General features: G+C 60.0%; 97 protein-coding genes, 2 tRNA genes, 3 rRNA genes and 2 pseudogenes (2 of these 104 cut by a window edge). 46 read left to right on the plus strand and 58 right to left on the minus strand.

The annotated features are described in order from the left end of the window. Positions 1-228, minus strand: partial view of a redox-sensitive transcriptional activator SoxR gene (gene soxR / locus C4J90_RS08935; RefSeq protein WP_124414296.1) — the 5' portion only. It extends 213 nt beyond the left edge of the window; only the first 228 of its 441 coding nucleotides appear in the window; it begins with the start codon at positions 226-228; its stop codon lies off the left edge, out of view. 99 nt (positions 229-327) lie between these two features. Here soxR and C4J90_RS08940 point away from each other — a divergent pair, with 99 nt between their 5' ends. Then, positions 328-693: an antibiotic biosynthesis monooxygenase gene (locus C4J90_RS08940; RefSeq protein WP_124362061.1), complete on the plus strand. Its 366-nt coding sequence runs from the start codon at positions 328-330 to the stop codon at positions 691-693. On the opposite strand, the gene C4J90_RS08945 is transcribed toward C4J90_RS08940, so the two are convergent. Both C4J90_RS08945 and C4J90_RS08950 read right to left on the minus strand, forming a co-directional pair. Then, a complete protein-coding gene (locus C4J90_RS08945; protein WP_124414297.1) occupies positions 682-1,785 on the minus strand; it encodes a sigma-54-dependent Fis family transcriptional regulator in 1,104 nt (367 codons plus the stop codon). The two genes, C4J90_RS08940 and C4J90_RS08945, sit on opposite strands and share 12 nt — an antisense overlap. 11 nt (positions 1,786-1,796) lie before the next feature. Then, on the minus strand, positions 1,797-2,963 hold the full coding sequence (locus tag C4J90_RS08950) for an acyl-CoA dehydrogenase family protein (RefSeq protein ID WP_372237485.1): 1,167 nt from the start codon (positions 2,961-2,963) through the stop codon (positions 1,797-1,799). Positions 2,964-3,251: 288 nt separating this feature from the next. Here C4J90_RS08950 and C4J90_RS08955 point away from each other — a divergent pair, with 288 nt between their 5' ends. The 3 genes from C4J90_RS08955 (at position 3,252) to C4J90_RS08965 (ending at position 6,773) form a co-directional block, all read left to right on the plus strand. Continuing rightward, the gene (locus C4J90_RS08955; RefSeq protein ID WP_124362064.1) at positions 3,252-3,521 is read left to right on the plus strand and encodes a hypothetical protein; all 270 of its coding nucleotides are present in this window, start codon (positions 3,252-3,254) and stop codon (positions 3,519-3,521) included. A 233-nt stretch (positions 3,522-3,754) separates the two neighbouring features. Continuing rightward, positions 3,755-4,915, plus strand: a complete 1,161-nt coding sequence (locus C4J90_RS08960; protein ID WP_124419643.1) for a cysteine desulfurase family protein — start codon at positions 3,755-3,757, stop codon at positions 4,913-4,915. 49 nt (positions 4,916-4,964) lie between these two features. Continuing rightward, entirely contained in the window at positions 4,965-6,773 is a 1,809-nt protein-coding gene (locus C4J90_RS08965) for an aminopeptidase P family protein (RefSeq protein ID WP_124419644.1), read from the plus strand. 69 nt (positions 6,774-6,842) lie between these two features. Here C4J90_RS08965 and C4J90_RS08970 read toward each other — a convergent pair whose 3' ends face one another. Beyond that, the gene (locus C4J90_RS08970) at positions 6,843-7,124 is read right to left on the minus strand and encodes a hypothetical protein (protein ID WP_124366501.1); all 282 of its coding nucleotides are present in this window, start codon (positions 7,122-7,124) and stop codon (positions 6,843-6,845) included. A gap of 168 nt (positions 7,125-7,292) precedes the next feature. Continuing rightward, positions 7,293-8,180: a threonine/homoserine exporter RhtA gene (rhtA, locus tag C4J90_RS08975; protein ID WP_124414301.1), complete on the minus strand. Its 888-nt coding sequence runs from the start codon at positions 8,178-8,180 to the stop codon at positions 7,293-7,295. A 621-nt stretch (positions 8,181-8,801) separates the two neighbouring features. Here rhtA and C4J90_RS08985 point away from each other — a divergent pair. From C4J90_RS08985 to mrdA, 6 genes are all read left to right on the plus strand, one after another. Next, positions 8,802-10,338, plus strand: a 16S ribosomal RNA gene (locus tag C4J90_RS08985). Positions 10,339-10,460: 122 nt separating this feature from the next. Then, a tRNA-Ile gene (locus C4J90_RS08990) sits at positions 10,461-10,537 on the plus strand. Positions 10,538-10,547: 10 nt separating this feature from the next. Next, positions 10,548-10,623 (plus strand) — tRNA-Ala (locus C4J90_RS08995). Between the two features lie 239 nt (positions 10,624-10,862). Beyond that, positions 10,863-13,753: ribosomal RNA gene (locus tag C4J90_RS09000) — 23S ribosomal RNA — on the plus strand. 165 nt (positions 13,754-13,918) lie between these two features. Further along, positions 13,919-14,034: ribosomal RNA gene (rrf, locus tag C4J90_RS09005) — 5S ribosomal RNA — on the plus strand. Together the 16S, 23S and 5S rRNA genes with 2 tRNA genes alongside form the textbook arrangement of a ribosomal RNA operon. A 259-nt stretch (positions 14,035-14,293) precedes the next feature. After that, the gene (gene mrdA / locus C4J90_RS09010; RefSeq protein ID WP_124362069.1) at positions 14,294-16,186 is read left to right on the plus strand and encodes a penicillin-binding protein 2; all 1,893 of its coding nucleotides are present in this window, start codon (positions 14,294-14,296) and stop codon (positions 16,184-16,186) included. 1 nt (position 16,187) lies between these two features. Here the strand turns inward: mrdA and C4J90_RS09015 are convergent, their stop codons facing one another. Then, positions 16,188-16,589 (minus strand): GFA family protein, encoded by a 402-nt coding sequence (locus C4J90_RS09015; RefSeq protein WP_124419645.1) that lies wholly within the window; start codon positions 16,587-16,589, stop codon positions 16,188-16,190. Positions 16,590-16,688: 99 nt separating this feature from the next. Between C4J90_RS09015 and C4J90_RS09020 the strand changes: the two genes are divergently transcribed. After that, positions 16,689-17,156, plus strand: coding sequence for an SRPBCC family protein (locus C4J90_RS09020; protein WP_124419646.1), 468 nt, complete (start codon positions 16,689-16,691; stop codon positions 17,154-17,156). A gap of 46 nt (positions 17,157-17,202) precedes the next feature. Here C4J90_RS09020 and C4J90_RS09025 read toward each other — a convergent pair whose 3' ends face one another. Continuing rightward, positions 17,203-19,404 carry a TonB-dependent siderophore receptor gene (locus tag C4J90_RS09025; RefSeq protein ID WP_124419647.1) on the minus strand — a complete coding sequence of 734 codons (2,202 nt, stop codon included), beginning with the start codon at positions 19,402-19,404 and terminating at the stop codon, positions 17,203-17,205. Positions 19,405-19,611: 207 nt separating this feature from the next. Between C4J90_RS09025 and C4J90_RS09030 the strand changes: the two genes are divergently transcribed. The 3 genes from C4J90_RS09030 (at position 19,612) to C4J90_RS09040 (ending at position 23,374) form a co-directional block, all read left to right on the plus strand. Beyond that, entirely contained in the window at positions 19,612-21,969 is a 2,358-nt protein-coding gene (locus tag C4J90_RS09030) for a DNA polymerase II (protein ID WP_124419648.1), read from the plus strand. 48 nt (positions 21,970-22,017) lie between these two features. After that, positions 22,018-22,650 (plus strand): glutathione S-transferase N-terminal domain-containing protein, encoded by a 633-nt coding sequence (locus tag C4J90_RS09035; RefSeq protein WP_124362074.1) that lies wholly within the window; start codon positions 22,018-22,020, stop codon positions 22,648-22,650. Positions 22,651-22,801: 151 nt separating this feature from the next. Further along, positions 22,802-23,374 carry a DUF4174 domain-containing protein gene (locus tag C4J90_RS09040; RefSeq protein WP_124366507.1) on the plus strand — a complete coding sequence of 191 codons (573 nt, stop codon included), beginning with the start codon at positions 22,802-22,804 and terminating at the stop codon, positions 23,372-23,374. A gap of 146 nt (positions 23,375-23,520) precedes the next feature. Here C4J90_RS09040 and C4J90_RS09045 read toward each other — a convergent pair whose 3' ends face one another. The 13 genes from C4J90_RS09045 to C4J90_RS09105 form a co-directional block, all read right to left on the minus strand. Next, the gene (locus C4J90_RS09045; protein ID WP_124362076.1) at positions 23,521-24,564 is read right to left on the minus strand and encodes an acyltransferase family protein; all 1,044 of its coding nucleotides are present in this window, start codon (positions 24,562-24,564) and stop codon (positions 23,521-23,523) included. A gap of 22 nt (positions 24,565-24,586) precedes the next feature. Next, a complete protein-coding gene (gene murJ, locus C4J90_RS09050; protein ID WP_124419649.1) occupies positions 24,587-25,996 on the minus strand; it encodes a murein biosynthesis integral membrane protein MurJ in 1,410 nt (469 codons plus the stop codon). After that, positions 25,996-27,429, minus strand: a complete 1,434-nt coding sequence (locus C4J90_RS09055; RefSeq protein ID WP_124419650.1) for an O-antigen ligase — start codon at positions 27,427-27,429, stop codon at positions 25,996-25,998. Before C4J90_RS09055 ends, murJ begins: the two co-directional genes overlap by 1 nt. Beyond that, a complete protein-coding gene (locus tag C4J90_RS09060) occupies positions 27,426-28,529 on the minus strand; it encodes a glycosyltransferase family 1 protein (protein ID WP_124419651.1) in 1,104 nt (367 codons plus the stop codon). Before C4J90_RS09060 ends, C4J90_RS09055 begins: the two co-directional genes overlap by 4 nt. Beyond that, the gene (locus C4J90_RS09065; protein WP_124419652.1) at positions 28,520-29,737 is read right to left on the minus strand and encodes a glycosyltransferase family 4 protein; all 1,218 of its coding nucleotides are present in this window, start codon (positions 29,735-29,737) and stop codon (positions 28,520-28,522) included. Before C4J90_RS09065 ends, C4J90_RS09060 begins: the two co-directional genes overlap by 10 nt. An 8-nt stretch (positions 29,738-29,745) precedes the next feature. After that, positions 29,746-31,074 carry a cellulase family glycosylhydrolase gene (locus tag C4J90_RS09070; protein WP_124419653.1) on the minus strand — a complete coding sequence of 443 codons (1,329 nt, stop codon included), beginning with the start codon at positions 31,072-31,074 and terminating at the stop codon, positions 29,746-29,748. Further along, entirely contained in the window at positions 31,064-32,254 is a 1,191-nt protein-coding gene (locus tag C4J90_RS09075) for a glycosyltransferase (RefSeq protein WP_124419654.1), read from the minus strand. Before C4J90_RS09075 ends, C4J90_RS09070 begins: the two co-directional genes overlap by 11 nt. Then, a complete protein-coding gene (locus tag C4J90_RS09080; protein ID WP_124362083.1) occupies positions 32,254-34,245 on the minus strand; it encodes an exopolysaccharide transport family protein in 1,992 nt (663 codons plus the stop codon). Before C4J90_RS09080 ends, C4J90_RS09075 begins: the two co-directional genes overlap by 1 nt. Before the next feature lie 14 nt (positions 34,246-34,259). Further along, positions 34,260-35,036 (minus strand): polysaccharide biosynthesis/export family protein, encoded by a 777-nt coding sequence (locus C4J90_RS09085; protein ID WP_124419655.1) that lies wholly within the window; start codon positions 35,034-35,036, stop codon positions 34,260-34,262. Positions 35,037-35,065: 29 nt separating this feature from the next. Beyond that, complete coding sequence (locus tag C4J90_RS09090) at positions 35,066-35,977, minus strand: glycosyltransferase family 2 protein (protein WP_124362085.1); 912 nt, start codon at positions 35,975-35,977, stop codon at positions 35,066-35,068. A gap of 1 nt (position 35,978) precedes the next feature. Next, positions 35,979-37,439: a mannose-1-phosphate guanylyltransferase/mannose-6-phosphate isomerase gene (locus C4J90_RS09095; RefSeq protein WP_124419656.1), complete on the minus strand. Its 1,461-nt coding sequence runs from the start codon at positions 37,437-37,439 to the stop codon at positions 35,979-35,981. Further along, a complete protein-coding gene (locus C4J90_RS09100) occupies positions 37,439-38,878 on the minus strand; it encodes an undecaprenyl-phosphate glucose phosphotransferase (RefSeq protein ID WP_124419657.1) in 1,440 nt (479 codons plus the stop codon). The genes C4J90_RS09095 and C4J90_RS09100 overlap by 1 nt, the downstream gene beginning before the upstream one ends. A gap of 413 nt (positions 38,879-39,291) precedes the next feature. Continuing rightward, positions 39,292-39,972 (minus strand): DJ-1/PfpI family protein, encoded by a 681-nt coding sequence (locus tag C4J90_RS09105; RefSeq protein ID WP_124419658.1) that lies wholly within the window; start codon positions 39,970-39,972, stop codon positions 39,292-39,294. A gap of 91 nt (positions 39,973-40,063) precedes the next feature. On the opposite strand from C4J90_RS09105, the gene C4J90_RS09110 reads away from it, so the two are divergent. After that, positions 40,064-41,029 carry a GlxA family transcriptional regulator gene (locus tag C4J90_RS09110; RefSeq protein ID WP_124419659.1) on the plus strand — a complete coding sequence of 322 codons (966 nt, stop codon included), beginning with the start codon at positions 40,064-40,066 and terminating at the stop codon, positions 41,027-41,029. Here C4J90_RS09110 and C4J90_RS09115 read toward each other — a convergent pair. From C4J90_RS09115 to C4J90_RS09125, 3 genes are read right to left on the minus strand one after another with little or no spacing between them, the layout of a single operon-like run. After that, complete coding sequence (locus C4J90_RS09115; RefSeq protein ID WP_124419660.1) at positions 41,018-41,929, minus strand: alpha/beta fold hydrolase; 912 nt, start codon at positions 41,927-41,929, stop codon at positions 41,018-41,020. The two genes, C4J90_RS09110 and C4J90_RS09115, sit on opposite strands and share 12 nt — an antisense overlap. Next, entirely contained in the window at positions 41,917-43,743 is a 1,827-nt protein-coding gene (locus tag C4J90_RS09120; protein ID WP_124419661.1) for a glycoside hydrolase family 15 protein, read from the minus strand. Before C4J90_RS09120 ends, C4J90_RS09115 begins: the two co-directional genes overlap by 13 nt. After that, positions 43,736-44,536 (minus strand): glucose 1-dehydrogenase, encoded by an 801-nt coding sequence (locus C4J90_RS09125; protein ID WP_124362092.1) that lies wholly within the window; start codon positions 44,534-44,536, stop codon positions 43,736-43,738. Before C4J90_RS09125 ends, C4J90_RS09120 begins: the two co-directional genes overlap by 8 nt. A 411-nt stretch (positions 44,537-44,947) precedes the next feature. Between C4J90_RS09125 and C4J90_RS27045 the strand changes: the two genes are divergently transcribed. Both C4J90_RS27045 and C4J90_RS09140 read left to right on the plus strand, forming a co-directional pair. Then, positions 44,948-45,745 (plus strand): hypothetical protein, encoded by a 798-nt coding sequence (locus C4J90_RS27045; protein ID WP_256658941.1) that lies wholly within the window; start codon positions 44,948-44,950, stop codon positions 45,743-45,745. Between the two features lie 610 nt (positions 45,746-46,355). Further along, on the plus strand, positions 46,356-47,300 hold the full coding sequence (locus C4J90_RS09140) for a hypothetical protein (RefSeq protein WP_256658942.1): 945 nt from the start codon (positions 46,356-46,358) through the stop codon (positions 47,298-47,300). Positions 47,301-47,354: 54 nt separating this feature from the next. Here the strand turns inward: C4J90_RS09140 and C4J90_RS09145 are convergent, their stop codons facing one another. Continuing rightward, a complete protein-coding gene (locus tag C4J90_RS09145; protein ID WP_124362094.1) occupies positions 47,355-48,506 on the minus strand; it encodes an MFS transporter in 1,152 nt (383 codons plus the stop codon). A gap of 228 nt (positions 48,507-48,734) precedes the next feature. Between C4J90_RS09145 and C4J90_RS09150 the strand changes: the two genes are divergently transcribed. The 5 genes from C4J90_RS09150 (at position 48,735) to C4J90_RS09170 (ending at position 55,796) form a co-directional block, all read left to right on the plus strand. Further along, positions 48,735-49,718 (plus strand): diaminopimelate epimerase, encoded by a 984-nt coding sequence (locus C4J90_RS09150; protein ID WP_124419663.1) that lies wholly within the window; start codon positions 48,735-48,737, stop codon positions 49,716-49,718. A gap of 292 nt (positions 49,719-50,010) precedes the next feature. Beyond that, the gene (gene tssI, locus C4J90_RS09155; RefSeq protein ID WP_124419664.1) at positions 50,011-52,029 is read left to right on the plus strand and encodes a type VI secretion system tip protein TssI/VgrG; all 2,019 of its coding nucleotides are present in this window, start codon (positions 50,011-50,013) and stop codon (positions 52,027-52,029) included. After that, entirely contained in the window at positions 52,029-52,865 is an 837-nt protein-coding gene (locus tag C4J90_RS09160; RefSeq protein ID WP_124421195.1) for a DUF4123 domain-containing protein, read from the plus strand. The genes tssI and C4J90_RS09160 overlap by 1 nt, the downstream gene beginning before the upstream one ends. Beyond that, the gene (locus tag C4J90_RS09165) at positions 52,858-53,631 is read left to right on the plus strand and encodes a hypothetical protein (RefSeq protein ID WP_164488011.1); all 774 of its coding nucleotides are present in this window, start codon (positions 52,858-52,860) and stop codon (positions 53,629-53,631) included. The genes C4J90_RS09160 and C4J90_RS09165 overlap by 8 nt, the downstream gene beginning before the upstream one ends. 14 nt (positions 53,632-53,645) lie before the next feature. Further along, on the plus strand, positions 53,646-55,796 hold the full coding sequence (locus tag C4J90_RS09170; RefSeq protein WP_124419665.1) for a lipase family protein: 2,151 nt from the start codon (positions 53,646-53,648) through the stop codon (positions 55,794-55,796). 9 nt (positions 55,797-55,805) lie between these two features. Here C4J90_RS09170 and codA read toward each other — a convergent pair whose 3' ends face one another. From codA to C4J90_RS09190, 4 genes are all read right to left on the minus strand, one after another. Next, positions 55,806-57,041 (minus strand): cytosine deaminase, encoded by a 1,236-nt coding sequence (gene codA / locus C4J90_RS09175; RefSeq protein WP_124366529.1) that lies wholly within the window; start codon positions 57,039-57,041, stop codon positions 55,806-55,808. Between the two features lie 65 nt (positions 57,042-57,106). Further along, positions 57,107-58,375, minus strand: coding sequence for a cytosine permease (gene codB / locus C4J90_RS09180; RefSeq protein ID WP_124362100.1), 1,269 nt, complete (start codon positions 58,373-58,375; stop codon positions 57,107-57,109). A 238-nt stretch (positions 58,376-58,613) separates the two neighbouring features. Continuing rightward, entirely contained in the window at positions 58,614-58,970 is a 357-nt protein-coding gene (queD, locus tag C4J90_RS09185; RefSeq protein WP_017736453.1) for a 6-carboxytetrahydropterin synthase QueD, read from the minus strand. 76 nt (positions 58,971-59,046) lie between these two features. Then, positions 59,047-60,126: a patatin-like phospholipase family protein gene (locus tag C4J90_RS09190; protein WP_124362101.1), complete on the minus strand. Its 1,080-nt coding sequence runs from the start codon at positions 60,124-60,126 to the stop codon at positions 59,047-59,049. A 183-nt stretch (positions 60,127-60,309) separates the two neighbouring features. On the opposite strand from C4J90_RS09190, the gene C4J90_RS09195 reads away from it, so the two are divergent. Genes C4J90_RS09195 through C4J90_RS26855 form a run of 5 tightly spaced genes read left to right on the plus strand, consistent with a single transcriptional unit; the run spans position 60,310 to position 63,204 of the window. Then, positions 60,310-60,612: a PepSY domain-containing protein gene (locus C4J90_RS09195; protein WP_124362102.1), complete on the plus strand. Its 303-nt coding sequence runs from the start codon at positions 60,310-60,312 to the stop codon at positions 60,610-60,612. Further along, positions 60,612-60,923: a PepSY domain-containing protein gene (locus C4J90_RS09200; protein ID WP_124362103.1), complete on the plus strand. Its 312-nt coding sequence runs from the start codon at positions 60,612-60,614 to the stop codon at positions 60,921-60,923. Before C4J90_RS09195 ends, C4J90_RS09200 begins: the two co-directional genes overlap by 1 nt. Beyond that, positions 60,923-61,591 (plus strand): response regulator transcription factor, encoded by a 669-nt coding sequence (locus C4J90_RS09205; RefSeq protein WP_124362104.1) that lies wholly within the window; start codon positions 60,923-60,925, stop codon positions 61,589-61,591. The genes C4J90_RS09200 and C4J90_RS09205 overlap by 1 nt, the downstream gene beginning before the upstream one ends. Further along, positions 61,588-62,901 (plus strand): sensor histidine kinase, encoded by a 1,314-nt coding sequence (locus C4J90_RS09210; RefSeq protein WP_124362105.1) that lies wholly within the window; start codon positions 61,588-61,590, stop codon positions 62,899-62,901. The genes C4J90_RS09205 and C4J90_RS09210 overlap by 4 nt, the downstream gene beginning before the upstream one ends. A gap of 36 nt (positions 62,902-62,937) precedes the next feature. Continuing rightward, positions 62,938-63,204, plus strand: a complete 267-nt coding sequence (locus tag C4J90_RS26855; RefSeq protein WP_164488012.1) for a hypothetical protein — start codon at positions 62,938-62,940, stop codon at positions 63,202-63,204. 472 nt (positions 63,205-63,676) lie between these two features. Here the strand turns inward: C4J90_RS26855 and C4J90_RS27375 are convergent, their stop codons facing one another. Beyond that, a complete protein-coding gene (locus C4J90_RS27375) occupies positions 63,677-64,432 on the minus strand; it encodes a methyl-accepting chemotaxis protein (protein ID WP_372237494.1) in 756 nt (251 codons plus the stop codon). A 102-nt stretch (positions 64,433-64,534) separates the two neighbouring features. Then, positions 64,535-65,851 (minus strand): annotated as a pseudogene (locus C4J90_RS27380) (HAMP domain-containing protein); the annotation flags it as partial. Positions 65,852-66,064: 213 nt separating this feature from the next. Here C4J90_RS27380 and C4J90_RS09225 point away from each other — a divergent pair. The 3 genes and pseudogenes from C4J90_RS09225 (at position 66,065) to C4J90_RS27390 (ending at position 69,240) form a co-directional block, all read left to right on the plus strand. Beyond that, positions 66,065-67,384 (plus strand): Na+/H+ antiporter family protein, encoded by a 1,320-nt coding sequence (locus C4J90_RS09225; protein WP_164484581.1) that lies wholly within the window; start codon positions 66,065-66,067, stop codon positions 67,382-67,384. A gap of 176 nt (positions 67,385-67,560) precedes the next feature. Continuing rightward, positions 67,561-68,382 (plus strand): annotated as a pseudogene (locus tag C4J90_RS27385) (cache domain-containing protein); the annotation flags it as partial. A gap of 102 nt (positions 68,383-68,484) precedes the next feature. Then, the gene (locus tag C4J90_RS27390) at positions 68,485-69,240 is read left to right on the plus strand and encodes a methyl-accepting chemotaxis protein (RefSeq protein ID WP_370004746.1); all 756 of its coding nucleotides are present in this window, start codon (positions 68,485-68,487) and stop codon (positions 69,238-69,240) included. Between the two features lies 1 nt (position 69,241). On the opposite strand, the gene yegQ is transcribed toward C4J90_RS27390, so the two are convergent. Then, a complete protein-coding gene (gene yegQ, locus C4J90_RS09235; protein ID WP_124421197.1) occupies positions 69,242-70,555 on the minus strand; it encodes a tRNA 5-hydroxyuridine modification protein YegQ in 1,314 nt (437 codons plus the stop codon). Positions 70,556-70,730: 175 nt separating this feature from the next. Between yegQ and C4J90_RS09240 the strand changes: the two genes are divergently transcribed. Continuing rightward, on the plus strand, positions 70,731-71,798 hold the full coding sequence (locus C4J90_RS09240; protein WP_124362109.1) for an AI-2E family transporter: 1,068 nt from the start codon (positions 70,731-70,733) through the stop codon (positions 71,796-71,798). On the opposite strand, the gene C4J90_RS26860 is transcribed toward C4J90_RS09240, so the two are convergent. The 3 genes from C4J90_RS26860 to C4J90_RS09250 all read right to left on the minus strand — a co-directional run bounded on the left by C4J90_RS26860 (position 71,795) and on the right by C4J90_RS09250 (position 72,848). Continuing rightward, the gene (locus tag C4J90_RS26860) at positions 71,795-71,971 is read right to left on the minus strand and encodes a hypothetical protein (protein ID WP_164484521.1); all 177 of its coding nucleotides are present in this window, start codon (positions 71,969-71,971) and stop codon (positions 71,795-71,797) included. The genes C4J90_RS09240 and C4J90_RS26860 overlap by 4 nt on opposite strands. A 91-nt stretch (positions 71,972-72,062) precedes the next feature. Beyond that, the gene (locus C4J90_RS09245; RefSeq protein WP_033899765.1) at positions 72,063-72,257 is read right to left on the minus strand and encodes a hypothetical protein; all 195 of its coding nucleotides are present in this window, start codon (positions 72,255-72,257) and stop codon (positions 72,063-72,065) included. Between the two features lie 231 nt (positions 72,258-72,488). Beyond that, a complete protein-coding gene (locus C4J90_RS09250; protein WP_124362110.1) occupies positions 72,489-72,848 on the minus strand; it encodes a hypothetical protein in 360 nt (119 codons plus the stop codon). Positions 72,849-73,004: 156 nt separating this feature from the next. Here C4J90_RS09250 and C4J90_RS09255 point away from each other — a divergent pair, with 156 nt between their 5' ends. Then, complete coding sequence (locus C4J90_RS09255; RefSeq protein WP_124419668.1) at positions 73,005-73,823, plus strand: shikimate 5-dehydrogenase; 819 nt, start codon at positions 73,005-73,007, stop codon at positions 73,821-73,823. A 162-nt stretch (positions 73,824-73,985) separates the two neighbouring features. On the opposite strand, the gene C4J90_RS09260 is transcribed toward C4J90_RS09255, so the two are convergent. Further along, positions 73,986-74,636, minus strand: coding sequence for a YceH family protein (locus C4J90_RS09260; protein ID WP_124362112.1), 651 nt, complete (start codon positions 74,634-74,636; stop codon positions 73,986-73,988). Between the two features lie 115 nt (positions 74,637-74,751). Between C4J90_RS09260 and C4J90_RS09265 the strand changes: the two genes are divergently transcribed. Continuing rightward, positions 74,752-75,261 carry a DUF1993 family protein gene (locus tag C4J90_RS09265; protein ID WP_124362113.1) on the plus strand — a complete coding sequence of 170 codons (510 nt, stop codon included), beginning with the start codon at positions 74,752-74,754 and terminating at the stop codon, positions 75,259-75,261. Between the two features lie 64 nt (positions 75,262-75,325). Here the strand turns inward: C4J90_RS09265 and sstT are convergent, their stop codons facing one another. Beyond that, positions 75,326-76,546: a serine/threonine transporter SstT gene (gene sstT / locus C4J90_RS09270; RefSeq protein WP_124419669.1), complete on the minus strand. Its 1,221-nt coding sequence runs from the start codon at positions 76,544-76,546 to the stop codon at positions 75,326-75,328. Positions 76,547-76,707: 161 nt separating this feature from the next. Further along, positions 76,708-77,610 carry a transcriptional activator NhaR gene (gene nhaR / locus C4J90_RS09275; protein WP_124362115.1) on the minus strand — a complete coding sequence of 301 codons (903 nt, stop codon included), beginning with the start codon at positions 77,608-77,610 and terminating at the stop codon, positions 76,708-76,710. 134 nt (positions 77,611-77,744) lie between these two features. Here nhaR and C4J90_RS09280 point away from each other — a divergent pair, with 134 nt between their 5' ends. The 4 genes from C4J90_RS09280 to mnmH all read left to right on the plus strand — a co-directional run bounded on the left by C4J90_RS09280 (position 77,745) and on the right by mnmH (position 81,005). Then, the gene (locus tag C4J90_RS09280; protein WP_124362116.1) at positions 77,745-77,996 is read left to right on the plus strand and encodes a hypothetical protein; all 252 of its coding nucleotides are present in this window, start codon (positions 77,745-77,747) and stop codon (positions 77,994-77,996) included. Between the two features lie 28 nt (positions 77,997-78,024). Continuing rightward, the gene (locus C4J90_RS09285) at positions 78,025-78,774 is read left to right on the plus strand and encodes a TerC family protein (protein ID WP_124419670.1); all 750 of its coding nucleotides are present in this window, start codon (positions 78,025-78,027) and stop codon (positions 78,772-78,774) included. Positions 78,775-78,867: 93 nt separating this feature from the next. Next, positions 78,868-79,902 (plus strand): selenide, water dikinase SelD, encoded by a 1,035-nt coding sequence (gene selD / locus C4J90_RS09290; protein ID WP_124370272.1) that lies wholly within the window; start codon positions 78,868-78,870, stop codon positions 79,900-79,902. Beyond that, complete coding sequence (gene mnmH / locus C4J90_RS09295) at positions 79,902-81,005, plus strand: tRNA 2-selenouridine(34) synthase MnmH (RefSeq protein ID WP_124419671.1); 1,104 nt, start codon at positions 79,902-79,904, stop codon at positions 81,003-81,005. Before selD ends, mnmH begins: the two co-directional genes overlap by 1 nt. Before the next feature lie 244 nt (positions 81,006-81,249). On the opposite strand, the gene C4J90_RS09300 is transcribed toward mnmH, so the two are convergent. After that, positions 81,250-82,305 carry a permease gene (locus C4J90_RS09300; protein WP_124362120.1) on the minus strand — a complete coding sequence of 352 codons (1,056 nt, stop codon included), beginning with the start codon at positions 82,303-82,305 and terminating at the stop codon, positions 81,250-81,252. A 57-nt stretch (positions 82,306-82,362) separates the two neighbouring features. Beyond that, the gene (locus C4J90_RS09305; RefSeq protein WP_124362121.1) at positions 82,363-83,064 is read right to left on the minus strand and encodes a histidine phosphatase family protein; all 702 of its coding nucleotides are present in this window, start codon (positions 83,062-83,064) and stop codon (positions 82,363-82,365) included. 254 nt (positions 83,065-83,318) lie between these two features. Between C4J90_RS09305 and C4J90_RS09310 the strand changes: the two genes are divergently transcribed. The 3 genes from C4J90_RS09310 to hemB all read left to right on the plus strand — a co-directional run bounded on the left by C4J90_RS09310 (position 83,319) and on the right by hemB (position 85,943). Beyond that, positions 83,319-84,017, plus strand: coding sequence for a glutathione S-transferase N-terminal domain-containing protein (locus tag C4J90_RS09310; protein ID WP_124362122.1), 699 nt, complete (start codon positions 83,319-83,321; stop codon positions 84,015-84,017). A gap of 3 nt (positions 84,018-84,020) precedes the next feature. Next, the gene (locus tag C4J90_RS09315) at positions 84,021-84,851 is read left to right on the plus strand and encodes a PhzF family phenazine biosynthesis protein (protein ID WP_124419672.1); all 831 of its coding nucleotides are present in this window, start codon (positions 84,021-84,023) and stop codon (positions 84,849-84,851) included. A gap of 117 nt (positions 84,852-84,968) precedes the next feature. Then, positions 84,969-85,943: a porphobilinogen synthase gene (hemB, locus tag C4J90_RS09320; protein WP_016977356.1), complete on the plus strand. Its 975-nt coding sequence runs from the start codon at positions 84,969-84,971 to the stop codon at positions 85,941-85,943. Between the two features lie 88 nt (positions 85,944-86,031). Here the strand turns inward: hemB and C4J90_RS09325 are convergent, their stop codons facing one another. From C4J90_RS09325 to C4J90_RS09345, 6 genes are all read right to left on the minus strand, one after another. Beyond that, positions 86,032-86,481 carry a hypothetical protein gene (locus C4J90_RS09325; RefSeq protein WP_305955586.1) on the minus strand — a complete coding sequence of 150 codons (450 nt, stop codon included), beginning with the start codon at positions 86,479-86,481 and terminating at the stop codon, positions 86,032-86,034. 234 nt (positions 86,482-86,715) lie between these two features. After that, positions 86,716-87,102 carry a hypothetical protein gene (locus C4J90_RS09330; RefSeq protein WP_124419673.1) on the minus strand — a complete coding sequence of 129 codons (387 nt, stop codon included), beginning with the start codon at positions 87,100-87,102 and terminating at the stop codon, positions 86,716-86,718. Positions 87,103-87,413: 311 nt separating this feature from the next. Continuing rightward, complete coding sequence (locus C4J90_RS27050; RefSeq protein WP_256658944.1) at positions 87,414-87,548, minus strand: hypothetical protein; 135 nt, start codon at positions 87,546-87,548, stop codon at positions 87,414-87,416. Positions 87,549-87,720: 172 nt separating this feature from the next. Then, positions 87,721-88,131 carry a hypothetical protein gene (locus C4J90_RS09335; RefSeq protein ID WP_124421199.1) on the minus strand — a complete coding sequence of 137 codons (411 nt, stop codon included), beginning with the start codon at positions 88,129-88,131 and terminating at the stop codon, positions 87,721-87,723. A gap of 275 nt (positions 88,132-88,406) precedes the next feature. Further along, a complete protein-coding gene (locus C4J90_RS09340) occupies positions 88,407-88,715 on the minus strand; it encodes a contact-dependent growth inhibition system immunity protein (protein ID WP_124419674.1) in 309 nt (102 codons plus the stop codon). Continuing rightward, on the minus strand, positions 88,712-93,442 hold the full coding sequence (locus tag C4J90_RS09345) for an RHS repeat-associated core domain-containing protein (RefSeq protein WP_124419675.1): 4,731 nt from the start codon (positions 93,440-93,442) through the stop codon (positions 88,712-88,714). Before C4J90_RS09345 ends, C4J90_RS09340 begins: the two co-directional genes overlap by 4 nt. A 235-nt stretch (positions 93,443-93,677) precedes the next feature. Here C4J90_RS09345 and C4J90_RS09350 point away from each other — a divergent pair, with 235 nt between their 5' ends. Next, complete coding sequence (locus tag C4J90_RS09350; RefSeq protein ID WP_124419676.1) at positions 93,678-94,763, plus strand: DUF1615 domain-containing protein; 1,086 nt, start codon at positions 93,678-93,680, stop codon at positions 94,761-94,763. A 140-nt stretch (positions 94,764-94,903) separates the two neighbouring features. Here C4J90_RS09350 and C4J90_RS09355 read toward each other — a convergent pair whose 3' ends face one another. The 3 genes from C4J90_RS09355 to C4J90_RS09365 are packed head-to-tail and all read right to left on the minus strand — an operon-like array spanning position 94,904 to position 97,488. Continuing rightward, positions 94,904-96,085: an acetyl-CoA C-acetyltransferase gene (locus C4J90_RS09355; RefSeq protein WP_124419677.1), complete on the minus strand. Its 1,182-nt coding sequence runs from the start codon at positions 96,083-96,085 to the stop codon at positions 94,904-94,906. An 11-nt stretch (positions 96,086-96,096) separates the two neighbouring features. Next, on the minus strand, positions 96,097-96,756 hold the full coding sequence (locus C4J90_RS09360; RefSeq protein ID WP_003211625.1) for a CoA transferase subunit B: 660 nt from the start codon (positions 96,754-96,756) through the stop codon (positions 96,097-96,099). A gap of 33 nt (positions 96,757-96,789) precedes the next feature. After that, positions 96,790-97,488: a CoA transferase subunit A gene (locus tag C4J90_RS09365; RefSeq protein ID WP_124362130.1), complete on the minus strand. Its 699-nt coding sequence runs from the start codon at positions 97,486-97,488 to the stop codon at positions 96,790-96,792. A 188-nt stretch (positions 97,489-97,676) separates the two neighbouring features. Here C4J90_RS09365 and C4J90_RS09370 point away from each other — a divergent pair, with 188 nt between their 5' ends. Then, positions 97,677-98,579: a LysR family transcriptional regulator gene (locus C4J90_RS09370; RefSeq protein ID WP_124419678.1), complete on the plus strand. Its 903-nt coding sequence runs from the start codon at positions 97,677-97,679 to the stop codon at positions 98,577-98,579. A gap of 59 nt (positions 98,580-98,638) precedes the next feature. Here the strand turns inward: C4J90_RS09370 and C4J90_RS09375 are convergent, their stop codons facing one another. The 6 genes from C4J90_RS09375 to C4J90_RS09400 all read right to left on the minus strand — a co-directional run bounded on the left by C4J90_RS09375 (position 98,639) and on the right by C4J90_RS09400 (position 106,370). Next, positions 98,639-98,968: a hypothetical protein gene (locus C4J90_RS09375; protein WP_057725643.1), complete on the minus strand. Its 330-nt coding sequence runs from the start codon at positions 98,966-98,968 to the stop codon at positions 98,639-98,641. Between the two features lie 528 nt (positions 98,969-99,496). Next, on the minus strand, positions 99,497-100,339 hold the full coding sequence (locus C4J90_RS09380) for an NAD-dependent protein deacetylase (protein ID WP_124419679.1): 843 nt from the start codon (positions 100,337-100,339) through the stop codon (positions 99,497-99,499). Between the two features lie 8 nt (positions 100,340-100,347). Next, positions 100,348-100,788 (minus strand): CBS domain-containing protein, encoded by a 441-nt coding sequence (locus C4J90_RS09385; RefSeq protein ID WP_124419680.1) that lies wholly within the window; start codon positions 100,786-100,788, stop codon positions 100,348-100,350. A 132-nt stretch (positions 100,789-100,920) separates the two neighbouring features. After that, positions 100,921-102,870 carry a DNA topoisomerase III gene (locus C4J90_RS09390; protein WP_124416012.1) on the minus strand — a complete coding sequence of 650 codons (1,950 nt, stop codon included), beginning with the start codon at positions 102,868-102,870 and terminating at the stop codon, positions 100,921-100,923. Between the two features lie 165 nt (positions 102,871-103,035). Then, complete coding sequence (locus C4J90_RS09395) at positions 103,036-104,658, minus strand: MFS transporter (RefSeq protein WP_124366556.1); 1,623 nt, start codon at positions 104,656-104,658, stop codon at positions 103,036-103,038. Between the two features lie 65 nt (positions 104,659-104,723). Continuing rightward, positions 104,724-106,370 (minus strand): GMC family oxidoreductase, encoded by a 1,647-nt coding sequence (locus C4J90_RS09400; RefSeq protein ID WP_124419681.1) that lies wholly within the window; start codon positions 106,368-106,370, stop codon positions 104,724-104,726. A 129-nt stretch (positions 106,371-106,499) separates the two neighbouring features. On the opposite strand from C4J90_RS09400, the gene C4J90_RS09405 reads away from it, so the two are divergent. Continuing rightward, positions 106,500-107,393: a LysR family transcriptional regulator gene (locus C4J90_RS09405; protein ID WP_124419682.1), complete on the plus strand. Its 894-nt coding sequence runs from the start codon at positions 106,500-106,502 to the stop codon at positions 107,391-107,393. A gap of 147 nt (positions 107,394-107,540) precedes the next feature. On the opposite strand, the gene C4J90_RS09410 is transcribed toward C4J90_RS09405, so the two are convergent. Both C4J90_RS09410 and C4J90_RS09415 read right to left on the minus strand, forming a co-directional pair. Then, positions 107,541-108,887 carry a glutamine synthetase family protein gene (locus C4J90_RS09410; RefSeq protein ID WP_124419683.1) on the minus strand — a complete coding sequence of 449 codons (1,347 nt, stop codon included), beginning with the start codon at positions 108,885-108,887 and terminating at the stop codon, positions 107,541-107,543. An 11-nt stretch (positions 108,888-108,898) separates the two neighbouring features. Beyond that, entirely contained in the window at positions 108,899-109,456 is a 558-nt protein-coding gene (locus C4J90_RS09415) for a helix-turn-helix domain-containing protein (RefSeq protein WP_124419684.1), read from the minus strand. A gap of 164 nt (positions 109,457-109,620) precedes the next feature. On the opposite strand from C4J90_RS09415, the gene C4J90_RS09420 reads away from it, so the two are divergent. Then, positions 109,621-109,929, plus strand: coding sequence for an RcnB family protein (locus tag C4J90_RS09420; RefSeq protein ID WP_124419685.1), 309 nt, complete (start codon positions 109,621-109,623; stop codon positions 109,927-109,929). An 89-nt stretch (positions 109,930-110,018) separates the two neighbouring features. Further along, positions 110,019-111,212, plus strand: coding sequence for an MFS transporter (locus C4J90_RS09425; RefSeq protein ID WP_124419686.1), 1,194 nt, complete (start codon positions 110,019-110,021; stop codon positions 111,210-111,212). Here the strand turns inward: C4J90_RS09425 and C4J90_RS09430 are convergent. Together C4J90_RS09430 and C4J90_RS09435 are read right to left on the minus strand one after the other, a co-directional pair. Beyond that, positions 111,175-111,447, minus strand: coding sequence for a DUF1652 domain-containing protein (locus C4J90_RS09430; RefSeq protein WP_124414342.1), 273 nt, complete (start codon positions 111,445-111,447; stop codon positions 111,175-111,177). The two genes, C4J90_RS09425 and C4J90_RS09430, sit on opposite strands and share 38 nt — an antisense overlap. Before the next feature lie 102 nt (positions 111,448-111,549). Further along, positions 111,550-113,046 carry a helix-turn-helix transcriptional regulator gene (locus C4J90_RS09435; protein WP_124362142.1) on the minus strand — a complete coding sequence of 499 codons (1,497 nt, stop codon included), beginning with the start codon at positions 113,044-113,046 and terminating at the stop codon, positions 111,550-111,552. Positions 113,047-113,260: 214 nt separating this feature from the next. Between C4J90_RS09435 and C4J90_RS09440 the strand changes: the two genes are divergently transcribed. Continuing rightward, a protein-coding gene (locus C4J90_RS09440) for a hypothetical protein (protein WP_124419687.1) crosses the window boundary here: on the plus strand, positions 113,261-113,438 show its 5' portion. Its footprint extends 443 nt past the window's final position; the window shows 178 of its 621 coding nt (coding positions 1-178); it begins with the start codon at positions 113,261-113,263; the stop codon falls past the right edge of the window.

Here is a 113,438-nt window from a genome sequence, read left to right on the forward strand (position 1 = left end):
TTCAGGTAATGCTTGCAGCGCCTCGCCGATGGTGGCCAACGGAATGCCCAGGCGTTGGGCGATCTTGATCACTACCACTCGCCGCAACACGTCACGCGGGTAGCGCCGTTGGTTACCGGCGTTGCGATTGCTTTTGATCAGCCCCTTGGTTTCGTAGAAATGCAGGGCGGTGACGGCCACGCCGCTACGGGCGGCCAACTGGCCAACGGTGAGTTGCTTGTCGAGCATACAAACTCCGATTCATCACTTGACCTTGACTTAACTAGAGGTTTTACCCTGCGTGGCACTGAATCGCAAGATTCTGCCTACAGAGAAAGGGGAGTGTTCATGCAGGTATCAGAGAAGAATCGCAGCTTCACGCAGTTGATCGAATTTCAGATCGACCCCCGCCAGCAGTCTGCCCTGGTGGCGGCCCTGACCGTCCAGAGCGAGCGACTGGCCGAGAACCATGGCGGCTTTTTGAGTGCGAGCGTGCAGGTCAGCGATGATGGGCGGCGGGTGCTCAACTGCCTGCAATGGCAATCCCGCGAGGATGGCGAGGCGGCATTCCGGCGCTTCGAGCAAGGCGGCGAAGACCTCTGGACGCTGATCCGGATGCACCAGGCCAGGGCGGTGACCTTTGATTCATTTCAGGTGCTGCGCAGTTTTGAGCGCAGCCATGACGACGCCTTGCACTGCCGCCTAAATGGATAGGTGCAGCATCCGCTCGCCCTGCAGGTTTCCCCCAGGCCGACGCTTGTTGACTGCCAGCTCGCCGATCTTGATCAGCCGTGTGCGCGTGACGTTGCGGCTCAAGCCCAGCAGGCTGGCGGTGTGCACCTGGTTGTAATGGCTGAAGCGGTACGCGGCGCGTAACAGCGCATCCTCGACCTTTTCGTGCAGGGCGCCGGCCTGTTCCTCGAACAGCTTTTGAAAGGCGCGCGCCAGCAACGCTTCGGCGCTGTTGTCGGTGCCGTGCTGGCTGTCGTCCTGGCGCTCGATGCGCAGGTTCGACAGGCGCAGATCATCGCGTTCGATCACGCTGTTGCGGCAGATCAGCAGGGTATGGTGAATCACGTTTTCCAGCTCGCGGATATTGCCCGGCCAACTGTAGCTGCGCAGTTTTTGCTCGGCCTCACGGCTGATGGTGATCGGACCGTAGCCCAGGCGTTGGCTGTAGGCTTCGATGAAGTGTCGGGTCAGTGGCAGGATATCGCCGGGACGCTCGCGCAGGGGGCTCAGCTCCAGGCTGACCACGTCGAGACGGTAGTAGAGATCTTCGCGGAAGTGCCCGGCATTGATGGCCTTTTCCAGTTGCACGTTGGTTGCCGCCAGTACCCGGACGTTGATCGGAATGCTCTTGCGCGAGCCCAGGCGCACCACTTCGCGCTCCTGCAGCACGCGCAGCAGCTTGACCTGAATGGCCATGGGCAGATCGCCGATTTCGTCGAGGAACAAGGTGCCGCCGTCCGCCTCTTCGAACCAGCCCGCCTTGGCGCTGAGGGCGCCGGTAAAGGCACCTTTTTCGTGGCCGAACAGCTCGGCTTCGACGAGGGATTCAGAGAACGCCCCGCAGTTCACCGCCACGAATGGCCGGTTGCGCCGCGCGCTGAGGTTGTGGATATGGCGCGCCACCAGTTCTTTTCCGGTGCCGGTTTCGCCGATGATCAGCACGCTGGCTTCGCTGGGCGCCACTTGCTGGATGTGGTCGAGCAGGGCCTGGGATTTCGGGTCTTCGAACACCTGAGCCGTGGCACGGATCGAGGTCGCGAGGGCAGGCGAGGGTGGGAGGGTCAACAGCTGCATGGGCACCTCTCTTAGGAATAGAACGTGGGAATCGGCAGGGCCTGGTTTAACGCCCAGTCACCCAGTTCGTGGAGTTTGTAATCCAGCGGGTCGTGCAGGGTTTGCGTGCGCAGGTTGCGCCAGTGGCGGTCCAGGCGCAGTGACGCGTGGGTGGACCGCGCGCCGGTGACGTCGAACAGACGGGTGCACAGATCCAGGCCCTGGCGCGTCGCGGCCACTTTGGCGGTGGCGATGGCAATGGCCAGTTGGCCGCGTTCCTGTTCGCTGAGGCTTTGGCCTTTGGCCCAGGCCTGGTCGAACAGCTCCGCGGCGCGTTCCACCAGCAGGCGCACGCCTTGCAGCGCGACCCAGAAGTCGCCGTAGTGGTGCAGCACGTAAGGGTCCTGGCGTACGTCCTCGGCCATGGATTTATGCCACGCACGGGTTTCGGTGAGCGTGTAGTGGCGCGCCTCTTCGAAGGCGCCTTCGGCAATGCCTAAAAACATATGGGTGAAAGTGAGCTGGGCAATCAACGGCCGCAGGCAGGCGAAAGGCGTGCTCAGTGGGCCCGGCTCGAGCAGTAATTCCGACTCCTCAACGCGCACCCGTTCAAAGCTTGCGCTGCCGCTGTCGGTCTGGCGTTGGCCGATGGTGTTCCAGTCATTGTGCAAGGTGATCCCGCTGCGCCCGCTGGGAATGGCGGCAATCAGCAGCTTGCCCCCGGCGCTTTCATCCACCGCCGAGGCGATGAGCATTTCTGAATCATTGGCCCCGGAGCAGAAACTTTTCTTGCCGGAAAATTCCCGCCAGCCGCCGAAGTCCTTGACCACCGTGCGCGTGTCCAGCGGGTTGAGGGCATTGCCCCAGAACCAGTTCTTGCGCGCGGTTTGTTCGAACCAGGGTTGCCATTGGTCCGGGCGCGCAAACAGGCGCACGGTGGCGAGCATCAAGTGGTGGAAGCCGAAGACATGGGCGATGGAACTGTCGACCTTGGCGAACTCGCGCACGATGCCCAGCGTTTCGCTCCAACGCGCACCGAGGCCGCCGTATTGGCGGGGAATACTCAGGGCGAGCAGGCCACTGTGGCGCAGGGCGTCACGTTCGGCCTTGGGTGTGCCGCCGCGTTCGTCGCGCTCGACGGCGCTGACGGCGAATTCGGCGGCCAGCAGTTTGGCGGTCTGCAGTGCACTGGGCAGCACGCTTTGGGGGGGGCGGTCAAGGGAAAACCTCAATCTTGTTTGGCAATGCTATCCGATGTGCGTTGGGCCTCGTCTGGCGGGCAGCGTTGTGGTGTTTATAGAGGGATTCTTATATTCCGTAAATTAATTGATTCACATATTTATATATCTTAAAAGAATATAGCGTTGTGCCTATTGAGACTGCCGCCACGGTTGATAGCCACTATCGAGGACGGTGATTTTTCCCTGGGCAGGGGCGGGAGTAGCCTGTGTTCATTGACTCGACACCTCCTTCGCAGGGCTACCGCCATGAACCGTTCACTCGCTGTTTCGCTGATGCTTGTCACCGCTGTCCTCGCTGGATGTGCAACCCATCCGGCGCCTGAATTGCGGCCTTACACGGAACAGGAAACCAGACAGCTGGCGTTGGAAGCGCTGAGCCGCCGCGGATTGTCCTTCGATGAATATCAGCAGCAGCGGGCGGCATTGACCGGCCAGCCACAAAAAACCTTTGGTTTTGATCACCAGGGCGAAATGAACGCCGAGCGCAGCGTAGCCCTGAAGGATCGCCCCAGTTGAGCGGCGCTGTTACGGTGAAGAACCCGAGTGTTCCCATAAGGAAACTCGGGTTTTTTGTTTTCCATGGCGTGACTTCAGCCTGTTAAGCTGAATTTCAGGAGCGTTCCTACGCACATTTTCATAAAGTGGTCCTTCTATAACGGCATCCGATCAGTTAAACCTGACGACCTCTGTTCTGTTCGATGCCCCCGCGACACTGTTCTCGGGAACACGCTCTGCGAGTTTTTAACGCCATGAATAAACGTCCGTTGTATTTCGACTACGCCGCCACCACACCGGTGGATGAGCGGGTCATCCAGGTGATGGTTGAGTGTCTGGGTTTGAATGCCAATTTCGGTAACCCGGCGTCCAGTTCCCACGCCTTCGGCCAAGCGGCCCGGCAAACGGTCGAGCAGGCGCGTCGCCAGGTGGCCGAACTGGTTGGCGCCCAGCCCGAGCAGATCGTCTGGACCTCCGGCGCCACCGAGTCCAACAACCTTGCACTCAAGGGCGTGGCCCAGGCGCGTGGCGTGGCGGGCGGGCATATCATCACCAGCCAGATCGAGCACAAGGCCACACTCGACACCGCGCGCCAATTGCAGGACGCCGGGGTGGCGGTGACGTATCTGGTGCCTGATGCCGATGGCTTGATCAGTGTCGAGGCGGTCAGTGAAGCACTGCGTGAAGACACCTTTCTGGTCTCGCTGATGCTGGTCAATAACGAGCTGGGCACGTTGAACGACATCCCGGCTATCGGCGCACGGGTGCGCGAGCACGGGGCGTTGTTTCACGTGGACGCGGCGCAAGGGGCGGGCAAGGTGGCCATCGACCTGGCGCAGTGGCCGGTGGATTTGATGTCGTTTTCCGCCCACAAGCTTTACGGTCCGAAGGGCATCGGCGCGTTGTATGTAGGACCGCGTGCGCAGCAGAAGGTGTTGGCGCAGATTCATGGCGGCGGGCATGAGGGTGGCTTGCGTTCGGGTACCCTGGCCACTCACCAGATTGCAGGCATGGGCACGGCGTTCGCCCTGGCAGCGGCGTCTTTCGCCGAGGAGAAGGCGCAGATCGTAGCCTTGCGTCAGCATCTGCTGGATCAATTGGCGTCGATCGCGGGTGTGCGCCTCAACGGCAGCCCGACACTGCGAATCCCCCATACCCTTAGCCTTACGTTCAATGAAGGCGAGTTCAACGCGGCTGCGTTGAGTGCAGGGATTGCCTTCTCGGCGACTTCAGCGTGCAATTCGGCCAGCAACGCGCCGTCCCATGTGCTTCTGGCCCTCGGGCATGACGCCCGCAGCGCCGGCCGTACCATTCGCCTGAGCCTGGGCCGGTTTACCACCGAGCGGGATATCGACGAAGCGGTACAACTGATCAAGTCGGCACTGGCCAGCGCACCGGCGTTCTGGGCCGTCTGAAACTTCATTCGCAGTGCATAACAATTATTAGCGGTTAGCAGGAGACATAATGACTACGCAGCCTTTGACCCATGGAACGGTTCCCCAGCGCCTGGCGCAAACCCGTGAGCTGATGAGCCGAGAGGGGATTCATGCCCTGCTGGTACCGTCTGCGGACCCGCATTTGTCCGAGTACCTGCCCGGATACTGGCAGGGGCGTCAATGGTTGTCCGGGTTCCATGGTTCGGTGGGGACGCTGATCGTCACTGCGGAGTTTGCCGGGGTGTGGGCCGACAGCCGCTACTGGGAACAGGCGAACAAGGAGCTCAAGGGCAGCGGCATCGAACTGGTGAAACTGCAACCGGGCCAGCCCGGACCGCTGGAATGGCTGGCTGAACAAACCCCGGAAGGCGGCGTTGTGGCGGTGGATGGCGCGGTAATGGCCGTGGCCTCGGCGCGCACCCTGGGTGACAAGCTGGCGCAGCGTGGCGCGCGCTTGCGCACGGACATCGATCTGCTCAATGCTGTCTGGCATGACCGCCCGGCGCTGCCGAACCAGCCGATCTATCAGCACCTGCCGCCGCAGGCGACCCTCAGCCGCAGCGAAAAACTCGCGGCCCTGCGCGCCAGCCTCAAAGACAAAGGCGCTGACTGGCATTTCATTGCGACCCTGGATGACATCGCCTGGTTGTTCAACCTGCGCGGTGGCGATGTATCGTTCAACCCAGTGTTCGTATCCTTTGCCCTGATCAATCAACAGCAGGCCACCTTGTTCGTGGCGCTGAGCAAGGTCGATACCGAGTTGCGCGCCGCGCTTGAGCGCGATGGCGTGAGCGTGCGCGACTACAGTGATGTGGCTGATGCGCTGCGAGCCGTACCGTCCGGAGCAAGCCTGAAGATTGATCCGGCGCGCGTGACGGCCGGTTTACTGGAACATTTCGACGCCGGCGTGACGCTGGTAGAAGGCTTGAACCCCACTACACTGGCCAAGTCGCGCAAAAGCCTGGCCGATGCCGAACATATCCGGCAGGCCATGGAACAGGATGGCGCCGCGTTGTGCGAATTTTTCGCCTGGCTGGAATCGGCCCTGGGACGTGAACGCATCACTGAACTGACTATCGATGAGCATCTGACGGCAGCACGTGCCCGCCGTCCGGGGTATGTGTCGCTGAGTTTCAATACCATTGCTGCCTTCAATGCCAATGGCGCGATGCCGCATTACCACGCCACGCCAGAAGAGCATGCCGTGATCGAAGGCGATGGCTTATTGCTGATCGATTCCGGCGGCCAGTACCTGGGCGGTACTACGGATATCACGCGTATGGTGCCCATCGGTACGCCGAGCGCAGAGCAGAAACGTGATTGCACGCGGGTGCTCAAGGGCGTGATTGCCTTGTCCCGCGCTCAATTCCCCAAAGGCATCCTGTCGCCGTTGCTGGACGCCATCGCGCGTGCGCCGATCTGGGCCGAGGGCGTGGATTACGGCCACGGTACGGGGCACGGTGTAGGGTATTTCCTCAACGTGCACGAAGGCCCGCAGGTGATCGCCTACCAGGCTGCCGCTGCACCGCAAACGGCGATGCAGCCGGGCATGATCACGTCGATTGAGCCGGGCACCTACCGCCCTGGACGTTGGGGCGTGCGCATCGAAAACCTGGTGTTGAACCGTGAAGCGGGGACCACCGAATTTGGTGAGTTCCTCAGATTCGAAACCCTGACCTTGTGCCCGATCGACACCCGTTGCCTGGAGCCTTCCTTGCTCACGGCGGATGAGCGCGAGTGGTTCAACGCTTATCACGCCCAGGTGCGTGAACGCCTGAGCCCGCTACTCAGTGGCGAGGCGCTCACGTGGTTACAGGTGCGCACAGCGGCGATTTGATCGCGGGCTGACTGAGGGCTTCGCGCTGTGCTGCCTTGATCGCGACCGATCAGGGCAGCACTCAGGCGGCTACTTACAAATGACGATCATACTGCGACTGGTGTAGCCGGCAGGGTTGAGGCCGAAGGGGTAATCGCCGGGTTCTTCGGCGTTATCGCCGGATTTTGCGATAACCCGATAGCCCTTGGTGCCGCAGGAATCGGCCGCACTGGTGTAGCACTTATCCCAGGAGGAGGACAGGCCCGAGCAGTTGATATGCAGCCCTTTCTTGCCTCGCTTCACTTCTGTTTTCGTGGTCGCGGCACAGCCGGCAATGCCTACGACCAGCAACAGTATCAAAATTCGTTTCATTCCCATCCTTAAATAGCCGCTTCGCAAAAGAAACGAAGCCGGCCTTTACTCGCTCTCGAGCGTAGCGTTCATGCTGTCCGTGTCGAGTTTCTCCATGAAAGACCTTCGTTTACGGCCTAAACATGGCCTAAATGAGCAGTAAATACCAGCGCTGCCTTTTTAAAGAGCTCAGTCGGCGGGCACCAGCGGTTTGGATTCGTTGCGCATTGTCAGTGTGGCCCCAACGGAGGCCAGAATGATGCAGGTGATCGCCAGCCATTGCGCGAGCGTCAGGTGTTCATGCAGGAAGAACAGCCCGGAGAGGGCGCCGAACGCCGGCTCGATACTCATCAGGGTGCCGAACGTACGCGCGGGCAGGCGGGTGAGCGCAACCATTTCCAGTGTGTAGGGCAGCGCTGTCGATAAAATGGCGACACCGATGGCGATGGGGATCAAGCCGGGAGTCAGCAGCGCGGTCCCTGCGTGCACGATGCCGATTGGCGCGACGAACAAAGCGGCAATCATGACGCCGAGCGCGGCGGTCTGCACACCGTTATCGTTACCAGCCTTTTGGCCGAACAGAATATAAAGCGCCCAGCAGACACCAGCGCCGAGAGCATAGGCGGCACCGATCGCGTCGATGCCACTGCTGGTTTCGCCCGTCGGTATCAGCAGGAGTAAACCGACGACTGCGAGCGCGATCCACAAGAAGTCCACTGCCCGGCGCGATGCATACAGGGCGACGGCGAGCGGGCCGGTGAATTCCAGCGCTACCGCAATACCCAGGGGCACGGTGCGCAACGACATATAGAAGAGAAAATTCATGCCGCCCAGCGCCATGCCGTAGACAACTACAGTGCGCAAGGACTTGGCCGTCAGCTTGGCGCGCCATGGGCGTAATAGAAGCAGCATGATCACGCTGGCGAAAATCAAGCGCAGGGTGGTGGTACCTTGCGCGCCGATGACAGGGAACATGCTTTTGGCCAGCGAGGCGCCGGACTGGATGGATGCCATCGCTATTAACAGCAGGCCAACAGGGAACAGTATGGAGGCCAGGCTGCGGGGTGGGGTGGTCATTGAAGGTTTTCGTCCGAAGTCTTTCATATAAAGGGCAGAGCGCTGATGCGCTTAACGGGCACGTAATGCGCAATATACTGCTCAAGTGCAGAGGATTTAAAGAGTTTCGGGCTGTTTGATAGGAAATTCAAATTAAACGTTGACGGCAGATTTTGTGCGCCTATAATTCGCCCCACTTCCGGCGCAGTCGAAACGGAAAACTCCTTGTTAAACAATGAGTTAAGTAAGTTTTGACAGTAAGTTGCTTCAGTTCATCGAAGCCAAAAGGAAGTTGAAAAAGAGGTGTTGACAGCAGCGTGTAACGCTGTAGAATTCGCCTCCCGCTTACGAGAGATCGCAAGCGCAAGTGGTTGAAGTTGTTGAAGAAATCTTCGAAGGCTTCTGAAAATAACCGCTTGACAGCAAATGAGGCTGCTGTAGAATGCGCGCCTCGGTTGAGACGAATAGCTCTTAACCAACCGCTCTTTAACAACTGAATCAAGCAATTCGTGTGGGTGCTTGTGGAGTCAGACTGATAGTCAACAAGATTATCAGCATCACAAGTTACTCCGCGAGAAATCAAAGATGTAACCAACGATTGCTGAGCCAAGTTTAGGGTTTCTTAAAAACCCAAAGATGTTTGAACTGAAGAGTTTGATCATGGCTCAGATTGAACGCTGGCGGCAGGCCTAACACATGCAAGTCGAGCGGTAGAGAGAAGCTTGCTTCTCTTGAGAGCGGCGGACGGGTGAGTAATGCCTAGGAATCTGCCTGGTAGTGGGGGATAACGTTCGGAAACGGACGCTAATACCGCATACGTCCTACGGGAGAAAGCAGGGGACCTTCGGGCCTTGCGCTATCAGATGAGCCTAGGTCGGATTAGCTAGTTGGTGAGGTAATGGCTCACCAAGGCGACGATCCGTAACTGGTCTGAGAGGATGATCAGTCACACTGGAACTGAGACACGGTCCAGACTCCTACGGGAGGCAGCAGTGGGGAATATTGGACAATGGGCGAAAGCCTGATCCAGCCATGCCGCGTGTGTGAAGAAGGTCTTCGGATTGTAAAGCACTTTAAGTTGGGAGGAAGGGCAGTTACCTAATACGTGATTGTTTTGACGTTACCGACAGAATAAGCACCGGCTAACTCTGTGCCAGCAGCCGCGGTAATACAGAGGGTGCAAGCGTTAATCGGAATTACTGGGCGTAAAGCGCGCGTAGGTGGTTTGTTAAGTTGGATGTGAAATCCCCGGGCTCAACCTGGGAACTGCATTCAAAACTGACTGACTAGAGTGTGGTAGAGGGTGGTGGAATTTCCTGTGTAGCGGTGAAATGCGTAGATATAGGAAGGAACACCAGTGGCGAAGGCGACCACCTGGACCAACACTGACACTGAGGTGCGAAAGCGTGGGGAGCAAACAGGATTAGATACCCTGGTAGTCCACGCCGTAAACGATGTCAACTAGCCGTTGGGAGCCTTGAGCTCTTAGTGGCGCAGCTAACGCATTAAGTTGACCGCCTGGGGAGTACGGCCGCAAGGTTAAAACTCAAATGAATTGACGGGGGCCCGCACAAGCGGTGGAGCATGTGGTTTAATTCGAAGCAACGCGAAGAACCTTACCAGGCCTTGACATCCAATGAACTTTCCAGAGATGGATTGGTGCCTTCGGGAGCATTGAGACAGGTGCTGCATGGCTGTCGTCAGCTCGTGTCGTGAGATGTTGGGTTAAGTCCCGTAACGAGCGCAACCCTTGTCCTTAGTTACCAGCACGTAATGGTGGGCACTCTAAGGAGACTGCCGGTGACAAACCGGAGGAAGGTGGGGATGACGTCAAGTCATCATGGCCCTTACGGCCTGGGCTACACACGTGCTACAATGGTCGGTACAGAGGGTTGCCAAGCCGCGAGGTGGAGCTAATCCCAGAAAACCGATCGTAGTCCGGATCGCAGTCTGCAACTCGACTGCGTGAAGTCGGAATCGCTAGTAATCGCGAATCAGAATGTCGCGGTGAATACGTTCCCGGGCCTTGTACACACCGCCCGTCACACCATGGGAGTGGGTTGCACCAGAAGTAGCTAGTCTAACCTTCGGGAGGACGGTTACCACGGTGTGATTCATGACTGGGGTGAAGTCGTAACAAGGTAGCCGTAGGGGAACCTGCGGCTGGATCACCTCCTTAATCGACGACATCAGCTGCTCCATAAGTTCCCACACGAATTGCTTGATTCATTGAAGAAGACGATAGAAGCAGCTTTAAGCTCCAAGCTGATAGCTCTTAGCTAATCAGTTGCGCTCAAAATTGGGTCTGTAGCTCAGTTGGTTAGAGCGCACCCCTGATAAGGGTGAGGTCGGCAGTTCGAATCTGCCCAGACCCACCAATTTTGTTATGGGGCCATAGCTCAGCTGGGAGAGCGCCTGCCTTGCACGCAGGAGGTCAACGGTTCGATCCCGTTTGGCTCCACCATTAACTGTTTCTGCTGTTAGAGTTTAGAAATGAGTATTCCGCTGTGAATATTGATTTCTAGTCTTTGATTAGATCGTTCTTTAAAAATTTAGGTATGTGATAGAAAGATAGACTGAACGTTACTTTCACTGGTAACGGCTCAGGCTAAGGTAAAATTTGTGAGTCGCTCTTAATTGAGTATGATCGAATTTTCGGCGAATGTTGTCTTCACAGTATAACCAGATTGCTTGGGGTTATATGGTCAAGTGAAGAAGCGCATACGGTGGATGCCTTGGCAGTCAGAGGCGATGAAAGACGTGGTAGCCTGCGAAAAGCTTCGGGGAGTCGGCAAACAGACTTTGATCCGGAGATGTCTGAATGGGGGAACCCAGCCATCATAAGATGGTTACCTTACACTGAATACATAGGTGTATGGAGCGAACCAGGGGAACTGAAACATCTAAGTACCCTGAGGAAAAGAAATCAACCGAGATTCCCTTAGTAGTGGCGAGCGAACGGGGACTAGCCCTTAAGTGGCTTTGAGATTAGCGGAACGCTCTGGAAAGTGCGGCCATAGTGGGTGATAGCCCTGTACGCGAAAATCTCTTAGTCATGAAATCGAGTAGGACGGAGCACGAGAAACTTTGTCTGAATATGGGGGGACCATCCTCCAAGGCTAAATACTACTGACTGACCGATAGTGAACTAGTACCGTGAGGGAAAGGCGAAAAGAACCCCGGAGAGGGGAGTGAAATAGATCCTGAAACCGTATGCGTACAAGCAGTGGGAGCCTACTTGTTAGGTGACTGCGTACCTTTTGTATAATGGGTCAGCGACTTATTTTCAGTGGCGAGCTTAACCGAATAGGGGAGGCGTAGCGAAAGCGAGTCTTAATAGGGCGTCTAGTCGCTGGGAATAGACCCGAAACCGGGCGATCTATCCATGGGCAGGTTGAAGGTTGGGTAACACTAACTGGAGGACCGAACCGACTACCGTTGAAAAGTTAGCGGATGACCTGTGGATCGGAGTGAAAGGCTAATCAAGCTCGGAGATAGCTGGTTCTCCTCGAAAGCTATTTAGGTAGCGCCTCATGTATCACTGTAGGGGGTAGAGCACTGTTTCGGCTAGGGGGTCATCCCGACTTACCAAACCGATGCAAACTCCGAATACCTACAAGTGCCGAGCATGGGAGACACACGGCGGGTGCTAACGTCCGTCGTGAAAAGGGAAACAACCCAGACCGTCAGCTAAGGTCCCAAAGTTATGGTTAAGTGGGAAACGATGTGGGAAGGCTTAGACAGCTAGGAGGTTGGCTTAGAAGCAGCCACCCTTTAAAGAAAGCGTAATAGCTCACTAGTCGAGTCGGCCTGCGCGGAAGATGTAACGGGGCTCAAACCATACACCGAAGCTACGGGTATCACGTAAGTGATGCGGTAGAGGAGCGTTCTGTAAGCCTGTGAAGGTGAGTTGAGAAGCTTGCTGGAGGTATCAGAAGTGCGAATGCTGACATGAGTAACGACAATGGGTGTGAAAAACACCCACGCCGAAAGACCAAGGTTTCCTGCGCAACGTTAATCGACGCAGGGTTAGTCGGTCCCTAAGGCGAGGCTGAAAAGCGTAGTCGATGGAAAACAGGTTAATATTCCTGTACTTCTGGTTATTGCGATGGAGGGACGGAGAAGGCTAGGCCAGCTTGGCGTTGGTTGTCCAAGTTTAAGGTGGTAGGCTGGAATCTTAGGTAAATCCGGGATTCTAAGGCCGAGAGCTGATGACGAGTTGTCTTTTAGACGACGAAGTGGTTGATGCCATGCTTCCAAGAAAAGCTTCTAAGCTTCAGGTAACCAGGAACCGTACCCCAAACCGACACAGGTGGTTGGGTAGAGAATACCAAGGCGCTTGAGAGAACTCGGGTGAAGGAACTAGGCAAAATGGCACCGTAACTTCGGGAGAAGGTGCGCCGGTGAGGGTGAAGGACTTGCTCCGTAAGCTCATGCCGGTCGAAGATACCAGGCCGCTGCGACTGTTTATTAAAAACACAGCACTCTGCAAACACGAAAGTGGACGTATAGGGTGTGACGCCTGCCCGGTGCCGGAAGGTTAATTGATGGGGTTAGCTAACGCGAAGCTCTTGATCGAAGCCCCGGTAAACGGCGGCCGTAACTATAACGGTCCTAAGGTAGCGAAATTCCTTGTCGGGTAAGTTCCGACCTGCACGAATGGCGTAACGATGGCGGCGCTGTCTCCACCCGAGACTCAGTGAAATTGAAATCGCTGTGAAGATGCAGTGTATCCGCGGCTAGACGGAAAGACCCCGTGAACCTTTACTATAGCTTTGCACTGGACTTTGAATTTGCTTGTGTAGGATAGGTGGGAGGCTTTGAAGCGTGGACGCCAGTTCGCGTGGAGCCAACCTTGAAATACCACCCTGGCAACTTTGAGGTTCTAACTCAGGTCCGTTATCCGGATCGAGGACAGTGTATGGTGGGTAGTTTGACTGGGGCGGTCTCCTCCTAAAGAGTAACGGAGGAGTACGAAGGTGCGCTCAGACCGGTCGGAAATCGGTCGTAGAGTATAAAGGCAAAAGCGCGCTTGACTGCGAGACAGACACGTCGAGCAGGTACGAAAGTAGGTCTTAGTGATCCGGTGGTTCTGTATGGAAGGGCCATCGCTCAACGGATAAAAGGTACTCCGGGGATAACAGGCTGATACCGCCCAAGAGTTCATATCGACGGCGGTGTTTGGCACCTCGATGTCGGCTCATCACATCCTGGGGCTGAAGCCGGTCCCAAGGGTATGGCTGTTCGCCATTTAAAGTGGTACGCGAGCTGGGTTTAGAACGTCGTGAGACAGTTCGGTCCCTATCTGCCGTGGACGTTTGAGATTTGAGAGGGGCTGCTCCTAGTACGAGAGGACCGGAGTGGACGAACCTCTGGTGTTCCGGTTGTCACGCCAGTGGCATTGCCGGGTAGCTATGTTCGGAATAGATAACCGCTGAAAGCATCTAAGCGGGAAACTAGCCTCAAGATGAGATCTCACTGGGACCTTGAGTCCCCTGAAGGGCCGTCGAAGACTACGACGTTGATAGGTTGGGTGTGTAAGCGCTGTGAGGCGTTGAGCTAACCAATACTAATTGCCCGTGAGGCTTGACCATATAACACCCAAGCAATTTGCGTCGGCTCTTTAATCCAGAGCAACCAGATTGCGGTGTGTGAAGACGCAATGAACCGAAAGTTCGAGGCTCACAAAACACCGACTTCTATCCCATACCCAATTTGCTGAAGCGAGGCCATCTGGCCACGACTCAGTACCCGAATTTCTTGACGACCATAGAGCATTGGAACCACCTGATCCCATCCCGAACTCAGCAGTGAAACGATGCATCGCCGATGGTAGTGTGGGGTTTCCCCATGTGAGAGTAGGTCATCGTCAAGATTAAATTCCAGAACCCCATTTGCGAAAGCAGGTGGGGTTTTGTTTTGGGCGGTCAAAAAGACGACGGCGCTCCCAATGCACACCATCACAGCGCGTTCGCCGCCCTTGCCTCACTTTCTCAATGATGAAATAACTCGCCGTTAAGGGAAATCGATGCAAAGTGTTTCTGCATTTTTGGTATGGTGCAGCACATTTTCACAAGGATTGACCCTTATCCGCAGGACGCGGCGTCGACCTTTTTCAACGAGATGCTGTAGAAATGCCTGAACCGATACCCATCAAGGACCACGAAAAAGAACACCGTCTGGTCAACAAACGTTTGCTCGCCTGTGCACTCCTGGTGATTGGCATCACCTGCGCCCTGGTGGGGCGCATGTACTTCCTGCAGGTCGTGCAATACGACTATCACGCCACCATTTCTGAAAACAATCGCGTTCACGTGCTGCCCATCACCCCTACGCGCGGCTTGATCTATGATCGCAACGGTGTGGTCCTGGCTGACAACCGACCCAGCTACAACCTGACCATTACTCGCGAACGCACCACCGACCTCAAGGGAGAGTTGGACGCGATCGTCAGTCTGTTGCACCTGCCCGCCGAAGATCGTGCCGTGTTCGACAAAGCGCTCAAGCAGGCCCGCCATCCGTTCGTTCCTGTCACGCTGTTTTACGAGCTGACCGAAGAGCAAATTGCCGTTCTGGCCGTCAACGAGTTCCGTCTACCGGGTGTAGACGTTGAACCTCAGTTCGTCCGCCACTACCCGCTGGGTGCGCACTTCGCTCACTCCATCGGCTATGTCGGACGAATCAACGAGAAAGAATCCAAGGCCCTCGATTCGGTGGAATACCGCGGCACCCAGTCTATTGGCAAAACCGGTATCGAACGCTTCTACGAGTCTGAACTGCATGGCCACGTGGGTTATGAAGAAGTCGAAACCAACGCCCAAGGGCGGGTATTGCGCGTGCTCAAGCACACGGACCCTATCCCCGGCAAAAACATTGTCCTGAGCCTCGACGTCAAGCTTCAGGAAGCCGCCGAAGAAGCCCTGGGTGACCGCCGTGGCTCGGTGGTTGCCCTGGACCCGCAAACCGGTGAAGTGCTGGCCATGGTCAGCAAACCGAGTTTCGACCCGAACCTGTTCGTTACCGGTATCAGCTTCAAGGAATATGCCGCGCTGCATGATTCCATCGATCGCCCGCTGTTCAACCGCGTGCTGCGCGGGCTGTATGCGCCCGGTTCAACCATCAAGCCTGAAGTGGCCATCGCAGGGCTCGACAGCGGCGTTGTCACCCCGCAAACCCGCGTGTTTGATCCCGGTTACTACCAGTTGCCGGACTTCGATCACAAATACCGCAACTGGAATCACAGTGGCGACGGTTGGGTAGACATGGACGCCGCCATCATGCGTTCCAATGACACCTACTTCTATGACCTGGCCCACAAGCTCGGCATCGATCGGCTGCATGATTACCTGGCTGAATTCGGCCTGGGTCAGAAGGTGTCCTTGGACATGTTCGAAGAATCCGCCGGCCTGATGCCTTCCCAGGCCTGGAAACGCGCGACACGTCGCCAGCCCTGGTTCCCGGGCGAAACCGTGATCCTGGGTATCGGCCAGGGTTATATGCAAGTCACGCCGCTGCAACTGGCCCAAGCCACTGCGCTGATCGCCAATAAGGGTGTATGGAACCGCCCGCACCTGGCCAAGACCATCAACGGCGTGCCCCCGGTGGATGAGAATCCGATGCCCAACGTAGTGCTCAAGGATCCGCGTGATTGGGAACAGGTCAACCACGGCATGCAATTGGTAATGCACGACCCGCGCGGTATCGCTCGGGCCGCCGCGCAGGGTGCCCAATATCGCATCGCCGGCAAGAGCGGTACCGCCCAGGTGGTGGCGATCAAGCAGGGTGAGCGTTACAACCGCAATAAGACCCTCGAGCGTCACCGCGACAACGCCTTGTTTGTTGGCTTTGCGCCAGCCGAACACCCCAAGATCGTAATTTCAGTGATGATTGAAAACGGTGAGGCCGGTGGCCGTGTAGCCGGCCCGGTGGTGCGACAGATCATGGACGCCTGGCTGCTCGACCAGGAGGGGCACCTGAAGCCCCAATATGCGACGCCGGCCAAAGCGCCCGGCGATCCGCACGTTTAAGTCACACCTGCCATTCGCCCCAGCGCTCTATGTCGTCATAAGCGAGCCAGGGCACATCATGGGCTGTCCAGATATGCGCGGTGGGCCTGACGCCCGGATCATCGTCCAGCGTCGCCACCCGCACGATGACGTGAGGCTGGTGCGCGCGTTCGGCGATCAAATGCGAGCCACAGCGCGAACAGAAATGGCGCCGTTTGCCTGGCGATGACTCAAACGACGACAGCAATTCTTCACCGTGCGTCCAGCGAAAGTGCTCGCGCATCACCCCGGCCGTGGCGACAAACACTGCCGCATGCGCCTTGCGACAGCTGGCGCAATGGCAGTGACTGATGGGCATGTCCAAACGCTCCACCCGATAGCACACACCTTTACACAAGCAACTTCCATTCAACGGTTCAGTCATAACTTATGGCCAGGTCAAGGATGGGGTCATCATCATTGCGCATAACCAAAGGTTGCGCATTGGTCGATGTCGCCTAGTGTTCAATGGAGGAGGTGACTTATGCACGTATTAGATCGCATCGAACGGAAAGTCCTGCTCAACGCATCGCGTAAACACGTCTGGGAAGCGCTCACGAACGCCGAACAATTTGGCGAGTGGTTCGGTATTGCCCTCAAGGAAAAAACCTTTGTTGCCGGAGAAACCATCGAAGCGCCGATCACCTACCCAGGCTACGAACATGTGGTGTGGAAGGCCAGGATCGAACGTATTCTGCCGCAAACCCTGTTTTCCTTCTGGTGGCATCCCTTCGCGGTAGAGAAAGACGTCGACTATGACCAGGAAACCCCGACGCTGGTGGAGTTCACCATCGAGGACCGCGCGCCGGGCATTCTGTTGCGGGTGGTCGAGTCCGGTTTCGACAAGGTGCCCCAGGCCAGGCGCCTGAAAGCGTTCAAGATGAACTCCCGTGGCTGGGACGAGCAAATGGGCAATATCGAAAGCTATCTGGACAAGGCCCGGCGAGCCTGACGCGAACGGGCATCATGGCGGATGCCCAGCGTCAGCCACCGTGGTGTTAGAAATCGATCGTCGCCGACAGCTTCGCCACCCGCGGATCACCCTGGCTGAGGAAACCGCCCTGGGCCGATTCCCAGTATTTTTCGTTGGCAACGTTCTCCACCGTCGCACCGAGCGTCACTTCACGCTTGTCCAGCGCAAAAGTGTAGCGCGCACCCACGTCGAAGCGGTTCCAGGCCGGCAGGCTCAGGTTGTTCGCCGCGTCGGCATATTGGCCGCCGGTGCGCAGCATGCGACCATTGAGGCTCACGCCTTGCAGGCCGGGCACGTCCCAATCCACGCCGGCGTTGAGCTGGAATGAAGGCACACCAATGGCGCGGTTGCCGTCGTTGGCACCGTTGAGGGTGCCCTTGAGTTCCGTCTTCATCAGGGTCACCCCACCCAACAGGCGCAGGCCGCTCATCGGTTCGCCGAACATGTTCAGCTCAACGCCCTTGTTGATCTGCTGGCCTTCACGCACATAGCGCGCCGTGGTTGCATCGATCACTTCGGCGTAACCCGCGCCAGGCTGCTCGATCCGGTACACACCGAGGGTTGCGCCATAGCTACCCATGTCGACTTTGACACCCGCTTCGATCTGCTTGGAGCGCGCGGGGGCATAGGCCTGCCCGCCGCCGATGATCGTCCGGTCGCCGGATTTGAGCGGCGAGGTCGGGCCCTGGGCCAGGCCCTCGATGCGGTTGGCGTACAGAGACACATGCTCCCACGGCTTGAACACGATGCCGTAGACCGGCGTGGTGATCGATTCGTCATAGTTGGCCGTGCGCGTACCGCTCATGTAGTTGTAACCCTGCACCACCATTTGCTGGCGACGCGCGCCCAGCGTCACCAACAAACGGTCATCGAACAAGCCAAACGTGTCGGATACTGCTGCGCTGCGCACGAAGGTCTTGTCGGTAACGGTCGGGTCGCTGAAGTCGGTGCCAGGGGTGTTGCGCGGCGTATTGAGCGTAGGGGGCGCGCCGGTCACCGGGTTGTAAATGTTAGTCGTGCTGGGTGAGCCGTTGAACACATAAGCGTTGCGCGCCTGGGTCCAAATGCCGGCGAGGCCGATGTTGAGTCGATGGCTCACCGGGCCGGTCTGAAATTTGCCGTTCAAGCCGGCCATCAGACTGGTGTTGTCTTCCTCGTGCGCGATGGTCGAGCGGCTGGAGGTGGCATTGCCCAGGTTATCGGTCAGGGTAATCGAAGAATATCGGCCCATTTCTCGGCTGTGTTTGATGCCGCCTGCGGCGTAAGCCGTCCAGTTTTCATTCAGGTCGTACTCGGCGCGCAGCATGCCCAAGGTGTCCTCAAGGTTGGTGCTGCTCCAGCTGGGTGCATAGTTGGTATCCGCCGAAGGTGCATCCGGAACCTGGGTCGCGGTGCCCAGGAACACCGAGTTTCGTCCGCCATTGATGCGCTGCTTTTGATACACAAAATCCCCCGACAGGCGCAACGCGTCACCACGGTAATCCAGGCCGACCGCGAACAGTTTTGAACGCTGGTTTTCGTCGTCGATGCCGGTATCGCCTTCGCGCTGGGACAGGTTGACCCGAGCGCCAAACCGCTCGTCTTCACCAAACCGCTGGCCGATGTCCAGATGCTCGCCCACCCGGCCATCGCTGCTGATGTCCGTGCTGAATCGCCGCAGCGGCACGTCACCGGCGCGCTTGGGTTGCAGGTTCACACCGCCGCCGATCCCCGAACCGCCTGGCGTGACGCCGTTGATGAACGCGTTGGGCCCCTTGAACACTTCCACGCGTTCCAGCGCGTCAGTAGACATGATCTGCCGTGGCAGGATGCCGTACAAACCGTTGTAGGAAATGTCGTCGCCATTCAACGGTAAGCCTCGGATCATGAACGTCTGGGCCTGGTTGGCAAACCCCGAGGCCTGGCGCACGGACGAGTCATTGAGCAGCACGTCGGCGAGGGTTTCCGCCTGCTGGTCGCGAATCAATTGCTCGGTGTAGGAGGACATGCTGAATGGCACGTCCATGATGTCCTGGTTACCCAGTACACCCAGTTGGCCACCGCGCGCCACTTGTCCGCCGGCATACACCGCAGGCAACGCGTCGGGCGCCGGGGCTTGGGCATCGATGCGCGTCGCATCCAGTTCCAGCGTGTTACCCGTATCTGCATGCGCAGCAACGCTCAGCGAGCAGCAAAGGGCGAGCAGGGTGGGGCGAAAGGGCGCAGCAAGTCGGGCACAGAGGGGCATGATCGATCCTGACGGCGAACCGTCAACTATGAACAAGGGGGGGCAACACGATGCGCTTCCTCCTTGCGCGGATACGACTCCGGTGCAAATGATAGTGATTGTTATTAATGCAGTGCAACAAATTTGTGAGATCACAGTTAACCTGCCGCGTTTGCCCGGATGCCGAGTAGAATCACGCCCTGAAAGCGATTCCTGAGGTGCGGTACGGTGGATTTACAGCAGGGGTTTGTCCTGACCCGGCATTGGCGCGACACCCCGGCGGGTACGGAGGTCAGCTTCTGGTTGGCGACCGACCAAGGGCCACGGTGTATTCGCCTACCCGTGCAAACCTCGGTGGTGTTCATTCCCGAAGCCCATCGCAAGCCGCTGGACTGGCTGCTCAAGGGCGAGCGCGATATCGAATTGCGTGGGTTGCAGTTGTGCGACTTCCATCATCGACCGGTCCTGGGTCTCTACGCCCGGCAGCACCGCCAGATAATGGATATCGAAAAGCGCCTGCGCGCTGCCGGGGTGGATGTCTACGAAGGCGATGTGCGCCCACCCGAGCGCTACATGATGGAACGGTTCATCACCGCGCCTGTGTGGTTCGGCGGCACGCCGGATGCCAGCGGCACGTTGCTCGATGCGCAGATGAAGCCCGCTGCCGATTACCGACCGACCCTGAAACTGGTATCCCTCGATATTGAAACCACCGCCCAGGGTGACCTGTATTCCATCGCGCTCGAAGGGTGTGGCGAGCGCCAGGTGTACATGCTCGGTCCGCCCAACAAAGCCTGCGCGGTGGATTTCAAGCTCGACTATTGCGACACCCGTGCCCAACTGCTCGAACGCCTCAACCAATGGCTGGCCACCCACGATCCGGATGCGATCATCGGTTGGAATGTGGTGCAGTTCGATCTGCGCGTGCTCCACGAACATGCCCAGCGCCTGAATGTGCCGCTGCTGCTGGGGCGGGGCGGTGAAACCATGGCCTGGCGCGAACATGGCAGCCGCAATCATTACTTCGCTGCGGCAGCGGGCCGGTTGATCATCGACGGCATCGAAGCCCTGCGTTCAGCGACGTGGAGTTTCGAGTCGTTCAGCCTGGAGAATGTCGCGCAAACCCTGCTGGGTGAAGGCAAGGACATCTCCACGCCGTACCAGCGCATGGACGAAATCAACCGCATGTTCGCCGAGGACAAGCCCGCCCTGGCGCGCTACAACCTCAAGGACTGCGAGTTGGTCACGCGGATTTTCGAGAAGACCGAACTGCTCAAGTTCCTGCTCGAGCGCGCCAGCGTTACCGGGCTGCCTGCCGACCGCAATGGTGGTTCCGTCGCGGCGTTCACCCACCTCTACATGCCGTTAATGCACCGCCAGGGCTTTGTCGCGCCGAACCTCGGCGACAAGCCGCCCCAGGCCAGCCCCGGCGGGTTTGTCATGGACTCGCGCCCAGGTCTGTATGAGTCGGTGCTGGTGCTGGACTACAAGAGCCTGTACCCGTCGATCATCCGCAGTTTTCTGATCGACCCGGTGGGCTTGATCGAAGGCCTCAAGCACCCCGACGACAGCGACTCGGTGGAAGGCTTTCGCGGTGCGCGTTTCTCCCGCACCCGGCATTGCCTGCCGTCCATCGTCACACGGGTGTCCGAAGGCCGCGAAGTGGCCAAGCGCGAACACAATGCACCGCTGTCCCAAGCCCTGAAGATCATCATGAACGCCTTCTACGGCGTGCTCGGTTCCAGCGGTTGCCGGTTCTTCGATACCCGGCTGGCGTCCTCGATCACAATGCGCGGGCACCAGATCATGCGCCAGACCCGCGAGCTGGTGGAGGCCCAGGGTTATGAAGTGATCTACGGCGACACCGACTCCACTTTCGTCTGGCTCGGCGGCGCTCACTCTCTTGAGGACGCCAGCCGCATCGGCCAGGCGCTGGTGCAGCACGTCAACGACTGGTGGCGCAGCCATCTGCACACGGAATACGGTTTGCAAAGCGCCCTGGAGCTGCAATACGAAACCCATTTCAGCCGCTTCCTGATGCCGACCATTCGCGGCGCGGAGGAGGGCAGCAAGAAGCGCTACGCCGGCCTGGTGGTGCGCGCCGATGGTAGCGAAGAGATGGTCTACAAGGGCCTGGAAACCGTGCGCAGTGACTGGTCGCCTTTGGCCCGGCAATTCCAGCAGGAGCTCTACCGGCGCATCTTCCATCGCCAGCCCCATCAGGATTATGTACGCGACTATGTGCGCCGCACCTTGAGCGGCGAACTCGACGAGCTGTTGATCTACCGCAAGCGCCTGCGCCGACCCTTGCATGACTACGAACGCAACGTCCCGCCCCATGTGCGCGCCGCACGCCTGGCCGACGAATACAACGACCGCCTCGGGCGCCCGCGCCAGTACCAGCGCGGCGGCTGGATCCGCTATGTGATCAGCGTCAATGGCCCGCAGCCGCTGGAAGTGCAGCAAGCGCCTATCGACTACGATCATTATGTGACGCGCCAATTGCAGCCCGTGGCTGACGCCATCCTGCCGTTCGTGAACGATGATTTCGCCACCCTGGTGGGCGGGCAGATGGGCCTGTTCTAGGCAATCGGCCACAATCCCCGTTACACCTGAAGCTTAGGAGGAACGCCCATGTACACACTCTATGGTACCGACGAATCCGGCTCCTGCATGATCGAGATTGCGCTGCAGCGCTGCGGCGTGCCGTGGCATCGCGTGGATGCCAGCTCCTGGCATGAAGGCGAGGGCAGCGAAGCCCTCGCACGCATCAACCCGCTCAAACAGATCCCCACCCTGGTCACCCCCGATGGCCAGGTGCTGACCGAAAGCGCCGCCATCCTGATCCACCTGGGCCTGGAGTTTCCCGACGCGAACCTGCTGGCCGGCAACCGCGCGCAGATCCTGCGCGGCCTGCTGTACATCGCGGCCAATTGCTATTCGGCCATCGGCATCATCGACTATCCGCAACGCTGGCTGGGCGACGCCGGTGAAAGCCTGCAAACGCAACTGACCACCGGCACGCGGCGTTATCTGCATCAGGCCTGGGTGGTGTTCGCCGATCAGTTTGCCGACCAGTTGTTTACGCCCGACAACGTACCCAATGCACTGGGCATCATGGCGGCGGCGGTGTCGCGCTGGGACGAGGGGCGCGAGGTACTCCGCAGCCTGGCGCCGGGCTTTGCCCACGCCCTGGAGCGCGTGGATGCCGACCCGGTCGTGGCGCCCGTGTTCGCCCGGCATTGGCCGCAGTGGCAGGTCTCGTAATCAGAAGAAACAATGCCCCGCCGCCCGCCAATCCCTTGCGGCGCGGGCATCCTGACCTACGCTTCTCAATGTGGCGTAGGAATCATCCTTGAATTTGACTGTCGCAGACATGAAACTCAAGAACCCTGCATGGAATTCAAAGGAGGTGCGCATGCTCATCCGGTCGCTGACCCTGGCTACCTTGATGGCTTTTACGGGGCCGTTGTTGGCTGCTGATGATAATCCGCTCAAGCTGGAGATGGGCAAAACCCGCCCTCTGGTGGTGGTGGAACTCGATGCGGGTAACCCGACGTTGGCCACGCTCAGGAAACAACTGGAAGAGCCTGCCACCAAGCAGTCCTTCGAAGAGCGCAGCATGGTGTTCTACACCGTGAAGTTCGGCAGCATCGGCGCCGAGGGCGAGAAGTTCGCCAAGGACCCCAAGGACAGCAAAAAGCTCACCCCGCCTGAAACCAATGCACTGATCCGCGCCCTCAAGCTCGGTGTCGGCAGCGGCACCAAGGTGATCCTGATCGGCAAGGATGGCGAGAAGAAACTCGAGAAGACCGTGCCGCCCGATAGCCTTGATCTCAAAGAGTTCTTCAGTGCCATCGACCAGATGCCGATGGCCGAGAAAGAAGCGGCGGCGGCGCCGGAACCTGCGCCCGTAGCACCTGCACCGGCCAAGGGCGCCAAACCGGTCAAACCCGGCAGCAAGCCGGCGCCGCAACCCCTCGACGATTGAATACATAACCCTGTAGGAGCGAGCTTGCTCGCGAAGAACTCAGGGCCACCACGTTTATCCAGAATGAGCGCGGTGCCTGGGGGTTTTTCGCGAGCAAGCTCGCTCCTACATCAGGGCTAGCCGCTGCACGTCAGCTAGACGCGCAATCAAGGCTTTGGCGCTTTACGCACCGGAAACGGAAAGTAGAAAAACCGCAGGAAGGCCACCCGCTTGATCACTTCCCCGATCAGCAACGGCACCACCACCGCCACCACGAAACCCACGCACGCGGCCATGAACGGATGCAAACCCAGGCGCTCCATCAGGTCGAAGGTCTTGTGCTGGATCTCGCCGTGGAAGATCAACAGGATCAAGGTGGATTGGCCGATGTAGGTCATCGCCCGTGTCAGCAGGGGCGACACCATCAACACCCGCGCCAGCGCCCAGCACAGGTACACACCGATCACCGCCAGCAGGCTGGTCCACAACCAGTGGTCGTAGCGACGTTGCGCCAGGTCCATGGTGTCGTGGCTGTAGAGGAACACGGCGGCGAACAGCACCAGCGAAATCAGCAGGGTCAGCAGCGAGCCTTCGTGCCGGCGCAGCCAATCACGCAGCAGGTAGCCGTACATGAAGTAGGTGCTGCTGATCAGGGTCACGTCGAGGCTGAAGGGCAGGCCGGGCAACGTCCATGTTTGTTCGCCGAGGGTAACCGGCACTTGCCAGAACCACTTCAACATCCAGATGCCGAGCAATAGTTGCGCGCCGATCAGCAGGCAAGCGGCCAGCAACGGCAGCTTCAGGCGCTGAATCAGCCGCAGCATCAACCAACTGAACAGGATCGCCACCCAGAAGTGCGGCAAGAACCACAACGCCTGCCACGGGATGGTGTCCACGGAGGCGTACAGCACGCCGCCGATATCCCCCAGCAACGGTTGCCCGCGCAGCACATCGCGCACGATCACATACACCAGCATGGTGAAGAAGAACGGCTTGAGCAGACCATCGGCCTTGCGCACCGCCATCTCCACGAATGGCTGCTCGGGCTTGAAGAACACCCCGGACAAAAAGAAGAACAACGGCAGTACGAACGACGCCAGGATCGGGTACATCAAGTCCAGCGAGGTGGCGACAAACCAGCTGTGGCCATACACGATAATCAGGATGCCAATGCCCTTGGCGATGTCCATTTGAATCCAACGATGCTTCATGTGAGTCTTCCCGAACGATCATTCACGCCTTGCGCCACGGCGTCAGCCACAGCCCCATACCCAGCAACACCACGGCGCCTGCCAGGGTGCTCAGCCCCACTTGCAGCCACACGTCTTCGATTCGAAACAACACCAGCGCCGCCAGCCCCATCAGCACCGTACTGAGCAGCCATTGCCGGGCCCAGGGCAGGGCGCCGAGCAACGCCTGGCGCTGCATCAGCAGCAGCGCGGTGCAGATCACCCCCGACAGTGCCGCCAGTGGAATGCCGGCCAGGCCAAACGCAAACGGCAATACGCCCAGCAGCAACACATTGACCAGGCTGCCGAGCAGTTCGCAGCGCAGCGGCTGGCGCGTGTCGCCGGCGGCGTAGGCGTAGCGCGCGAGCAGGGCGTTCCAGGCACCGAATACCAGCGGCACGGCAAACCAGGCGAGCAACAGCGGCAGTGGCGAGTCTGCCGATTGTGCGGGCAGCAGCAGCGCGACCAGGCTCGGCGCCGCCGCCACCAGGCCGACGCCGGCCGGCAAGGTCAGCACGCTGGCGGTTTCCAGGCCGCGCTTGAGCAGGGCCAGGCGTTCATCGCCCTGGCGTCGGCTCATCATGCCCAGCAGCACTTGATTGAGGCTCATCAGCGCAATCAAGGGCAGGTTCATCAGCTTGCGTGCCAGGTTGACCCAGGTCACCGCGCCTTCCCCCAGCAGCGACGCCACCAGGCGCTCGATCAACGCCAGGCCCTGGCTGGCGCCATTGCTGAGTAACAAGGGGCCGATACGTTGGCCCAACTCCCGCAAGGGCTCGAGCGACAGCTGCACGTGCCACGGCCGCCAGCCCAGACGCCAGAGCGCCGGCAGCAGCGCCAGCGGCATCAAGCCACTGCCGACCAGGCACGCCAGCGCGAGGTTGTGCGGCTGGCTGGCGGTGCCTGCCAAGGCGAGGTACGCCACCGGCGGCAGGTTGAACAGCAGCGAGCCCAAGCCCGCCAGCACAAAGCGCTCGCTGGCCTGCAAGGGCACACTGAACAGCGCATGCAGCAGCAGGCCCGGCACGCACCACGCCACGATCTGCAGATTGCCGCCGGCCAGGGCCGTGGCGCTGGCCGCCAACCCCGGGCCGAGCAGTTGCACCAGCCAAGGCGCCAATAGCATCAGCAGCAGGCTGGTGACCAGCGCAATCAACAGCAACGCCGGGAACAATACGGCCAGCCAGTCCAGGCGTTCGCTGTCCTTTCGTTGCAGATACAGCGGCAACGCGGCGGCGCTCAACACGCCGCCGGCCAGCGACATGCGCAGCGCCTCGGGTAAGAACAGCGCGATCAGGAACGCATCACTGCGCTCCCCCGCGCCCCAGGCCGCCACCAGCAACCACTCGCGCGCAAACCCCAGGCACAGGCCCAGCAGGGTCGCCACGGTCAGCCATACGGCAGAACCCAGCATCAGGGCCGCGCGCCATCAAGCATCGGCTTGCGAAACGCCAACGCCTTGACCTGGGGCAGGCGCGCCGGGAACAAGCGCCGCGCCTCCAGCACGTTAATCCCCACCATCAGCCAGAACAGCGCGACCATCACCACGGCAAAGCTGAAGTAGTGGTCAAACAAACCGCTGACCAGCGCCGACAGAATCCCGGCGGTGCTGCCCAGCCAAAGCGCGTTGTCCTTGGTCAGGCGGATCGGGCCCTTTTGCGGCCGGGCTTCACGCCACCAGCGCACAGTGACTGCAATAAACAACAGCATGCCGACAACGCCGGTCTTGTAGATGAAGTTCAGCCACAGGTTGGAGATCCCCAGCAAGTGCGTGCCCGGTACCGGCGGGTCGACTTTGAAACCGATGCCGAACGGGTACGCCGCCACGGCCTGCGGGAACATGCGGTATTCGTCGAAACGCACCTCGGTGCTGGCGTTGCTTGAGGAGAAGATAGTCGCCAGGCGTTCCTGCAGCGGCGGATAAGCCATCACCAACGCCACGGTCAACGCCGCGCCGATCATCAGTAAACGTCCGGTGTAAGGCACGCGCCGCGTGGCCAGCCACATCAGCACCAGCGCCAGGCTGACCATCGCCCCGCGGCTGCTGGCCAGCAGCAACGCCGCCGCACCCAGGCACGCCACGCTCAGGCCCAGTGCGCGTTTCCAACCTTGTTCGGTCATGCCGTAGCAGAACGCCAACGGCAGCAGCAGTGCCATGATTCCGCCAATGGCATTCGGGTGCATCCACGGCGAGCCCATGCGTGACGACATGGCTTCCAGGCCGAATTTCAATGTGTCGAAGTTGCCATAGTTGAGCAGTGCCAGGATCGGCGCAATCCCCGCCCCGGAGCGTGTGCGCACGAACACCGCAATCGACATCACCAGCATCGCCAGGGTGCCTAGCAGCAGGGCGATCACCAGGCTTTCGCGGTGTTTGTAGTCCACCAGCAGCTTGGCCGTGAGAAATACTCCCGAGAGGTTCAGCAACCAACGCAGCCAGTTGGCCACGCCGCTGCTTTCGGCGTGGATGCTGACCTGGCCGACGATAAACGGGAACACGCTGAACAGCATCAGCCACAGCAGCATCTGGTCGGTGGGGCGAAGCGCCAGGCGCGGCGCGTCCGGCAGGCGCGACAGAAAGCCGTGCCACAGCACCGCGCCCCAGGTCAGCGCAAGAATGGCTTCGCTCACCGTACTGCGGATGCCCAGATTAAGCGTGGAGTAGGGCATGAAGGTCGCGACCAGGGCGAACAGCAGCAAGCCCCAGAAGGGAAAGCGCAGGATGGTCACGGCCGCCGCCAGGCCGATCACGGCGAGAAACGCCTTGGCCGGTGACAGCGCCAGGGCGACCACACCGAACAGCACGCCGAAGAGGATCGCGACGAGGCTTGCCAGGGAGAGTCTCATTTCAGTTCCTCGATCAGTTCGGCCAGGCGCTGGCGATAGGCGTGTTGGTTAAAGCGTTCGGCCCATCGGCGGTGGTGTTCGGGCGTGGCTTCATCGGCGCGCTCACCCAGCTTCAGCATCAACTGGACCAACGCGGGGCCATCGGTGGGTGAAAAGCGCGGCGCCGACGGCGGGGTGATTTCGTCCAGCGAGGTGCCGCTGGCCACGGCGACCGGGGTGCCGACGCTCAACGCTTCAATCACCGGCAAACCAAAACCTTCCGCGTAGGACGGTTGCCACACGCGTGACGCCTGGCGGTACAGCGCCTGCAACTCGGCGTCGGAGACGCCACTCAACGCATGAATCCCCGGCAGTTGGCGCTGGGCTTCGGGCAAGTGCTCAAGGCTGCCCACCAGGACCAGTTCCGGCACGCTAGGAGAGTCGCGCCGCGCCTGTTGCCAGGCATCCACCAGGAACGGCACGTTCTTGCGCAGTTCACGGGTGCCGACCAGCAGCCAGAAGCCTGTGGGCAATTGGCGCGCGGACACGTCGGCTGGCGGTTCGTTGAAACCCTCCACTTGATTGGGCAGGACGCGAACCTTGCCTGCCGCCTTTGGAAACAACCGCACGGTTTCGTCGGCACTGTACTGGGAAGGCGTCCACACCCGGTCGGCGCTGCGCACCGCGTAGGCAATCGACAGGCGATCGGTGGTCTTGTACACCAGCGCCTTCAGGCGGCTGGCGTGGTAGTTGTCCAGGGTGATCTGAAACAGGTCGTGCAGCAGCACCACGGTACGCAACCCTTGAGGCTTGGGCGGTAACGGCAGGCCCATATTGAAGGTGCTGATGTACAGATCGATGTGCTGTTCGCGCAGCGCGCGGGGTAAAAAACCGGCTTCGAAGCGCAGGCGATTCTGTGGCTGGTGCATCGCCGTTTTCGCGCAGCCCCAGGCCGGGCAGTGTGCCTGCAAGCGGGTTCGATCGCCCAGGGGCGCGACGGTAAATCGCTCCAGTTCGATGTCCGGCAGGCTGCGCAGAGCGCTTTCCAGCGCATACACCTGGCGGCTGATGCCCGATTGCGGTGAGGTGCCGACGGTGCGGTAATCCAGGCCTACACGCATGCGGGCTCCTTTTGATTGAGCGGCGAAAGGGTGGCGTACACCTGCTCCAGTTGGCTGGCAGCAACGCTCCAGTCATGGGCTCGCCGCGCATAGGCGCGGCCGGCTTCACCCATGGGCGCGGCGGCTTCGGGAGCGTGCAGCAGGCGCACCACGGCGTCGGCCAGGCCGACGGCAGTTTGCCCGCCCAGATAATCCAGGCCCTCGACCAGGTCCAGGCCCGACACGCCCTGTTCGGTACTGGCCAGCGGCAGGCCGGCGGCCAACGCTTCGAGCACTTTGAGCTTGGAACCGCCGCCATGGCGCAACGGCGCGAGAAACACCGAACAGCTCGATTGCAGATTCAACAGGTTTGGCACAAAGCCCTGCCACTCGATGCGCGGGTCCGGCCAGCGTTCGCGCCAACCGTCGGGCATGCCGAAGCCGCACACGCTCATGCGCGCCTCGGGGCAGCGCTCCCAGACTTTCGGCAGGATTTCATCCAGGGCCCATTCGATGGCATCCACATTGGGGGCGTATTCATAGTTGCCGAGGAACAGCACGCGGCGGGTCGAGGGGTCAGGGCGGGCGCCGGCGAAGTGATCGCAATCAACACCGTTGACCACCACCGGCACCGGTTTGCCGGCGATGTTTTCCAGCACCTGTGCATCGCTGTCGGTGACGGCCACCACTTGGCTGGCCTGGCGCATCACGCGACGCTCCCAGCGCGTGTAGCGCCATTGGTCGTAGCGAATGAACGGCAGCGCCCAACGCGGCAAACGGTCGTACGTCGCTGCGCCGAGCGCCGACTCAACGTTATGTTCAGTCAACACGAAGGGTTGGGATTTGCGCGCCAGGGCATCTTCGTAAGGTTGGAAGGTATAGGTGTGCTCGATCTGCACCACGTCCCAATGTTCGTTGAGCAGTTGGTTGAACCTGTCTTGCAAGGCCCCCGACAGGCCATTCACGCTGGCCAGCAGCGGGTAGGGCGCAAACAGCCCGGCCAGCAGGGTTTTCAGGCTGCGCAGTGGCCGACGCGGCAGGATGATCAACTGCTCGAGAAAGCCTTCCAGCACTTGGCGATCGCTCAGCGACACCGGGTGCTTGTCATGCAAAAGCAATGTGATCCGGTGCCCACGCGCCGCCAGGCTGCGCAGCAGGTGGAACTGGCGCGTCTTGCCGCCGCTGGTGGCAGGCCAGGGCGAATAGGGCAGGATCCATAAAATGCGCATGGCGGGCTTCAATCCCATAACAGAATTTGCAGGTTCGACTTGACCGGGACAGTCAACCCGTTAGTGCCGCTCACCGGTGTCTGTGTGCCGCGCAACGGGTCATACAGCGTCGCGCTGGCGAGGCCGGGCAAGTGCGCGTTACCGCCACGGGCCGACCAGAAAAACCACAGTTTGCGCCCGTCGGCGCGGGTCCAGCCGATGCTGAACAGGCCGTCGGGCAACTGGTCGGCGGTGGGCGGGTCGCCGGGGGTCAGCTGCGGCCCACTGACGTCGAGGAAATTCTTCAACGCGGTGTAGACCGGCTTGGGCTTGGCGTCGATATCGAGCAGGCCGTAGGCACGGTCGCGCACGCTGGCGCGCTGGTCGAGGTCGCTCAGGGTAAACAGGAAGATCTTGTCGAAATCCAGCGCGCTCATCAGCGCCAGGCGGCGTATCACATAATCGGCCTGGCCCTGCTGGGTGATGATGTCCTGGGCTTCCTTGGGCCCGACGTAGTTCGACCAGCCCCACTCGGTGCTCCACAGGGTCTTGACGCCATTGCTGCGCAGTTTCTGGTTGAGCGCGCTGGTCTTGGCCACGAAGTCGAGGTTGGCCGGGTCGTTGCCCTCGGGCAGTTGCGTGTAAGGGTGGTAGGACATCACGGTGTTCAGCTTGGGCACACCGAGGGCGTCGAGGGCGTCGAGCATGGTCTGACCGTTGGGCATTTCGCTGAAAAACGCCATGCCGGCGGCCACCACCGGTTTGTTCGGGGCGACGGCGCGCAGTGCGGCGGCGGTGGTGCGCAGCAACCTGGCATAACCGGCCGGGTCCGCCGCCGGGCGCCAGAAGCCCAGTAGGTTCGGTTCGTTCCACACCTGCCAGGCGTCGACGCTGGGGTAGCGTTGGGCCAACAGGGCCATGCGGATCGCAAATACATTCGGGTCCTGCGGCGGGTACTGGTCCTGATAGGGCGCACCCGCTGGCGCGGTGGTGATAAAGGGCGCCGAGCCGACCAGGTAAAACACCGACTTGAGCTGGTTGTCCTTGAGCTTGGTTACCAACTCATCCAGGGTCGCCACCTGGTACCGGTCGGCGGCTGGCTCCAGCCGGTCCCAATGCAAATCCAGGCGCACCCATTCCAGGCCCAGGTCCTTGAGGCGGTCGATCTGCAGCTGGTAGCGCTCGGGGCTGAACCACAGGAACTGCGCGTTCACCCCGAGGAAATCCTTCCACACCACCACCTTGTTACCCTTGAGCACATGGTTCTCGGCGTCGGCCGGGCGCCCCCAGATAAAGGCGGTCAGGCCCAGGGCCGCGACCAGCGCAAGGGTAGCGAAGTAGGTCCATTTACGCGTCATACGGGGCCCCCGCGATCGCCTGTTCGAAGAGCTGCTTGAAGCGCTGCGCCGTCAGCGGCCACAAGCGTTCGCGGCCGATTGCGCCGGCGCGTTCGGCCCAGTCCCGGGCCAATGTGGGCGTGCGGGCCAGGCGCAACAATTGCTCGCCCAGCGCGGCCACATCGCCTTCGGGGTAGATCGCGCCGTTACCGCTGGCGACTTCCTCGGCAAACGCCCGGGCATCCGAGGTAATCGCCCCACGCCCGCACGCGGCGGCCCAGGACAGCGCGCCACTGGTGCCGCGCTGACGGCCGAGCAGGCCGAGTTTTTTCGATTCGCGATACGGCAGCACCATCACATGGTGGGCTTGGATCGTTTGCGCAATCTCGTCGGCCGGCAGGTTCAGCCGCCAATCAATGGAGCTCGCCAGGCCGAGGTCGGCGATCTGGCGGTTCAACTGCTCCAGGTAATTACCGCCCGCGCCAAACGCCATTTCGGCGGCAGTGCCACCGGCCAGGGTCAGGCGCACACGGTCACGCAATTCGGGGGCTTGCTTGAAAACGGCGGCCAGGGCCTGCAACAGGTCTTCAATGCCTTTGCCACGGTAGATAAAACCGAAATACAGCAGGTGCAGGGTGTCCAGCGGCGGCAGCGCTACGGCTGCAATCGCCAGGTTGGCGTGGTGGATCACCGCCACTTTGCCGGCGGGCAATTGCATCCGCTGGCTGAGGCAGTCGGCGCCCAGGCGGGTGAGGGTGATCAGCCTCGTCAGGCCACGGGCGACATGGCGTTCTTCGTGCAGGGTCAACGGGTCTGCCAGCACCACCGCCGCCTGCGGCAACGGGCTGGGCAGGCGCTGCAGCAGGTTGAGCGGGAAGGGCAGGTGCTCGCGCCGCCATACGATGCGCTCGGGGTCATGCACGGTAGCCGTCAGCGGCAGGTTCGGGTAGGCGTTGCGCAACGCGCGCAACGCCAAAAACTCCCCCAGGCGCCCGCCGCCCAGCTCGGCGTGGACCAGGTCCACGCTGCGCCAGTCGAACGCGGCGACGGCCTGCTTGATCGCCGCGCTCGTGCCTTCCACGCCGCTCAACGGTGTCAGCACCGTCACGCCCAGCTGCTCCAATGCCGTCTTGAAATGATTCGCGTAGTCGGCGATCCCATTCTTTTCCGGTGGCAAAGGCGCGAGCAGGGCAATGCGCATCAGAACGCCCCCCGATATTTGGCGATGCTGTGCAGCACCTTGGCCGGCACTTCGAATTTACGCCGGTTGATGATGATGCCATCGACTTTGCCGAACGCCGTATTGAGGATCGACAGCGCGTGTTCCACCACCGGCACCGTGCTTTTCTGCGCTTCCACCACCAACGCGATCAGGTCAGCGCGCCGCAGGTTGACGAACGCATCGCGGTTGTCCAGCAGCGCCGAGGCGTCCAGCAGCACCACTTCGCCCGGTGCTGCGGGCGCCGCCCCGCCCACGCGCACGGTAATGCCATTTTCCTGGAGCAGTTGGCGCAGTTGCTCCACCACGAAGGTCACCCCTTCACCGTGGCGCGCCGAGGTCAGCCCGAGGGTCAGGCCGCGTTCGGCGACGCGGTCCAATTGCAGCAAACCGTACAGCCGGTAGATGCTCGCATTGAACGCATTGGTGCCTTGCGCGGTGCTGGTGTCCAGCTCCGGCAGGGTCGTCCACAGCGGCAGGCCGAATTTGCGTTCCACCAGGCCGCCGTCGTGAATGCGCTGGTCGAGCAGGTAGCACAGGTAGATCACCAGCAGGCCGACGACGATGGCAAACGGGATCGCCAGCAACAGCATCAGCAGGGTTTTGGGAAAAATGCGGCCTGGGTTCAGGGTCGCTTCCTCGATCACCGCAATGTTGCTGATCTGGCTGTTGTCCAGTTCACGGTCGATGCGCGATTTTTCCAGGTTGTCCACGTACAGCGCGTAGTTGCGCTCGGTGGCACTCAGCTCACGGGACAGGCGCGCCAGCTCCGGTTCAATCTCCAGAGCTTCCTTGCGTTGCGCTTCGAGGTTGACCAGTTGCTTTTGCTGCTGCACCAGTTGTGTGCGCAACGCCAGGTTGTTGCTGGACTCATCGAGCAGCACGCGCTGCAAGTGGATTTCCAGGGTGTTCGGTGCGCGGTTTTCCGAGCTTTGTACGGTGTTGCTTTCACCGGCGACCTGGGCCTGCATTGCCCGAATCGACGCATCCAGGGCTTTGACCGGCGGCGCGTTATCGGTGTAGGTGCGCATCATGTCGGCTTTTTCCAGCAGCTTCTGGTTAAGCAAGCGACGTAAATCCTGCTGCTGCGGGTTCAGCGCAATCTGGCGAACCGTGGTCACTTCCTTGGGCTGGGTCTTGAGCTGGGTGCGTGTGCTCTCGAGGGCACTGTCCGACGAGGCAATCAAGCGCGTGGTGTTGAAGGTTTCGCCGCGCAGCACGTTGATGCGCTCGGACAAATCTTCCAGGCGATCGGTGATGCTCGCCGCGCCGATCTGGTTCAAGTGAGTCAGGATCTGCTGCTTGTAGCTCTTGATCTCGGTGGCGCTGTTGGACACCTGGCCTTCATAGAACGCATACAGGCTCTTGCGCCCCAGAGCCTGGGTGCGCTCGTTGATGTAGGTTTCGACCCAACTCTTGACCACCGCCTGGGCGATTTCGGGGTCGCTCCACTTGAAGCTGATGTCCATCACCGTGGACCCGGCCGCGTGGCTGACTTCGAAGTTCTTCTCCAGGCTCGCGGCGAGGCGTTCCACCGGGGTGGTCTGTTCAATCACGCCCACGGTTTCCAGTACCACGCGCACGCCGTCGAACACCGCGCCAATAGCGTTTTTGACGTAGTACTTGGTGCGCTTCCAGACACCTTCCGGCGGCGGCATTTTGTCGATGACTTCCAGGTAATGCTCGGCCACCGCGCGCACGATCGGGCGACCAGTCAGCAGGCGCTCCTCATCGACAATCGGGTCGCGCTGGGTGCTGGGCATGACCAGCGCCTGGCGGTTGCTGATTTCGATCGGCAACGTCGAATCACGCCCCGGCTTGACCAGCAGGCGCGCGGTGGATTCGAACTTGGCGGGCAGCAGGAAGGCGCCCAGCAGGATGATCACCAGCGCTGCGATGGCCGCCAGTTTGAACTCATGCCGGAAGATGAAGAACAGGCGCAGAAGATCGCGAAAAGAACGGATCTCGATCATGGGATGTCGCTCCTTTAGTTACTGCCGCCGCTGGTTCGGGTGTAGTTGTAGCCAACCCCGATCGACTTGGTGAATGGGATCAACTGGTTCAGGTAGGTATCCACGCCCTGGATGCGCTCGCCCACATTGGATTTGGGCACGAACACCACATCACCGCGTTGCAGGGGCACTTGTTTGCGCCCGTTGGGCCCGGTCTTGAGGTATTGGCTGAAGTCCAGGAAGTAGGCGCGATAGACGCCTTGGGTATCTTCGCGCAGCAGCGCAACCATGCTGGCATTGCCTGCCGGGTTGACCCCGCCAGCGCCGACAATGGCTTGCTCCAGGGTGTTGGCCGAGGCGATCGGCACCGTGGTCGGGTTGTTGACCGCGCCGCCGACGATGATCGAATTGCCCGGCGCCTGGTTGATGTTCACCGTCACCCGTGGCTCGCGATACACCGGCGCAAGCTTGCTGCTCAGCTCGTTCGCTACTTCGGACGGGGTGCGCCGGGCCACCTGGATCGGGCCCAGGAACGGGTAGTTGATCTTGCCGTCGGTTTGCACCGTGTACAGCGTCAGCTCATAGATCGTGCTGACGTTGAACGCCGACAGGGTCGGCATTTCCCCGGCATCGCGCACGATGCGCAACTGATCGCCGACGCGGATGCGTTCCACCGCCGGCGGCAGTTGGGCCAGTTGGTCGAGGGCGCGCTTGCCGTCCTCGACGGTCTTGCCGTCAGGCGCGACGATGCGCGCGGGGGTATTGCAGGCGGCCAGGGCCATCATGGCCAGGACGAGCAGGGTTCGTTTCATCAAATAGGACTTCCTGTAGGTCATGATGCTCACCTCCAATAACCGGGGAACATGCTGATGCGCCGCTTGAGGGCGAGGGGTAGCCGGCGTTCCTGCTGGCCCAGCCGATAGCCGAGCAACTTGAACGCGCTGCGCACCAGTACTTCGGGTACGCGATGCAATGCACCGGCTGCGCGCAATGCCGCGAGTTCAGCCAGTACATAGCGTTTACCTTCACCGCCGGCATCGCCAAAGGCCTGGCGTATCCAGGGTTCGCGACCGTAGAACACGCCAATGTCGAAGTAGCGGTGAAACTCGTCCATGAGTCGGTAATCGTGGGAGTGGTACACCTGCGCGGAGGCGGCGTAGCGCACGGTGTAGCCTTCGATCAGCATGCGCGCCGCGACGTAGGCGTCTTCACTGCCGATCACATCGGCGGGGAAACCACCTACGGCTTGCAGGGCGCTACGTCGGTAAACGGAAAACGAGTCGGAGCTGAAACAGGTCTTGATCCCCAGCTGCGGCGCATCGGCCAGGCGCTTGCTGCGGCTGTCGGCCGGGTAATTGAAGTGGCGCGACTGCGCGCCCAGCACACCGGCATCCGGGTGCGGCAGTTGGCGACCATAGGCCACGCCGTTGAGCGGGTCCTGCTGCAATTCAGCGAGCAGGTTGGCGAAGGTCTCGGGCGCGGCGGGAATGGCGTCCTGGGTCATGACGATCAGGGCATCGCCGCTTACCTGTTCGCTGGCCCAACGCCGCGTGCCGCCGTGGTTGAAGGCGCGGGCGTCGATCACCTCGACCCGCGCGCCGTATTCGCGAAAGCGCGCCACGGTGTCATCGCTGGACGCGCTGTCAACCACCAGCATCTCGTCCGGTTGCAGGGTCTGCATCTTCAGCGCAGGCAGCAGCCGCGCCAGGTGGCTTGCGGCGTTACGGGTCGGGATGATCAGCGAGGTGCGCATGTCACGGCTTCACTTCGGCAGGCGCACGCCCATAGATGTCATCGAAGCGCACGATATCGTCTTCGCCCAGGTACTCGCCGCTCTGCACCTCGATCATCACCAGGTCGATGATGCCGGGGTTGGTCAGGCGGTGTTTGTGCCCCGCCGGGATGTAGGTGGATTCGTTGGCGTTGATCAGAAATTCGCGCTCGCCATTGGTGATCTGTGCCGCGCCGCTGACCACCACCCAGTGTTCGCTGCGGTGATGGTGCATTTGCAGCGACAACGACGCCTGCGGCTTGACCACAATGCGCTTGATCTTGAAGCGGGTGCTTTCCTCCAGCACGGTGTAGGTGCCCCACGGCCGGGTGACGGTGCGGTGCAGGCTGAAAGCCGGATGGTTCTGGCGCTTGAGCTCGGCCACGATGTAGCGCACGTCCTGGCTGCGGTGGGCGTCGGCGATCAGCAGGGCGTCGGGGGTGTCGACGATGATCAGGTCACGCACGCCGACCGCACCGAGCACGCGCTTGGGCGAGTCGATGTAGCAGTTGTGCACGTCATGCAAAATCGCTTCGCCATTGACCTGGTTGCCCTGGGCATCGCTGGGGGTGAGCTGGCGCAGGGCTTCCCAGGAGCCGATATCGCTCCAGCCGATGTCGCACGGCACCACGGCCACTTGCGTGGACTTTTCCATCAGCGCCACGTCAATGGAAATGTCCGGCGCGCTGCCGAAGGCGTCACTGTCCAGTTCGCGCTGGCGCGAGGTTTTGTTTTGCAGGTGCTGGCTGTGCTCAAGGGCGGCACGCGCAGCGATCAGCACGTCGGGCGCGTGGGTGTTCAGTTCATCCACCAGGGTGCTGGCCTTGAAGCAGAACATGCCGGCATTCCACAGGTGTTTGCCGCCGTCGAGGTAGGCTTGGGCGGTGGCCAAGTCGGGTTTTTCGACAAAGCGTTTGACCCTGTTGCCCAGGCGCAGCGCTTCGCCTTTTTCGATATAGCCGAAACCGGTCTCCGGGTGGTCGGGTTGAATGCCGAAGGTCACCAGGTAGCCGGCATCGGCCAGCTCGCGGGCCTGGGCCACGGCGTCGGCGAATGCGGTCTCGTTGAGCACCAGATGGTCGGCGGGCATTACCAGAAGTTGCGCGTCGCCACCGAAATGTTCCTGCACATGCAGCGCCGCCACGGCGATCGCCGCTGCGGTGTTGCGCCCGAAGGGCTCGAGCAGCAGGTCCAGGGGCAAGTGGGCCTTGTTGACCCCACGGTAGTCATCCAGGGTGCGAAACAGCAGGTCGCGGTTGGTCACCGTGAGCACGCTTTCCACGCCGGGCAGGCGGGCGGCGCGCTGGAAGGTTTTCTGCAGCAGGCTCTGGCCGTCGCGCATGCGCATGAACGGCTTGGGCATGTTCTGCCGGGATACCGGCCACAAGCGCGTGCCCGAACCACCGGAAATGATGCAGGGAATTAATCCGTTGAGGGTATTCATCAATAGACTTCCTTGGTGGAAAGGACGGCCGGGACCGTCATGAAAACGATGTACAAGTCAAACCACACCGACCATTTGGAGATGTACTCCAGGTCGTACTCGACGCGTTTCTGGATTTTGAACAGGGTGTCGGTTTCGCCCCGGTAGCCGTTGATTTGCGCCCACCCGGTGATGCCTGGCTTGACCCGGTGGCGTGAGCTGTATTCGCTGACCGCCACTTCGAAAGGAATGCCCGCCGCCTTGGTGGCGGTGGCGTGGGGCCGGGGGCCTACCATGGACATGTTGCCCTGCAGGACGTTGAACAACTGCGGCAGCTCGTCGATGCTGGTTTTGCGGATAATGCGCCCGACTCGGGTGATGCGCGGATCCTGGCGGGTGGTTTGGCGTTCGGCGGTGAAATCGCTCTGGTCGGTGAACATCGAACGGAACTTGAACACGCGGATTTCATTGTCGTTATAGCCATAGCGGTTCTGGCGAAACAGCACCGGGCCCTTGGAATCGAGCTTGATCGCGATCGCCGTCAACAGCATCACCGGCGACAGCACCACCAGGGTGATGCTCGCCAGCAGCAGGTCTTCGCAGCGCTTGATAAAGGGCGACCAGCCGCGCAGCGGTAACTGCGAGGTGTTGAACATCAAGATGCCGCCCACGTCGGTAATGCGGCTGTGGCCGTAGCGCAGGGCGGCCATGTCCGGCACCAGCATCACGTTCACCGACATCTGCCGCAGGCGATTGACCAGCCCGTGGATACGCTGCTCGGCGGCCCACGGCAGGCAGATCATCACTTGGTTGACCTGCTCGGCGCGGATCAGCTTTTCCAGGTCGCGGGTGTTGCCCAACAGCGGCAGGCTGCTCAGCTCCTTGGGAATGCGCTCGGTGCGGTCGTCGATAAAACCGATCAGGCCGGAGCGGATATCGCCATTGCGCTGCAGGTGGTCGGCGACGTGCACGGCGGTGTCGGTGAAGCCAAGGATCACCGTGCGTTGCAGGAATTTGCCCTTGCGCATCAGGTTGCGGTACAGGCGCAGCATCACCAGGCGCTCCAGGCAGAACAGCCCGAGGCTGGCGAAGTACCACACCACCAGGTTGCGCGGGTTCAATTGCGGGAACACCTGCAGGATCTGGTACATGAACAGCAGGATGCAGAACGCCGACGACCAGGCCACGATATTGGCGCGCAGGCGCAAGCGGTTGCTGAACAGCTCTTCGGAATAGATGCCCAGGGCCTGGAACAAAATAACCGTCAACACCGCAAAAAACAGCAGCAGCCCCAGGAAATGCGAGCGCATCTCGGCGTCCATCGGGTCGAGGAAAATAGCCAGGACCAGCGGTGGCAAAATGGCGGTCAGGCCATGCACCAACTTGACAAAAACAACAAAAAACTCAACGAAGCCGGCCCGGGTCAGAAACAAACTGACCACTGATGATTTCTCGCGCATACAACCATCCCTCATTGCACACCAAGTTTGCGCCGCAGCTGTTCAACGGAGCAGTCAACGGGCCACATCTGGTTAAAACGCAACCATTCATCCAAGTGAAACCATCCAAATGAAGGAAGTTTTGCGGAGCTAGTGGCTAAAGGAGTTCCTTTTTACGGCACAGTCAATAAGTTGACCATTCTGCGAAGATCGTATTATAGGCATGTTAATTGAAGTTTTGTGTGCCATTTTTATGACGGCCGTAGTGCTGGCACTTGGGCATCTGGGTGTGATTTTGAGTGTAGGAACAAATGTCAGAATTTTCCTGTTTGGCGGGAAAAGGTTTTTTTTGGCGGGGGGTCAGGAAGAGGGCAGTTGGCGGGACGCGGAGCGTCCCAGGAGGCGTTCCCACGCAGAGCGTGGGAACAATCCATTCAACCCAGGCGCGCCGCCGCCCGCGCAACAATCTCTGCGCGCACCCTGCGCGATTCTGCCGTGCGCTTGTTGGCTTCCTCCAGCACGTGCCTGGGCGCCGTATCCGGGCGGCCCGCGTCGAACGGCGGGGCCGGCGCATATTCGATTTGCAGCTGCACCAATTGCGCTGCCGCTTCGCTGTACAGCTCCGCCGCCAGGGTCAGCGCAAAGTCGATGCCCGCCGTAATTCCACCGCCGGTAAACAGGTTGCCGTCACGTACCACGCGCGCCTGTACCGGGATGGCGCCCAATGGCGCGAGCAAGTCGTGGTAGGCCCAGTGCGTGGTGGCTCTGCGGCCGCGCAGCAAACCCGCCGCGCCCAGCACCAGCGCACCGGTGCACACCGAGGTCATGTAGCGCACGGTGTGCGCCTGGGCCTTAAGGAAGTCCAGCGTGGCGGGGTCTTCCATCAGTGCGCCGACACCGGCACCGCCGGGCACACACAGCACGTCCAGCTTCGGGCAGTCGGCATAGGTGATGGTCGGCGTGAACACCAGGCCGGTGCTGGAGGTGATCGGCGCCAGGTCTTGCCAGACCAGGTGCAGTTTCACGTCCGGCAGCGAACCGAGCACGTCATAGGGGCCGGTAAGGTCCAGTTGCTGGATGCCGGGGAATAACAGGAAGCCGATGTGCAAGGTCATGAATGAAACTCCAATCAAGAGGGTGGACGGCTTCACTGTAGAGGCCTAGGCTTTGGCGCATACGCCATTGAACCCACAGATCACGCCAATCATGCCCCGACTCATTCATGTGCTCGCTTTTGATAATGCCCAGGTGCTCGATGTCACCGGGCCTCTGCAGGTGTTCGCCTCGGCCAATGACCTGGCTCGCCAGCGAGGCTTGCCTGCGCCCTATGCGGTGAATGTGATCGCTGACCAGGCCAAACCGGTGATGACCTCCGCAGGCCTGGCGCTGGTGGCCGAGCCGCTGCCCGCTGTCGATCAGCCGTGTGACACCTTGGTGATTGCCGGTGGCTGGGGCGTCTACGGTGCCGCCGAAGACCCGGCGCTGGTGCACTGGGTACGCGAGAAATCGCGGCACACACGGCGCATGGCCTCGGTCTGCACCGGTGCTTTTCTGCTGGCCGCCAGTGGCCTGCTCGACGGATGCCGCGTGGCTACGCACTGGACGCGCTGTGAGGAACTGGCGCGCAAGTTTCCGGCGCTGACGGTGGAGCCCAATCCGATCTTTATTCAGCAAGGCACGCTGTGGACCTCGGCCGGCGTGACCGCTGGTATCGACCTGTGCCTGGCCCTGGTGGAGGAGGACCTGGGCCGCGCCGTCGCCTTGGACGTGGCACGGCAGTTGGTGGTGTTTCTCAAGCGTCCCGGCGGGCAATCGCAATTCAGCGTGACCTTGTCCCTGCAAAAGAGCGACAGCCGCTTTGCCGAGTTACACGCCTGGATCGCCGACAACCTGGCGTTGGACCTGAGTATTTCCACCCTGGCCGCCCAGGCTGGCATGAGCGAGCGCAGCTTTGTGCGCCACTACCGAGCCGAAACCGGCCAGACCCCGGCGCGGGCCGTGGAGCTGATTCGGGTCGAAAGCGCACGCCGGCAGTTGGCGGATAGCAGCATTGCGATCAAACGCATCGCCGTGAACTGCGGGTTTGGCTGTGAAGAGACCTTGCGGCGCAGTTTCCTGCGGGCCTTGTCGGTAACGCCTCAGGCCTATCGCGAGCGGTTTTCACCGGTGTAGCAACTCCAGCAGCGCCGCCAGGGTGGCCTCGGGCGCTTCTTGCGGAATATTGTGGCCCACGCCGGGCAACACCTGGCGTCGATAAAAACCGCTGAAGTGCTCGACATCGTCGTCCTCTTCCGGGGGCGGCCCCACGCCGTCATCGGCGCCGCACAGGGAAATGCTCGGCACCGAAATCGGTGGTTGCAGCGCCAATGCCTGCTCGATGAATTCCAGCCCAGGGTCCCCCGGCGCATACCCGAAGCGGTGGCGATAGGAGTGGATCACCACCTCCACGAAATCCGGGTTATCGAACGATGGCGCGGTGTGCCCATACAGGCTCGGCCCGCGCGCCCACGACGGTGACCACAACGCCCACAACAGCTGGCACAGTTCGCGGCGGTTGGCGGTCAGGCCGTCCACGCCGCGCTGGGTGTGAAAGTAATACTGGTACCACAACCGATGCTCTGTAGCAGGCGCCCGTGGCTTGGGAGACTTGGCGATGTCCTGAATGTTGTAGCCGTCTGCGCTCACCAACCCACGCACCCGTTCCGGCCACAGCGCCGCGACGATACACGCGGCGCGCCCACCCCAGTCATAACCGGCGAGCGTGGCGCAGGGAATGGCCAGCGCATCCATGAAGTCCAGCAAGTCCTTGGCCAGCGCTGCCTGCTGACCGGAACGCATGACTTGATCGTTGATAAAACGCGTAGGCCCATAGCCGCGCAGGTACGGCACCAGCACCCGGTAGCCACGCTGCGCCAGTACTGGCGCGATTTCGTCGTAGCTGCGCGGGTCGTAGGGAAAGCCATGCAGCAGGATGACGGGCTCGCCATCGACAGGGCCGTGGGTTTCGTAAGCCACATCGAGCATGGACGTGCGCACATACAGCAGCGGGGCAGGTGGTATCAGGGTTGCCATACGGTTTTCTCCCCACTGAGCTTACGGTCCAGAAACGTTGCCGCACTGATCAACGCCAAATGGCTCAAGGCCTGGGGTGTGTTGCCCAGGTGCCGGGCCTGGCTGTCGAACTCTTCGGCGTACAACCCCAGCGGGTTGGCGTAGCGCAGCAACTGTTCGAACTCCAGGTGGGCTTTTTCCACTTGCCCGGCGCGGGCCAGGCATTCGACGTACCAGAACGAACATGCGGTAAACGCGCCTTCGGTGCCTTGCAGCCCATCGATCTGGCTGTCGTCGTTGCGGTAGCGGTAGACCATGCCGTCACGTACCAGGCTTTTCTCGATCGCCTCCAGTGTCGACAGCCAGCGTGGATCAGTCGCGGCAACGAAGCGCACCAGCGGCATCAACAGCATCGAGCCGTCAAGGGCAGTGCTGTTGATGTGCTGCACGAAATGCCCACGTTCTTCGTTCCAGAAGTTGCTCCAGATGTCTGCATAGATGGCCTGGCGCGTCTGGTCCCAACGCGCGAACGGCGCCGGTAGTGAGCGCTTGGAGGCCAGGCGGATCGCGCGGTCCAGGGCCACCCAGCACATCAGCCGCGAGTGCAGGAAGTGGTGCTGCTCGCCGCGCATTTCCCAGATGCCGACGTCTTTCTGGTTCCAGATTTCGCAGACCTGGTCGACCACTTCCACGGTGTGTTTCCAACCTTGGTGGGAAATCGCTTCGCCGTATTTATTGACCAGGTAAACCGCGTCCATCAGTTCGCCGTAGATATCCAGCTGGATCTGGTCGAACGCTTCATTGCCCACGCGCACCGGCTGGGCGCCACCATGACCACGCAAGTGGTCCAGTGTGGTTTCCGGCAGTTCCTGGCGGCCATCAATGCCGTACAGGATGTTGATCTTGGTGGTTTGGCCGCAGCAGTCGCTGACCCGTCCTCTGAGCCAGCGCATATAGGCATTGGCTTCCTCGATGAAGCCCAGGCGCATGAAGGCGTAGACGGTAAAGGAGGCGTCGCGGATCCAGGTGTAACGGTAGTCCCAGTTGCGCTCGCCGCCAGGGCTTTCCGGCAGGCCGAAGGTGGCGGCGGCGATGATTGCGCCCTGTTTGCGCGAGGTCAGCAGCTTCAGCGCCAAGGCCGAGCGGTTAACCATTTCGCGCCAGCGCCCACGGTAGTTCGATTGGCTGATCCAGCCGCGCCAGAACTTCAAGGTGCGTTGCAGGTAAAGGTCGGTGCAGGCATTCGTCACGCGCGGGTCGTCCTGGCCGCCGAGGACGAATTCGGCGCTTTCGTCCTGGGCCAGGCTGAAGCGGGCCACCGCCACATTCTCGTCCAGCGTCAGCGCGTGGCTGCCGGTCAGGCGCAGGCCAGGCTGGCCGTCAGCGCTGAACACTACGCCGGTGTCGCAGGCTGTGGCGTGCGTGTTGGCGCGGGCGTAGTCATGGCGTACGGCGCAGCGCAGGTGGAATGTCGCCGTGCCGCTGACCACTCGCGCGCGGCGGATCAATAGCGGCAGGTCGTCGACCTCTTCGCTGACGGCCAGCAAATCGGTGACTTCCACCACCGCCGCATCGCTCAGCCAACGGGTCTGCAGCACATTGGTGTCGGGCAGGTAGATCTGCTCGCGGCGCGCATTGGGCAGGTCCGGGGTGAGCTGGAAGGTGCCGGCGTCGGGGGTGTCGAGCAACGCACAGAAAATCGACGGGCTGTCGAATTCCGGCCAGCAGAAAAAATCGATGCTGCCCTGGTCATTCACCAACGCGGCGCTGCGCATGTCGCCAATGATGCCGTGCGCATCGATGGGGCTTTGTGGCTCGTTCTTCAAATCAACCATTGCCACGAAACTCCGGATAAAGGCTCATGCCGCCATCGATGAACAGCGTGCTGCCGACCACGTAATCGGACGCGTCGCTGGCCAGCCACACTACTGCGTTCGCCACGTCTTGCACATCACCGACCCGGCCATAGGGAATCAACTTGAGCAGCTCTTTTTGCGCCGCGCCTTCGGTGGCCGCACGGTTGATTGCCGTGCGAATCGCGCCTGGCGCAATCCCGTTGATTCGAATGCGCTGCTCGCTGACTTCCTGGGCGAGGGTGCGCATCAGCATCTCCACACCGCCCTTGGACGCTGCGTAATTCGCATGCCCGGCCCAGGGAATCAATTGGTGCACCGAGCTCATATGAATGATCTTGCCGGCCGCGCGGGACACGCCAGCCCGCACGCCTTGCCGGTTGAAAATACGCACGGCGGCGCGTGCGCAGAGAAATTGGCCGGTGAGGTTGACGCCGATCACGGTGTTCCAGTCGTCGAGGCTCATGTCGACCAGGTTGGCGTCTTTTTGCAGGCCGGAGTTGGCCACGAGGATATCCAGGTGGCCGAAGGCATCGAGGGTCTGGGCGAACAGGCGTTCGACGTCGGCTTCTTTCGATACATCGCCACCGATGGCAATCGCCCGGCCGCCGTTGGCGTTGATCTGCGCGGCGAGGGCTTCGGCCGGTGCCGCCTGGGAGTTGTAGTTAAGTACGACGGCCGCGCCGGCTTCGGCCAACGCCTTGGCCGCACCGGCGCCGATGCCGGAGCTGGCACCGGTGACCAGGGCCACTTGTTGCTGCAAGGAAATCTGCATCGCCCACCCGCTGTTTAATGAGAGTCTTTTGTGCTGACTGATGCGCGGTGATGGAAGTTCAGCATGCCGCTGTGCATTTGAAAGGGTCGCGGACCAATGCAACTGTAGTTTCTGACAGTAGACGCGTCTTTATCCTCAAGTGAACCTACGAGCGTTGGCGTGCCCGGGGATGGATGTCATGGACATAAGGCGACTTGCGTTGCCGTGGCAGGGAAATTTCCCGGTTCGCTCTTCGTTACGCAAGACCTCCTTCCTACCCCTAGTTGGATGTTTTCAACACGTCGAGGAACCTATTGCCATCGCTCTGCCACACAGCAAAGGCCTGCTGGTGCAGACCTGCGCCACGATTCATCCATCGTTGGCAAGGCTGCGGCAGCAAGGTATCGCCCTAAATCAGCACTGGAGTACCCCATGTCGGTATCCGCATCCAATCAAGCGTTCGCCTCATCAACTGACAACCTGGCGCAGACTCGCGCAGACGCACAACCCAGCCCGGTGGCCAAGGCTGCGGGCGCGGCGGGCCCGAGTTTCGAGCAGTCGGCGAGTCAGTCCGGCCCGGTTTTCGACAGCGCAGCGCAGTCGCGCAAGCCAGGCTTCAATCCAGGCCCGCCCCCACGTCCCAACCCCACCCTGCCGGATCCTCTTTACGGAAAACAGAGCAACGAGGTGTTGGCTCAGGGGCTATTGAATAATTACAACGCGTTCAAACCCTGGTACGCACCGACCGTCACGCCTGAGCATATAAATAATATGGCAGGTCGACCCTTGACCGGGTTTTCGAAGGTGGATGAGAACATCAGGCTTGCCAGGGAATTGCTCAAGCGCCCGGGCCTGATGCAGGCCCTCGATCGAAATAATGGGACGGGGGCTCAGGATAAATCCCTGTCTAAACAAGACATCAGCAAATTCATTCTTTCGTCGAACCCACTCAAGCTTCAAGACGACAGGCAACTTGCCCAGAATGTCTTGAATAACTTCAACGCGTTGAAAGGGCCGTGGTGGAGCGCCGATAGAAACGCCATCGACGTCAACACCTTCGCAAAGTTTGCGTCGCGTCCGCTTTATGGTCATGGACCCACCGACAGCATTACCCAGCTATCGCGAGAAGTCATGGCGCGTTCTGAGTTGAAGGGCTCGATGGATAACGTCTTCGGGTTCCTGCGCGATGGCAAGATCACCCGGGACGACCTGTATCGGCTCCTGCGCTAATACCTGGCCCAATGCGTCGCATCGGTTGGTAGATACTTGGCCAGGAAATCGCTCCGCAGTGATGCTGGAACCATTTGCAAGTATTTACCACGAAGAAAGCATCCATTGGTGTGACCCATGGATGCCTTCGTTTACTGGAACAGGTAATGGCCTATGAATTCGACATCATTTGAACCTCGCCAATCTCACTCCCAGTACGCTGTTGCAAACCTGCCCGCTCCGGCAACTACGCTACACGGCCTGGGCTCATCTCAAGCAAAGGGGCTCAATCTCACGTCGTCACCCAAGTTCAGTTTCAAGGCGCCTACGACTGAAGACTTCGATAGGGGCTCGCGAGCCGTAGAGGAAGGGCCGGCGCCTCGGTCAGCAGTGTCATTGCTCGAAGCGCTGTGGAGCAAATTGTCACGCCGTCAATGACAGTCAACCCACTGACGTCGCTGGCTGGTTACAAATGTTCAAGGTTTACCGGGAGCAGGCTGGCGGCTTGCCGGAACCATTATTTTTAGGTTGCCACATATTCGATACTTGCCTCGCGCTGACCGTCACAGCGCTTTTGAAGACGGAGCACTCGAGGTCCAAGTAATGCAATCTAAATAAGGTGGGAATCAACATGACTAATGGGATAAATACTTCAGGCTCTGGATTACCGCATCTGCAGAATTGGACTGCCGGTGCGAATCAGGCGCCCGCTCCAGCCGGTGGTGGTTACGCGCGGCTCAGCGTCGTGGACAAGGCGTTGGGAACCCAGCAGCCGCTCGGAACGACCTCGAGTTTTGCCCCCAACAGCTTGATGGTCAATGGCGCCAGCCGGCATTTTGACGGCCAAGGGTTGTATGGCGGAATGTCAAAGGTGGGAAATCCCTATATCAGTTCGGACGACCGCCTGCTGGCGACAGATCTGAATAACAACTTTTCCATGCTGGATAAGTTCAAGAAAGATGGCCACCTGACCCAGAGCGGACTGCAACAAATTGCCGCTGAAGACGTGCACAAAAGCAGCGTCTCTGAACGCACCATCATGTTGGCCAGGGAGATACTCAATCGTCCCAGGCTCAACGAGGCGATTCTAGTCGATGGCGGTAAAATCACGCCTGAAAGCCTGGCCAATGCATCTGACCTGGTCGTTGGCAACACCAACCCCAATACCCAAAGTGTGGATCCATTTCATTCGAAAACCAATGCACAAGTCGTGCAAGCGTTCAGGGGCATGTTTGATCAACTGCGGGATAAATCCGAAGACTACACCTTCTTTTTCGAGAAGCACCGATACGTCAAGACAGACACACTGATCGAAATGAGCAAAGATCCTGACGAGACCGACAAGAACGGTAATGTCGTACGGGATCCGGCGACTGGGTTCCCCAAGAAAAAATACAGCGAGCAGCAGGTATACGTCGCCAAGAACATTGTTGAGCGACCAGGATTGCTCGACTCCCTGGACAGCAACAAAGCGAACGGCACCAATATTTTTGGGAGCCACAACATTGATGGCTGGTTGAAGAACTACAGCATCGATCGATGGTTGGAAAACGATAAGAAAGAAAAGGGTAACTGAAGGCGTCGCAGGTATGAGCGGGTGGATAATCAGGCCGCTCATACTGGCGAGCGTTTATACACGCACTATCCTGCCGCTGATCGCCACCGCTGCCAGCAACCCACCGATCAGCAGGAACGCGGTTGCCACGCTGCTGGCATGGGCAATGAAACCGATCACTGCCGGCCCGGCCAATATGCCCGCATAGCCCAGCGTGGTGATGGCGGGCACGGCAATATGTTCCGGCATCACCTTCTGTTTGCCCACGGCGGTATAAAGCACCGGGACGATATTGGAGCAGCCGGCGCCCACCAGCGCATATCCAAGCAGCGCCATTTCCCAGGCGGGGGACAGCGTGGCCAGAAACACACCGGCCGCTGCCAACGTGCCACCGGCCACGATCACCCAGGTAGCGCCCAGGCGCCGCACAATCACGTCACCGGTCAAGCGCCCGGCGGTCATGGTCAGGGCGAATGCCGCGTAGCCGAGGCCCGCATAAGCTTCGTCCAGGCCGCGTTCGGCACTGAGGAACACCGCGCTCCAGTCCAGTACTGCGCCTTCGGCCAGGAAAACGATGAAACACAAGCAGCCGATAAACAGCACCACGCCATGAGGAATGGCAAACGCCGGCCCTGAGCTTTCACTGCCATAGGGGAGCAGATGCGGCCTGGCCTTGAGCAGTGCCACTGCCATGATGACGATCACCACCAGGGTTGCCTGCAGCGGCGACAAGCCCAGCCCCAGCAAGCCGGAGACCCCCGCCGCACCGACGATCCCACCCAGGCTGAACAACCCGTGGAAGCCCGACATCATGGTTTTCCCGCTGGCGCGTTCAACGATCACCGCTTGCAGGTTGACCGTCGAATCCACCGTGCCCAGCCCTGCGCCAAACAGGAACAACCCTGCCATCAGCAGCGGAATCGAACTGACGGTGGCCAGCATCGGCAACGCCAGGCAAATCAAGACCGTGCCGGCGGTCAACACGCGCCGGCAGCCAAAGCGTGACGCCAACACCCCGGCCACGGGCATGGCGAGGATCGATCCTACCCCCAGGCACAATAGCAACAGGCCAAGTGTGCCTTCGTTGAGTTGCGCGCGCGCCTTGGCGTACGGCACCAACGGTGCCCAGGCCGCGATGCCGAAGCCAGCGATGAAAAAAGCGATACGGGTCGACATTTGCTCCAGCCGCCCGGGAACCACGGGGGCGGAAGTGGGGATGGCAGTCATGAATAATCCTTGGTGTTGCGTTCAACGAACGATGTCCGGCGTGACATCCTTGCACATCAGGCCTCGTCGGGCGAGCCGGGTTCCCTTGGGATTAGCGAGCGGCCCGTGACGGTATTTCCAACCTGAAGGTGTCGCGTGTGTAGAAGTGGGCGTTCTGTAATACGCTGTTGCTCTCTCTTTCAGGCTACCGACGAACAGACCGATGACTTTTTTCAAGCAGCTTACAGCGTGACTCGGTTCTATGACGCGCGCGGCAATATCTATGGGGTAGTCAGCCCCGATTATTTACGTCGCCGGGGTGTTGACCTGCCCGACGGCGCCGACCTTGCCGCGAGTGCGCGCCAGGCATGGAGCGCATCGGCCATCGCTGCCGAATGCGGGTGGGGAGCGGTGTCGCCGGCGCCCGGTGCCAAGGCTCATCGCTGCGACGGGTTGCTGGTTGGGCCGTTTCAGGCTGCGCCACCTTTCGATCTATTGATCGTCAATACTGACGGTAGCCTCGCCGAGCGCAGTGGCAACGGGTTAACCATCTTTGCCCAGGCATTGACCGACCAAGGCGTTATGTCAGAAGGCTGCGAGTTGCGGGTGCATCACGATAAAGCGGATGCAGTTTCACCGGTGGTCACGCGGGTGGAGCCTGCGGTGTACCAGCAGGTCGAGGGCTTTTGGCTGGACCTGGGGCAACCGGGTTTCGGCCCATCGGCAGCCGGTGCGGGAGTGGATAGCGGTGTGGCGCAGCAGGGTGAGTTCAGTCACGTGGCCGCGTTGGCGGCGATAGACCCGCAATGGGATAGAAGCCAGTTCGTGCGGGTGGGCAATCCCCATTGCGTAACACTTGTCGAGCAGATGGCGGCATTGCCCTCCTATCTCGCCATGCATCAATTGGCACTGTTTGAGCGATTGCAAGCGATCGCCTTCGCTCCGCCTGTGGGCAGCGGTCGTCCCTGTGTCGCGGGGGTCAATTTGCAATGGGCCGCGCGTGCTTCGGGTAATCAGGTAATCGCGCGGGTGTTCGAGCGCGGCGAAGGGCCTACTGCGTCTTCGGGTACCAGCGCCAGCGCGGTGGCCTGTGCGGCATGGCGAGCAGGTTGGGTCGGCGCCGGGGAGGTGGCGGTGGTGATGCCGGGCGGCACGGCGCCAGTACGTTTGCGGGTTGAAGCTGAAACGTTGTCGAGCGTCAGTCTTTTCGGGACCGCGCATTCACTGGCGTAAGTAATTGCCATGGTGATGTGGGTCAGCTATTTCCTTAATGGGTAGTTCTATTTGGAAGTGTCGAAGTAAGAATTTTCTTATTGTTGATAATTTGTTTATTAAACGAATTTCTTATTTTGTAAAAGACACTTCCAACCTTGTCGTACGAAACTTCTTTTTTATTTTCCAAGGGCCGAATTTTCCCTGAGATCGCTAAGCTTCAAGGCGTTCAGGCGCTTTTTCTCGGCCAGTATTCGGCAGTCAACGAGGAGAGCTTTTAATCAGCGAGTTATGGATTGGCGGGTAACAACGGATGGTTGATGCGTTTGTTTCGTCACGTTTCAAATTAATGATCCAAGGCGTCACTGCCCACTTGCAGGTACTCGCTTTCAACGGCAGTGAGTGTCTTGATCAACCGTATTTCATCCAGGTGCAATTCGTCAGCGAAAGCCCTGACCTGGATCTGGAGGCGTTGCTTCATCAGCCGGTCTATCTGTACCTGGGCGAAACGGAGCAAGGCCTGCACGGGTTGGTCTATACCATCGGCCGCGATGCTCCGGGTGCCCGGCTCACCCGTTATCACCTTACCCTCGCGCCCCGCCTGGCCTGCCTTGCCCATCGCCGCGACCAGCGGGTTTTCCAGCAGCGTAGCGTGCCGCAGATGATTGCCAGCGTTCTTGAACAGCACGGCATCCTGGCAGATGCCTACGCCTTCGAGCTCGGCCCGGTGGTTTATCCGCTTCGGCTCTTTTGCGTGCAGTATGCGGAAACGGACCTGCACTTCATCCAGCGCTTGTGCGAGGAGGAGGGTATCCATTACCACTTCCGCCATAGTGTCGACGGTCATCTGCTGGTGTTCGGGGATGATCAAACCGTATTTCAGCGCCTGCCGATGCAGCGATATTGCTCGACGATCGATCCACTGGCCGCAACGAAGGGTATTTACCGCTTCGATGTACGCCTGCAAACCCGCAGCCGGCGAACGGTGCGCCGCGACCATGACTTCGAACACCCGTCGCTGCGGTTGCAGGATACCGCCGGCGGTGTACCGGACGCGGCGCTTGAAGACTACCGTTATCCAGCCGGTTTCACCGGCCATGCACGGGGGGCGCAACTGGCGCGTCGCAGCCTGGAGCGACATCAATCCGACCGCCATTGCGCGTCAGGCAAGAGCGACCAGCCCCTGTTGCGCAGTGGCCATTTTCTTGAGTTGCAAGGCCATCCGGATCCGGTCTGCAACGACCTGTGGCTGATCACCTCGGTGCGTCACGAAGGCTATCAGCCGCAGGTGCTGGAGGAAGTGGTAGTCGATACGGACACCTTCGTCGGGTATCGCAACCGCTTCATTGCGACCCCCTGGCGTGCGGTGCATCGACCCCCGCTCAAACATCCCAAGCCGTCCATCAACGGCAGCCAAACGGCGACTGTTACAGGGCCTGCGGATGAAGAGGTGCACTGCGATGCCTATGGTCGAGTGAAGGTGCGGTTTCATTGGGATCGCCTGGACCAGACGGATGACAAGAGCAGCTGTTGGGTAAGGGTTGCCTCCGGGTGGGCCGGTGCCGGGTTTGGCGCCATGATGATTCCACGGGTGGGCATGGAGGTGTTGGTGACCTTCCTGGAGGGCGATCCGGACCGGCCATTGATCAACGGTTGCCTGCCCAATGCGTCGCAGATGCCGGCTTATTCCCTGCCGCAGCACAAGACCCGCAGCGTGTTGCGCAGTCGCAGCGTCCCCGGGGGCGCGGGCAGCAACGAGCTGCATCTTGAAGACCGCCGTGGCGAGGAGCTGATCTACCTGCGCGCCCAGCGTGACCTGGAGCAGCAGGTGGGCCATGACAGCCGTTTGGAGGTGTCTGGTGAGCGCAGTGAAATCATCCGAGGCTTGAGCACGGTGCGTCTTGAGAGCGGAGAGCAGCGCCACATCACCGGCGACCGCAGTATTGCGCTGACGGCAAACGACCATCTGGCCGTGCAAGGCGATAGCTACACCCAGGTGGCACAGGTCATGGTGATCGAAGCCGGTCAACAGATTCACCTGAAGGCGGGTGCCAGCCTTGTCATCGATGCAGGCGCGCAGTTGAGTTTCAAGGCCGGCGGCGAGCATTTGCAGATTCAGGCCGGCGGGATTTTCAGCAGCCGGCCCATCACCGTCGGTGGCGCGCCATCCGCTGCAAGGTCGGCCAGCCCAGCGTCTGTTGCGGCTACGCCTGAAGTCTCTGTTGTGCAGGGCCTCATCATGGACATGGCCCGCCAACTGGACGCGGATTTTTGCCCGATCTGCGAGCGTTGTCGCGAAGGCCAATGCGATTTCGCCGGGAGAGCCGCATGATGCAAGACTTGGCTTATCAATGGATGGCGCAGCAACAACAGGCGGGGCGTCGTTTATGCCTCATGCTCGAAGCAAATAATGAGAACTGCCAGTCGCTGATGGCGGCTCGCGACCCCTCGCAGTATTGCCAGCTCTATGGGGAAACAGCGGCAGCCGGCCTGGCGAGCAGGGGCCCCGTAATGCTGATGTTGGAGCAGATAGGGGAGCCTGCGCTGGTCAATCATCTGCAAAGTCCGGAGGCAAACCGGGGATGGCTGGGCAGTTTACCCAGCGATGACCTGGGTGTTGTGATCCGACATTGGCGTGAGCGACTGCTGGTCGGGCCAGAAGACGAAAAGGCCCTGTACCGTTTTCACGACAACCGCACCCTGGCCCGTGCCATGGCGTATCTGCCGGCAGAACAATGGCCCATCTACTTGGGCCCGCTGACCAGCGTGTGTTACTGGCATGAAGGCCGCTGGTGCAGCCGCGACAATCCCGCGCCGGGCGAGTATGCGGTCCCCGATCCCGCGCCCTGGTTGCAGGCGCCCAACCCTCAGACCGCGACCATTCTGCAGGCCAATATCCTGCGCTACCTGCTGGCCGAGCACAGTGAAGACCTGGCTGCTCTGGTGGAGTTTCACGACCCCAGGATCTGGCTGGCCCAAGTATTGGAGCAGGCCCGAAGCTGGCAATGGCGTTTGCCCGAGCAACTTGAGTTTCTGGTGGTGGGCCGGTTGGAAGAGGCGACTCGGGGCAGTGTCATTCGGTGGCAACCGTTAGAGGGGGAGGCACCGGGACAGCATTTTGAGCGGGTGCTGGAGCAGTGGCGCAAGGAGGGGCTCAAGGATGAGTAGCTGGATGGGACGTGCAGTGCTGGCTGTTGGAATGATGTGGCTTACGGGGTGCGCGGGGAAGGCTGCGGATAGCTTTACGCTGGAGGTGGATTTGCCGGCCGAGTTTGAACTTAAAACGGCGGCTAATTACCGACCTGCGCCGGGTGAAATCTGCACGCTGCCGCGGCGTCGGGGCAAGAGGCCCGAGAGGAAAGTCTTTTTTACTGACTACAAGCCTTCAGCGAGCCGGGTGAGTTATGAGTTGCCGTTGAGTGAAAGAGTGGAAGGATGTCCTTTGGTATTGGCGAGTGTGGAATTCAACTTCAATGCCAAATGGGGCACGCGGAACGCAGATTTCGGAGGGGATTATGCCCACATTGCCTTTAGGGATCGCCTGGAGACACCCGGGATGCCGGCATCAGGGGTTCAGCAGTTAAAGGGGGTGTGTCAGTGGTGGTTTCGAACGATAGGTCCTGCTCACGGAATCAGGAAGATTCTGCAGTGCCGTTCGATAGACGCTACGGGGCAACTGCAAAACGCGCGACCAGGAGGTGTCGCACAACGCGATCAGTTGCCAGGGAAAACACTCAGGATGGAGTTGACTGTGACCGATGAGGAACAGCCTGCTTTTGACAATAAATGGGTAGCTGTTCCAGGCGGATGGAAGCGTTGCCGAGGCAAGAGTTTCGAAGATATGTACGCTTTCTGCAACGGCGATACGACCCACTTCAAACCTATAAAAATGCCGGATGGTCGCATTTGTGATGTTTACCCGTCGTGTAATTAATAAGGAGAAAATTCATGAATCAGGACGCACGGAAGCAATCTTTTTTCAGTGATATTAAACCGGCCTGTGCATTGCGAGGACACTGGGTAAGTTTTTGTCTAGTTGATGAACTCGGTGTGGGGACGACTTATGGCGGCCTGCGGTACACCGTCCACGACAGTACCGGGCAACGATACGAAGGTAGATTAAACGAAGAAGGTTTCGCGAAGCTGCAGAATATTTATTGCGGGCCAGTTGTGCTTTTCTTCGACGATCCCTATTCGGGAGTAGAGCAGCTGTACCAGGAGTTGATGGTCCGATGTACGTATGCGCTCCCTATCACGGAACTTCAATTTCGCGCTGAACAAACGCGGTTTTCCAACACTCATGGCCAGCGAACCGAGAATAATCCTGTACGGCAGAAAGCCGACCGGTTCTATCAAGTCGAAGTCCGTGACTTAGTCCGGCATGCCGCCCATTTGCCGCCGATAGAACCACGCGCCCACCGCCCAAAAAGCCATGCTTTGAAAATGATGGCGGAACTTGGATTTGGCCCGCCCGAGCCAACCTTGGCGGGTATTGTATTGTTCCCCAACTACCACACAGCTCTTGAAGTGCGGCCACTGCGGGCGTTACGCCCAATGTTATCCACGCAAGACAGCTTCTGCGCCCTGAACCTGTATCAGTTGGCATTGTTTGCTGCGATGAGCTACTGCGATTTCGGCCAGGAGCCACCCATAAACCCTTTGGATAAGGTCGGCTTCCCGCAGGACCCCAGCGTTGGAAATCTGTTCGCCGAGCAGCTGTCGGGGTATCACGAAGCCTGGCGGATCGATCCGAAGCAAGAGCAGCGCTTTTATCCGCTGTATGAAGAAGTCCCTTATTCAAGACGCTTTGAAATCCTGCCCTTCGATCCCGAGTTGTACCCGCAAAATCGCCCGGAACTGAAAGAGGAGCAGGAGCACCCTGCGCGCTTGCACTTTTTCGATGACGAAAAAGACGGTACCGACACCCAGGCTTTTATCACTCACCACGATGAGGTGGTCCTGATATCTGTGCGAGGCACATTCAGCAGAGCCGACGCGCTGCGCGATGCAAATGCCCACCAAGTGGCTTTCGCTGACGGTGTCGGCAAGGCGCATGAAGGTTTTTATCAGGCATACCGAGCGATGCGCAGTTTCGTGACGCAATACCTTGACCAATTCTACATGGGGCAGCGAATTGTCATCTGCGGCCACAGCCTCGGCGGGGCGATTGCCTTGCTACTCGCTGAAGGGCTGCGGCGCATCCCGGACGCCAACTACAACATCCTGCTCTATACCTACGGTGCGCCCCGCGCCGCTGATTCCGAATTCACCGCAGGCGCCCGCGCCCTGGTCCATCACCGCATCGTCAACCACAATGATCCCGTCCCCAGTGTGCCGGCGCCGTGGATGAACACCACTGCCAAACTCTGGGTGCCAGGCGCCGTCACCTTATTTAGTGCCCCCACCGCCGGCGGCTTGTTGTTTGCCGCTGGCCTGGTACGCGTCGGTGGGAGTGCCTACCAGCACCATGGTGAACAGCAGCACTTCATGCCGATTAGACTTGCCGATGGCACACACGCTTCGGTGTTGTGGAAACCTGGCTGTGAGTCGATCCAGGAGGCTGGTTGTAATCGAGCGCTGCAGTTACACGGCGACATGCCCGACCGCGACAACCTGTTGCGGCAACTGTTCCAGGCCAACCAGCACTTCATGACCGCCAGCTATATTCCCGCAGCCTGGGCGACATTGCGGCGCTGGCAGCAAACCCTGGAGAGCCAGGAGCCTCTGGTGACCGCGAGGGAGTTCGAGCTGGTGGATAGCGCGCTCGCAGACATGCGCGAGCAGTTAAGGACCAAACGCCGCGACCTTGCCCGTTCGCGCCCGGCCAATGACCGTAGCCATGAGCACAACGACGCCTTGAACGCCGAGATCGACCGTTTGCACACCAGTCGCGAGCGCCTGGCCAGCCTGCGCTGGCGCCGCCTCGATGCGCGCGATGTGTACGGTAGCCATGCCCACAGTGCCAATCTGCAACTGGGTCTCAAACGCTGGTTCACTCACCGGGAAAACCGCGCCTTGTCCCAGGTGGCCAGTGTTCCGTCACCCCTCCACAGCGACCGGGGAAAAGCGCAAATACTGGACATCGACGCGATCGTCTAGCTCAGTGCATTACACAAACTCCACCTGCGCCGGCTGACGTTTCATCAGCACCTTGCCGTTGCGGATCGAATACAACGGCAGGCCCTGGCTGCGAATCACCTCATAATCACTGTCTGCAGAGAGGACCAACAGGTTGGCCGGTCGACCGGGTTCCAGGCCGTACCGGTCGCCGAGGGCCATGGCCTTGGCGCTGTTGTCGGTGACCAGGTCCAGGGCGTTCTGCAGGTTGCGGTAGCCGAGCATATGGCAGATGTGCAAACCGGCTTCCAATACGCGCAGGATGTTGCCGTTGCCCAACGGGTACCAGGGGTCGACGATGGAGTCCTGGCCGAAACACACGTTCATGCCGGCTTCGAGCAGTTCGTTGACGCGTGTGACGCCCCGGCGTTTGGGGAAGCTGTCAAAGCGGCCTTGCAAGTGGATACTTTCGGTGGGGCAGGAGACGAAGCTGATGCCGGAGTGACCCAGCAGGCGAAACAGTTTGGCGCAGTAGGCGTTGTCGTAGGAGCCCATGGCCGTGGTGTGGCTGGCGGTGACGCGAGCACCCATGTCGCGGCTGCGTGCTTCCTCGGCCAGCACTTCGAGAAAGCGTGAGTGCGGGTCGTCGGTTTCGTCGCAGTGGACATCCACCAGGCAGCCGGTGCGTTCGGCCAGGTCCATGAGGAACTTCACCGAACTCACCCCTTGATCGCGGGTGTACTCGAAGTGGGGGATGCCGCCGATGACGTCGGCGCCCAGGCGAATGGCTTCTTCCATCAACTCACGGCCATTGCGGAAAGACTCGATGCCTTCCTGGGGAAAGGCAACGATTTGCAGGTCGATCAGGTGCGAGCTTTCTTCGCGCACTTGCAGCATGGCTTTGAGCGCGGTGAGGTCCGGGTCGGTCACGTCGACGTGGGTGCGCACATGCTGGATACCGTGGGCGGCGAGGGCCTGGATGGTTTTTTTGGCGCGGGTTTTGGTGTCTTCCTCCGTGATGGTGGCTTTGCGTTCCCCCCAGCATTCGATGCCTTCGAACAGGGTGCCGCTCATGTTCCAGCGTGGTTCGCCGGCGGTAAGGGTGGCGTCCAGGTGAATGTGCGGTTCGACGAAGGGCGGGATCACCAGATTGCCGGCGGCATCCAGGTCGCCGGTCATTAAGGTCGGAATGCTTGTTTGTGCAGTGATGCTGGCGATCCGGCCATGTTCCAGGTGCAGATCATGCAGGCCTTCACGGTTGCGCAGGCGGGCATTGATGATGTGCATGGGCAAGTTCCTCTTGGCTAAATTCAATCAGGCGGCCATCAGGTTACCATTGGCAGTGCTCAGGCTCATGCAGGGGCGTCTGCCAGAGGTTCGCGCACGCGCAGTAAAGCAATGAGCAGCATGTAGGTGAGTGACGCGGCAGCGATCCCCACCAGCGGTGCAACCCAGGGTGAGTTGAACGCCAACAGCGTGCCCACCGCGTACGCCGCCAGCCCGGGCCAATTGAACGCGGGCAGGCGGGCATCCGCCAGGCGTGGGTATTGGCCGCGATAACGGTAGAAGAAGTCCGCCATGATCACCCCGCCAATCGGCGGGATCACCGTGCCCAACAGAATCAGGTACGGCACGAGCATGTCGTACATGCCCAGCAAGGCGAGCAGGGTGCCGATCACTGCACCGGCCAGGGTCACGGTTTTGCGCCGCCGGGTGCGCAGCAGGTTGCAGCCGGCGACGGCGAAGTTGTAGATGGTGTTGTCCTGAGTGCTCCAGATATTGAGCAGCAGCATGGCCATCGCCGCCATGGCGAAACCCTGCAGCAGCAAGACTTCCACTACGTCAGGCTGCTGATAAACGATTGCGCCGTAGGCTCCGATCAACACCATCAGGCCGTTGCCGATAAAAAAGCCGATCAGGCTGGCCAGTACCGCGACCTTGGCCGAGCGAGAAAACCGCGTCCAGTTGGTGGCCTGGGTTGCGCCGCTGACAAAGGTGCCGAACACCAGGGTGATCGCCGTGGACAGGTCCAGCTCGGCGGTCGGCACCACCGCCAGCAGGCCGTCCAGCCCGCCAACCTTTACGGTCGCGACCCACATCGACAGCACCAGCAGAATGCCCATGGCGGGCACCGCGATGTAAGACAGGATTTCCAGCCCGCGATACCCCACGTATGCCGTGGCACAGAACACCAGGCCAAACACCACCATCAATGCCAATACGCTGCCCTGGCTCAATTCAAAATACTTGCCCAGCACCACGGCGGCCGTGGCGGTGCCCCAGGCATACCAGCCGATCTGGGTGAACCCGAGGATCAGGTCACTGAGCTTGCTGCCGATTTCACCAAAGCAGAAACGCCCCATCAATACCGAGTTCAAACCGCTCCTGAAGGCGATGTAGCCCAGGCCCGCGGCGTAGATACCCAGCAGCAGGTTACCCAGGGCCACAACGCCGAGCATGTCGATAAAGCTGAAGGCCACCCCCAGCTTGCCGCCGGCAAACATGGTCGCCGTAAAAAATGTGAACCCCAGCAGCACCATGGCCGTGGAGGCCAGGCCCTTGCGCGCATGCAGGGGCACTTCGCTGAGCGGGTAATCGTTACCGGATTCTTGCTGGGTCATGTGCCTTGCTCCCTGGATAATGACGCAGGCCTGTTGCACCGTGCGTGCCAAAACGGCGGCGCGGATGCATGCGCCCTGGGGCGCCCGGTAGTTATAGCCAATGGCAGGGAAGTCGTCGGCGCAAGGGGAACTGCTGGCCCATCAAGCGCGAAAGCGGTGCAGCCGTGATACAAATCGGATCAGTCGAGGGCAGGCATAAAAAAACCACCCGCAGGTGGTTTTTTCAACAGTCCAGGACTTACTCGCCGCGATAGATACATCCGCTGGTGCACGTCTCATGGATGCGAATCGCGCTGAGTTCCGGCAGCAAGGGTTTCAATTCAGTCCAGATCCACTTGGCCAGCACTTCGCTGGTGGGGTTTTCCAGGCCGGGGATGTCGTTGAGGTAGTTGTGGTCGAGACGCTCGTAGAGCGGCTTGAAAATCGCCTTGATTTCCGAGAAGTCGCGAATCCAGCCGGTATGGGGATCCAGGTCGCCGCTCAAGTGGATCGCCACCTTGAACGAATGCCCGTGCAGGCGTCCGCATTTATGGCCGTCGGGGACATGGGGCAGGCGGTGGGCGGATTCGAACGTAAACTCTTTGAAGATTTCCACGGTATTTTCAGCTCGGTCAGGTATCTGGCAGGCGGCGAGTTTAACAGCTTGACCCGTCGCCGCGCATACCGCTGGGTCAAAGTGCTTGCAAACGCTCGCCCAGTCCACCGTTGTCCGCCAGCTGCAGAAACTCGTCGCCCAACCGCCGACTCTCGCTCATTGCCGTCTGCCAGTATTTGTTGCGACTTTTGTCGTCGCCCATGAAGCGCTTGAAGTCGCTACGGTCCGGCAATTTGCCGTGAGGCAGGCGGGCCAGGTAGTCCCTGGACGGTGCCAGCAGCAAGACATCCTGCAAACCCTGTGGATTGCTGCGCCGCCATGGCAGGCCTTTGTCGAACCAGCCCGGAATGACCCGGTCGGTAAAGTGCGGGTACAACACGATATCGTCGCCGCAGTAGGGCAGGTCGAGGTGGTAGTCCAACAAGCCGCCGTCGCGGTAGGTTCCGGCGCCTGCACCAGGCAGGTCGCGTACGCCCTGCATCACCATGGGAATCGAGCCGGACGCCAGCAGCGCCTGGCGCAGGTTGCTCATTTCCAGTGCAAGGAAGCGCGACGGAAAATCCTTCAGCGGGTGCACCGGGGGCGCCTGGCGGGGGTCGTGGACGATCAGGCGTTCGAAATGCCGCGACAACCGCGCGCGGCCGCGCAGGTTATCGGCGATCACCGAGGACAGGCCCAGGCCCAGCCGGCCTCGGTGGTCATCGGCGAGCAGGCCATGGCTTTTCACCACCATGATGTTCAGGCGATAGTCGGGGTTGTCCAGCACCTGTGCATCGCGGCCGGCCAGCAGGTCGTCGAGCATGCGCTCACAGCTCTGGCTGACTTCGGTCATGGTCACGCCTTTGGCAAAACGCTGCTCGTTATACAGGCGGCCCAGGTCGAGCAAGCCTTGCACCGGGTCGGGCAGGCAAGCGCTGGCAAATCGCCAGGAACCGATGGACGCACCGATCAGCGCGCGCTCCCGAGGCGCACGCGCCAGCCAGTCGCCGAACAGCGCCAGGTCAAGGCCCTGAATGCCCAGGGCCTTGGGGCCGCCGGCCGCGCCGGGAAGGATGCCAACGTCAGCAGGCGCAAGGCCTTGCTCGCGAATACGAGTGAAGGCGCGCGTGCCGGCCTTGAGCGTCAGCGCGGGGAATTTGATGTGAATGGCGGTCATACACGTCTCGGGCAGGGGCGAGGGTGCTCGCGAAAAACGTTAACGATAAGGGTTGTATCCAGAGTAAACAGTATGGCGTGGGAGATCGAAGCGAAATTGCCATGGTGGCAATTCAGTTTCAGTTAAGTTGCCGCGCGTACCGTGATCAGGTGTAGGAAAAACATCCTGAAACGGAGACTCATCATGAAGCGCCTTACAGCGCTGGTCGCCGCCGGTATCATTGCATCCTCGATCACGCAGGGCTGGGCAATGGACCCCGACAAACCGCTGAAATTGCCTGGCACTGTTACCATTGTCGCCTTCGATCAGCTTGAAGCCACGGCCCTGGCCTTGCATCCGGGTTCCACCTTGCTGGGCACTGACCTGGACGAGGAGTACGGCAAGTACGTCTACCAGGTCGAACTGGAAGATGCCCATGGCCTTGAGTGGGACGTTGAATTGGATGCGCTCACCGGGCACGTTCTCAAGAATCATCAGGACACGTAATGACGCTATATCGACGCGCCGGTAGTCTGGTGCTGCTGGCGCTCCTGGCCTTTTGCTCAAGCCTGGCCGCTCGCGACCTCAATCAGGATGAAGCCTTGGCGCTGCGCCAGCAGGGGGTGATCCTGCCGCTGGAGGACCTGTTGCATACGGCCATGTCACGCTACCCTGGAGCCCGGCTGCTGGAGGCGGAGCTGGAGAAAAAGCACGGCGAATATGCCTATGAAGTGGAACTGGTGACCACCGAAGGCGTAGTGCGCGAAATCAAGCTCGACGCAACCAACGGTACATTGATCAAAGATAAGGAAGACTGATGCGCCTGCTCCTGGTGGAAGACAACGTCCCGCTGGCCGATGAGCTGCTGGCCGGCCTGCAGCGCCAAGGCTATGCGGTCGACTGGCTGGCCGATGGGCGCGACGCGGCGTACCAGGGGCGCAGCGAACCCTATGACCTGATTATCCTCGACCTTGGCCTGCCGGGTTTGCCGGGGCTGGAGGTGCTGGCGCAATGGCGCGCGGCAGCCCTGGCCACGCCGGTGCTGGTGCTGACGGCGCGTGATTCCTGGGCCGAACGTATCGAGGGGCTCAAGGCCGGCGCCGATGATTACCTGAGCAAGCCGTTTCACCCCGAAGAACTGCACCTGCGCATTCAGGCGCTGTTACGAAGGTCTCACGGGCATGCCAACCAGCCGACCCTGCAAGCCGCCGGCCTGCACCTGGACGAAGGCCGCCAGTGCGTGCTGCGCGACGGTGAAGAGATCCAGCTCACGGCAGCCGAGTTCCGCCTGTTGCGTTATTTCATGCTGCACCCCGAACAGATCCTGTCGAAAAGCCATCTGGCCGAGCATCTTTATGACGGCGAGACCGAGCGCGATTCCAACGTGCTGGAAGTCCACGTCAATCATCTGCGCCGCAAGCTGGGGCGCAGCGTGATCGAAACCCGGCGTGGCCAGGGCTACCGGTTTGGCGCCAGCCCTGCATGAAATCGATCCAGCGGCGCTTGAGCCTGGGGTTGATCAGCGTGCTGGTGATCGTCGGCGTGGTGCTGGCGCAAACCAGCCTGTGGCTGTTCGAAGCCGGTTTGCAGCGTTATCTGGAGGCCGGCCTGCGCAACGACAGCGAAAACCTGCTGGTGGCGCTGGTGCGTGGGCCCAACGGCGTACAGTTGGATGAGCATCGCCTGTCGCCCGCCTATCAACGCCCCTTCTCGGGGCATTACTTCCGCATCGATTTTGCCGACACTCACTGGCGCTCCCGCTCCTTGTGGGACCAGGAACTGCCGACGCTCCCCGAGGCCGGGATCAAGGGCAACCTGCAACTGGGGCCTGAAGGCCAGAAACTGCTGGTATTGCGCTCCGACTACAAACGCTTCGGCCTGCCGATCTCCATCAGCGTGGCGCAGGACTACACGCCGGTACGGGAAAGCTTTCGCCTGATGCGCCAGATCGGCCTGGTACTGGGGCTGGCGGCATTGCTGGTGGTGCTGGTATTACAACGGATCACCGTGCGCCGCGCCTTGCGCCCGTTGGAAACTGCTCGCAATCAGATTGCTCAGTTGCAACAGGGCCAGCGTTCGCAACTGGACACCCAGGTGCCGCTGGAGCTGGAGCCGCTGGTGGCGCAGATCAACCATTTGCTGGCACACACCGAAGACAGCCTCAAGCGCTCGCGCAATGCCCTGGGCAACCTGGGGCACGCGCTGAAAACCCCATTGGCGGTGATGTTGAGTGCGGCGTCGAGCGAGGCACTCAGGGATCAGCCGCAGTTGAGCAAGTTGTTGCGCGACCAGCTTGAGCAGGTGCAGCAGCGCCTCAACCGCGAGCTCAATCGCGCGCGCCTGGCTGGCGAAACCCTGCCGGGGGCGTTGTTCGACTGTGAAAAAGAACTGCCGGGGCTGTTGGCTACCCTGAACATGATCCACGGCGAACACCTGGACCTGCGCTACCACGTCGCCCCCGGCCTGCAACTGCCCTGGGACCGTGAAGATTTGCTCGAGTTGCTCGGCAACCTGCTGGACAACGCCTGCAAATGGGCGGATGCCGAAGTACGACTGAGCGTGAGTGAGACGCCGCACAGCTACCTGCTGGCCGTCGAAGACGATGGCCCCGGCATTCCCGAGACCCAGCGTGACCAAGTGTTCAGCCGTGGCGCACGCCTGGATGAGCAGGTCGACGGCCACGGTCTGGGGCTGGGCATCGTGCGCGATATCGTCGAGGTGTGGGGCGGGACGTTGCAGTTGCAGGAAAGCGAGTTGGGCGGGCTCAAAGCGTTGATCGAATTGCCCAGGCGGTAGTGCCGATTTAAAAATGTGGGAGGGGGCTTGCCCCCGATGGCCATAGGTATCTACACAACTTTTGTAGCATCAGCCTACGGTAACCACGATGCGAAGCGAGCCGCTCTTGATCTTGCTTTTGATCTTGCTTTTGATCTTGCTTTTGATCTTGCTTTTGATCTTGCTTTTGATCTTGCTTTTGATCTTGCTCTTGATCTTGCTCTTGATCTTGCTCTTGCTCTTGATCTTAGGCGCCCCGTTAAACCACGCTGGCCGGAATTCGATAGTGATTTGGGGGGTAAACCGGCAGGGATGCCGGTTTAGCCGCCCCGCGCCATGGATGGCGCGTGGCGGCGGCCCCCCAAATCACTGTCGGATTACGGGCGCACCGAGCCTAGGCGAGGTGCCGAGTGGTGGGGCAAGAGCGTTTTGCTTACTTTTGCGCTTTTCAAAAGTGAGACGCCGTAAGGGCGGAACCCTAAGCCGCCGTTACCGCAGCAACGGATATGTACTCGCCTTGATCCAACATCTTGGTCGGCTGTCAGGCCGCTATCGGGGGCAAGCCCCCTCCCACATTTGGATCGCGCGGCATCAGTCAGATAGCTATAGGCCGCCAAGTCGCCACGGGCGCAAGCTCCCTCGTCACAGGTTCAGGGCCGTGCCAAAGTTGTGTAGATACCTATGCCCCGATGAGGGAGTGTCGTCAACACATCAGTGACTGACCCACCGCCATCGGGGGCGAGTCGAATCGTCGCACCGCCCCTCCCACATTGGATCTGCGTCAGGATAAGAGTGGTTACACCCTGAACTGATCCATCAACCCCTGCTGCTGATTCGCCAGGCTGTTCAACGCCCGGCTCACCCGCGCCGATTCATTGGCCTGTTCCGACAGCGACTCAGTCACATCCCGAATCGTCGCCACGTTGTGGTTGATCTCTTCGGCCACCGCGCTTTGCTCTTCGGCGGCGCTGGCGATTTGCAGGTTCATGTCGCTGATCACGGTCACGGCGTCACCGATCTGGCGTAGCGCGGTGACGGCCTGGCCGACCTGTTCGACGCTGCCTTGGGCCTGGCGGTAGCTGTTGCCCATGGCACCGACCACTTCCTCGGTGCCGCTTTGCAATTGTTCGATCACCACGCGGGTTTCTTCCACCGACTCCTGGGTACGCCGTGCCAGGTTGCGCACTTCGTCGGCCACCACGGCAAAGCCACGGCCAGCCTCACCGGCACGGGCTGCCTCGATGGCGGCATTGAGCGCCAGCAGGTTGGTCTGCTCGGCGATGCCGCGAATCACTTCCAGGACCGAGCCGATTTTTTCGCTGCTGCTGGCCAGGCCTTCAACCTGCGCCATGGCCGTGCTCATGTCAGCGGCCAGCAAGCCGATGTTGCTGGTGGTCTGATCGATCACGGTCAGGCCATCGCGGGTCGATTGGTCGGCATCGCGGGCGGCTTGCGCTGCCTGGGCTGCGCTGCGGGCGACGTCCTGGGCGGTGGCGCTCATTTCGTGGGAGGCGGTGGCCACTTGGTCAACCTGGCGATACTGCTGCTCCATGCCGGCACTGGTTTCGCTGGCAATCGCGGCGGATCGGTCGGCCGTGCCACGGGCGTCCTGCACCGAGCGTTTGACCTCGGCGATGATCGGCTGCAGCTTGTCGAGGAAACGGTTGAACCAGCCCGCCAGTTGGCCCAGCTCGTCCTGTTTGTCGTAAGCCAGGCGGCGGGTCAGGTCGCCTTCGCCGCTGGCGATGTCCTCGAGCATGTGCGCCACGCCGAGGATCGGCCGGGTCACGCTGCGCGCCATCAACCACACCAGAATCAAACCGACCACGGCGGCCAGCAGGCCCAGCCCGAGTTCCAGCAGGGTGCCCCGGGTATTGTCGGCATCCAACTGAGCCTTGAGCGCCTCGGCCGGCGCCACCAGGACTTTTTTCGGCACGTCCAGCAACACGCCCCACGGCTTGCCGCCGGGGATCGGGGCAAAGGGCGCCAGCACTTTGAGTTGCTGATCGCTACGCAGGCTGCGGGTCTGTGTGCTGCTGGCCAGGGCAGTGATCAACTCTGCGCCATTGGTCGTGTCGACCTGGTCCAGGCGCTGGCTGAGCTTGCTGGCGTCCGGGCTGTAGCCGGCGAGCAAGCCGGTGGGGCTGAGGATGCTGACGTGGGTCTGGCCGTCGTACAGTTTCTGGCTGGCCTGTTGGCTCACGGCCTGCAGGCTGTTGAGGTTGATGTCCACCGACAACGAGGCAATGACCTTGCCGTTGACGATCAGCGGGAAGACGATACTGGTCATCAGCACATTCTGCCCGTCGATCACATAAAAGTAAGGCTCGATCACGCAGGGCTTGAGGGTGGTGCGCGGGCAGGTGAACCAGGCGTTGGCTTTTTCGCCGCTGGGGCCGACGGAGGTGTCGCTCATGTCGCTTTCGGGCAGCGCCATGGAGGTGATTTTGCCGGGCGTCGGCTGCGACCAGTACAGCGCGAAGCGGCCGGTGTCGTTACTGCCCAGTTCCGCCTGGTTGGCGAACAACTCATCCTTGCCGTCCAGCGCATTGGCTTCGAACACCAGGGACAAGCCGAGCAGGTCGGGGTTGGCCTGGAGCGCGGCCCTGACCTGACGGGTCAGGTCTTCGCGGGTGTCGAAGGCGTCGAGAAAGCGTTTTTCCGCCTGCTCGCGCAAAAACAGCACCTGGCGGGAAAACCCATGGCCGTACTGGTAGGCATCCATGAACTGCTGGCGAATGCCCAGCGCCTGCACTTCACCTTGAGCCTCGATGCGCGCCTGGGCGGCCTCATCGAGCATCTGCATGCTGGACGCTTTTACCTGCTCGGAACTCTGCGCCATGCGATACAGCGACAGACCCACCAGCAGGGTCACGATCCCCAGCAGGCAGAGGCCCGCGAGCAGGGTGATTTTCCATTGAATGGAGAGCTGCCTGAGCGACATCGGGACATCCTTTACCTGAATACACATAGAAAACCGTTATCGGCTACGCTGGTTTTTTCTTTATTCAAACATTCAATTTAACCCTCAAAACGGCGTCGCTTTTTGACATGGCCGCCCGGCTGCTGCAAAGTGCGCGACCTCTAATAAGACCTCTTTGAGCCCGTACGCCGGCAGCGCCTTCAATGGCCGCTGAGGCGCGGGCATGCCTGTCTTTTATGTTTATGTCCTGAGGTAACCATGATTAACGCTGTTATCGCCGCGGTCGGCACCATGCTGGTGCTCAGCCTGTCCCGCGTGCATGTGGTCATCGCCATCATCGTGGGCGCCCTGGTGGGCGGCTTGACCGGTGGCCTGGGTATCGACGCCACGCTCAAAGCGTTCAACAGTGGTTTGGGCGGCGGTGCGACGGTGGCTTTGTCCTACGCCTTACTCGGCGCTTTCGCGGTGGCGATTGCCAAATCCGGCCTGGCCCATGCCCTGGCGGACAAAGCGCTGTTGCTGGTCGATCGCCAGGAAGCCAGCGGCGGCAATCACGTCAAATGGCTGTTGATCGGCCTGTTGTGGGCGGTGGCGATTGCTTCGCAGAACATCCTGCCGATCCACATCGCGTTCATCCCGCTGCTGGTGCCGCCGCTGTTATACGTGTTGACCAAGCTGCAACTGGATCGCCGCCTGATCGCTTGCGTCATGACGTTCGGCTTGATCACGCCCTACATGTTCCTGCCGGTGGGCTTCGGCAATATCTTCCTCAACCAGATCCTGCTGGCCAACGTAGCCAAGAGCGGCGTGGACATCAGCCAGGTCAACGTGACCCACGCCATGAGCCTGCCCGCGCTGGGCATGGTGGTCGGCCTGCTGGTGGCGGTGTTTATCAGCTACCGCAAAAAGCGCGTGTACGACCTTGAAAAAATCGAGCGTGTCGAGCAGGTGGCGGTGCAGTACAACCCGTTGACCCTGCTGGTCGCCGGCCTGGCGATTGCTTCGGCGTTCATCATTCAGCTGTGGCTGGACTCGATGATCATCGGTGCGCTGGCCGGGTTCCTGATTTTCTCGGTGTCGGGCATCGTGCGCTGGCGCGACACCGATGACCTGTTCACCGAAGGCATGAAGATGATGGCGATGATCGGCTTCATCATGATCGCCTCGTCGGGCTTTGCCGAAGTGCTCAAGGCCACCGGTGATGTGCGCTCGCTGGTGGAGGCCTCGGCGGCGTTCATCGGCCATAGCCGTGGGGTAGGGGCGCTGTTGATGCTGCTGGTGGGGCTGTTGGTGACCATGGGCATCGGTTCGTCGTTTTCCACAGTGCCGATCCTGGCGGCGATTTTTGTGCCGTTGTGCGTGCAGCTGGGTTTCAGCCCGCTGGCGATCGTGTGTATCGTCGGCACCGCCGGGGCCTTGGGCGACGCCGGTTCACCGGCGTCAGACTCCACCCTCGGGCCGACCTCCGGCCTGAACATCGACGGCCAGCACCATCATATCTGGGATACCGTGGTGCCGACCTTCCTGCACTACAACCTGCCGCTGCTGGCGTTCGGCTGGCTGGCGGCGATGACGCTCTGACAGCCGGGCCCATACCTTACTGTGGGAGCGAGCTTGCTCGCGAAAAACGTTTAGATAATGCGTTCATCCAGAATGCACGTGTTAGGGCGGAGACCTTCGCGAGCAAGCTCGCTCCTACAGAAATCACGCGTTTGGCCGCTAACCTCTCAAGTCGCCCCTAATAAGAGAGAAAAGCCATGCGTCTGAGCCTCAAGGCCAAAGTCCTGACCCTTGCCATAGTGCCGGTGTTGCTGTTCGCCCTGGTGATCAGCCTGACCACCGTGTGGATACTTCAGGGCCAGGCGCGCAACGAAGTGGATGAAACCCGCCAGCGCCTGCTCAACGACGCCAAGGCCACCCTGCAAGGTTATGTCGAGGTGGCCATGACCACCATCAAGCCGTTCTACGACGCGGCCGCCCCCGGTGATACGGCAGCGCGGGCGCAGGTGGTCAAGTTGCTGTCCAACACCAGCTACGGCAAGGACGGTTATTTCTTCGGCTACGATTCCGAGACCATTCGCCTGTTCAAGGGCAACAGCCCGGACGGCGTGGGCAAGAGTTTCAAGGACAACCGCGACCCCAACGGCGTCTACGTCAACCGCGACCTGGTCAAAGTCGGCAAGGACGGTACCCACTACCTGCAATACAGCTCGACCCAGCCCGGCCAGACCGAGCTGGTGCCCAAGCTCGGCTATACCGAATACCTGCCCAAGTGGGACATGGTCATCGGTACCTCGGTCAACCTGGATGGCATCGATGCTCAGGTTGCGGTGGTCGAGGCCAAGGTAGAGAAACGCATGGAAGGCGTACTGTTGAGCATTCTCGGTCTGGCGGTTGTGGTATTGCTGGTGATTGCTGCCGTCGGCCTGCTGGTGGCCAACACGATCCTGCGCCCACTGAGTCTGATGAAGGCCAACCTGGACGATATCGCCGCCGGTGAAGGTGACTTGACACGCCGCCTGGCCATTACCAGCCAGGATGAGCTCGGCGACCTGGCCGGCGCGTTCAATCGGTTTGTCGACAAGATCCACGGCCTGGTCCGCCAGATCACCGAAATGACCGCGCAACTCACCGGCCTGGTGAGCCAGGTGTCCGAGCAAGCCCAGCGCTCGGAAACCGCCATGGAACGCCAGCGTCACGAAACCGATCAGGTCGCCACCGCGATCAACCAGATGTCGTCCGCCGCCCATGAAGTGGCGCGCAGTGCCCAGGGGGCCGCCGTCGCCGCGCAGCAGACCGATGCCGAGGGCCAGGCCGCCAAGCGTGTGGTGGACGGCAGCATCGCGCAGATCCATGCGCTGGTGAACGATATCCGCAGCAGCGGTGTGTCCCTCGACAGCCTGCAGCAGGACGTGTCGTCGATTGTCAGTGTGCTGGGCGTGATTCGCTCGATTGCTGAACAAACCAACCTGCTGGCGCTCAACGCGGCAATTGAAGCTGCGCGGGCAGGGGAGGCCGGACGTGGGTTTGCGGTGGTCGCCGATGAAGTGCGCGCCCTGGCCAGCCGCACCCAGACCAGCACTCAGGAAATCCAGGGCATGATCGACCGCCTGCAAAAAGGCACCGAAGCCGCCGTGGATGCCATGCGCCGCTCCAGCGATGCCGGGGACGGCACATCGGCCCAGGCCAACCAGGCCGGCGCGTCGCTCGACACCATGGCCCAGCTGATCGGCACCATCAACTCCATGAACGCGCAAATCGCCAGCGCCGCCGAGGAACAAACCGCCGTGGCGGAAGAGATCAACCGCAGCGTGCACCAGATTGCCGTGGCGGTGGACAGCGTGGCCGATGAAACCCAGCTCGGCGCCCAGACTTCCCGCAGCCTGGCGGACTTGGGCCAGCGCCTCGGGCAGTTGGTGGGCCAGTTCAGGATCTGACCTACACGTCGCGCATCAGCAAACCAAACGCAAGGTCCAGCTCGGCCGGCAGGGGCACATACACCGTGTGCCCATCCCCCGGCGCTACCTCGATGGCGTCGCCCTTGGCGTTATGCAAGGTGGCCAGGGCAAAGTGAAAGTTGCCGGCCGGCGTCATCAGTTCCAGCTGATTGCCCACGGCAAAGCGGTTCTTCACCTTGACCTCGGCCAGCTCGCCCCGGCGTTCGCCGGTCAACTCACCCACAAACTGCTGGCGCTCGGAGACGGAGCTGCCGTTCTGGTAGTTCTGGTATTCGTCGTGCACATGGCGGCGCAGGAAACCTTCGGTGTAACCGCGCTGGGCCAGGGATTCGAGGTCGGTCATCAAGCGGCGGTCAAAGGCGCGACCGGCCATCGCATCATCAATTGCGCGGCGATACACCTGGGTGGTGCGCGCGCAATAGAAGTGCGATTTGGTACGGCCTTCGATCTTCAGTGAATGCACGCCCATGTGGGTCAGGCGCTCCACGTGCTGCACGGCACGCAGATCCTTGGCGTTCATGATGTAGGTGCCGTGTTCGTCTTCGAACGCCGGCATCTGCTCAGTGGGGCGATTGGCTTCCTGCAACAGGAATACCTGGTCGGTCGGCGTGCCGATGCCCAGCGTCGGTTCGAATGCCTGGACGATGTCACCCGTGGCATTTTCCACCGCCGGGTTCGCCTGGTATTTCCATCGACATGCATTGGTGCAGGTGCCCTGGTTGGCGTCGCGCTTGTTCATGTAGCCCGATAGCAGGCAACGCCCGGAATAGGCCATGCACAGGGCGCCATGGACGAACACCTGCAGTTCCATGGCCGGCACGTGTTGGCGAATCTCGCCGATCTCTTCCAGCGACAACTCCCGTGACAGGATTACCCGGCAGATGCCTTGTTGTTGCCAGAACGCCACACTGGCCCAGTTGACGGTATTGGCTTGAACCGACAAGTGAACCGGCATCTGCGCAAAATGCTGGCGCACCAGCATGATCAGCCCTGGGTCGGACATGATCAGCGCGTCCGGGCCCATGGCGACCACGGGGGACAGGTCCTTGAGAAAGGTTTTCAGCTTGGCGTTGTGCGGCGCGATGTTCACCACCACGTAGAAGCGCTTGCCCTGTGCATGGGCTTCCTGGATCCCGAGGGCCAGGTTGGCGTGGTCGAATTCATTGTTGCGCACGCGCAGGCTGTAGCGCGGCTGGCCGGCGTACACCGCATCGGCGCCATAGGCAAAGGCGTAACGCATGTTCTTCAACGTGCCGGCGGGCGCGAGCAGTTCGGGGGCGATCAGTGGGAGCATGGAGGTGTGAGCCGCAAAAGGCGCGAGGGTAGTGCAGGCCTTGGCGTGGTGCATTGACCCACGTCTAGATAAGCCGATCTATGCTTGTTCGATCAACCAGGGCACTCCCAGGTTTCGCTGCGGACTAAGCAACAGGGCCGACACCGGCCCTGTGCTTTTTTGACATGGATCGGACATGAATCAAACCAACCTGCAATTCAAGACCCTGCTGTTACTGCTGGCCCTGGTGACCGTCGCCTTCATCTGGATATTGCTGCCGTTTTACGGCGCGGTGTTCTGGGCGGTGATCCTCGGCATCATCTTCGCGCCCATGCAGCGCCGCCTGCAGCAGCGCTTTGGCTGGAACCGCAACCTGACTTCCCTGACCACCTTGACGGTGTGCCTGGTGATCGCGATTTTGCCAGTGATCATTACCAGCGCCTTGCTGGTGCAAGAGGGCGCCACCCTTTACAAGAACGTCGAAAGCGGCCAGTTGGATGTGGCCGGTTATATCGAGCAGTTCAAGCATTTCCTCCCGCCATACTTCCAGCACCTGCTGGACCGCTTCGGCATGGGCAACCTGGAAGGGCTGCGGGAAAAGGTGGTGAAAGGCGCGATGCAGGGCAGCCAGTTCTTCGCCACACAGGCGTTCAGCTTCGGCCAGGGCACGTTCGATTTCCTGGTGAGCTTTTTCATCATGCTCTACCTGCTGTTTTTCCTCCTGCGCGACGGCCCGGAACTGGTGCGCAAGGTGCGCACGGCGGTGCCATTGGCCGAGCCGCAAAAGCGTCGCCTGCAACTCAAGTTCAACCGGGTGGTGCGAGCCACGGTCAAGGGCAACGTGCTGGTGGCCGTCACTCAAGGTGCGCTGGGGGGCTTTATTTTCTGGTTCCTGGATATTCCCAGTGCGTTGCTCTGGGCGGTATTGATGGCGTTTCTGTCGCTGTTGCCCGCGGTGGGCGCCGGGATTGTATGGGGCCCGGTGGCCGCCTACTTCCTGTTGAGCGGTTCGATCTGGCAGGGCGTGGTGCTGGCGCTGTTCGGCGTGTTCGTGATCGGCCTGGTAGACAACGTACTGCGCCCGATTCTGGTGGGCAAGGACACCAAGATGCCGGACTACCTGATCCTGATCTCGACGCTGGGCGGCTTGTCGGTATTCGGCCTGAACGGCTTCGTGATCGGGCCGCTGGTCGCGGCGCTGTTCATTTCCTGCTGGGCGTTGTTCGTGGAAACCAAGCCGCGCGTCAAATTGCCGTTACCCTAGGCTTCAAGCCTGTAGTTGGCAGCCAGTTGCAGTTGGGCGTCGGATAACGAAGTGAGCGGGCCGCTGATAGGCTCGCCATCGCGTACTACATACCAGCAGGCGAGCAAGCCCAGCTTGCGAAGAGGGGCGGGAACGGCGCTGCCGATGACGGACATGATCTGAACAGTGGGCATAAGTACCTCCAAACGTTATGGAGGTCACCTTACGGTGCGGCGGCGCGTAGGAAAAATCACCTGGCTCGATAGTCAACATCAACGCCGGGCGTCAGTCCACCACCTGATCAAGCATGTGCACCACTTCCTGTTCGCTGAGCAGTCCCTTGCGCACCAGGTTCTCTGCCAGCAATGCCAGGAACTTCGCGCTGCGGTGGCCTTCCAGGTGCTTGAGTTCGGTCAGGGCGCTATAAACCTTGCTGGAAGTGCAGAGGCCAGCGGTGCGATGCGGATTTTGTGTGGGCATGGTCAATCGTCCGTAATTGTTATTGGGTGGACAGGGTCGATAGTGAAACGGGCTCATGACACAAACATGACAGCGTTCGTACCGGTCGAGCAAGAGGAGATCCCAACCGGATCATGTGGGATTGCCGCCCGAGCATTGTCCTCACAACGACCTTTGCAAGATAAATCCAGACGTTCAAGGCAAAAAAAGGCCCCGCGTTTGGGCGAGGCCTGTTGCATGTACAGCAATGTGTTACCAGCCGTGGCGGTAGTAGCCGTGGGGCGGGCCATAGTAGCCGTAACCCCGTGGCGGGCCGTAATAGACCGGCGCCGGGCGGTAATAAACCTGTTGCTGCACGTACACCGGTGGTGGCGGTGCGTAGTAGACCGGCGGCGGAGCGGCATACACCGGCTGCGGCTGGACGTACACCGGTTGCTGCACATAAACCTCACGAGGCTGGCTGGCAACCACGGAGCCGACAACGGCTGCACCGACAAGAGCACCCAATACGGCCGGGCCGCCCCAACCACCACCGTGGGCGGAGGCTTGGCCTGCCATCGCGAGTGCGCCAATAAGCAAGGCGATCCTGGGGACTTTACGCATCATGGTCATTCCTCGGTTAGCCCCTGCGCTTGTGGTCTGCAATCAATAGACTCAAGGATTGTCGCGGGGATACTTTTAAGACAACGTATTTCTGAAAAACAGCACAGCCGATAGGTAAAGGTTGTGTAAGGTCTGTACCGATTTGCTTACTTCAAGGAGCTACCCATGCAGATGCACCCCAACAAGGACACCCAACTGTGCATGTCACTGTCGGCGCGGCCCGGGAATTTCGGCCTGCGTTTCCATAACCATCTGTATGAGCAGTTGGGCCTGAATTTTTACTATAAAGCCTTCAGCAGCCAGAATCTGCCCGGCGCGATCGGTGGCATACGGGCGCTGGGCATCCGAGGTTGCGGCGTGTCGATGCCGTTCAAGGAGGCTGCCATCGCTTTAGTGGACGAACTGGACGATTCGGTTCAAGCCATCGATTCCCTGAACACCATCGTCAACACCGGCGGCCGTCTCAAGGCCTACAACACCGACTACATTGCCGTCGAGCAACTGCTGAAAAAACACCAGGTGCCGAAGGACTCAAGCTTCGCCCTGCGCGGCAGCGGCGGCATGGCCAAGGCCGTGGCCAGCGCTTTGCGTGACGGCGGTTACGCCAATGGCGTGATCGTGGCGCGCAATGAGGTGGCGGGCAGGGCGCTGGCACGCAACCTGGGGTATGAGTGGCAGGCTGAACTGGGCGGGTTACGCCCGCGCATGCTGGTTAACGTGACACCGATTGGCATGACCGGCGGGGCAGAGGCGGATCAGTTGGCGTTTGAAGCCGATGCCGTTGATCAAGCCGAGACGGTGTTCGATGTCGTGGCGATCCCCGCTGAAACCCCGTTGATCGTGCGCGGGCGTGCCCAGGGCAAGCGGGTGATTACCGGGCTTGAAGTGATTGCGATCCAGGCATTGGAGCAGTTTGTGCTGTATACCGGCGTGCGTCCTACACCGGAGCAATTTCAGGCGGCCGTGGCGTTCGCCCGGACCTGACGGTTTAAGCGGGGAGCGATGTAGGAGCGAGCTTGCTCGCGAAAAACTCAAGGGCGCCGCGTTTATCCAGAATAAATGCGTTGCCTGGGCGTTTTTCGCGAGCAAGGGCTAGCCGCCCGCCTCGCTCCTACAACTGGCAGCATGTTCCAAGTTGGATGCTCGTCAGGCCTGTTCCAACTGCGCCAGGCGTTCTTCCAGCGCCGCAATTCGCGCTTCCAACTCTTCGATACGCTCGACGGAGACGCCCCCGCCGCCGCGCTCCACCGGGTTACCGCGCGCGGCAATAATCGTTTCGATATCCGCCGGGTCCCCCAGCGCATGGGTATACCGGTCCTCGCGCTGCCCCGCCTGGCGCGGCACCAATAGCGCCAGGCCCCGTGCAATCAGGCGTTCGAGCTGGTGCACCACCTGCTCGGCATCCTCAAAGTCATGCATGCGCCCGCTGCGCGTCAGCAACTCATTGACCGTCTGCGGGCCGCGCAGGAACAGCAGCCCGATCAGGATCATTTGCGCGGGCACCAGTTCCAGCGCCTTGTCCACGCGGTGTTCCCAGCGGTCGGCGCGGCTGCCCATGACCAGCCGGGTGTAACCCTGACCTTCCAGCACGCGCAAGCTCTGGCCGACCTGGCCCTGGCTGAGATTGGTCACCGGTTCCCGGCTGGTTTTCTGGTTGCACGCCAGCACCAGGGCGTTGAGGGTCAGGGGGTAGGTTTCCGGGTTGGTCGCCTGTTTTTCGATCAGGCAGCCCAGGACGCGGATTTCCGTGCTATTCAGGCGCGGCTCAGGCGTGTCGGTGTCGTGCTCGGCGGTCATCGCGCTTTCCCTATGCAGTGAATCCACTAGCCTAAGCCGGAAAAAATAAAAGACAAGCGGCAGGCATGGCTATAATCGTCGCTGGTTCCAACCCTGCCATTACCACGAGACTGACATGACTATTTCCCTGTATGCCGCTTCTATCCCAGTCTTCAAGCAAATGCTCAACGCCCTCAGCGATGTGCTGAACAAAGCCGAAGCCCACGCCACCGCCAAGAACATCGAGCCGAACGCTCTGCTGCAAGCGCGCCTGTTCCCGGATATGTTCGCGCTGGTGCGCCAGGTGCAGATCGCTGTCGACTTCGCCAAGGGCGTTTCCGCGCGCCTGGCCGAGATCGAAGTGCCGAAGTACGAAGACAGCGAAGTCACCTTCGCCGACCTGCAAGCGCTGATCGCCAAGGTGCTGGCCTTCGTCGATACCATCAAGCCCGAGCAGATCGACGGCAAGGAAGGCATCGAAATCGTCACCCGTCCAGGCACCCCGAAAGAGAAGCGCTTCAGCGGCCAGTCCTACCTGCTGACCTACGGCCTGCCGCAGTTCTTCTTCCACGTCACTACCGCTTACGCCTTGCTGCGTCATAACGGCGTTGAAGTGGGCAAGCGTGATTACATGGGCGCTTTCTAAGCACCCACTAAAAAGCCCGGGTGCGTTCTTCAACGAACGGCCCGGGCTTTTTTACAGCTGGCGTTCACGCCAACTGTTTATCCTTGTCCAGGCACGCCGCCGCAGTGAACAGCACATCGGTGGACGAGTTGAGCGCGGTTTCCGCCGAATCCTGCAGCACACCGATGATGAAGCCTACAGCCACCACCTGCATGGCGATCTCGCTCGGAATGCCGAACAGGCTGCACGCCAGCGGAATCAACAGCAGCGAACCACCGGCCACGCCCGAAGCCCCGCAGGCGCAAATGGCCGCGACCACACTGAGCAGCACGGCGGTGGGCAGGTCTACGGCAATGCCCAGCGTGTGCACGGCCGCCAGGGTCAGCACCGTAATGGTGATCGCGGCGCCGGCCATATTGATCGTGGCGCCAAGCGGGATCGACACCGAGTAGGTGTCTTCATGCAGGCCCAGGCGTTTGCTCAGCGCCAGGTTCACCGGAATATTCGCCGCCGAACTGCGGGTGAAGAACGCGGTAATACCGCTTTCGCGCAGGCACAGCAGCACCAGCGGATAAGGGTTGCGACGCAGTTTCCAGAATACGATGGCCGGGTTGATCACCAGCGCCACGAACAGCATGCAGCCGATCAGCACCACCAGCAGGTGGGCGTAGCCGAGCAGGGCGCCGAAGCCGGAGGTGGCCAGGGTCGAGGCGACCAGGCCGAAGATCCCCAGCGGGGCAAAGCGGATCACCACGCGCACGATCAGCGTCACACCGTTGGACAGGTCATCGAGCACCGTGCGGGTCGTTTCGCCGGCATGGCGAATGGCAATGCCCATGCCGATGGCCCAGGCCAGAATGCCGATGAAATTGGCATTCATCAGCGCGCTGACCGGGTTATCGACCACGCTCAGAAGCAGGCTTTGCAGCACCTCGCCGATACCGCCGGGAGCGCTCACGGTGGCGTCATGGGTGGCCAGTACCAGGGACGACGGAAACAGCATGCTGGCAACCACCGCAACCACGGCAGCGGCAAAGGTACCCAACAGATACAGGAACAGGATCGGCCGGATATGGGTTTCCTGGCCGTGTTTATGATTGGCGATAGACGCCATCACCAGCACGAACACCAGGATCGGCGCGACGGCCTTCAGCGCCGTGACGAACACTTTGCCGATAAACCCGGTGGCCTTGGCGGCCTCAGGCAAGCACAGGGCCAGCAGAATCCCGGCGATCAGGCCGATGATAATTTGGGTGACCAGGCTGACGCGCATTAAACGTTGCAGCAGGGAAGGGGCAGCAGTCATAAACAGTTGTCTCTGGTTTTTTTAGTAGGGCACAGCATTGCAAGGAGAAAGTACTGTAGGCAGCAGGCGCGAAGTCTAACATGCTGTAGGACGGGTCCCGTTCGCTGCGTCATTCCGTCACTCGCACTGTCGGATTTGGATTCATCGGCGCGGGCGTGTCATCAGGGCAGGGTGGTAAACAGTTCGCGTCGGGCGCCCTCGGTAATCGCCACGATGCCAGGGTGCTTGACCTTGCGCTCCACCGAGATGGCATAAAACGACTCGGTCACCGCGTCGGTCTGGCCGATCAGCGCCACGCCGTATTGGCGCACCACCTCATCGGCGATCACGCTGGGGGCGATAAAGATGCCGCTGCCCGATTGCCCGAAGGCCTGCATCAATGCGCTGTCGTCGAACTCGCCGATGATCCTGGGTTGAATCTGCTGATCGGCAAACCAGCGTTGCAGACGGCTGCGCACCACGGTCTCTGCGCCGGGGATCAGCAACGGTGCGCCGTGCAAACACCCTGGGAAATCGCCGCTATGTTGGTCAGCCAATGCCTGGGTGGCGAAAAAACTGATGCCACATTCCCCCAGCTTCTGGCTGTAGCCCTTGATGTCCAGGTGCGTGGGCATCGGGCTGTCGGAGATCACCAGGTCCAGGCGCTGGATGGCCAGGTCGGCCAATAACCGTTCGAGTTTGTCTTCACGGCAGGTGATGCGGATCGGTTCGCTCAGCTCCATGGTGGGGGCAATCAGCCGGTACACGATGGACTTGGGCACCACATCCGCCACGCCGACGCGAAATACAATCTGCTGCTCGTTGGGTTGTGCGCGCAGCATCGCCTCCAATTCATTGCCGGTCTGGAACATCTGCTCGGCATAGGGCAGCGCCTGGCGTCCGGCTTCGGTCAGCTCCAGCTGGCGGCCGACACGCTGAAACAGCGCGATGCCAAAGGTATGTTCCAACAGGCTGATCTGCCCGCTGATGGTCTGGGGGGTGAGGTTCAGTTGCTCGCAGGCACGCACGATGCTGCCGGTCTTTGCCACCACCCAGAAGTAATGCAACTGTCGATAATTGAGCATGGCTTTCTACACTTCGTAAAAATCGAAGTATACGCGAGAAAAATACGAATTTTCCTGAACTGTTTGCCTGCATAGAATGCGTCGCTATCGCGGGGCTACTATTTGGACCCAAGCGTTCTAACGAGGAATACATCATGAAACTCAATTCCCTGGGCGCGGCTGCACTGCTTGCGCTTTCATTGGTGATGATCGGCGGGTGTGATCAAGTCGAGAAAAGCGCGCAGCAGGTACTGGGCAAAGCCACCGAGACGGCCAAGCAAGCAATCGATGACACTCAGAAAGCCGCCGAGCAGGCATTGAGTGAAGCGACCCAGGGCCTGATCAATCCGCAGAAGAAGGATGATCAGCCAGAAAAAGATGCAGAATCCGATACCCAAGAAACCTAATTTCCCAGCACAACGTCAGGACTGACCTATGGATTATCTTTTACAACTGGCCGCCAGCCCCACCGCCTGGATCGCACTGGCGACCTTGATCGTCATGGAAATCGTGCTGGGCATCGATAACCTGATCTTCATCTCGATCCTCACCAACAAATTACCGGAGCAGCACCGGGCTAAGGCGCGGCGCATTGGTATCAGCATGGCGTTGGTGTTGCGCCTGGGCCTGTTGAGCACCATCGCGTTTATCGTGCAATTGACGGCGCCGGTCTTCGAAGTGTTCGGCCAGGCGTTCTCGTGGAAAGACATGATCCTGATTGCCGGTGGCTTGTTCCTGGTGTGGAAGGCGACCACCGAGATCCATCACAGCATGGACCCAGAGCCTGAGGAAACGACCACGGTCGGCAATACCGTCGCCATCGGTTTTGCCGCAGCGATCGGACAGATCCTGCTGCTCGACCTGGTGTTCTCCATTGACAGCATCATCACGGCAGTGGGCATGACCGAACACTTGCCGATCATGATCATTGCCGTGGTGACCTCGGTGATCGTGATGCTGGTGGCGGCAGAACCCTTGGCCAAGTTCATCAACGACAACCCGACCGTGGTGATGTTGGCCCTGGGCTTTTTGATCATGATCGGCATGACGCTGATCGCCGAAGGCTTCGGCGCCCATGTGCCCAAAGGCTACGTGTATGCGGCCATGGCGTTCTCGGCGGCTATCGAGTGCCTGAATATCGCACGGCGTAACCGCCACAAGCGTTTGCTCGCTGCCCGCCAGTAAGCGCTGTACCAAAAGGCCGGCTGCGCTCATATGAGCCCAGCCGGCCTTTTGCTGTCTGCTAGAATCGGCGCACTTGATAGCTTGAGGTCCACCATGAACGAGCCGATTCGCCTTACCCAGTACAGCCACGGTGCGGGTTGCGGCTGCAAGATCTCGCCCCAGGTGCTGGAAGTGATCCTTGCCGGCAGCGGCGCGCAGAACCTCGACCCCAACCTGTGGGTAGGCAACGCCTCCCGTGACGATGCGGCGGTGTACGCCATCGACGACGAGCGCGGCGTGGTCTCCACCACCGATTTTTTCATGCCGATCGTCGACGACCCCTTTGACTTCGGCCGCATCGCCGCCACCAATGCCATCAGCGACATCTACGCCATGGGCGGCGACCCGTTGATGGCCATTGCCATTCTCGGTTGGCCGGTGAATGTGCTGGCGCCGGAGATTGCCCGCGAAGTCATTCGTGGCGGCCGCGCGGTCTGCGACGCTGCCGGTATCCCGCTGGCCGGTGGGCACTCCATCGACGCCCCGGAGCCGATCTTCGGCCTGGCCGTGACCGGCATCGTGCACAAGCGCCATATGAAGCGCAACGACACCGCCACCGCCGGGTGCAAGCTGTACCTGACCAAACCCTTGGGCATCGGCATCCTCACGACCGCCGAAAAGAAAGGCAAGTTGCGCGAGGAGGATATCGGCCTGGCCCGCGACTGGATGTGCACCCTCAACAAACCCGGTAGCCGTTTCGGCAAATTGGCCGGGGTGACGGCGATGACCGATGTCACCGGTTTCGGCCTGCTTGGTCACCTGGTAGAGATGGCCGACGGCAGCGGCCTCACGGCCCGCATCGAGTATGCAAAAGTGCCCCGTCTGCCGGGCGTCGAGTACTACCTGGAGCAGGGTTGCGTGCCGGGCGGGACCTTGCGCAACTTCGACAGCTACGCCAGCAAGCTCGGGCGTGTGCAGGAGCTGCACAAGCGCGTGCTGTGCGATCCGCAAACCAGCGGCGGCCTGCTGATCGCCGTCACGCCCGAAGGCGACGCCGAGTTCCACGCGGTGGCCGCTGAACTGGGCCTTACCCTTGAGCCGATCGGCGAACTGCTTGAGCGACAGAGCAACGCGGTAGAGGTGGTTTGATGGCGACTGACATCACCGATTACCGCGACATCTTCCTCAACGACCGGCCGATGATGGATACCCGCGCGCCGATCGAATTCACCAAAGGCGCGTTTCCCGGGGTGGTCAACCTGCCGTTGATGACCGACCAGGAGCGCCAACGTGTAGGCACCTGCTACAAGCAGCAAGGCCAACAAGCTGCAATCGTGCTGGGCCATGAGTTGGTGTCGGGGCCGATCAAGGCCGAACGCATCGCGCAGTGGGCGCAGTTCGCCCAGGCCAATCCAGACGGCTACCTGTATTGCTTTCGCGGCGGGCTGCGTTCGCAGATCGTGCAGCAATGGTTGAAAACCGAAGCGGGTATCGAATACCCCCGCGTCGGCGGCGGCTACAAGGCCATGCGCACCTTCCTGCTGGACACGCTCGAGCAGGCCACCGTCCAATGTGATTTCGTCTTACTCGGCGGCATGACCGGCACCGGCAAGACCGAAGTGCTCGGCCAACTACGCAACGCCCTGGACCTGGAAGGCCACGCCAACCATCGCGGCTCCAGCTTCGGCAAGCGTGCCACGGCGCAACCGTCCACTATCGACTTCGAAAACCGCCTTGCGGTAGACCTGCTGAAAAAGCGCGCGGCAGGCATCGAGCAGTTCGTGGTCGAGGATGAGAGCCGCATGATCGGCAGTTGCGCGCTACCGCTGCCGTTGCACAAAGGTATGCAGGCGTTTCCAATGGTGTGGCTGGAAGACAGCGTTGAAGGCCGCGTGGAACGCATCCTGCGCGATTACGTGGTCGACCTGTGCGCCGAGTTCATCGGGGTATGGGGTGAGAATGGCCAAGCGATGTTTGCCGAACGGCTTACCCAGAGCCTGGCCAATATCCATAAGCGCCTGGGTGGCGAACGCTTCCAGCGGCTGCAGGCGATTTTGCAGGACGCCCTGGCGGAGCAGGCGCGCACTGGCGCCGTGGATGTGCACCGGGTGTGGATTGAAGGGCTGTTGCGTGAGTATTACGACCCGATGTATGCGTTTCAGCGTGAGAGCAAAGGCGCACGAATCGAATTTTCCGGGGAGCAGGGCGCGGTGGTGGAGTATTTGCGCGCGCGGGCTGCTCGGGTGGGGTGAGTTTTCGGATGCCATTGAGCTCACAACAGGTTGAGCCGGTTTCTTCAGTTAATGCCGGGAAACAGGAGTTTTGGCTCTCGAGCGCCGGATGATCCAGTCCAAACGCCGCAGGCCCAATGTGGGAGGGGGCTTGCCCCCGATTGCGGTGCAGCAGTCACCCATTTTTTAACTGACAGACCGCCATCGGGAGCAAGCCCCCTCCCACACTTAGGTCGCGGGGTGCGATAAAGCCTTCACCCAAAACCTAAAGAATCACCGCCCCGATCAACCCGCACACCACCCCCATCAGCATGGTCAGCCCGGCCACCGTCACCAGCACCCGCGCATCGAAATCCTTACGCAGCATCAGCAACGACGGCAGGCTCACGCTCGGCAGGGTCATCAGCAAGGCGACGGCCGGGCCGGTGCCCATGCCCAGGGTCATCATGGTTTGTACGATGGGAATCTCCGCCGCCGTAGGAATCACGAATAACGTGCCGACAATCGCCAGCGGTACCAGCCACACCAGGCTGTCGGCCATCGCTCCGTCCACATGGGGGAACAGCCAGACCCGCGCCGCGCCAAGGATCAGCACCGCGAGGATATACACCGGGATGGTGCTCCAGAACAGCTGCCACAAGGTCCGTAACCAGCGCGCCAGGAAGGATTCGGACTCAACAGTGCTGACTTCGGCCACAGCCTGCAGCGCCGCTTCCGGCACTTGCTCCGGACGTGCAATGCGCTGCGCCACCAACGACACACCCACCACCAGCACAATCCCCGCCACCAGCCGCAGCGCGGTAAAGCCCCAGCCCAGCACAAACCCCATGAACACCAAGGTGGCCGGGTTCAAGACCGGGTTGGCGATCCAGAATGCCAGCGCAGCGCCGACCGATACCTTTTGGCGCCGCATACCCGCCGCGACAGGCGCCGCGCAGCAGCTGCACATCATGCCCGGCAAGGCGAACAGCCCGCCACGCAGGGTCGAGCCCAGGCCGGCGCGGCCAAACAGGCGCAACAGCCAGTCGCGAGGGATCAACACCTGCAACAGCGAACCGAGGATTACCGCCAGTACGGCGGCCTTCCAGATCGCCAGGAAATACACCTGGGCATAGGCCAGCGCCGCCGCGAGGGGCGAGCTTTGCTGGTCATTGAGAATCGACGCGCCGATGCTGTGGTTATCGGCCGCTACAAAAGCCTTGAGGTAGTAGGGCGACCATTTCACATAGTAGAGGCCGATGCAGGCCACCAGTAGAAACAGCGCAGGTTTGCACCAGAACGACCAGCCCCGGTTGGGCTGGGCAGAAGCGAGGTTGGACATGGAGATGATCCGCAGATGAGTCAATAGCGGCCATCATACGCGCCTGACGCCCAACCTTCAGGTATCTGCGCTGACCTGGGTCGGATCCGGGCAGGTTTCCTCACCATTATTGAGCCCCTGCTTGTAGTTGCGACTGAGCAGCGAGGCCTTGCCGTTGTGCCAGGTCAGTGTCAGCACATACAGCGAGTCGTAGTCATTGCCAGACCAGTCCTCGGTGATGGTGTGCTTCTCGCCGGCCGCTTCACTGGCGACCTTGTTGATCAACTCGGGCAGGTAACCGTGGGACCAGGCCGTGTAGATCGTCGCGTTGTGGTACTTGTCTTCGACCAGCTCATCGGCCAGGGCACTGGTGTCGTTCGCGGAAAACTTGATGTTCACCGGCAAACCCAGCTTGATTGCGCTGGGACTGATGGTCATCAGTGGGCGGATATAGCTGTAGGAGTTATCCAGCTCGCCTTCCTCGACATTGCGCGTGGGGTTGGCGGCGAATACGAAATCGGCCTTGCCGAACTTTTCCGGTAATACACTGGCCAGGTTCATGGCGCGGTTCAGGCCCTGGCAATTGAGCTGGCCCAGGCCGCCGGCAGGTTTTTCGCCGTGGCGCAGGAAGACCAGAGTTTGCACGCCGTCCACCGGTTGTGCGCGGCTTTCGCGGGCATCCAATGCCGTGACAATGCCGGCGGTGACCAGCAGCAGCGGTAACATCATGTATGAATGGCGTTTGAATTGTTGCACAAGGCGCAGAGGCTTGATCTTCATTATGGGTTCGAGTCTTCGTGCGTCGGGTTAAGGCGGACAGGCCCGGCCCAATGGCGCAGTGTGCGTCCTGGGGGTGTTCCTTGTCGGTATAGCCAGGTGCCTCCATTCACCCTGCGAGCGCATTTAAGAGTGCGCTTGGGCATTTTGGTTCGCCCGTGTGGGATTCTAGCCAGGCAATGTTGCTTAATGATGACCCATGCAGGGTGGCGAACAGATGACTATCATGGGGGCTTTCCGCCCAGGGATGTCTCTTGATGAACGCACTTGCCGCTTTCCCGATCAACAGTAAATGGCCCGCCCAGCACCCGGAGCGCTTGCAACTGTACTCGTTGCCTACGCCCAACGGTGTAAAAGTATCAATCATGCTTGAAGAGCTGGGCCTGCCCTACGAGGCACACAAGGTCAGTTTCGACACCCAGGACCAGTTGTCTCCCGAGTTCATGTCCCTGAACCCCAACAACAAGATCCCTGCGATCATCGATCCCAATGGCCCAAGCGGGCAGCCGCTGGCGTTGTTCGAGTCCGGCGCGATTCTGATTTACCTGGCGGAAAAAACCAGCCGGTTGCTTTCCGAAGATCCGGCCACCCGCTATGAAACCCTTCAGTGGTTGATGTTCCAGATGGCCGGGATCGGCCCGATGTTCGGTCAGGTGGGCTTCTTCAATAAATTCGCCGGCAAGGCTTATGAAGACAAGCGCCCGCGTGACCGCTACGTCGCCGAGTCCCGCCGCTTGCTCCAGGTACTGGAGAAACGCCTGCTGGGCCGCACGTGGATCATGGGGGATGACTACAGCATCGCTGACATCGCCACCTTCCCCTGGATTCGCAACCTGATCGGCTTCTATGAATCGGGCGACTTGGTGGGTATCGCCGATTTCCCCAATGTACTGCGCGCGTTGGATGGCTTTATCGCACGCCCAGCGGTGATCCGTGGCCTGAACATTCCGAGCTGAAGCATGCCGACTTTCGATTTCAAGCAACTGGATGTATTCAGCAGCGTACCCCTCAAAGGCAACCCGCTGGCCGTGGTGCTCGGCGCCGACAGCCTGACGGACCAGCAGATGGCCGACTTCGCCAAGTGGACCAACCTCAGCGAAACCACGTTCTTGCTGAAGCCCCGTGACCCACGCGCCGATTACCGAGTGAGAATTTTCACCACCTTGCAGGAACTGCCGTTTGCCGGGCATCCAACGTTGGGCAGTTGCCAGGCGTGGTTGCACGCAGGTGGTGTTCCGCGTGGGCAAGAGGTCATTCAGGAGTGCGAAATCGGTTTGGTCCGCATCCGACGTGAAGGCGAGGAACTGGCGTTTATCGCGCCACCGCTGTTGCGTTCGGGCGTTGTCGACGCGCCGCTGCTGGAGCGTGTGCGCCTGGGGTTGGGCCTGGTCCCTGACGCGATTGTGCGCAGCCAGTGGGTGGATAACGGCGCTGGTTGGCTGGCGGTGATGCTGGCTGATCGCCGGGCCGTGCTGGAGGTGAGGCCTGACTACGCGCAACTGCTCGGGTTGGCCGTTGGTATCATTGCTCCTTGCGATGGGGAGGACGCACAGTTTGAGGTGCGCGCCTTTATCGCCGGCGACGGTGCCCAGGAAGACCCGGCCACCGGCAGCTTGAACGCCGGCCTGGCCCAATGGTTGCTCAGCGAGGGCCTGGCGCCGGAGCGCTATGTGGTCAGCCAGGGCACGGCCATGGGACGCGCCGGGCGTATTCGTATCGAGCGCCAGGATGATGAAGTTTGGGTCGGCGGCGCCGTTGCGGTATGCATCGAAGGCCGTCTACAGCTCTAGATCAATGCAATTGTTACGTGCCGCGCAATACACTGTTGGGCCCTCGGCATTTGTGCTGCGGGTGCTTGGGGCATAAGCTTTGGTCCCAAAGATTCCAGCCATTTTTTCAGGAAAGCCATGACCAGCCAGTTCCCCCAAGCCCGCCCCCGTCGCCTGCGCCGCTCCCCGGAGCTGCGTGGCTTGTTCCAGGAAAGCGAATTCACGCTCAACGACCTGGTGCTGCCGATTTTTGTCGAAGAAGAAATCGACGACTTCGTACCGATCACCAGCATGCCGGGCGTGTTGCGTATCCCTGAGAAAAAACTGGCCGGCGAGATCGAGCGTTATGCCCGTGCCGGCATCAAGTCGGTGATGACCTTTGGCGTATCCCACCATCTGGACGCCAGCGGCAGCGACACGTGGAAAGAACGCGGGCTGGTTTCGCGCATGTCATCGATCATCAAGGACGCCGTGCCGGAAATGATCGTGATGTCCGACACCTGCTTCTGCGAATACACCGACCACGGCCACTGCGGCGTGATGCATGGCGCTCACGTCGACAATGACGCGACCCTGGTCAACCTGGGCAAACAAGCCGTGGCCGCCGCCCGCGCCGGCGCCGACGTGATCGCACCCTCGGCAGCGATGGACGGCCAGGTCCAGGCCATCCGCCGCGCTCTGGACGACGCCGGTTTTACCCACATCCCCATCATGGCCTACTCCACCAAATTCGCCTCGGCCCTCTACGGCCCGTTCCGCGAAGCCGGCGGCAGCGCCCTCAAGGGCGACCGCAAAAGCTACCAGATGAACCCGATGAACCGCCGCGAAGCCGTCCGCGAATCGCTGCTCGACGAGCAGGAAGGCGCCGACGCGCTGATGGTCAAACCGGCCGGCGCTTACCTCGACATCATCCGCGACATCCGCGAAGCCTCACGCCTGCCGGTGGCGGCGTATCAGGTGAGTGGTGAGTACGCGATGATCAAATTCGGCGCCCAGGCGGGGGCGATTGACGAAGACCGCGTGGTGCGCGAGACCTTGGGCTCGATCAAACGGGCGGGGGCGGATTTGATTTTTACGTACTTTGCGATGGATTTGGCGTTGGCGGGGATTTAAGGGCGCCATTTATCCCTGTGGTGAGCGGGTCGGATTTGCTTGCCACAGGGGTAGGAGGGCGACCTTGTATACTGATTTTGAACAGCGCTCAATTAAATTTTTCGTAATCTTCCGCACCTAATGACTCTAACCATTTCTTGAAGAAATCAATTTGATCCTGTGGGTTGTTTGTTAGGTTTTCCTCTTCATAGTCGAATAAATGGACAATGTTGTCGTTGGTTGCTTGTTGGCCTAAAGTCATTTCGTATGCCACAAGCCCAGCGCTCATCTGAGAGGCCATTCTTGATGGTTTTACATTTATTTTGGCCCCTTTACATAGAAAGGTGATGTGCGGAAAATCCGCTCTAATATTTGCGAAGCAGACGTACAGGTCTCTTCCTCTATAAATTTTCTTAAAGTTTTCGGCTTCTGAAAATGTCATGGTGAGTTTTGTTGGGTCATATTTGACGGTGACTTGTTTGTGTTCATTGTTGATTATTACTTTTATATTTTTTGTTTCCATTTTATTTTCTGTTAGGGTTTGGTATGAAATATTCAATGCGGCTAACCTCCCCTTGGAGCTAGATCAGGTGTTGGCAGAAATTTAAGAACGCCGTAATTCTGCGGTGGGCGAACTTGCTCGAGTGGGGCTGGGCGGCAGCAACTTAACTGGCTACACGGATCTAATTGACTGAGCGGGCCATACTGATTAGTTTTATTCCCTGAGTAAGTAACTGGCGAATTTTTCTATTATGCTCTGTGGCTCGGGCTTGCTTGTCACATGGTCGTCGAGCTAAATTTGCAGTGATTCGGCCCATTTTTTGCGGTAAGAAATCTGTTCGTTGATGTCATTTGTAAGTTCGTTTTCTTCATAGTCGAATATACGAACGAGTTTTGCATCGGAATCACCTATTTGGGTTTCATAAGCAACGATTCCACTAGACATTTGTGATGCCATGGCTGAAGGGTAGACATTTATTTTTGAACCTTTACATAGAAATTTAATATCACTAAATTCTTTTCTCAATGAGCCAAAGCATAGATAGATATCTGCTTCGCTATACGTTTTTTTCAGTCCGCTGGCAAAGGTTATTGAAAGTGTTGCTGTTCTTCCGTCGCATTCTATTGTGGCTGTTTCTCGAGTTGAGTTTTTGATTACGAATATCTCTAGTTTCTTCATTTGTCAGCTTCTATTTGGGTTGATTAATGAGTAGCCTTTATGCGTGCCGTTATCGTTCAACGGAGTGGCTCCTATAAGAAGAAAAGTGTGACAAATCTATTTTTTAGGTGTCTGCGTGAGACAAATATGAGTTGGCTGTCGTGCGCAGGCAAAAATCTCGACAAATAAAAATTGAATATGCGCTGTCGGTTGCGTCGCCAATGAAAATTACATTTTGCTTAGTAGTTGCTTTTATTTTTTCTTCTAGTGAGTTTAGTGCGGCCTGTGATGAGGATGGACCAATATGAGTGTTTATTTGAATAGGCTCCAAGTTATTTTATTTTCTTGGAAAGGGCGGTCCCATTTATATTTTCTACAATTAAATCGTGCTTGAGTTCTGGCAGGATGACGAGTTTGATATTCAGCAGGTTGAAGTCTTTGGCTATTTCGTCGTCAAGATAGCTCATTTTTTGCAAACCTCTTGGAGGGAAAATGGACAGATCTATTTGTGCTGAGTTCTCTTTTGTCGATGATTTCATAATAGAAGTAAATGTCAAAAAAACAGGTACAGAACTAAAGTTTGCAGGTGGGTTAAACGTTGAGAGGTTTATTTCCTCCCGCAGCGAATGGCTTGGTTTGTCAAGGTTGTATGAAATATAGATTAGATGTGGAACCGTCAATTTTCTTGGCTTTCCCCTTTTTCAGGTAAGCGTTGAACTCACGTTTCATGGTTTCTATGTTTGTATATCTTTTGTACTTGTGCGGTGTTTCGCATGCGTACAGGTACAGCCTCCAAGGGTCGAAGCCGTCGACCCTCTCGTCCGGACCATAATCAAAGTCGACACATATTTCAGATAAATAGACTCTGCAGCCAACTCCGTGCAGTTCGTAGGTGACTTCATCAACGACCGTCCCGCGTTGCGGGATTTTTTTGGATCGCCATAGTCTAAGGAGATTTTTGGTTCCAAATACGTGCTCAAATAAATCGGTGACCTTTTTTACTTGCGCTAAGTATTCGGTGATTAAATTTTCTAGAGTTTGAGTGCTCATCATCTCGGCTTTCCTAGTCTATCGAGTCCTACTGTATTGAAACGTCTATCACATCTTTGGGGGCGGGTGTTGTAGTGTTTTTTTAAAGCTGGTGCCTATCGACCCTTCGAATTTTTTGAGTGATGGCTATCTTGTTGTTAGATCCCTTCTATAGACTCACGCGCGACTAAAGCTCCCCCGGAACTAAATGTTTGCAGGAATTTAAGGGCGTTGGTTAACTATAGCCAGCTTGCTCGCGTGGGGCTGCGCCACATAACTAGCCACACTGATTAGTTTTATTTCCTAAGTAAGTAACTGTCGAATTTTTCTATTATATGGTGAAGCCATAACGGCCCTGATGCCCATTCATTAGGGTAGTAATAGTAGCAGTATTGTTCGTGCAGTAAGTTTTCTAGGAGTTCTGATTCGTTTGTGTAGGCGTCAATTAGCTCTATGATTTCCTTTCTTACAGTGCAAATTATGTCTGTGGATGAGTCCATTAGAAAAGTGTCGATGACATCGTCGGCGCAGGCGTGATCGTCTACCCAGTCTTGATTGAAGTAGGCGCCAAAAAATTGCTGTAGTTCAGTTAGTGTTGTGTTCATTTTTCTATTGGATACCCTGTAAGTAATAGGTAATCATTCGTTGTTTTGGGTTTTCTTATTAGGACCAAAATAAATTTATGTACGGGTACGGACTTTGTGGTGCCTCTTATAACGCTCAATCCTACGGGGTCATTCGAGTGTTCTCTAATTATATGTTTGTCTTTTTTTCCTTTTAGGAACTTTGAAATTTCTTGATGGCGTGTGGTTAAGCTTTTAGATACGAGAGCTTCTGCTTCTGCAAGGGTTTTGAACGTAGATGCTGCTGGTATATTAGGTTCCCGTTCAAGCCTTTCAACTAATTGAGCATCGGTCTGCCCGATATGCTTCCTGATTAAATGTCCGCCGGATTTTTCATGCTCAGCTAATAGGCTATCGGATAGTTTGTTTGTTTGAGCGGAATCGACTTGTGAGCCCGGACAAGCTCCAACTTTGCAGCTTAGTCCTAACGGATCCACCCATCCAGTAGGATTGGGCGCGTACCGGTACGCGTTGATCCCACCCGCCAGCTTCACCGGATCAGGCGTCAGGTAACGACCAATATCCGGATTGTAGTAGCGATGGCGGTTGTAGTGGAGGCCGCTTTCCTGATCGAAGTATTGGCCTTGAAAGCGCAGCGGGTTGTCGACTTTGCCTACGTCGAGGCGGCTGATTTCACCGTAGGCGCGGTAATGGGCGGACCAGACGATTTCGCCTTCAGGCGTGGTGAGTTCCTGCGGTGTGCCGAGGTGGTCGAGTTGGTAGTGGTAGGGCTTGGTCTCTGCTGGGCCGAAGCCTGCCAGCAATGCCAGTGGGCGGAAGCTGTCCGGCTCATAGATGTAGCTGCGATGACGATCGGCATGGTGTTCGGCGATCAGCTTGTCGCCTTGCCAGAAGAACTCCGTGGTGATGCCGTCGACGGTTTTGCTAATGCGCCGACCAAACGGGTCATAGCGATAACTGGCCGTTTTCCCGTTGGGCTTGGTGATGCCGATTAGCCGGTGCTGGCAGTCGTAGCGGTATTCGGTGACGAGCTGATGGCTTTTGCCGCGCCGTTCGCGGGTCAGGTTGCCGAAGGCGTCATAGTCATAATGGTGATCGCCTTGGATCACTAGGCGGTTGCCCGCGACGATGTCCGGGCCAGGCCTGTCTTGCATCAGCAAGTTGCCGGCAGGGTTGTGGCCGAAGCGTTCCTGGACGTCTTGCGAGTGATCGGCGCGGGTCAGGCGGTGGAGTGGGTCGTAGCGGTAAAGGTGTTCGCCTTTGCGGGTGTCGTGCAGGCGGGTGAGGTTGCCGGTTTTGTCGTAGTCGTAGTGACGTTGGTAGAGGTGGTTTTCCTGCTGGGTGACGGCGTGGGTATGTAGGCGGTTTTGGTCGTCGTAGTGGTAGTGGCTGAGCAGTTGGCCTTGTTGGCGTTGGTGTTCGCGACCGGCTTTGAACAGGTGGGAAGTTAGCAACGCACCGTTCAGTTCGACGGTGGCAAGATGGCCGCCTTTGTCGTGGTTGAAGGTGAGGCGGTTGTTGTCGGGCAGGCGCAGGTTTTTTAACTGGCCGCAGGCGTCGTAGCCATAGCGCAGCGTGCCCCAGCCTTGGTGTTCGGCAGTGAGGCGGTTTTGGCGGTCGTATTCGTAGGCCAGGAACCAGTGGCCGTCGTCGACGCTGAGGAGGTTGCCTTGGCGGTCGTAGGCATAATCGACAACGCTTCCGTCGGGCAGGGTTTTTCTTACGAGGCGGCCGGCGTGGTCGCGCTGGTATTGAGTGACGAGCTGACTGCCATCGTCGCCGTATTCGGTTTTCTCCAGCAGGTTGCCGTTGAGGTCGTAGATGTACGCGGTGCGTTGGCCGTCAAAACCGGTTTCCTGTTGGATCAGGCCGTTGGGGTGGTAGTCGAGCCGGTAGGTTTCGCCGACTTCGTTTTCGATGGCGGTCAGCAGTAAGCGGGCGTTGTCGTAGCGGTAGTTGACCTGGGTACCGTCGGCATTGATGCGGCGGCTGATCAGGTGCAGGCCGTCGGCGTATTCGTAGCGGGTGACGTGGCCGAGTTCGTCGCGCTCGGCGATGATTTTTCCGTAGGGGTTGTAGCTGAATTCTCGTGTGGCACCGTCCGGCACTACCAAGCGAGTTAACCGACCCACGGCGTCCCATTGATACTGGGTCAGCGCGCCCTGTTCATCCTCACGCGCAACCTGACGGCCCTGGTCGTCATAGCGATAGCGCTTGATCCCACCATTCGGTAGCTGTTCTTCAACGAGTTGCCCGCGTTCATTCCACACCAAGCGATGGCAGCTGTTGTCGGGATACCAAACCCCGGTCAGTTGCCCCTGTTTGTCGTAGCTGTAGTCGGTCGCGTTGCCATCGGGGTCGATCTCGCGAATGACATCGCCCTGGTCATTACGCTCGTATTTCCAGACCGCCTCGCCACGCCGCACAACCCGTACGAAACCGTTGTCATGCTCGTAAGACGTTGGTTCGTCATCCCCGGGAAACAGCGCCACCAAGCGTCCGGCGTCGTCGTATTGATAGGCCGTCACCGCGCCCAGCGGGTCCTGCTCGACGGTCAGGCGGCCTTTATCGTCGTAGGATTTGAAGTGCTGGGCGCCGTCGGGGTCGATGCGCTGTACCAGCCGCGCCCGCTGGTCATGTACGTAAACTTCCTGGCTGCCGTCGGCGTTGTGCACGGTGACGCGACCGTCATCGCCCCAGGCATACCGCGTGTCCATCTGCGAGAAACTGGCCCAATGCCGGACACAGCGCGCCGCCTTGCCGGAACGTTCCCACTCCCAAAAGAAACTCGCCCCACCGGCCAGTTGCCGTTCAAGAATGACGTGCTGCTCGTCGTACCGATAACGCTCACATTCACCTACGGCATTGGTTGCTGAAACCAGTCGTCCACTGTCGTCATAGGCGTAGGAAACGACGTTCTGCTCGGTCACCCAGACGAAGGGTTCATGCCCCGTGGCGCGATGAACCTGGTAGTCCACCGCCACGATGCGGTCGAACTCATAACGCAACAAAAGCGAACGGCCCACGCCGTTATCCAACCGCTCAATGCGGCCCAATCGATCCCGGACAACCGACAACCGGTTGTCATACGCATCGCTGATCGCCGTCAGCACACCGTCGCGAAAGTGATAAAACCGGGATGACCGGGCCAGCACCAATTCACCAGGCAACGACCCCAGATAAATCGCCGCTTCCGCCAGGCTGTTGGTAATCGCCGGCCGAGCCACCGTCGGCAAGGGCAGGGTGGTCGCGCGATTCTCATGGTCCGTCCACACCACCGAATCGCCCGACACCACCAGCCGCTGGGCCAGCGCATGACTCCAGCCAAACCCCAGCCCACAATCCACTTCCACCGCACTGGTGCGATACAAGCGCGTCCACTCGAACGGCAAGATCCCATCCAGCGCGCCATCGGTGAGCGTCAGCAGTTCCTCGCCGGTGACCATCGACACCGGGCAACCGTTCGTAACGGTTTTATCCGCCGGAGCCGCCGCATCGCCCTTCGGATTCGACGCAACAGCAGGCACATCATCCACCGCCTCCTGCCGCACCAACGCCGTACGCTGGGTCTTGCTGCGCACCGCCGGCACCGGATTCGAAACCAGCGTGTCGCCAGCCTTCAAAGGCGCCACCGGCACCGCCTTGATCGGTATTGGGGCACTGCCCAGCAGCACCGGCTTAAGCGCTTCGGTGTGCCCCTCCAAGCGAGCTGTGCCGAACTGCGCGGCTATCTGCTCCACCCACCTGCGCACCCGGCGTGACTTGATGCCGGCCAGCACTTTGGTGCTGATGCGCACCACAACCCCCATGCAGGCCGTTGCCATTCCCAATAGCAGGGTGATGACGATCTCGGCGCCAATCGACCCGAGCATTTCGTTCATATACGGCGGTGGCAGCATGCGCATCCAGCTGACCAGGGCCGCCAGGTGAACGAACAGCAAAGGCTCATCGCTGAGCACCAGCAAACCCTTGGCGAGGGTCTCGGCACTTAACGCGAGTAACTTTTCAAGCTCGTCCTGGGAAAGGTAATGCAGCAGCTTTTCAGCGTTGGCCAGCGGGTCGGACAACCACTGGAGTAACTGCGTGATGTTGTCCCAAACCGAGTAAAGAACTTCGCCAAAGCCTTGGGCATAAGCGCGGTGCAGCGAGAGGTAACGCTGGAGAAAATTCGCTTCGCAATAGTTCTTCCATAGCGGTTCGAAGGTGGTGTCCCATTCGCTGCGCAGCCAGTCTTCCAGTGGCGTGATGACCGACTGATAAGAGGCATACAGCGCCTTGAAATGCGCCGAGGAAACGTCGGGGTAAAAACTGATCCGGTACCGCTGGTTGCGGTCGCACTCGGTGACTTCGAGGATGCCGCTTGGGCCGATGGTTTTATGGATCGGCTCGCCCAGCGGGCCACCGTCTGGATCGATGCGCTGCAACATCACCGGCGTGTTGCCGATCGGCACGAAGCGCGAGCTCTGGAACATATGCACCAGTGTCAATGTGCCGTTGGCCTGGCATGTAGCGACGGTGCTGCTGGGGAAGATCGAACGGTTGATCGGGGCGACCAGCGCCACCTCGTTCCCGACCTTGAACACCTGCTCCACATCCAGTGCCGAAGAGCTGAAGAAGTGCTGCGCCCAGCTGTCGTAGTGGTTGAGGCAACCGCGGAAATCGCTGAGCACGGATTCGACGTCCCGCGTCTTAGAATCCATCGCGGCCAGCACCAGAAAGCCGATGGCTCGGCCGGTTGCTTCGATCATGGGCGAGCCCCATCGATCAGGGCTCTCACTGGAAAAACCATCTGCACTCCCTCGCACTGTTTAATCAGGCGAGGGACTTTGCAGAGGTTTTCAGGGCAGGGGAGTAGAGCTTATCTGGCGTTAACGTGGGAATTTTCAACCAGCGCCGCACCACGTTCGGCATAGCAGCGAACCCCGGTCAGACTTGCCTGTCGATATCCCCATTGCCCGGCCCGCCGTTCACCAAGGAAGCCTCATGTCTTCAAGCCGCCTGATCCTCTGCCTCGCCACCTTGCTGCTGCTGGCCGGTTGCGCCACCTCGCGAGGGCCGCAACAACCCGAGCGCAGCGAGGCCGAGGTGAAGGCGCAGATCGTGCGCCTGCTCCCCGCCAAGGTCGCGGACCGCGACGGTTGGGCCCAGGACATCTACACCGCGTTCGACGCCCAGAAGATCTACCCCAGCACCGAAAATATCTGCGCCGTGCTGGCGGTGACCGAGCAGGAGTCCACCTTTCAGGTCGACCCACCGGTGCCAGGCATGGGCAAGATCGCCCAGGATGAAATCCTGCGGCGTGCCGGGAAAGTTCATGTACCGGCGTTTGTCGTACGCAGCGCCTTGCAAGTGCGCTCGCCCACCGGCAAAACCTATGCCGAGCGTTTGAACGCCGCACGTACGGAGAAGGACCTGAGCGCGATCTTCGACGACTTCATCAGCGTGGTGCCCTTGGGCAACACACTGTTTGGCGGCTTCAACCCGGTGCACACCGCCGGTCCGATGCAGGTCAGCATCGACTTCGCGCAAAAACAGGCACGGGGTTATCCCTACACGGTGGACGGCACGATTCGCCGCGAAGTATTCACTCGCCGTGGCGGCATGTACTTCGGCATCGCTCATTTACTCGGCTACCCGGTGAGCTATGACCAGCCGCTGTACCGCTTCGCCGATTTCAACGCGGGTTGGTACGCCAGCCGCAATGCCGCGTTCCAGGCCGCAGTCAGCCGTGTCTCAGGCAGCGAATTGACGCTGGATGGGGATTTGATTCGCTATGGTTCGCTGCTGCCCGGTACCACCGAACTGGCGGTGCGTTCACTGGGAGCGAAATTGGATATGCGCAATCCCAGCATCCGCAGCCAACTGGAGCAGGGCGATCAGTTGGATTTTGAGGACACCACGCTCTACAAGCGCGTATTCGCCCTGGGCGACAAAGCCGCCGGCAAGCCGCTGCCGCGAGCCATCCTGCCGGGCATCGTGCTCAAAAGCCCGAAGATCACCCGCAACTTGACCACGGCCTGGTTCGCCAAACGCGTGGATGAGCGGTATCAGCGCTGTATGAAACGTTGATCAGGTGCGGCGCGTCGGACTGAAGCGTTGCCATCGCCGGCAAGCCAGCGCCTACATGTTGATCGAGTTTTTCCAGGGGATCGATAAAGAAAAGGCCCGGCTTTTCGTGGAGCCAGGCCCTTTCCGTGTTGCTCGTTGAATCAGTTGCGTTGGAGGGCCAGCGCCACGCCCTGGCCGCCGCCGATGCACAGTGTCGCCAAGCCTTTCTTGGCGTCGCGCTTGATCATTTCATGCAGCAGCGTCACCAGAACGCGGCAGCCTGAAGCTCCAATAGGGTGGCCGATGGCGATGGCGCCGCCGTTGACATTGACCTTGTCAGCGTCCCATTCCAGCTCTTTGCCCACCGCCAGGGATTGCGCGGCGAAGGCTTCGTTGGCTTCGATCAGATCCAAGTCGCTCAATTGCCAACCGGCCTTGTCCAGGCAGCGGCGGGTGGCCGAAACCGGGCCGATGCCCATGATTGCCGGGTCGACCCCTGCGTTGGCATAGCTGGCGATACGCGCCAGCACCGGCAGGCCAAGGGCCTTGGCTTTGGCGGCGCTCATCAGCAGCACCGCAGCGGCACCGTCGTTGAGGCTGGAGGCGTTGCCGGCGGTGACGCTGCCGTCTTTTTTGAAGGCGGGCTTGAGCTTGGCCAGGGACTCGGCGGTGGTACCGGCGCGCGGTTGTTCGTCCATCGTAAAGGCCAGCGGGTCGCCTTTACGCTGGGGAATCAGGATCGGCGTGATTTCATCGGCAAACCGTCCGGCTTCGATAGCGGCGATAGCTTTTTGCTGGGAGGCGGCGGCAAAGGCGTCCTGCGCCTCGCGGCTGATGCCGTACTTGTCCACCAGGTTTTCGGCGGTGATGCCCATGTGGTAGTCGTTGAACGCATCCCACAGGCCGTCGGTGATCATGCTGTCGATCATCTTGGCGTGGCCCATGCGCAAACCGGTGCGCGCCGCGGGCAGCACGTACGGCGCAAGGCTCATGTTTTCCATGCCGCCGGCGATGATGACGTCGGCGTCGCCGCAACGGATCGCCTGTGCGCCCAGGTGCAGGGCCTTGAGGCCCGAGCCACAGACCTTGTTCAACGTCAGGGCGGGAACGGCATGGGGCAGGCCGGCGAGAATCGAGGCTTGGCGCGCCGGGTTCTGGCCGCTGCCAGCGGTGAGCACCTGGCCGAGGATCACTTCATCCACTTGGGCCGGGTCGAGGCCGGTCTGCTCCAGCAGGCGACGGATTACCGCAGCGCCCAGTTCAGGGGCCGGGATACTGGCCAGCGAACCTTGAAAGCTGCCCACGGCGGTGCGGGTGGCAGCAACAATCACGACGTCTTGCATGGAATCTGTCCTCACTGGAAATGCATTTCTGGAACATGGTCCGGGACGATCAGTTTACCGGCGGTCTTGCTCACAATCTCTTCAACGCTGACGCCAGGTGCGCGTTCCTTGAGGACAAAAGCGCCATTTTCGATTTCCAGGTAGGCCAGGTCCGTGAGCACGCGCTTGATGCAGTTGGCGCCGGTCAGCGGCAGGCTGCACTGGCTGAGCAATTTCGACTCACCGTCCTTGGACGCATGGGTCATGATCACGATGATATTTTCCGCACCAGCCACCAGGTCCATCGCGCCGCCCATGCCCTTGACCAGCTTGCCGGGGATCATCCACGAGGCGATGTTGCCCTGTACGTCCACTTCGAACGCGCCGAGTACGGTGAGGTCCACGTGGCCGCCGCGAATCATCGCGAAGGACTCGGCGGAGGAGAAAATCGAGGCGCCGATGCGTGCGGTGACGGTTTGTTTGCCGGCGTTGATCATGTCGGCATCGATGGTTTCTTCGGTCGGGAACGGGCCCATGCCGAGCAGGCCATTTTCCGACTGCAGCATCACTTCCATGCCTTCGGGAATGTAGTTGGCCACCAGGGTCGGAATGCCGATGCCGAGGTTGACGTAGAATCCGTCCTGCATTTCGCGGGCGACGCGTTGAGCCATTTGTTCGCGGGTAAGAGCCATGTCATGAGTCCTTATTGTTCGGGCCGGGGCGGATTACTTGCGCACGGTGCGCTGTTCGATGCGCTTCTCGAAGGTGCCGCAGATGATCCGGTCGACGTAGATGCCAGGGGTGTGGATCTGCGCGGGGTCCAGCTCGCCCGGTTCGACGATTTCCTCGACTTCGACCACGGTGATCTTGCCGGCGGTGGCGGCCAGTGGGTTGAAGTTCTGGGCGGTGTGCCGATAGATGACATTGCCGAAGTGGTCGGCTTTCCAGCCTTTGACGATGGCGAAGTCGCCGGTGATGGACTCTTCCATCAGATAGGGACGGCCCTTGAATTCGCGGGTTTCCTTGCCTTCGGCAACCGGGGTGCCGACGCCGGTGGCGGTGAAGAAGGCCGGGATGCCAGCACCGCCTGCACGCATTTTTTCCGCCAGGGTGCCTTGGGGGGTCAGCACTACTTCTATTTCACCGCTGAGCAGTTGCTTCTCGAACAGGGCGTTTTCACCGACGTAGGAGGCGATCACTTTGCTGATCTGCTTTTCTTCCAGCAGGATGCCCAGGCCGAAACCGTCGACGCCGCAGTTGTTGGAAACCACGGTCAGGTCACGGGTGCCTTTGCGCTTGATCTCGGCGATGAGGTTTTCCGGAATGCCACACAGGCCAAAACCGCCGGAGAGTACGGTCATGCCATCTTCCAGGCCTGCCAGCGCCTCTTCATAGGACGCCACGCGCTTATCGAAACCTGCCATATGCACCTCGTTATTATTAGTGGGCCAGCCAATGGACCGAGTGTTGCGCCGACTGATTGATTTGTTAAGTTGTTTTTTTAGGTTGATTGGTTTGAAAAACAGCATAATCAGCTCCAAGCGGCAAGCTACAAGTATTGCCAGTGGCCGCTTTCACTTGCAGCTTTCAACTTGCAGCTCGGAGCTAACCTATGACCGTTAAACAGATGCGTGCCTTCCTGGCCGTGGCCCAGAGCCTGAGTTTTGCCGCTGCCTGTGAGCGCCTGCACCTGTCCCAGTCGGCGCTGAGCCTGACTATCAAAGGCCTCGAGGAAGGGCTGGGTGGGCGCCTGTTCAGTCGCAATACACGTAATGTGGCGCTCACGCCCGAAGGCGAATCGCTGCTCCCGCTGGCTCGCCGTTTGATTGCCGAATGGGACAACGCGGAGGACGAACTGCGTCAACGCTTCACCTTGCAACGTGGTCGCGTGACGGTGGCGGCAATGCCGTCATTTGCCGGTAACCTGCTGCCGCCGATCCTGAAGATATTCCGCGCCCGTTACCCGCAGGTGAACGTGACGGTGCATGACCTGATCAACGAGCAGGTGCTGGAGATGGTTCGCGACCGCCAGGTGGAATTGGGCGTAGCGTTCGAACCGTCCGACGGTTCGTCATTGGCATTCACCCCGTTGTACCTGGACCGATTCATTGCCGTGGTACCGGGAGATTCGCCGTTGGCGCAATTGAACGAGATCGACTGGAAAAGCCTGTTGGAACACCCCTTCATTACCCTTCAGCGCCCATCGACCGTACGGGTAATGCTCGAAGAGCACCTGGGTGCCTTGCAGATGAAACTGCCGGTTGCGCTGGAAAGTCATCAACTGGCCACAGTGGGCAAGATGGTTGCCAGCGGCTTGGGCGTCAGCGCTGTGCCCGCGTTGTGCGCGCGGCAGATGGAGGAGGCGGGCGCCCATTGCATCACCTTGACCGGCCCGGTAATCGAGCGGCTCATTGGGGTACTGACCAAACCAGGGCATGAACTGTCGGCGGCGGCGCAGGTATTGTTTGATATCTTTCAGGATGAAGCGAAGAAGGGGCGGTTTCCGACGTTCTGAAGTTCACATAACAAAAGTGGGGGCTGGCAAGCCAGCTCCCACAATAGATCAAGTACTACTTAGTAGTAACGGTCGATAACTTTAACTTGCGAGCTGTCTTTGAAAGACGCCCAGGCATTGTTAAGTGTGTCGAACACCTGCTCGATAAAGTTGCGATCGGCTGCGGCTTTCTTGCCGACATAACCCTGGCCACGACGGTACATCTTCAGGCGCGCCGCCAGTTCGCGGTGATTGCGGTCGAACTCGGCTTCTTCGGTGTGGGGCGCCAGGCAGTCAAGTTGAACTTCGCCCGATTTGCCAATCCACAGGATATGGTCGTCGAGTGTGTCTTTCTGCGCTGCGAACATCTCAGCCAATTCATCGATAGTTGGTTGGTTGTTCAGATTCATGTGTAAGCCCCTTGACCAGTTGGCGATCTATCAATTGATTCATTGAAACTTCAAGTTGTCTCCGGCTCAGAAAACCGGGCGTCAGTGACGGTCTGCCGAATACGGGCAGGGTCTTGAACCTGATGCATGTAGTCTTGCTGATGAACTGCTACGCAATGCTTTCATAACGAAGACAAGCAGCGCTTAAGCTCCTTGTACCGAGCCCCCTTCGGGGCCAGTCAGCTTCATCAATCTGCCTTGTGGGCAGTGCACATCCGGAAAAACAGCTCGGCGGTCAGACGAGCCTGTTCAAAACGCGTGTTACCAACACTCCCGATCCGGGAGACGTCTCGATAATGCAAGGACAAAAAGCTTACGTCAACGATTATGTAGTGATTATTTTCAGGCACTACATAAATCGCTGTGAGGGCGGGAAGATGCGGGAAATCGTGACTTGGGCGTCATTTTTTGGGGCGGCTGGTCTCAGGAGTAACTAGTGTTTCCTGGGGGCACATTGCGACTGTAAGTTTTTCGCGAGCAAGCTCGCTCCTACAGTCGTTCGGCCAGCAAGGGCAGTAATTGCTCGCACGACGCTTCGATTTTCACCTGCAGCAGCTCATCCCCACGGGTCTTGCCCAGGTTGATCGCAATCACCGGTTTACCCTGTTCCACTGCCGCCTTGCACAGGCGAAACGCCGAGTAAGCCATCAGCGATGACCCCACGACCAGCAGCCCCTCGGCATCGTGCACCGCAGCCATGGCCCTGGCGGCGATAGCGGGAGCTACGTTCTCGCCAAAAAACACCACGTCCGGCTTCAGTCGTTGGCCTTCGCAATGGGGGCAGCGTGGCACCTGGAAGTGCTCCTCAAGCGTAGGGTCGAGCAAGGTGTCACCGTCAGGCGCTTGCACCGCATGGACGTGCGCAAAGTGCGGGTTGTCGATTTCCATCTGCCGCTGGACCACATCGCGCTCGCTGCGCTGCTGGCAATCCAGGCACAGCACCCGGTGCAAACTGCCATGCAACTCGATCACATCATGGCTGCCGGCCTGATCGTGCAGCGTGTCGACGTTTTGCGTGATCAGGCCGCTGATGACCTGCCGTTGCTGCAAGGTCGCCAGCGCCTGATGAGCCTTGTTCGGCCGGGCCAGGCGCACCCGTGGCCAACCCAGCATTGCCCTGGCCCAATAACGGCGCCGTGCTTGCGCGGTGGCGAGGAACTCCTGGTACATCATCGGCGCCTTGCCCCGGCGCACTCCTTCGCTGTCACGGTAGTCGGGAATGCCCGATGAGGTGCTGATCCCCGCACCGGTCAGCACCAGAAAGCGTTTTTCGGCCATCGCCCGATGCAAGGTGTCGAGGCGGTCCTCTTGATGTTCCAGCGTGTCGAGCATGAAGTCTCCTATTCGCCGCGGATGTACTGCTCCAATTGTTTAATCAGGTCAGCCTGTTCGGCGATGGCCTCTTTGACCAGGTCACCGATGGACAAAAGCCCCAGCAGTTTGCCGTCTTCCACCACGGGCAGGTGGCGCAGGTGACTGTCGGTCATGATGTTCATGCACGCTTCAACCGTTTTGTGGGTATCTACGGTGATGACCGGCGAACTCATCACTTCATGAACCCTGGTGGCCACCGACGACAGACCCTTGAGGATAAGTTTACGTGCGTAATCGCGTTCGCTGATGATCCCGACCACGGCGCCGTCCTTGACCACCGGCAAGGCCCCGACGTTTTTCTCGGACATCCGCACCAGCGCCTCGAATACGGTGTGGTCCCACTGGATAGTGTGGACGTCCTGGTTCTTCTGGTCTTTGGCTTTGAGTAATTCTGCGACGGTTTTCATGGCGGCCACTCCGGTGTTGTTGTTAGTAGTCAGCGATTGCCCCTACAGAATCCTAGACGGGCCACGTTGCAGCAAGGTCCAAAGCGGCGTTAAACCCGTCGAAAAGCGTCATTCGCCGGTTTTTTTTGCGTTTTATCCGGCTTTTACCGGCTTTTTCGCCCTTTTGGGGCTGGCCGTCATCTTGCGTGGCGCGCTCTTGCGCTTGTTTTTCCACGGTGTGGCGCCTTTGCCTGCCGGGCTGGCGGGACCGGTGATGGTCATGCGCATGCCATGACAGCGAGCCACCTGCTTGCTCATCCACGCCGCTTGTTTGGCGACAAACTCTTCCAGGCTCATTTCGCCGCTTTGCACCATATCCAGCGCCTGCTCCCAGATGGCGGTGGTGCCGGGGTCGGCGATGGCGCGAGGCACCGCGTCAATCAGGCTGAAAGCCGCTGCGGTGGCCGACAGCGCCTTGCCGTTCTTCACCAGGTAGCCTCGGTCCAGCAGGCCCTGGATGATCCCGGCGCGGGTGGCTTCGGTGCCGATGCCGGTGGTGTCCTTGAGCTTCTGCTTGAGCAGCGGGTCTTCGACCAGCTTGGCGACGTTTTTCATCGCTTTGATCAGGTCGCCTTCGGTAAAGGGCTTGGGCGGTTGGGTCCACAGGTCCTTGAGATTGACCTTGGCCACTGCACAGTCCTGGCCTTGCACCAGCATCGGCAAGGCTTGAGGCGCAGGCGTTTCCCTGCCTTTGGCGGGAGCAAGGGCTTCGGGCAGCGCGCGTTTCCAGCCCGATTCGATGACGACTTTGCCCACCGCGCGCAACGCCTGGCCGGCACAATCGAAATCCGCCTGGGTACGGTCGTATTCATGGTTGGGCAGGAATTGCGCCAGGTAGCGCGCGCGAATCAGCGTGTAGACCGCACGGTGCTTCCCGGTGAGTTGCCCAACGTCCTTGCCGGCCCCTGTCGGAATAATGCCGTGGTGGGCGCTGACCTTGGCGTCGTTCCAGGCGCGTGAGCGACGATTGGGGTCCATGTAGGCCATCAGCTCGGCCACGGCTGCATCCGCGCGGCCGAGTGCGGCGAGGATCTTCGGCGCTTCGCTGTGCTGGCTCAACGGCAGGTAGCCGCAATCGCTGCGCGGGTAGGTGATGACCTTGTGGGTTTCGTAGAGGGATTGGGCGATATCCAGGGTTTCCTGGGCGCCGAGGCCGAGCTTCTTGGAGCAGATTTCCTGCAGGGTGCCGAGGTCGAAGGGCAGGGGCGCGACCTCACGCATGCGCTCGGTGCGCAGCTTAACCAATCGCGCACTGGCAGCGCGGGACATGGCGTCAGCGGCGTCCCGGGCCAGTTGCGGGTTGAGGCAACGGCCCTGGTCATCGCAGGCATCGTCGACGGCGCGCCATTGGGCAGTAAAGGTCATGCGCTCGTGGAGCAGGTCCACGTCGATGGCCCAATACGCCACGGGTACGAAATCGGCGATGCTGCGGTCACGGTCGACCACCAGGCGCAAGGTGGGGGTTTGCACCCGGCCCACCGGCAATACGCCCTGATAGCCGGATTGTCGCCCAAGCAAGGTAAACAAGCGGCTCATGTTCATGCCGATCAGCCAGTCGGCGCGGGAGCGGCCCAGGGCCGAGTGATACAGGCTGAAGGTTTGCGCACCGGGCTTGAGGGCGGCCAGGGCCTTGCGGATGGAGGCCTCGTCCAGTGCCGACAACCACAACCGCTGGATCGGCCCGCGATAACGGCAATGTTCTACCAGTTCACGGGCGATCATTTCACCCTCACGGTCGGCGTCGGTTGCGATCACCAGTTCCCGGGCTTCCCCCAGCAAGCGCTTGACCACCTTGAACTGGCTGGCGGTCTTGGGCTTGACCTGCATTTTCCACGTTTGCGGGACGATCGGCAGGTCGGCGAGCACCCAGCGTTTGTATTTAGCGTCATAGGCGTCAGGCGGGGCGGTTTCCAACAGGTGGCCGATGCACCAGGTGACTGTGACCCCGTTGCCCAGCCAGCATCCATCGCCCCGGCGGCTGGCGCCGAGCACGGCCGCGATGTCCTTGGCCTGGGAGGGTTTTTCACAGAGGTACAGCTGCATGGTCATCACATCAGATCGGGTTGATGCCTGGCAGGATGCTTAGTCAGAGAGATTTGAGCAACCATTATCTGTATGGATGTACAGCTTAAAGTTTCAAGCTACAAGCTACAAGAAAGAGCCGAGTGGCTTTTACTTGCCGCTTGCAGCTTGCCCCTTAAAGCTCATTCAGTTGTTATCGATATCCACATGCCGGGTTTCCTTGAGGCAGAACAAGCCGACCACCAGGCTGACCCCGGTCACCACCACCGGGTACCACAAGCCATAGAAGATATCGCCGGTGTACACCACCAAGGCAAACGATACGGTTGGCAGGAACCCGCCAAACCAGCCGTTACCGATATGGTAGGGCAGCGACATTGAGGTGTAGCGAATGCGTGTCGGGAACAGCTCCACCATCAGCGCCGCCAGGGGGCCGTAGCACATGGCGGCGATCAGGATCAGTGCCACGATCAGCACCACCACCATGACCTTGTTGACCTGGGCCATGTCCGCCGAGCTTGGGTAGCCGGCCAGGGTCACCGCGCCGCGCAGTGCCGCTTCATCGAAGCCATCGATACGGACGTCACCGACGCTGACTTGCACCGGCGCGCCGGCTGGGGCGGCGACGCTGCTGTACGGCAGGCCTTGCTTGACCAGGAAGGTCTTGACCTTGTCGCACGGGCTGTCAAAGCGCGCCTTGCCAACTGGGTCGAACTGGAAGGTGCAGGTGGCCGGGTCGGCCAGCACGGTAATCGGTGCCTGGTGACTGGCCTGGTCCATCGCCGGGTTGGTGTAGTGCGCCAGGCTCTTGAAGATCGGGAAATACAGCACGGTCGCCAGCAGCAGGCCGAGCATCAGCACCGGTTTGCGCCCGACCTTGTCCGACAGCCAGCCAAACAGGATGAAGAACGGCGCGCCAATCACCACACTGATGATCAGCAGCATGTTGGCCAAGGCCGGGTCCATCTTCAGGAACTGGGTGAGGAAGAACAGCACATAAAACTGCGCCGCATAAAAGGTCACCGCCTGCCCACCGTTGATGCTGAACAGCGCGATCAATACGACCTTGAGGTTTTCCCATTTACCGAACGACTCGCGGATCGGCGCCTTGCTGGCCTTGCCTTCCTCTTTCATTTTCAGGAACGCTGGCGACTCGTGCAGGCTCATGCGAATCCAGGTGGAGATGCCCAGCAACACGATGGAGAACAGGAACGGAATACGCCAGCCCCACACCTCGAACTGGTCGCCGGTGAAATAGCGGCAGGCCAGCACCACCAGCAACGACAGCAACAGGCCGAGGGTGGCGGTGGATTGAATCCAGCTGGTGTGCAAGCCGCGTTTGCCGGGGGGCGCATGTTCGGCGACATAGGTGGCGGCGCCACCGTATTCACCGCCCAGAGCCAGGCCTTGCAGCATGCGCAGCACGATCAGAATGATCGGCGCAGCGATGCCGATGCTGGCATAGGTCGGCAACAGTCCCACGCAAAAGGTTGCCACGCCCATCAGGATGATCGTGACGAGGAAGGTGTACTTGCGCCCGATCATGTCGCCCAGGCGGCCGAATACCAGCGCGCCGAAGGGCCGCACCACGAAGCCTGCGGCGAACGCCATCAATGCGAAGATGAACGCCGTGGTGTCGTTGACCCCGGCAAAGAACTGCTTGCTGATCACCGCCGCGAGGGCGCCGTAGAGGAAGAAGTCATACCATTCGAACACCGTCCCGAGAGACGAGGCGAAAATGACTTTCTTCGAGTCGTTGCGGGTGCTCGCATGTATCGCCGAGCCCAGGGGTTGAGCATGTTCTGACATCGGGTAGCCCTCACAGTGATTATTTATTGTTGTTCCACTGTCGGCGCCAGGTGTGGCGCCGCTATTCAGATTGCGTGAACCGTTTCTCTCTGCGGGGCGAGGCTCCTTGTGTTCGGTGAAAGGATCAGTTGCGCGGCCTTCTCGGCGATCATCAGTGTCGGTGAGCAGGTGTTGCCGGAGGTAATGCGCGGCATGATCGAGGCATCGGCGATGCGCAGGCCCGGCACGCCATGTACGCGCAACTGCGCGTCGACCACGGCTTCCTGGTCATTGCCCATGCGGCAAGTACCCACCGGATGGAAGATCGTCGTGCCGATACGCGCCGCCGCTTCGTGCAGTTGTTCTTCGGTTTGCAGGGCGTCACCGGGCAAATATTCAACCGGTTTGAACTGGCTCAGGGCCGGGGCGGCCACGATCCGCCGTGTCAGGCGAATGGCGTCGGCGGCTACGCGCAGGTCTTCGGGATGGCTGAGGTAGTTGGGCCGGATCAGCGGTGCGTCCGCCGGGTTGGCCGAGCGTATGTCGATGCGCCCGCGACTGTGCGGGCGCAGGTCGCAGACCGATGCGGTAAAGGCAGGGAACGCGTGCAGCGGCTCGCCAAAACGCTCCAGGGACAGCGGCTGCACATGGTATTCAAGGTTGGCCGAGATCTGCTCCGGCCCGGAGCGGGCAAACGCGCCAAGCTGGCTGGGCGCCATCGACAGCGGCCCGCTTCGGTCGTACAGGTAGCGCAGGCCCATGCCCATCTTGCCCCAGAGGGTGCCGGCGATCTGGTTCAGGGTGCGGGCGTTTTCCAGCTTGTAGATCAGGCGCAGTTGCAGGTGGTCCTGCAGGTTGCCACCCACGCCCGGCAGTTCATGAACCACGTCGATGCCCAACGGCTTGAGCACATGGGCGGGGCCGATACCCGAGCGTTGCAGGATGCCCGGCGAACCGACGGCGCCGGCGCACAGCACGATTTCCCGGCGCGCTTTCCAGCTCAGTGGTTGGCCGTGTTGGCGCCCGACGACCTGAGAAGCGCGGCCGTTCTCCAGCACCACGCGATCGACTTCAACATCCGTCAACACGGTCAGGTTCGGCCGTTGGCGCACCGGTTTGAGAAACGCCTTGGCCGCATTCCAGCGCACCCCGGCCTTCTGATTGACCTGGAAATAGCCGCAGCCTTCGTTATCGCCCTGGTTGAAATCGCTGATGTTGGCGATGCCGCTTTGCTTTGCGGCCTCGCGAAACGCATCCAGGATCGGCCACGACAGACGCTGCTGCTCGACACGCCACTCGCCGCCGTCGCTGTGGAATGGCGAGGCGCCGGCAAAATGGTTTTCGCTGTGCTTGAACAGTGGCAATACGTCGTTCCAGGCCCAACCTGGATTACCTTGCGCCGCCCAGCCGTCATAGTCCTGGGCCTGGCCGCGCATGTAGATCATGCCGTTGATGGACGAACAGCCCCCCAGCACCTTGCCGCGCGGGTAACTCAAGGCACGACCTTGCAGGCCAGCCTGGGCTTCGGTCTTGAAGCACCAGTCGGTGCGCGGGTTACCGATGCAGAACAGGTAACCGACTGGAATATGGATCCAGGGGTAGTTGTCGCGACCACCGGCCTCCAGCAGCAGCACGCGATGGGCCGGGTTGGCGGACAGCCGATTGGCCAGCAAGCAGCCGGCGGGGCCAGCGCCGACGATCACGTAATCGTATTCAGCAGGTGCAATGGGCATTGGGGGGCTCGCTTGTTTTTCTTATTGGCTCCATCCTAGTTGTTAGTTTTCGTCTTAAAAATGTTAGTTTTTGCCCAGCTGCTGTGCGTTTTTAAACAGCGCTGCCCACGCGTGCGCAACGGAGGCGATATGTTCGACTGGAATGACCTGCGGTTTTTTCTCGAATTGCAGCGCAGCGGCCGTTTGCTCACCGCCGCGCAACGTTTGAAAACCACGCACGCCACGGTGGCCCGGCACATCGAGGCCATCGAAAAAAGCCTCGGCACCGCGCTGTTCGTGCAGCACGCCCAGGGGTATGAGCTGACGCCGGCCGGCGAAGCCCTGCTCAAACATGCCGAAGCCATGGAAAACGTGGCCCTGCTGGCGGAAGACGAACTTACCCATTCTGCAGCGCCCCTGGGCAAGATTCGTCTCGGGGTGGCGGAGGGCCTGGGGGTGATGTTCCTCGCCAGTCGCATGGGTGGCCTGTTTGAACGGTATCCCGGCTTGGAAGTGGAATTGGTCGCGGTGCCGCGCTTTGTCAGCATCCTCAACCGCGAAGCGGAAATCAGCATTCATCTGGAACGCCCCAGCGTCGATCAGTTGGTCACCCGCAAACTCACCGATTACCGCCTGGCGCTGTATGCCAGCCGCGCTTATCTGGAGCGTCATCCGCCGATTGAAAAACGCGAAGACCTCGCGGCCCATTCATGGATCGATTATGTCGACGACCTGCTGTTCAGCCAGGAACTGAAATTCCTCAGCAGCTTCTGTCGCAACCCCAAGGTGGTCTTCCACAGCACCAGCGTGATTGCGCAACACCAGGCCGCGCGGTCGGGCTTGGGCATTGCGGTATTACCCTGTTTCATGGCAGCGGGCGATGCTGACCTGGTGCCGTTGTTGCCGGGGGAGAGCATCCAGCGCAGCTATTGGATCAGCTCGCGTCGGGAGTTGCACAAGTCGGTGCGGTTGCGGGTGTTGTGGGATTACGTGGTGGAGCTGTGCGCGCGCGAGCAGAGACTGTTGCTGGGTGAAGTTGACTGACGAAACCGAATCAACACTGTGGGAGGGGGCTTGCTCCCGATGGCGGTGGTTCAGTCACAGCTGCATTTGCTGATATACCGCAATCGGGGGCGAGCCCCCTCCCACATTGGATTTGGGCAGGGGCTTAACTTGGGGCGGGGCTTTTTTTTAAAGAAACCAGCGATATTCCCGCGCAGAAATCTCCTGCTGGAACGCCAGATGATCCTGGCGTTTGTTCTCGCAATACACATCGACGAATTCCGCGCCCAGCTTGTCGCGCACCACCGACTGATGTTGCATGGCGCGCACGGCGTCGAGCATGTCCACGGGGAAGTCGGTGCCACTGCTGCGGTCTTCGTTCAGCGGCGCGATTGGCTCCTGCCTGGTTTCAAGGCCATACTCCAAACCGGCGAGGATCGCCGCCAGCACCAGGTATGGGTTGGCGTCGGCGCTGGCCAGGCGATGCTCGATTCGCAGGTTGCGTGGGTCGGACTCGGGGATGCGCACGCACGCATCACGGTCTTCGAAGCCCCAACTGGCGCGGGTAGCGGCGTTGACCGTACCGCCGAGGCGGCGGAACGCGTTGTGGTTGGGCGAGAAGATCGGCATGCAGTGGGGCAGCAACGCCAGGCAACCGGCCACGGCGTGGCGCAGCGGTTGCTGCTGGTGCGCCGCCAGCACGTTATTGCCCGCGCCGTCATACAGGCTGACATGCACATGCATGCCGCTGCCGGGAAACTGCAGGTAAGGCTTGGCCATGAAGCTGGCGCGGTAACCATGTTTGAGCGCCACGCCACGCGTGCTGCGGCAGAACAGGGCGGCCCAGTCGGCGGCGCGCAGGCCGTCATCGCAATGGCCAAAATTGATTTCGAATTGGCCCGGGCCGATTTCGGCGGTGATCACCGTGATATCGATGCCCTGGGCCTTGGCGGTTTGTGCCATGTCCTCCAGCACGTCGCTGAAGCGCGACAGCCGCTCGATATGCAAGTTGGGCTGGTCATCGACATCGTCGCTCAGCGGGTCGCGGGCGAATTGCGGTAGGCCGTCGTCGAGCTTTTTGTCGAACAGGTAGAACTCCAGTTCGAACGCCACCACCGGGTGAATGCCTTTGTGGTGCAGGCGTTCCAGCACCCTGGCCAACACTTCGCGGGGTTCGAATTCGATGGGCGCTTCGGTGCCGTCGGAAGTGATCAGCATCTGCCCCAGCGGCTGCGACTCCCAGCTCACCGGCTTCAGCGTACCCGGCACCAGGCGCCGATTGGCATCCGGGTCACCGTCGTTGAAGCAGTAGTCGCCGATCTTGAACAACCCGCCTTGTGCCCCCAGCAACACGGCGTTCTGCGGCAGCTTCAACGGGCTGCCGGCGGCGACTTTTTCAAGCATCTCCACCGGGTAGCGCTTGCCGTAGAAATGCCCCGGAATGTCCAGGGCGATCAGGTCGACGTAGCGCACCTCGGGATGGTTCTGGCGGAAGGTCCGTACTTCGGCCAGCAAGGTTGCAGATGGGCTTTTCACGGGTGCAGCTCCTAGTTGTAAACCCACAGCACGCGGGCGGGCAGGTCGGTCAGGTTGGCATAGCGACAGTGGGCGAAACTGGCCAGATGAAAGCTGTCGCCAGGGCCGAGGGTGACCGCATCGGCCTCGCCTTCAACCCACAGCGTCAACTCACCCTCCAGCACAAAGCCGGCCTGTTCGGCACGGTCGCTCATGGCCTGCTCACCACTGTTGGCGCCGGGTGCCAACAGGCTGTCGAGCATCGAAAACGCGCCGTTCATGCTCGGCGAGACGAGGATGTCGGTGATGCCATTGGCGTAATAAACCGTGCGCCGCTCGTTGGGCCGCGTGACCCAGTCCACCGCCTTGGGTTTGGGTAGGCTGTAGAAGTAAGTAGTAGGCACGTCGAGGGCGTGGCTGATGGCGGTCAGGTCGGCCACGGTCGGGCGCGACAGGCCACGTTCCACTTGGGACAGGAAACCCACCGAACGTTGGATCTTATGCGCCAATTGCGCCAGGGTGAGTTTCTTGTGCTTGCGCAGGTCGTGGATCAGGGCGGCGAGGGTGGCGAGTTCATCTTGAGGTGTCATGAAATTTAATTCGAATAATTTCATGAAAAATTACAGGATTAATTTCATGGAGGCAATGGGTGTGGAGATTCGTAGTGGCGAGCAGCGGATGAGGTTTTGACCTGAATGTTTTCACGCCCCTGCGGTCGGAACCTGGGTACGCACTCAAAATTGAAGGAGCACCCATGAAGTCCAGATCCCTCGTTGCCTGTGTTCTCGTTGCGGCAGGCCTGTCTACCGCCAGTTTTGTGGTGCAGGCCGGCGATACGCCCCAGGAAACCGTGCAGCCTTCCAACATCAATACCCGTGATTTGAAGGAAGGTGACCGCGCCCCGGATATCCTCATGCGTAAGGAGTCGGCCCTCAGCGACTGGAAAAAACGTGGCCTCAAGCAGCCCGAAGAAGAGAGCCAGTGGACGCGGGTCGGCGATAAATATGTGCTGCTCAAGACCACCAACGGCACCATTCTTGAGATCACACCGGTCAAGAAATAATCCTGCCGCACCACCTGCTCGTTTCACCTTTCTTGCGTTAAGGTAACCGACCGCAATGGTCGCGTTATCTTCAAAGAAAAGAGAGCAGGATGCTTGCCACCATCAAAAACTACCCCCGCACGGTGAATCTGTTGCTGTCCGCCACGTTGCTGCTGACGTTGGCCAAGGCGATCACCTTTCCGTACCTGGTGATCTACCTCACCCGCCACTTTGCCCTCGACATCAGCCAGGTCGGCCTGGTGATCGGCAGTTCGCTGATTGTCGGCTCGTTGCTCAGCGTCTATGGCGGGTTCCTTGTCGATCGCGTCAACAGTTACCGTTTGCTGCTCGGTTTGAGCCTGGTGTTTGTGCTGGGTTTTATCGGTACGGTTGTGGCGCAGAATATCTGGGCGTTCTACAGCTGCCTGATCCTGATCAACCTGGCCTATGCGGTCATCGATATCGCGATCAAGGCCGGCTTCGCCAGCTTGCTGCCCGAGGATGGGCGCAGCGAAGTGTTCTCGATCAAATATACATTGACCAATATCGGCTACGCGGTGGGGCCGTTTTTTGGCGCGATGGTGGCGACGCTGGATATCAGCCTGCCGTTTATACTGTCGGCGCTGTTGGGCGTGGGATTTTTCCTGCTGTACTGGCGTTTGGGCGACCGCACATTGACCTCCGTCGACGCCACGCAAAAACCGGTGCCGTTCCTCGCCGTAGGCCGGGTGCTGCTCAGGGATCGCCGCTTGGTGTGCTTCACCCTCGGTGGCCTGCTCAGTGCGGTGGTATTCGGCCAATTTACGGCCTACCTATCGCAATACCTGGTGACTACCACCACTGCCGAATATACCTACACTGTAATCAGCGCCGTGCTCACCACCAACGCCGTGCTGGTGATTGCCTTGCAGTACCTGATTGGCCGGCGCATCTCGCACCGTTACCTGAGTCAATGGCTGATCGCGGGTTTAGGCATGTTCATGCTGGGGCTGATTGGCTTTGCGTTGGCCACCAGCGTGGTCTGGTGGGTGGTCGCGATGGCGGTGTTTACCTTGGGGGAAATCATCGTGTTCCCGGCCGAGTACATGTTTATCGACCGAATTGCGCCTGACGCCCTGCGCGGCATGTATTACGGCGCGCAGAACCTGTCCAATCTCGGCGCCGCCTTGGGGCCGGTTTTATGCGGGATGGTGCTGGCCAGCCTGCCGGCGCATTACATGTTTTATATGCTCGGAATGTTTATTGTCGGCGGCGGGGTGTTCTATTTCATTGGGGCGAAGATGAAGGCAAGTCATCCAGCGTGAGCTTGCCGACGTTGTTGCTTTGCAGCTCATAGCGCAATTCATCCACCATTTTCGCCACTTCCTCCGGGGTCTGCAGCCGTTTGGTGCTGATCCCGGTGACCACCAGGTCGACCCGTCCGGTTTCGGCGTCGAATACCTTGAGGGTCAAGGATGCGTCCCGGCACAGGGTGAATTCGCAGGTCAGCGGCGACAAGCCTTCTTCGATGCAATTTCGCAGTTGAGAGAGGGTAAACATGCAGGTTCCTTCGAGGCACAGAAACGATGCCTTAAAGGTTATTGATTAGCCCGCTGTCTCATAAGGCGAATTAGCACTAGCTGCACTAGTGCATTTGCACTCTTAACGCTTGTTCTTTATCCGTACTTCACCGGCAAACAGCCCGCGTTCGCGGGCCCAGACGATGGCCGTACTACGGCTGTGCACGCCCAGCTTGGAGTACACCGTCGCTACGTGGTTGCGCACGGTGTTGGGTGCCAGCTTCAGGCGCGAGGCGATCTCCTTGTCGGCCAGGCCCTCGCAGATCAACCCCAACACGTCGCGCTCACGGGCGGTGAGGTCGGTGAAGGAAACGTTCGGCAGGTTAGGGCTGTTGACGCTTTTGGCATTGGCGAGTTTTTCGATCAGGGTCTGGCTGAACCAGGACGCGTCCTGCATGACTTCCTCGATGGCTGCCACCAGTTCCAGCTCCGAGCGTTTACGTTCGGTGATGTTCATGAATACCAGCAGGTAGCACGGCATGTCCTGGATGATCACGGTGTCGGCAGACACCACGCAGTCGATCACTTCATCGCCTTTCTTGCGCACTTTGAGGTCATGACCTTCCAGGTTTCCGGCTTTCTCCAGGGTCGCGAACAACTGGGCGCCGGCCTGGGGGCTGTCGATGAAGTCGATGTCTTCGATGGATTTGCCGATCAATTCTTCACTGATATAGCCGGTGATACTCATGAACGCTTCGTTGATATCCACCACCTGGCGATTGGCGGCGTTGCACACCAGGGTTGGCACGGGCGTCAGGCGGAAGGACTTGGCGAAGCGTTCTTCACTCTGGCGCAGGGCAATTTCCGCTTTGCGTCGCGGCTCCAGGTCCATGAACGAAAACAGCATGCAATCCTCTTCGTTCATGTCCAGGGGCTGGCCGGCGACAATCACCAGCTTGCTGCCGCCTTCGGGCAGTCGCAGCTCTGCCTGCATCTGTGGAATGGTCGAGCCTTGCCCCAGCCGCTCAATGGCCAAGTCCTTGCGTTCGGCCTGTTCGAGCACGTCCAGTTCATACACGGATTTACCGATGACCTGGTCGCGGTTGTAGCCGGTCATCTCCAGGAAGCCCTGATTGACCTTGATGTAGCGCAGGTCGCTGAGGCGGCAGATCACGGCGGGCGCGGGGTTGGCGTTGAAGGTTTTCTCGAAACGCTGCTCGGCGCTCGCCCATTCGGTGGCGTCACTGAGGATCAGCACCAACAGTTCCGGCTCGCCGTGCGAGTCGGTAATCACCAGGCTGCGCAGGCGGTGGACCCAGGTCTTTTCTTCATCGGCCGTAGGAATGACCTCCACGATCACGTCGCTGAACTCATCACCCGCCGCCGCGCGGGCCAGGGGGTAGTTATCCAACTGCAACGGGTGGTAATTGCGATAACGCAAGGTGAAGCGCTCGGCGTATTCCTGCCCGTTGGCGCCCAGCCCCATGACGTCGGTGACGCCGTGCATGGTCAATGCGGCTTCGTTGGCCCAGAGAATGGTCTGGTCGACCTCGGCCAGGATCACGCCGTCGGACAACCCGGAGATGATTTGCTGCAGTTGGCGGCGGTTGGTTTCTTTGGCAAGAACATCCTGTGTCATAGGTTCTCCAAGGTGTGGACGCATGGGTTTTACGACATCCCCGGTTCAGGATAGTGCAGAGAAGTTGACTGAGTGGGAGTGCGAATGGACCAGGCAGGGTAGTGCATATGGGCCCCATCGCGTGCCATTCGCTTGATATGGTTTGCAGTAGGGACGCCGCCTGTATGAGTGCGTAAAATGCCGGGATTTCACGCGTTTCACGCAAGGGTGCCCTTTGAGCGCAAGCAAAACCGTCGGACTGTTACTACTCTCTTCCCTGCTGGCGGCGTGCGGCACCTCGCCGCCACGCACGCCCAATGATATCTGCGGCATCTTTCGCGAAAAGGATGACTGGTACGACGCGGCCAAGGTCACGCAAAAACGCTGGGGTGTGCCGATCCAGGTGCCCTTCG

It is taken from the genome of Pseudomonas sp. R2-60-08W, assembly GCF_003852335.1.
GTDB lineage: Bacteria > Pseudomonadota > Gammaproteobacteria > Pseudomonadales > Pseudomonadaceae > Aquipseudomonas.

What these genes read in the sequence shown, in the direction of transcription:
- C4J90_RS08940 (WP_124362061.1), top strand. Translation starts at nt 328, where the DNA reads ATGCAGGTATCAGAGAAGAATCGCAGCTTCACGCAGTTGATCGAATTT.
- C4J90_RS08945 (WP_124414297.1), bottom strand. Translation starts at nt 1,785, where the DNA reads ATGCAGCTGTTGACCCTCCCACCCTCGCCTGCCCTCGCGACCTCGATC.
- C4J90_RS08955 (WP_124362064.1), top strand. Translation starts at nt 3,252, where the DNA reads ATGAACCGTTCACTCGCTGTTTCGCTGATGCTTGTCACCGCTGTCCTC.
- C4J90_RS08960 (WP_124419643.1), top strand. Translation starts at nt 3,755, where the DNA reads ATGAATAAACGTCCGTTGTATTTCGACTACGCCGCCACCACACCGGTG.
- C4J90_RS08965 (WP_124419644.1), top strand. Translation starts at nt 4,965, where the DNA reads ATGACTACGCAGCCTTTGACCCATGGAACGGTTCCCCAGCGCCTGGCG.
- C4J90_RS08970 (WP_124366501.1), bottom strand. Translation starts at nt 7,124, where the DNA reads ATGAAACGAATTTTGATACTGTTGCTGGTCGTAGGCATTGCCGGCTGT.
- rhtA (WP_124414301.1), bottom strand. Translation starts at nt 8,180, where the DNA reads ATGACCACCCCACCCCGCAGCCTGGCCTCCATACTGTTCCCTGTTGGC.
- mrdA (WP_124362069.1), top strand. Translation starts at nt 14,294, where the DNA reads ATGCCTGAACCGATACCCATCAAGGACCACGAAAAAGAACACCGTCTG.
- C4J90_RS09015 (WP_124419645.1), bottom strand. Translation starts at nt 16,589, where the DNA reads ATGACTGAACCGTTGAATGGAAGTTGCTTGTGTAAAGGTGTGTGCTAT.
- C4J90_RS09020 (WP_124419646.1), top strand. Translation starts at nt 16,689, where the DNA reads ATGCACGTATTAGATCGCATCGAACGGAAAGTCCTGCTCAACGCATCG.
- C4J90_RS09025 (WP_124419647.1), bottom strand. Translation starts at nt 19,404, where the DNA reads ATGCCCCTCTGTGCCCGACTTGCTGCGCCCTTTCGCCCCACCCTGCTC.
- C4J90_RS09035 (WP_124362074.1), top strand. Translation starts at nt 22,018, where the DNA reads ATGTACACACTCTATGGTACCGACGAATCCGGCTCCTGCATGATCGAG.
- C4J90_RS09040 (WP_124366507.1), top strand. Translation starts at nt 22,802, where the DNA reads ATGCTCATCCGGTCGCTGACCCTGGCTACCTTGATGGCTTTTACGGGG.
- C4J90_RS09045 (WP_124362076.1), bottom strand. Translation starts at nt 24,564, where the DNA reads ATGAAGCATCGTTGGATTCAAATGGACATCGCCAAGGGCATTGGCATC.
- murJ (WP_124419649.1), bottom strand. Translation starts at nt 25,996, where the DNA reads ATGCTGGGTTCTGCCGTATGGCTGACCGTGGCGACCCTGCTGGGCCTG.
- C4J90_RS09055 (WP_124419650.1), bottom strand. Translation starts at nt 27,429, where the DNA reads ATGAGACTCTCCCTGGCAAGCCTCGTCGCGATCCTCTTCGGCGTGCTG.
- C4J90_RS09060 (WP_124419651.1), bottom strand. Translation starts at nt 28,529, where the DNA reads ATGCGTGTAGGCCTGGATTACCGCACCGTCGGCACCTCACCGCAATCG.
- C4J90_RS09065 (WP_124419652.1), bottom strand. Translation starts at nt 29,737, where the DNA reads ATGCGCATTTTATGGATCCTGCCCTATTCGCCCTGGCCTGCCACCAGC.
- C4J90_RS09070 (WP_124419653.1), bottom strand. Translation starts at nt 31,074, where the DNA reads ATGACGCGTAAATGGACCTACTTCGCTACCCTTGCGCTGGTCGCGGCC.
- C4J90_RS09075 (WP_124419654.1), bottom strand. Translation starts at nt 32,254, where the DNA reads ATGCGCATTGCCCTGCTCGCGCCTTTGCCACCGGAAAAGAATGGGATC.
- C4J90_RS09080 (WP_124362083.1), bottom strand. Translation starts at nt 34,245, where the DNA reads ATGATCGAGATCCGTTCTTTTCGCGATCTTCTGCGCCTGTTCTTCATC.
- C4J90_RS09085 (WP_124419655.1), bottom strand. Translation starts at nt 35,036, where the DNA reads ATGAAACGAACCCTGCTCGTCCTGGCCATGATGGCCCTGGCCGCCTGC.
- C4J90_RS09090 (WP_124362085.1), bottom strand. Translation starts at nt 35,977, where the DNA reads ATGCGCACCTCGCTGATCATCCCGACCCGTAACGCCGCAAGCCACCTG.
- C4J90_RS09095 (WP_124419656.1), bottom strand. Translation starts at nt 37,439, where the DNA reads ATGAATACCCTCAACGGATTAATTCCCTGCATCATTTCCGGTGGTTCG.
- C4J90_RS09100 (WP_124419657.1), bottom strand. Translation starts at nt 38,878, where the DNA reads ATGCGCGAGAAATCATCAGTGGTCAGTTTGTTTCTGACCCGGGCCGGC.
- C4J90_RS09105 (WP_124419658.1), bottom strand. Translation starts at nt 39,972, where the DNA reads ATGACCTTGCACATCGGCTTCCTGTTATTCCCCGGCATCCAGCAACTG.
- C4J90_RS09110 (WP_124419659.1), top strand. Translation starts at nt 40,064, where the DNA reads ATGCCCCGACTCATTCATGTGCTCGCTTTTGATAATGCCCAGGTGCTC.
- C4J90_RS09115 (WP_124419660.1), bottom strand. Translation starts at nt 41,929, where the DNA reads ATGGCAACCCTGATACCACCTGCCCCGCTGCTGTATGTGCGCACGTCC.
- C4J90_RS09120 (WP_124419661.1), bottom strand. Translation starts at nt 43,743, where the DNA reads ATGGTTGATTTGAAGAACGAGCCACAAAGCCCCATCGATGCGCACGGC.
- C4J90_RS09125 (WP_124362092.1), bottom strand. Translation starts at nt 44,536, where the DNA reads ATGCAGATTTCCTTGCAGCAACAAGTGGCCCTGGTCACCGGTGCCAGC.
- C4J90_RS27045 (WP_256658941.1), top strand. Translation starts at nt 44,948, where the DNA reads ATGTCGGTATCCGCATCCAATCAAGCGTTCGCCTCATCAACTGACAAC.
- C4J90_RS09140 (WP_256658942.1), top strand. Translation starts at nt 46,356, where the DNA reads ATGACTAATGGGATAAATACTTCAGGCTCTGGATTACCGCATCTGCAG.
- C4J90_RS09145 (WP_124362094.1), bottom strand. Translation starts at nt 48,506, where the DNA reads ATGACTGCCATCCCCACTTCCGCCCCCGTGGTTCCCGGGCGGCTGGAG.
- tssI (WP_124419664.1), top strand. Translation starts at nt 50,011, where the DNA reads ATGGTTGATGCGTTTGTTTCGTCACGTTTCAAATTAATGATCCAAGGC.
- C4J90_RS09160 (WP_124421195.1), top strand. Translation starts at nt 52,029, where the DNA reads ATGCAAGACTTGGCTTATCAATGGATGGCGCAGCAACAACAGGCGGGG.
- C4J90_RS09165 (WP_164488011.1), top strand. Translation starts at nt 52,858, where the DNA reads ATGAGTAGCTGGATGGGACGTGCAGTGCTGGCTGTTGGAATGATGTGG.
- C4J90_RS09170 (WP_124419665.1), top strand. Translation starts at nt 53,646, where the DNA reads ATGAATCAGGACGCACGGAAGCAATCTTTTTTCAGTGATATTAAACCG.
- codA (WP_124366529.1), bottom strand. Translation starts at nt 57,041, where the DNA reads ATGCACATCATCAATGCCCGCCTGCGCAACCGTGAAGGCCTGCATGAT.
- codB (WP_124362100.1), bottom strand. Translation starts at nt 58,375, where the DNA reads ATGACCCAGCAAGAATCCGGTAACGATTACCCGCTCAGCGAAGTGCCC.
- C4J90_RS09190 (WP_124362101.1), bottom strand. Translation starts at nt 60,126, where the DNA reads ATGACCGCCATTCACATCAAATTCCCCGCGCTGACGCTCAAGGCCGGC.
- C4J90_RS09195 (WP_124362102.1), top strand. Translation starts at nt 60,310, where the DNA reads ATGAAGCGCCTTACAGCGCTGGTCGCCGCCGGTATCATTGCATCCTCG.
- C4J90_RS09200 (WP_124362103.1), top strand. Translation starts at nt 60,612, where the DNA reads ATGACGCTATATCGACGCGCCGGTAGTCTGGTGCTGCTGGCGCTCCTG.
- C4J90_RS09205 (WP_124362104.1), top strand. Translation starts at nt 60,923, where the DNA reads ATGCGCCTGCTCCTGGTGGAAGACAACGTCCCGCTGGCCGATGAGCTG.
- C4J90_RS09210 (WP_124362105.1), top strand. Translation starts at nt 61,588, where the DNA reads ATGAAATCGATCCAGCGGCGCTTGAGCCTGGGGTTGATCAGCGTGCTG.
- C4J90_RS26855 (WP_164488012.1), top strand. Translation starts at nt 62,938, where the DNA reads ATGGCCATAGGTATCTACACAACTTTTGTAGCATCAGCCTACGGTAAC.
- C4J90_RS27375 (WP_372237494.1), bottom strand. Translation starts at nt 64,432, where the DNA reads ATGGAGCAGCAGTATCGCCAGGTTGACCAAGTGGCCACCGCCTCCCAC.
- C4J90_RS27390 (WP_370004746.1), top strand. Translation starts at nt 68,485, where the DNA reads ATGGAACGCCAGCGTCACGAAACCGATCAGGTCGCCACCGCGATCAAC.
- yegQ (WP_124421197.1), bottom strand. Translation starts at nt 70,555, where the DNA reads ATGCTCCCACTGATCGCCCCCGAACTGCTCGCGCCCGCCGGCACGTTG.
- C4J90_RS09240 (WP_124362109.1), top strand. Translation starts at nt 70,731, where the DNA reads ATGAATCAAACCAACCTGCAATTCAAGACCCTGCTGTTACTGCTGGCC.
- C4J90_RS26860 (WP_164484521.1), bottom strand. Translation starts at nt 71,971, where the DNA reads ATGCCCACTGTTCAGATCATGTCCGTCATCGGCAGCGCCGTTCCCGCC.
- C4J90_RS09245 (WP_033899765.1), bottom strand. Translation starts at nt 72,257, where the DNA reads ATGCCCACACAAAATCCGCATCGCACCGCTGGCCTCTGCACTTCCAGC.
- C4J90_RS09250 (WP_124362110.1), bottom strand. Translation starts at nt 72,848, where the DNA reads ATGACCATGATGCGTAAAGTCCCCAGGATCGCCTTGCTTATTGGCGCA.
- C4J90_RS09255 (WP_124419668.1), top strand. Translation starts at nt 73,005, where the DNA reads ATGCAGATGCACCCCAACAAGGACACCCAACTGTGCATGTCACTGTCG.
- C4J90_RS09260 (WP_124362112.1), bottom strand. Translation starts at nt 74,636, where the DNA reads ATGACCGCCGAGCACGACACCGACACGCCTGAGCCGCGCCTGAATAGC.
- C4J90_RS09265 (WP_124362113.1), top strand. Translation starts at nt 74,752, where the DNA reads ATGACTATTTCCCTGTATGCCGCTTCTATCCCAGTCTTCAAGCAAATG.
- sstT (WP_124419669.1), bottom strand. Translation starts at nt 76,546, where the DNA reads ATGACTGCTGCCCCTTCCCTGCTGCAACGTTTAATGCGCGTCAGCCTG.
- nhaR (WP_124362115.1), bottom strand. Translation starts at nt 77,610, where the DNA reads ATGCTCAATTATCGACAGTTGCATTACTTCTGGGTGGTGGCAAAGACC.
- C4J90_RS09280 (WP_124362116.1), top strand. Translation starts at nt 77,745, where the DNA reads ATGAAACTCAATTCCCTGGGCGCGGCTGCACTGCTTGCGCTTTCATTG.
- C4J90_RS09285 (WP_124419670.1), top strand. Translation starts at nt 78,025, where the DNA reads ATGGATTATCTTTTACAACTGGCCGCCAGCCCCACCGCCTGGATCGCA.
- selD (WP_124370272.1), top strand. Translation starts at nt 78,868, where the DNA reads ATGAACGAGCCGATTCGCCTTACCCAGTACAGCCACGGTGCGGGTTGC.
- mnmH (WP_124419671.1), top strand. Translation starts at nt 79,902, where the DNA reads ATGGCGACTGACATCACCGATTACCGCGACATCTTCCTCAACGACCGG.
- C4J90_RS09300 (WP_124362120.1), bottom strand. Translation starts at nt 82,305, where the DNA reads ATGTCCAACCTCGCTTCTGCCCAGCCCAACCGGGGCTGGTCGTTCTGG.
- C4J90_RS09305 (WP_124362121.1), bottom strand. Translation starts at nt 83,064, where the DNA reads ATGAAGATCAAGCCTCTGCGCCTTGTGCAACAATTCAAACGCCATTCA.
- C4J90_RS09310 (WP_124362122.1), top strand. Translation starts at nt 83,319, where the DNA reads ATGAACGCACTTGCCGCTTTCCCGATCAACAGTAAATGGCCCGCCCAG.
- C4J90_RS09315 (WP_124419672.1), top strand. Translation starts at nt 84,021, where the DNA reads ATGCCGACTTTCGATTTCAAGCAACTGGATGTATTCAGCAGCGTACCC.
- hemB (WP_016977356.1), top strand. Translation starts at nt 84,969, where the DNA reads ATGACCAGCCAGTTCCCCCAAGCCCGCCCCCGTCGCCTGCGCCGCTCC.
- C4J90_RS09330 (WP_124419673.1), bottom strand. Translation starts at nt 87,102, where the DNA reads ATGAAGAAACTAGAGATATTCGTAATCAAAAACTCAACTCGAGAAACA.
- C4J90_RS27050 (WP_256658944.1), bottom strand. Translation starts at nt 87,548, where the DNA reads ATGAGCTATCTTGACGACGAAATAGCCAAAGACTTCAACCTGCTGAAT.
- C4J90_RS09335 (WP_124421199.1), bottom strand. Translation starts at nt 88,131, where the DNA reads ATGAGCACTCAAACTCTAGAAAATTTAATCACCGAATACTTAGCGCAA.
- C4J90_RS09340 (WP_124419674.1), bottom strand. Translation starts at nt 88,715, where the DNA reads ATGAACACAACACTAACTGAACTACAGCAATTTTTTGGCGCCTACTTC.
- C4J90_RS09345 (WP_124419675.1), bottom strand. Translation starts at nt 93,442, where the DNA reads ATGATCGAAGCAACCGGCCGAGCCATCGGCTTTCTGGTGCTGGCCGCG.
- C4J90_RS09350 (WP_124419676.1), top strand. Translation starts at nt 93,678, where the DNA reads ATGTCTTCAAGCCGCCTGATCCTCTGCCTCGCCACCTTGCTGCTGCTG.
- C4J90_RS09355 (WP_124419677.1), bottom strand. Translation starts at nt 96,085, where the DNA reads ATGCAAGACGTCGTGATTGTTGCTGCCACCCGCACCGCCGTGGGCAGC.
- C4J90_RS09360 (WP_003211625.1), bottom strand. Translation starts at nt 96,756, where the DNA reads ATGGCTCTTACCCGCGAACAAATGGCTCAACGCGTCGCCCGCGAAATG.
- C4J90_RS09365 (WP_124362130.1), bottom strand. Translation starts at nt 97,488, where the DNA reads ATGGCAGGTTTCGATAAGCGCGTGGCGTCCTATGAAGAGGCGCTGGCA.
- C4J90_RS09370 (WP_124419678.1), top strand. Translation starts at nt 97,677, where the DNA reads ATGACCGTTAAACAGATGCGTGCCTTCCTGGCCGTGGCCCAGAGCCTG.
- C4J90_RS09375 (WP_057725643.1), bottom strand. Translation starts at nt 98,968, where the DNA reads ATGAATCTGAACAACCAACCAACTATCGATGAATTGGCTGAGATGTTC.
- C4J90_RS09380 (WP_124419679.1), bottom strand. Translation starts at nt 100,339, where the DNA reads ATGCTCGACACGCTGGAACATCAAGAGGACCGCCTCGACACCTTGCAT.
- C4J90_RS09385 (WP_124419680.1), bottom strand. Translation starts at nt 100,788, where the DNA reads ATGAAAACCGTCGCAGAATTACTCAAAGCCAAAGACCAGAAGAACCAG.
- C4J90_RS09390 (WP_124416012.1), bottom strand. Translation starts at nt 102,870, where the DNA reads ATGCAGCTGTACCTCTGTGAAAAACCCTCCCAGGCCAAGGACATCGCG.
- C4J90_RS09395 (WP_124366556.1), bottom strand. Translation starts at nt 104,658, where the DNA reads ATGTCAGAACATGCTCAACCCCTGGGCTCGGCGATACATGCGAGCACC.
- C4J90_RS09400 (WP_124419681.1), bottom strand. Translation starts at nt 106,370, where the DNA reads ATGCCCATTGCACCTGCTGAATACGATTACGTGATCGTCGGCGCTGGC.
- C4J90_RS09405 (WP_124419682.1), top strand. Translation starts at nt 106,500, where the DNA reads ATGTTCGACTGGAATGACCTGCGGTTTTTTCTCGAATTGCAGCGCAGC.
- C4J90_RS09415 (WP_124419684.1), bottom strand. Translation starts at nt 109,456, where the DNA reads ATGACACCTCAAGATGAACTCGCCACCCTCGCCGCCCTGATCCACGAC.
- C4J90_RS09420 (WP_124419685.1), top strand. Translation starts at nt 109,621, where the DNA reads ATGAAGTCCAGATCCCTCGTTGCCTGTGTTCTCGTTGCGGCAGGCCTG.
- C4J90_RS09425 (WP_124419686.1), top strand. Translation starts at nt 110,019, where the DNA reads ATGCTTGCCACCATCAAAAACTACCCCCGCACGGTGAATCTGTTGCTG.
- C4J90_RS09430 (WP_124414342.1), bottom strand. Translation starts at nt 111,447, where the DNA reads ATGTTTACCCTCTCTCAACTGCGAAATTGCATCGAAGAAGGCTTGTCG.
- C4J90_RS09435 (WP_124362142.1), bottom strand. Translation starts at nt 113,046, where the DNA reads ATGACACAGGATGTTCTTGCCAAAGAAACCAACCGCCGCCAACTGCAG.